Below are 111318 nucleotides of genomic sequence, written 5' to 3'. Positions count from 1 at the left end.
GTTCGCGACCGGCGACATCCCCGGCTTCGTCCACTTGTACGCAGGTGAGGAGGCGTCCGCCACCGGGGTCTGCGCCCACCTCGACGACGACCGCGACGTCATCGCCTCCACGCACCGGGGCCACGGCCACTGCATCGCCAAGCACGTCGACGTGAAGTCGATGATGGCCGAGATCTACGGGCGCACGACCGGGGCGTGTCATGGCAAGGGCGGCTCCATGCACATCGCCGACCTCTCCAAGGGGATGCTCGGCGCCAACGGCATCGTCGGCGGCGGGCCGCCCCTCATCTGCGGCGCCGCGCTCGCCGCGAAGGTGCGCGGGGACGGCGGCGTCGGCGTGGCCTTCTTCGGTGACGGCGCCAGCAACCAGGGCACCACCCTCGAATCCCTGAACCTCGCATCCGTCTGGCAACTGCCCGCCGTCTTCGTCGCCGAGAACAACGGCTACGCGGAGGCCACATCGGCCGAGTGGTCCGTGGGCGGCGGCTCCATCGCGGCCCGCGGCGCGGCCTTCGGGATGCCCGGCGTCACGGTCGACGGCTTCGACTTCTTCGCGGTGCACGAGGCGGCGGGCGATGCGGTCGAGAGGGCGCGTTCGGGTGGCGGCCCCACGCTCATCGAGGTGCAACTCACGCGCTACTACGGGCACTTCGAGGGCGATCAGCAGAAGTACCGGGCGGACGAGGTGCGCCACGCCCGCGCCGAACTCGACTGCATCAAGCGCTTCAGGGAGCGGGTCGCGGGCGAGGTCACGGCGGCGCGGCTCGACGCGATCGACGCCGAGGTGGCCCAGCTGATCGACGAGGCCGTGGCACAGGCGCAGGCGGCGCCCCTGCCGACCGGCGCCGACCTGGAGACCGACGTCTACATCTCGTACCTCTGAGGGGAGTCGACCGTGGCACGCAGCATCAGCTGTCGCGAGGCACTGGGCGAAGCACTGGCACAGGAGATGGAGCGCGACCCCTCGGTCGTCGTCATGGGCGAGGACAACGCGGGCGGCGCGGGCGCACCCGGCGAATCCGACGCCTGGGGCGGGGTGCTGGGCGTGACGAAGGGGCTCCAGCCGCGCTTCCCCGGGCGGGTCCTCGACACCCCGATCTCGGAGTCGGCGTTCATCGGCGCGGCGATCGGCGCCGCGACACGCGGCCTGCGTCCGGTCGCCGAGCTCATGTTCATCGACTTCATGGGGGTGTGCTTCGACCAGATCTTCAACCAGGCGGCGAAGTTCCGGTACATGTTCGGCGGCAAGGCCGTCACCCCCGTCGTGATCCGCACGATGTACGGGGCCGGGCTGCGGGCCGCGGCCCAGCACTCGCAGGCCTTGTACCCGGCGTTCACGGCCGTGCCGGGCCTGAAGGTCGTCCTGCCCTCGTCCCCGTACGACGCGAAGGGGCTGATGATCCAGGCGATCAGGGACGACGACCCGGTGATCTTCTGCGAGCACAAGGCGATGTACGACGTGGTGGGCGAGGTCCCCGTCGAGAGCTACACGATCCCCTTCGGCGAGGCGGGCATCGTGCGCGAGGGCGAGGACGTGACGATCGTGGCCCTCGGCCGCATGGTGGCCGTCGCATCCGAGGCGGCGGACGACCTGGCGTCGTCCGGTCTGAGCTGCGAGGTCATCGATCCCCGCACCACGAGCCCGCTGGACGCCGACACGATCCTCGAGAGCGTCACGGCCACCGGTCGCCTCGTCGTGGTCGATGAGGCGGGACCGCGCTGCGGGATGGCGGCCGACATCTCGGCGCTCGTCGCGCGCGAGGCGTTCGGGGCGCTGCGGGCGCCGATCGGGACGGTGACCGCGCCGCACACGCCGGTGCCGTTCAGCCCGGCGCTCGAGGACCTCTATGTGCCGGACGCCGCGCGGGTCGCCGCCGCGGTCAAGTCAGCCGTCGATGGGAAGCCGTGAGGATGCCGTTCATCGAGCGGGTCACCATGCCCAAATGGGGCCTGTCCATGAAGACCGGAAAGATCACCGAGTGGATCGCGCGGGAGGGCGACGAGGTCGAGGAGGGCGACGATCTGGCCGAGATCGACACCGACAAGATCGCGGGCACGCTGGAGGCGCCGCGGGGCGGCGTGCTGCGGCGGATCGTCGCGCGGGCGGGCGGCGATGCGCCCGTCGGCTGTGTCATCGCGGTCATCGCCGGGCCGGGGGTCACCGAGGACGAGATCGAGCGGGTGGCCGCCGAGGCACGGGAGCAGCTGGCGCGCGGGGTGCCGGCCGAGGACGAGGGCAGCCCGGTGAGCGGCATCGCGGAGGTGGGCGGCAGGGCGCTGTCGTACGCGACGTCGGGCGGTGGCGCGGAGGAGGTCGTCCTGGTGCACGGGTACGGCGGCGACAAGAACTCCTGGCTCTTCGTGCAGGAGCCCCTCGCCGCGCGCCACACGGTGTACGCGCTGGACCTGCCCGGTCACGGGGAGTCCAGCAAGGAGGTGGGGGACGGCAGCCTGGCCTCGCTGGCGACGGTCGTCACGGGCTTCCTCGACGCGCTCGGCATCGAGCGGGCGCATCTGGTGGGCCATTCGCTGGGGGGCGCGGTGGTCACCGCGGTCGCGGCGGGGGTCCCCGACCGGGTCCGCTCCCTGACGCTGATCGCGCCCGCCGGGTACGGCCCCGATGCGGACGCCGCCTTTCTGCGGGGCTTCGCGGAGGCCGGGACGCGGCGCGAACTCCGGCCCCACCTGAGCAAGCTGTTCGCCGACGAGGGGCTCGTGACGCGGCAGCTGGTGGACGACCTCCTGAAGTACAAGCGCCTGGACGGAGTCGACACGGCGCTCCGCAGGCTCCTGCCGACGCTGGTGGCCCCGGGCGGCGGGGCGGCACTTGACGTGAGTTCTTTGCTGCCGCGGGGCGTGCGGACGATCGCGGTGTGGGGCGGGGCGGATCAGGTGATCCCGGTGTCCAACGCGGCGGCCCTGGAGGGGAGGGCCGCCGTCCGCGTGATCGAGGGGGTGGGCCACATGGCCCAGATGGAGGCGCCGGGGGAGGTCGTCGCGGCGGTGGAGGCCGCGGTACGGGGCTGAAGCAGCCCGTCCGGCGTGTGAGGGCGGGGCGAGGCCGGGGGAAGGTGACGCCGGAGGCTACGCCCGCACAGCGGTTACGCCCGCACAGCCCGGGACCACGCGGGCGTGGTCCCCGTGGCCCTGCACCAGGCCAGATACAGCGGAATCGGCGGCGTATAGGGAACGTCGCCCCCGGAGGGGCTGTGGATCAAGGAGGGAGCGTGCCGGGCGCCCGGCACCACGGCCCCCGCGGCGTAGTACGCGGGGGAGGGCCATTCCAGCGCGACATCGGAGTCGGCCGGCACGATCCACCACCACCGCGCGGCGTCCACGTCCTCGTACACACACCCCACACGAGGCAGCCGTGCCATCAGCCGGGGCCCGAACCGCGAGGGCACCGAGACCGCGTCGCACCCCAGGGGCTGCGACATCCCGTCCGGGACGGCGAGCCGTGCCGACGGCGGCGGGGAGGCGGCGAGGGCCCGCCTCCGTTCGAGGCGGACCAGCGTGTCCAGATCCAACAGCCGCCGCACCGTCACCGTGCTCACACGCCCCCTGTCCACGTCGTCCTCACGCCCGCACCCTCAGTCACGTCACGCCCGCAGTTCCGCCCATACGGTGAGGCCTGCTCCGGGACCCTCGTCCCGCACGCCCCACGCGTTGCTCACCGCATCGACGAGGAGCAATCCCCTCCCGTGCTCCTCATCCGCGTCGGGCCCCTCCTGGGCGGGCCGCGGGACACCTGATCCGTATCCGTCGTCACGCACAGCTATTCGCAGCGTTCCTGGTCTGGTGCAGAGCTCACAGACGATCCGGTGGCTGGCGGTGTGCACGATCGCGTTCGTGACCAGCTCGGACACCACGAGGGCCGCGGCGTCGCGGGCTTCCTCGTCGATGTCCCAGCCCAGGAGCTGGGCCTTCGCCAGCCGTCTGGCCTGCGATGCGGAACCCGGCCGTGGCACCAGCGCGAAGCTGACGCAGAGCTCGGAGCCGCTCTCGGCCCACGCGTCGGCGGTCATGCCAACAGGGGCTTCGGCGGCAGCTGTGTGTAACGGCGCGGGCGGAGTCACGCCATCCACTATCGCCCCGCCGGGAACACCTTGGCAAGACCCACTCTGAAAAGTGCACAGTGGCGTGTTCCTTCTAGACGGCACATGGCACACTGCTCGCAACGGCTCCAGGTGCGGAGTGAATTGGCATTACATGGAGTACGTGGAGGTAGGACGTGAGCGAACCGCGGTCCGCGCCGACCGTCGGCCAGGTCGTCCTAGGCCGTCGTTTGCAGGACCTGCGCGAGCGCGCCGGCCTCAAACGAGAGGAGGCGGCGCGGATTCTTCGCGTCGCCCCCGCCACGGTCCGTCGCATGGAAATGGCCGAGGTCGCGCTGAAGATCCCGTATCTCCAGCTGCTCCTGAAGTCCTACGGCGTCGCCGATGACGAGGCCGACGCCTTCGTGACGCTCGCCGAGGAGGCGAACAAGCCGGGCTGGTGGCAGCGGTTCCACGACATCCTGCCGGGCTGGTTCAGCATGTACGTCAGCCTGGAGGGCGCGGCCAGCCTGATCAGGTCCTACGAACCGCACTTCGTCCCCGGCCTCCTGCAGACCGAGGAGTACGCGCGTGGCGTGATGCGCTCCGGGGCGATCGGCCAGACCCGTCCCGAGGACGTCGAGCGGTATGTGGCGCTGCGCATGGAGCGCCAGTCGCTGCTCACCCGCGAGGACGCGCCACGGGTCTGGATCGTGATGGACGAGACCGCCCTGCGCCGACCTGTGGGCGGTCCCGATGTGATGCGCGAGCAGATCGACAAGCTGCTCGAAGCCGTCGAACTTCCTCATGTGACGCTGCAGGTCGCGCCGTTCGCGGCGGGTCCGCACCCGGGCACGTACGGACCGTTCGTGCTCTTCCGCTTCGCCATGGCGGAACTGCCGGACATGGTCTACAGCGAGTACCTGACCGGCGCGGTCTATCTGGACGCGCGCACCGAAGTGGCCACCCACCTCGAGGTCATGGACCGCATGGCGGCGCAAGCCGCGACGGCACAACGCACAAAGGAGCTCCTCCGGGACCTCCGCAAGGAGCTGTGAATGGATCGACACCGAGCCGGTACGCGACCCGGGTCAAAACCCGGAGCCGGGTCCCGCCCCGAGTCACGGGACGACTCCCGGATATACAACGGCATGCCCGCCCGCGAGCTCGGCAGCGAAGGCTGGCACAAGCCGTGGAGCGGCGGCAACGGCGGCAACTGCCTGGAGGCCATGAAGCTGGCCGACGGCCGGGTCGCGGTCCGTCAGTCGGCCGATCCGGACGGCCCGGCGCTGATCTACACGCACGGCGAGATCAACGCGTTCATCCAGGGGGCGAAGGCGGGGGAGGCCGACTTCCTGCTGTCGTGAGCCAGTCGTGCGCTCCTTGGCCTGTCGGTGGGCCCTTGCCGTGCGCGGCGGGGCCCACCGACATGCCGGGCGCGGGCGGGCTCATGCCGTCATCGGCCGGTCGTACGGGCCGATCGGCGCCGCCAGCCGCGTCGCGCCCGTCAGCCACCGGTCCACCGCGGCGGCGGTCGCGCGGCCCTCGGCGATGGCCCACACGATCAGTGACTGGCCGCGTGCCGCGTCGCCCGCCACGAACACGCCCGGCACGCCGGTCGCGAAGTCCGCGTCGCGGGCGAGAGTGCCGCGGACTTCGACGTCCAGGCCGAACTGCTCGACCAGGCCGCCCGGCGTCCGCTCCGGACCGGAGAAGCCGAGCGCGAGAAGGACGAGGTCGGCGGGGAGCTCGCGCTGTGTGCCCGGCCGCGGGCTGCGGTCCGCCTCGACCTCGGTCAGGTGCAGGGCGCGTACCCGGCCCGCCGTGTCGCCGGTGAAGCGAAGGGTGGAGGCGGCGAACAAGCGCGCGTCGGCGTCCGCCGCGGGGGCGGTGCGCAGCTCGCCCGCCTCCTCGTGGGCGGCGGAGAGACGGTAGACCTTCGGGTACGTCGGCCAGGGCTCGGCCAGTTCGTCGCGTACGTCACCCGGCCGCTCGTAGATGTCCAACTGCGTGACGGAGGCGGCCCCTTCACGCACCGCCGTGCCCAGGCAGTCCGCGCCGGTGTCCCCGCCGCCGACGATCACGACGTGCCTGCCCGCCGCGGACAGCGGAGAGGTGTCGATGTCCCCCTCGCACACACGGTTGGCGAGCGGGAGGTACTCCATGGCCTGGTGGATGCCGCTCAACTCCCGCCCCGGTACGTCCAGTTCGCGCCACGCGGTGGCTCCGACGGCGAGCACGACCGCGTCGTGCCGGGTGCGCAGCTCCGCGGCCCGGATGTCCCGCCCGACCGCGACGGACGTACGGAAGACCGTGCCCTCGTCCCGCATCTGCGCTAGCCGCCGCTCCAGGTGGTGCTTCTCCATCTTGAACGCGGGGATTCCGTACCGCAGGAGCCCGCCCGCGCGGTCCTCGCGCTCGTACACGACGACGGTGTGCCCGGCGCGCGTCAACTGCTGCGCGGCGGCGAGTCCGGCCGGTCCCGAGCCGACGACGGCGACGGTCCTGCCGGAGTGCCGGTCCGGCGGGCGGGGCGGGTTGAGGCCGTCCTGCCAGGAGCGGTCGGCGATGGCCACCTCGACGTTCTTGATGGTCACGGCGGGCTGGTTGATCGCGAGGACGCAGCCTGCCTCGCAGGGGGCGGGGCAGAGGCGGCCGGTGAACTCGGGGAAGTTGTTCGTGGCGTGCAGGCGGTCCGCCGCCGTGCGCCAGTCGGCGCGCGAGACGAGCTCGTTCCACTCGGGGATCAGATTGCCCAGCGGGCAGGCGTCGTGGCAGAAGGGGATGCCGCAGTCCATGCAGCGGTCGGCCTGCTGCTCGACGATGGGCAGCAGGGCGCCGGGGACGTACACCTCGTCCCAGTCCTTGATCCGGTCGCCGACGGGTCGGCGGGGCCATTCCTGGCGGGTGGTGGTGAGGAAGCCCTTGGGGTCGGCCATGGCCGTCTCCCGTCGCGTGCCTTCACGTGCTTGCACGTGCTTTCACAGGCTTTTGGCCACTGTACGACGGGTGGGCGGGGGAGGCATGCCCGTGGGGCGGGGCCGGGCCCGGGGGTGGTCAGGTCGGGTCAGGTCAGGGCGAGGATGAATGATGCGGAGGCGGCGAGTGAGGCTCCGATCCGGATGTGGTTCCACATGGTCCATTCGCTGACGTACGTACGCCAGCGTTCCGCGCTCTCCGGCGCCTGCGGGTCGAGCTTGGCGAGGGCGTCGTTGCGGGGGACGTTCGCCGCGATGGTCACTCCGAACGAGCCGAACAGATACAGCGCGCTGCCGAGGAGCAGCTCGACGGTGCCTTCGTCGGGCCAGAGCACGAAGGTGACGACGGCGACGACGGCGCTGAGGCCGGCGGCGCCCATGAAAACGGTCATGAACCCGGCGGTGAGCGCCTTGACGTTGATCGACTGCATCGCCGCGATGCCTTGCGCCGGGGGCAGCGCGGCAAGGCCCTGCATCACGAACGTCGAGAACGCGACGAACGCTCCGGCGACCAGGCCGCAGGCGAGTGCGCCCAGGACGACGAGTACGAAGTATGGTCCCTCGATCATGGCAACTCCCGCGTTCGGTAAGGCAGCCGTCAGGTGAGCGAGCCGCAGTGATCCTCCATGGCGTGGGCCCGCATCACAAGTGAATTGCCTTACCGGGTGGGAGGCCATGCGTGGGGCGCGCGGTCGCATACGCGGGAGTCTGGCCGGGGCCTTGGAGGGGTGGGGGTCTTGGAGGGGTGGGGGGGGCTTTGCGCTTTCCGCCCGCTTCGCGGCGGATGGCTCCCGCCGACCCGCTCGATTGTCCTGGGGGTAATCGCGAGGAACTCCGCCCAGGCAGCCGAGTGCATGCGGGGTAATCGGGTGGGTGGGCGGGAAAACTCCGCCGCGAAGCGGCGGTTCAGGCCCGCCACAAACAACGCGCAGGCCCGAGGCAAGGCCTCAGCAGGCGCAAGCGGTCGCGACGCGAGGTCATACCGCCGGACCGGCGCAGGCAGGCCCCCTGCCAAGGCGGGGCGAGGCGGGGCGAGGCGAGGCGGGGCAAGGCGAGGCGGGCCACGCCCGCCGGAGACTCAGCCCGCCACCCCCTCCCGCCCAGGCCCCTGCCAGGGCCGAAGCACCGCATCCACCGCAGGCCCAATCCGGCGCCGCGCCTCCCCCCGCGGGACTCCGCTCATGAGAAGGCGGTCGTACGGCGTATCCGTGTGCCGGACGGCGGCCACCACAGCCGCCGTCACCGCCGCAGCGGAAAGGGCCCGCCCCGCCGCACTCCGCCCCACCCGCCCGCTGCCCCGCACGGACGCGTGCTCGGCGATCGCCCGGGACCGCTCTTCGGGGCACCCCGGAAAGAGGCGCCGGATCTCGTCCGCGAAGGCCGCCGTGAAGCGGACGTCCTCCGCGGCCCGCCGCACCGCGTCCCGAGCCCGGCGCCGCGCCCGCGCCTCCGCGTCCGCGAGGCAGCGCTCCTCGGCCCGCGCGAGCGCCGCGTCCTCGACGAGTACCCCCTGGCGCTCGTACCGGCCCTGGCGCCGGTTGAAGCGGACGACCACCGCCGAGAGCCCGCTCCCCTCGCGGGCCCGCCGCGTCAGCGCGGTGTCGCCGCGCGGCAGGAAGACGAGATGCCCCAGGTCGGTGCAGTCCAGGCAGCGTGGCTCGGCATCCTCGATGACCAGGAGGGAGAGCGGCCCGCCGCGGCATTCCGCGCAGTGGCGGCGCTTCAGGGGCTGGATGGCGAGAAGTCCTCTTCGAGCGAGGGGAGTTGGTGCCATGAAGAGTTCATTCCCCGGCCGGCGGGCGCGTACCGCCATGGGGAGGGAAGGGGCGGGAGCGCCGTCGTCACGCCGGAAGGGCCCGGCGTCATGGGGCGGCATCATGGGACGGGTGCGACTCGAAGCGATCACCTGGGACCGGCTCACGGACACCCTCGCCGACCGGCTGCTCGACCTGAAGACGGCCGACGCGAGCCCGTGGCCCCGCGTCGCCTTCGACGGGGCCCCGGCGGGCGGCCCCGGCGAGCTGGCCCGCGGCGTGGCCGACGCGCTGCGCGTGCGCGGGCGGTCCGCGCTGGTCGTCGGCACGGAAGGTTTCCTGCGTCCCGCCTCGCTGCGCCTCGAATACGGGCGCGAGGACGTGGAGGCGTACTACAGCGGCTGGTTCGACACCGGCGCGCTCTGGCGCGAGGTCTTCGGGCCGCTGGACCCGGGCGGCACGGGCAGGGTGCTGCCCGACCTGTGGGACCCGGCAGCGGACCGCGCGACGCGCAGTCCGTACGTCCAACTCCAGCCAGGATCAATGCTGTTGCTGCACGGGCCGTTCCTGCTCGGCCACTGGTTCCCCTTCGACCTGACGGTCCACACGAGCCTCTCGCCGGGCGCCCTGCGGCGACGTACGGCGGAGAGCGAGCGGTGGACGCTGCCCGCCTTCGAGCGGTACGAGGCGGAGGCGGATCCCGTTGCGGCGGCCGACGTGGTCGTACGCGCGGACGATCCGAGGCACCCGGCATGGAACGGCGGCTGACGTAGGGCCAGGCGCACCAAAATCACCGACAACACCAAGAACACCGACAACACCAAAATCACCGACAACACCAAGAACACCGACAACACCAAGAACACCGACAACACCAAGAACGCCGAAACCTCTTTTATATGCACGTGCATGTAGTTAGAGTCTGGGCATGGCAACGAAAGCGCTCCACTTCAGCGAATCGGTCCGCACCCTCCTCGACGGCAAGAACTTCGCCAGCGTCGCCACCCTCGGCCCCGCCGGCGCACCCCAGAACTCGGTGGTGTGGATCAAACGGGAGGGCGACACCGTGCTGTTCTCCTCCACGGCGCGGCGGCAGAAGGTCCGCAACCTCGAACGCGACCCGCGCATCAGCATCTCGGTCTTCGACCTGGCCAACCCGTACACGTCGACCGAGATCCGCGGCGTCGCCGAGATCCTCCCCGATCCGGAGAAGCGACTGCCGCACGAGCTCTCGCACAAGTACCTGGGCATCGACCCGCCCGGCGAGAAGGACGAGGAGGTCCGAGTGATCATCAGGGTCACCCCGGAGAAGATCGTCGGCTTCTCCGCCTGAGACCGACCGCCTGATGGCCCGCGCTCGCCCGAGGCCCTGTCCCGCCAAGGGTGCCCGCCTCCGGCGTGCGGACCTCCGGGGGCGCGGCGAGAATGAAGGGCGCCGGGACTAGCGGTGCCTCCGCGCCGCGCCGGCCGCCCGGCACCGGGAGGTACTTCATGACCACCGCCGGAGACATCATGCACCGCGGCGCCCAGTGGATCCCCGCACACGAGACCCTGGACCGCGCCGCACAACTGATGCGCCAGCTCGACGTGGGCGCGCTGCCCATCAGCGACGAGAACGAGCGGCTCTGCGGCATCCTCACCGACCGCGACATCGTGGTCGGCTGCGTGGCGATGGGGCACGACCCGTCGCGGGTGACCGCGGGAGACATGGCCAAGGGCACGCCACGCTGGATCGACTCGGGCGCGGACGTCGACGAGGTCCTCCAGGAGATGAAGGGCAGTCAGATCCGCAGGCTCCCGGTCATCGAGAACAAACGGCTGGTCGGCATGATCAGCGAGGCCGACCTCGCCACGCACCTCGCCGACGACCAACTCGCGAGCTGGGTCGAGAGCGTGTACGCGAAGGGCTGACCGGCCCTCGGCGCCACCCGGCGAGCCTCCCCGGCCCGCCGGCGCGGTGGATCTCCCGCAGCGCCTCGGCCGGTTCACCGCCGAGCCGTTTCAACTGCGGCCATTCCAGCGGCCCTTGGCCGGTGATGCGCTGGGCGAGGGTGTCCCCGGGGACGTACGCCGTGGCCATCCAGGGCAGCGCGGCCTCCGGGTCGGCGTCCCCGACCGGCGCGGTGAAGGCCCCGCTGACCCGGCGTGCGGCCTTGACCTCCTGGCGGAAGCGGGCGCGGAACTCGGGGGCGTCCGCATACTGCGTGTGGACCACCTTGACCGCGACCGCGCGGCCCGACGCCGAGCGGCCGAGGGATAGACGACGCCCATGCCGCTGGTGCCGATCCGCGAATCGATCCGATAGCCGCCGATCGACTCCGGGTCCCCCTCGCGCAGAGGTATCGGTCACCGTCCCCCGGTTCTCCCCGTAGTTGGCATGGCCCGTGCGGCCTAGAGCCAGCCGTTGCGCCGGAAGCCGCGGTAGAGCGCGAAACAGGTGGTGGCGATCAGGCCGATCACCAGTCCGTACCCGTACTTCCAGTGCAGTTCGGGCATGTGGTCGAAGTTCATTCCGTACACACCGCAGACCATCGTCGGTACGGCGATCACGGCGGCCCAGGCGGTGATCTTCCGCATGTCCTCGTTCTGCGCGACCGTCACCTGCGCGAGATGGGCCTGAAGGATGGAGTTCAGGAGTTCGTCGAAGGAGGCGACCTGCTCCGTGACGCGCTTGAGGTGGTCGTCGACGTCCCGGAAATAGGCCTGTATCTCCGGGGCGACCGCCTGCATCGGCTGGGTGGCGAGGATCTGCAGGGGGCGGCCGAGCGGGACCACGGCCCGCTTCAGTTCGAGGAGCTCGCGCTTGAGCTGGTAGATACGGCCCGGGTCGGCGCGCTCCCCGTCCTTGGAGAAGACGTCCATCTCCACCTGGTCGATGTCCGCCTGCACCGCGTCCGTCACGACGAGATAGTCGTCCACGACGTGGTCGGCGATCGCGTGCAGAACCGCCGCCGGGCCCTTGGCGAGCTGCTCGGGCGCCGACTCCAGCTCCTCGCGCAGCGGGCCGAGCGAGCCGTGACGGCCGTGCCGCACGGTGATCACGAACTCCTTGCCGACGAAGACCATGATCTCGCCGGTGTCCACCACCTCGCTGGTCGCGGTGAGTTCGGCATGCTCCACGTAACAGACGGTCTTGAAGACGGCGAACAGCGTCTCGTCGTACCGCTCCACCTTCGGCCGCTGGTGGGCGTGGACCGCGTCCTCCACGGCGAGCGGGTGCAGGTCGAAGAGGTCGGCGACGCCGGCGAACTCCTGCGCCGTCGGTTCGTGCAGCCCGAGCCATACGAATCCGTCACCGCTCTTGCGGACGCGCTCGACCTCCTGGACGAGATCGCGGCCGTCCTCCTGGCGGACGCCGCCGCGGTACGTCACGCACTTCACCACCGCCGAGCCCAGCGGGGAGCGGGCGGGGTGGCTCAGGTCGACACGGCTGTGCTTGCGCACGAACTGGGCGACCCGCGCGACTCTCCGCAGGCCGCCTACCTTGCGGAGGTTCCCTACCTTTCGCAGGTTGCCTGCCATCGACATGCACGGCTCCTCGTTCTGGTGACTTGACGTGCCAGTCTGCCAGTACGTTCCGACAGCGCGGCCGGAGCCTGTGGGAACGGAAGACTCCGCTCCAGGCCTTCGGAGCTGCCTCCCCGGAGCAAGCGTCGTAATTGGGATAATCGACGCATGACCCTCATTGACGGCTATCTGACCGGCAATCGAAATCGGCACGCCGAGGCGGCGGGTGCGGGTGCGGGGCAGCGCTCCGAAGCCTTCTCCGCGCTCTTCGACCCCACGACCTTCCGGCACATCGAGCGGCTCGGCATCGGGCCGGGGTGGCGCTGCTGGGAGGTCGGCGCGGGCGGCACCTCCGTCGTCTCCTGGCTCGCGAAGCGGGTCGGTCCCACCGGGCGGATCCTCGCGACGGACACGGACATCTCCTGGCAGACGTCGGCGGCCCGCACGCCGGTCGAGGTGCGCAGGCACGACGTGGGGGCGGACGCGCCGCCCGCCCAGGGGGGCTTCGACCTCGTCCACGCGCGGCTGGTCCTCGCCGGGGCACCGGACCAGGAGCTGGCGCTGCGTTCGATGATCCGGGCTCTGCGCCCCGGGGGCCGTCTGCTGATCGAGGAGTCCGACCCGGCCCTGCAGCCGCTGGCCTGCCCTGACGAGTGCGGTCCCGCCGAGCAGTTGGCGAACCGCCTGCGGCACGCGCTGCTCACCCAGTACGGGACCGATCTCGCGTACGGGCGCGGCCTGCCCCGCCTGCTCCGTGCGGCGGGCCTGCGTCAGGTGGAGGCCGACGTGTACTTCCCCCTGGCCTCGCCCGCCTGCGCGGCCCTGGAGACGGCCACGATCCAGCAGTCCCGCGCGGCCCTGACCTCCGCGGGCCTGGCCACGGACGCGGACATCACCGCCCACCTCGCGAACATCGCCACAGAGCCGATGGACCTGGCCACGGCCCCCTTGATCTCCACCTGGGCCCGAAAGCCGTAGCCGACCCCGCAGAGCCCTGCCTCAACCTCAGCCCCCAGGGCCCGGGTCCCAACCTCGGCCCCTCCCGCTGCCCGACGGGCCTTCCCGCCCACCCACCTGACTTCCCCGTGGTGGGAGGGGCGGGGCGGCAGCCTGACCCGGCCTCCCTCCCACCAGTTCAACCGCCCGCGCCCCCGCCCGACACCCCTCCGCCGAAGCCTCGCAGAGCCCCGCGCCGCCCAGGCGCGAGGCAAGGAACGCCCCCGTGAACGCATCGCCCGCCCCCGTCGAGTCCCGCGCAGCGGCAGGCAGCGCGGGAATCTCGGCCCGCACCTCACCGCCCCGTGCGACCACCGCACCCGCAGCGCCCCGCTTGACCACCACCACCGGATACCGGCGGCTCAGCCACGCCGCCGAATCCACCAACCCCGGTGAATCCTCCAGCCCGGGCGAACCCCTCACCCCTGCCGAATCCCACAGCCCAGGCGAACCCCCCAGCCCCGCCGCCCCCGCCAGCAACCGAGCCTCACCCTCACTGGGCAACAGCACATCCACCCCCTCCGTCGCCGCCAGGAACCGCCCCACACCCAGCCCCGCAAGGAACCCCGCCGACGCCGGATCCACACTCACCGGCACCCCACGCGCGCGTGCCGCCGCCAACGCCGTCTCGGCCACCGCCCTGCTCGGCCCCGCGAAGAACAAGTACCCCGACAGGTGCAGCCACCCCACGCCGTCCAGAAGTTCGGGCGACCAGTCGGCGCCCGACAGGCGCAGCGCCGCGCCGCTGTCCGTCAGGAACGTCCGCTCGGCCCCGCCCCCGTCGCCCCCGTCGACCAGGCAGATCACCGTCCCCGTAGGCGCATCGGAGTCCACCACGAGCCGCGGACGCACCCCCGCCCGCGTCAGCGCCTCCTCGTGCCACGCCGCCGAATCGACGCCGACCCGCCCCAGGAGACGTACGTCGCGGCATCCCCAAGAAGCCGCCCAGCACGCCACGTTGGCGCCCGCGCCACCCGGCACCGTACGGATCGCCGCCGCCGTGTCCGTGCCCGCGGCGAGCGGCGCACCGTGCCGCGCGACGATGTCCGTGACGACGTCCCCGACGACCAGCAGCGCCCCGCCCCCGCGCTCACCCTCACTCCCACCCCCTGAGCCACCCCGCAGCGACATCACCGCCCCACCCACGCCGCCGCGATCCGCCCCGCGAGCCGCACATTGCCCCGCACCGCCGCGAGATTGGCGCCCAGTGATGCACCGTCGGTCCGCCGTACCAGCTGGTCCAGGAGGAACGGCGTGACCGCCTGCCCTGTGATGCCACGCTCGGCGCACGCCTCCAACGCCTCGGCCAGCACGCGGGCGTGCAGCGCGGGATCGAGCTGCTCGGACTCCGGCACGGGATTCGCCACGAGCAGCGCGGACTCCGGGCCGCCGACCGCGTCCTGGGCTCGCATCACCGCCGCCACCTCCCCGGGCGTACGCAGCGTCCAGTCCACCGGGTGCCCGGAGTCGGTGAGGTAGAAGCCGGGGAAGCGGTCCGTCCCGTACCCCGCCACCGCGACGCCCAGCGTCTCCAGGCGCTGCAGCGTCGCCGGCACGTCCAGGATCGACTTCACGCCCGCGCAGACGACCGTGATGCGCGTCCGCGCGAGCAGCCCCAGGTCGGCGGACTCGTCCTGGGTCACCGTCCACTCCCGGTGCACCCCGCCGAGCCCTCCCGTGGCGAACACCCGCACGCCCGCGCGGGCCGCGAGCAGCGCGGTCGCGGACACCGTCGTCGCCCCGCTCGCGCCCGCCGCGACCGCGAGCGCCAGGTCACGGTGGCCCAGCTTGCGGATGCCGTCCTCGTTCGCGACCCGCTCCAACTGCTCCTTGTCCAGGCCGACATGGGGGCGCCCGTCCAGGACGGCGATCGTCGCCGGGACGGCACCCTCCTCACGTACGACCTCTTCGAGCTCACCGGCCACCTGGAGATTGCGCGGGCGCGGCAGCCCGTGCGCGATGATCGTGGACTCCAGGGCCACGACGGGCCGCCGGTCCGCCACAGCCGCCTGTACCTCGTCGGACACCACCACGTCGGACACCACCAACACGGGCCTGCCTCCTGCCTGTCGGGTCTCCCCTCATCCCTGGCGGTCGGCGAGCCCCGCCAAACACGTGGCGCGTCCTGCTCAACACGTGGCGCGCCCCGCCCAACACTTGCGGCGCCCGGGACGGGACAGCAGCCTGAGGGGCATGACGGACAACACGACACGTCTCGACCACGTCGTCCTGTGGGTGCGCGACCCCGCGGCGGCAGCCGGCTTCTACGAGAAGGTGCTGGGCCTCGAACCCCTGCGCGTCGCCGAGTTCACGGCGGGCAAGGCCGCTTTCCCCTCCGTGCGGCTCAACGAGGAGACCATCTTCGACCTCGCCCCGCTCACCCTCGCCGAGCGCATGAACGTCGTACCGGGCGCGGACAAGAGCGCGGGCCACCCGGTGAACCACGTCTGCCTCGCCCTGCCGGAGACCGACTTCGACGCCCTGCGCGCCCGCCTGGAGGAGCGGGGAACGCCGGTGTCGGACATCTCGCGCGATGCCTTCGGCGCCCGCGGCAAGGCCCGACGCAGCTTCTACTTCCGTGACCCGGACGGGAACATCTTCGAAGCGCGGCACTACGGAGAGGACGAGGAAGACCGACGAGGGCGAGAGGGAGCGCGAGGCGGGGAAAGCTGACCCCTTCCATGGCGCCGCGCAGCACCCGGCTAGGGTGACCGGCCATGACCACGAATGATCAAGCCCTCGCGCCGTCCTTTGCCGTGCACATCCCGGATGCCGAACTGGAGGCCGAGCCGCTCGACCCCGAGCAGATCGTCTCCGGCACCCCGGAGGTCACCGGCAAGGTCCTGTGGGAGTCGGCCGACGGCAAGCAGCTGCGCGGCATCTGGCAGATCACGCCCGGCGTGGTCACCGACACCGAGGCCAACGAACTCTTCGTGGTCGTCAGCGGCCGCGCCACGATCGCGGTCGAGGGCGGCGACGTGATCGAGATCGGCCCCGGCGACGCGGCCGTCCTGCGCGAGGGCGACCGTACGACGTGGACCGTGCACGAGACGCTGCGCAAGGCGTACCACATCACGCTCCCGTGACGTGCCGTGACCGCCGAGGTCACAAGCCTCGGCCCTCCCCGTCTCAGGCCTTCTTGACCGCACGGCGCATCGCAAGCGCCGCCATCGGCAGCAGCACGCAGACGCCGATGAGGTTGAGCCAGCCGTAGCTGGCCTGTGCGACGATCAGGCCCGCCGCCGCGCCGCCGATGCCCGCCGCCGTGTTCATGGTCAGGTCCGAGAGGCCCTGTACGGCGGCCCTGGCGGGCTGCGGCACCGAGTCGGTGAGCAGCGCGGAGCCGGAGACCAGGCCCGCGGACCAGCCGAGGCCGAGCACGAAGAGACCGGCGGCGGTCCGGCCGTGGCTGGGGCCCGCCGTGCCGGCCAGCAGCGCGGCGCAGCACAGCAGCCCGACCGCGAGGCCGATCACGGAGAGCCGCCCGAACCGGTCGGAGAGCCAGCCCATCACCGGCGACAGCGCGTACATGCCCGCGATGTGGCCGCTGATGACCAGTCCGACCAGTTGCAGGCTCGCCCCGTGGTGCCCCAGGTCGACCGGGGTCATGACCATGATCGAGACCATCACGGTGTGCGAGGCGGCCACCGTCACCAGGGCGAGCCGGGCCATCGGCGACGCGGCCACCGCGGCGACACCGGCCCGCAGCGAACGGCTCTGCGCGGACTGGTTCTCCTGCGGGGCGAGCGCGCGGGCGGTGAGCAGCGGGTCGGGACGCAGCAGTACCGCCACCACGAGACCGGCGACGGCGAAGATCCCGGCGGCGAAGAGGAAGGGGCCCGCCGCCTCGGGTATGGAGGTGCCGGAGAAGGCGCGGCTCGTGGGCGCGGCGATGTTCGGGCCGAGGACCGAGCCGATGGTGGTGGCCCAGATGACCAGGGAGATGGCACGGCCGCGCCGGTCGGGCTCGGCGAGGTCGGCCGCGGCGAAGCGGGCCTGCAGATTGGCGGACGAGCCCGCTCCGAAGCCCGCCATGCCGAGCAGCAGCAGGGGGAAGCTCTCGACGACGGCGGCAAGCACCACGAGCCCGGCTCCCAGCGCGCCGATCAGATACGCGAGGACGAGGCCGGGCCGCCGTCCGCGCGACGTCATCAGAGCGGCGAGCGGCAGCGAGAGCAGGGCCGTGCCGGCCACGGACGCGGTGGGCGCGAGACCGGAGAGCGCCTCCGTCCCGCTCACCTCGGTGGCCAGCATCGGGGCCAGGGCGATGCCGATCGGTACTCCGAGCCCGCCCAGGATCTGGCTGGCGACCAGCACCGCTGTGGTGCGGCGGCGCAGGGCGGGCAGCGCCTCTGGCGCGGGTATGTCAGGAGCGTCGAGGGTCGAAGTCACTGGCGCAGTGTGCCAGCACGTTCATACGCGCGAAACAGAGTTTGCCCTGCCAGGTGCCAGGTGCCAGGTGCCAGGTGCCAGGCGCAGGGCGCAGGGCGCAAGGTGCCAAGGCCAGGTGCCGGCCGCCTGGTGTCCCGGGAGCATCAGAAGAGCGGCTGCGGCAGCACCCCTTCCAGGGCGAGGAGCTGTCGCTTGGTCTCGACGCCGCCGCCGAAGCCGCCGATGCCGCCGTCGCTCTCGACCACCCGGTGGCAGGGCACCACGACCGGCAGCGGGTTGGCGCCCATCGCCATGCCGACCGCCTGGGCCGCGCCGGGCTGGCCCACGCGGCGGGCCAGGTCGCCGTACCCCACGACGGCCCCGTACGGAACGGTGGTCAGCTCGCGCAGGACCTGGCGGTTGAACCCGGAGATCAGCGACCAGTCGAGCGGCAGCTCGAAGTCGTGCCGCTCGCCCGCGAAGTAGTCCGCGAACTGGCGTATGGACTCGGCGAGGAGCGGAGAGCGGGGTGCCTCGACCGGCTCGGCCCCCAGTCGGGAGCCGAGTCGCTCGAGTGCCTTGTCGCGCACTTCGTCCGTGGCGTGGAAGACGACGCCGACCAGACCGTCGTCCGTCGCGGCGAGCATCAGCGGGCCGATGTCGCTCGCGACGACGGCCCACACCACCTGCCGCAGGCCGTCCTGACCCGGCCCGCCCTGCTCGTGCTGCCCGTTGGCGTTCATGTGGACCACCGTACGACCGGGCACTGACAATGCCGCCCCGACCACGTCCCCGCCCGCGTCCCCGGCTCTAGCCGGAGATGGCCTTGCGCACGACGTCCGGCGTGTTCGTGATGATGCCGTCCACCCCGAAGCCCGCCACCCGCTGGGCGGCGGCCGCGTCGTTCACGGTCCAGGTGAAGATCTCCAGGCGCTTGCGGTGCGGCCCCTTGAGCGAGTGGATCGCGGCGACGTACTCGCGGGAGATGGAGCCGTGAGTCGAGTTGATCTGGTCGGAGAACTTGGCGTACGCGGGCAGATCGGCGACGGCGGGCGTGCCGAGGAAGCCGGTCTTGATGTCGGGCCGCAGCTTGTGCACCGTCTTGACGCTGTCGGCGCTGAAGCTCTGGATGACGAGCTTGCTCTTGACGTGGTGCCGGTCGAGCCAGCCCGTCTTGCGCAGGACGGACAGGCCCTGCTTCTCGATGCCCGGGTACAGCTCGGGCTTCTTGAACTCGAAGACCAGACTCTGGTGGTTGCGTGAGACCCGGTTCATGTACTGCTTCAGCGTCGGCACCCGCTGCCCCGCGTACTTGGGAGCGAACCAGCTGCCCGCGTCCAGCCTGGCGATCTCGGCCGCGGTGAAGTCCGCGACCTTCCACGGCGCGCGGTCGGGGAAGAGCTGCTCGACGTTCGTCGTCCGCGTGAGTGTGTCGTCGTGCATGATCACGAGCTCGCCGTCCTTGGTGCGCTGGACGTCGTTCTCGACCCAGCGGAACCCCATGTCAGCCGCCTTGTCGATGGCTGCGAAAGTGTTCTCGGGCGCGTATGCGGAAGCGCCACGGTGCGCGACGACCAGCGGCCTGTCGTGCGAGGCGGATGTCTGGCCGGACGTCCGCGTGGACGTCGGCGCCGACGCCTTGTCGGCGGCGTGAGCGGTGGCGGATGGGAGAACGAGTGCACCGGCTCCAAGAAGAGCGGCGGTGGTGGCAGCGGCAACGCGTGCGTACAACGGTTACTCCTCGTCGATGTGTGGGCGATGTGCGGGCACGGACCGGATGAGAGTGACAGTCCACGGCCAACGCGAGACAGGTGCAGGATGGCCACAGGTTGAACGGAGACAGCCGGGTTTCTTTCCCGGAAAATCGTTCGCAAGTTCCGGAGTGAGCTTTACTCTCTGCGTCAGCCCATGGCCTGTCAGTAGACGGTCGGCTGGGGCCACTTGGGGGCAATCCCGGGCATTTGGATACAACAGGCGGAAGGGCTACCGCGCATGCAGGGGACAGTCGACGGTTTCAGCTATGGACTGGTCACACCGGTGGCGGCGTACCTCATGGCCTGCCTCGGGGGAGCGCTCGGCCTGCGCTGCACCACACGGTCGCTCCTCGTCGCGCACTCGTGGCGGCCCGGCTGGCTCGCACTCGGATCGGCGGCCATCGGGTCCGGCATCTGGACCATGCACTTCATCGCGATGATGGGCTTCACCGTCGAGGAAGCCCCGATCCACTACGACAAGGCGCTGACCTTCGCGAGTCTCGCCGTCGCCATCGTCATGGTCGGCATCGGGATCTTCATCGTGGGCTACCGCGGCGCGACCGGGGCGGCGCTGTTCACCGGGGGAACGATCACCGGCCTCGGCGTCGCGTCGATGCACTATCTGGGAATGGCCGGTATGCGTCTGCGCGGGACGCTGGAGTACAACACCTTCACCGTCTCGGCCTCCGTGGTGATCGCCGTGGTCGCGGCCAGCGCCGCGCTGTGGGCAGCCGCACAGGTCAGAGGCTTCCTCTGGAGTCTGGGTGCGAGCCTCGTCATGGGGCTCGCCGTCAGCGGCATGCACTACGTGGGAATGGCCGCCCTCAGCGTCCATCTGCACGGCTCGACCGGGGCGCCGACCGGAGGGGACTCGCCCGCCGAGCTGCTCGCGCCCATGATGATCGGCCCGCTCGCCTTCCTGCTCCTCGCGGGCGTGATCGTGATGTTCGACCCGCTGATGGTGATGGGCAAGGCCGACCTCCAGAGCGCCGCGCAGGGGCAGCACGCGCCCTATCCCGTCCCGCGCTCGGGCGACCGGCACGACCCCCGGGCGGGCCGCAGGCCCCCGCCGCGCCCCGGCCCCAAGACCCCGCAGAGCTGGTGATCCGACCCCGTTGTCAGTGCGGGGTCGTACGGTGGGTTCCATGCGGCCCGTATCCAAGATCGAACGCACGGTGGCACCTTTCGAGGTCGTCAGCAACTACACGCCAAGCGGCGACCAGCCGGCGGCCATCGCCGACCTGGAGCGGCGTATCAACGCAGGTGAGAAGGACGTCGTCCTGCTCGGCGCGACCGGCACAGGCAAGTCGGCCACCACCGCGTGGATGATCGAGAAGCTTCAGCGCCCCACCCTCGTGATGGCGCCGAACAAGACGCTGGCCGCCCAGCTGGCCAACGAGTTCCGAGAGCTCCTGCCGAACAACGCGGTGGAGTACTTCGTCTCGTACTACGACTACTACCAGCCCGAGGCGTACGTCCCGCAGTCGGACACGTACATCGAGAAGGACTCCTCGATCAACGAGGAAGTCGAGCGCCTGCGCCACTCCGCGACGAACTCGCTGCTCACCCGGCGTGACGTGATCGTGGTCGCCTCCGTCTCCTGCATCTACGGCCTCGGCACCCCGCAGGAGTACGTCGACCGGATGGTCTCGCTCAAGGTCGGCGACGAGATCGACCGCGACCAGCTCCTGCGCCGCTTCGTCGACATCCAGTACACCCGCAACGACGTGGCCTTCGCCCGCGGCACCTTCCGGGTCCGCGGCGACACCATCGAGATCTTCCCGGTCTATGAAGAGCTGGCCGTCCGCATCGAGATGTTCGGCGACGAGATCGAGGCGCTCTCCACGCTGCACCCCCTCACCGGCGAGGTCATCAGCGACGACGACCACCTGTACGTCTTCCCGGCCTCGCACTACGTGGCGGGTCCGGAGCGACTGGAGAAGGCGGTCACCGGCATCGAGAAGGAGCTCGCCGAGCGCCTCGCCGAGCTGGAGAAGCAGGGCAAGATGCTGGAGGCCCAGCGCCTTCGCATGCGCACGACGTACGACCTGGAGATGCTCCGCCAGATCGGCTCCTGCTCCGGCGTCGAGAACTACTCGATGCACTTCGACGACCGCGAGCCCGGCTCCGCACCGAACACCCTCATCGACTACTTCCCCGAGGACTTCCTCCTCGTCATCGACGAGTCGCACGTCACGGTCCCGCAGATCGGCGCGATGTACGAAGGGGACGCCTCCCGCAAGCGCACCCTGGTGGACCACGGCTTCCGGCTGCCGTCCGCGCTGGACAACCGCCCGCTGAAGTGGGAGGAGTTCCTCGGCCGCATCGGCCAGACCGTCTACCTCTCGGCGACCCCGGGGAAGTACGAACTCTCGCGCGGGGACGGCTTCGTCGAGCAGATCATCCGCCCCACCGGCCTGATCGACCCGGAGGTCGTGGTCAAGCCCACCGAGGGGCAGATCGACGACCTGGTGCACGAGATCCGCACGCGCACCGAGAAGGACGAGCGCGTCCTGGTCACCACGCTCACGAAGAAGATGGCCGAGGACCTCACCGACTACTTCCTCGAACTGGGCATCCAGGTCCGCTATCTGCACAGCGACGTCGACACCCTGCGCCGCGTCGAGCTCCTGCGCGAACTGCGCGCCGGTGAGTACGACGTCCTGGTCGGTATCAACCTCCTGCGTGAGGGACTCGACCTGCCCGAGGTCTCCCTGGTGTCGATCCTCGACGCCGACAAGCAGGGCTTCCTGCGCTCCGGCACCTCACTGATCCAGACGATCGGCCGCGCGGCACGCAACGTCTCCGGTCAGGTCCACATGTACGCGGACAAGGTCACCCCGGCGATGGAGCAGGCCATCGACGAGACCAATCGCCGGCGCGAGAAGCAGATCGCGTACAACAAGGAGAAGGGGATCGACCCGCAGCCGCTGCGCAAGAAGATCAACGACATCGTGTCGGCGATCGCGCGCGAGGAGGTCGACACCGAGCAGCTGCTCGGCACCGATTACCGCAAGGGGAAGGGCGCCGACGCGAAAACAGCCGCCAAGGCGCCCGTGCCCGCGCTCGGCGGGAAGGCGGGCAAGGCGGCCAAGGGCAAGGCCGAGAAGGTGCCCACCGACCGGCCCGCCGCCGAACTGGCCGAGCAGATCGAGGAGATGACCGCGCGGATGCGCGCGGCAGCCGCCGACCTGCAGTTCGAGATCGCGGCACGGCTGCGTGACGAGGTGTCAGAGATGAAGAAGGAGCTCAGGCAGATGAGGGAGGCGGGGCAGGCTTAGGCGTACTGCCTGGTGTGTTGCAAGACCGACACAAAGTGCCGCCCACACTGCGGCACTGTCAGTGCCTCTGCGTAGGGTGCTGGGCAACCGCACAGACCGGCGGTTGCTCAGGGCAGTTCGAGAGGGGACAGCGCGTGACGGTCAACATGACCAAGGGCCAGGCCATCAGCCTGCAGAAGGACGACGGGGGCGCCCTGACCGCGGTGCGCATGGGGCTCGGCTGGCAAGCGGCCCCGAGGCGGGGCCTGTTCGGCACACGCACGCGCGAGGTCGACCTGGACGCGTCCGCGGTCCTGTTCGCCGACAAGCAGCCGGTGGACGTCGTGTTCTTCCGTCACCTCGTCAGTGACGACGGTTCCGTGCGGCACACCGGTGACAACCTCGTCGGCGGTGTCGGCCAGGGCGGGGACGACGAGGCGATCCTCGTCGACCTGGCGCGGATCCCGGTCCACATCGACCAGATCGTCTTCACGGTGAACTCCTTCACGGGTCAGACGTTCCAGGAGGTGCAGAACGCGTTCTGCCGCCTGGTCGACGAGACCAACGGCCAGGAGCTCGCGCGGTACACGCTCGACGGCGGCGGTCAGTACACCGCGCAGATCATGGCGAAGGTCCACCGCGCGGGCGCGGGCTGGCAGATGACGGCCATCGGCAATCCCGCCAACGGCCGCACGTTCCAGGACCTGATGCCGTCGATCCTGCCGCACCTGTAGACACGCGGCACCAGTAAGTACAGAGGGCACGAGGGGGACGAAGGCGATGACGGCCGAGCTGGTCCGGGGGCAGAACCACCCGCTTCCCGAGACCCGTCTGGAGATCCGGGTCTCGGTCGGCAAGCCGGTCGTGGCGGGGGTCACGCTCAGCGACGACCAGGGCAAGGTGCGCGGCACGGAGTGGGTGGCCCATCCCGGCTCGCCCACGCTGCCGGGGCTCGAAGTGCCCAAGCAGGCAGCCGCCGACCACCGCCTCGCGGTGGACCTCGGCGCCGTGCCGGAAGCGGTGCACCGGGTCAACGTCCTCCTCGCGCTGCCGGTCGGCGTCGGGGGCCCCGTCAGCTTCGGCTCTCTCGCCGCCCCCTTCGTCGCCGTCACCGGACTCGACGGCTCCGAGGTCGCCAGCTACACCATCACCGACCTGGACGCCGAGTCCGCCGTCGTCGCCCTGGAGCTCTACCGCAGGCAGGACGCGTGGAAGGTGCGCGCCGTCGGCCAGGGGTATGCGGGCGGCCTCGCCGACATGCTCACCGACCAGGGCCTGCCGCAGGCCCACGAACTGGCGGGCACGATCAACGAAGCGGTGGCCCAGGGCCTCGCACGCTCGGTGGCCGCGCCGCCGCCCCGCCCCTCGGACGAGGCCCGCGTGCGGACGACGGGACAGACCGCCGCCCCCGGCCCGGGAGCGCAGGGCCCGGACAGCACGGCCGCCGCCCAGCCCCCGCAGCCCACCCCGGCGACGCATCAGCCAGGCGACGCGAGCCCTCCGTCCGGCGGCCCCGTCAACTACACCCACCCTGGCCGCCAGACCACCGCACCGCCGCCGCCCCCGCCGACCGCGGCCCCGGCCGAGCCGGGCAGGCCGGCCCAGCCCGTGGCGGGCGACGCGACCGGCTGGTCCCTGGAGGAGCGCCTCTACAACCAGGTGTGGGGCATGTTCGAGGACCTGGCCCGCACCACGGCCGCGTATCGAAGCGCCGTGGACTTCGCCGAATCGCGCATGGACCAGGAGCTGGACAAGGTCCTCTCCGATCCGCGCAGCCGCATCGGCAACACCGGGGACGTCGCGCGCGAGGCCGCCCGCACCAAGCACGGCCTGCTCGTCGACCGGGCAAGGGCCGCCCTCGACCGCGACCTGGGCCAGCTCGCCGCCGAGTCCGAGGTCGTCGAACCCGCGCTGCCCATGGCGTACGCCGGCTGGGACAGCCCCGTCTGGCACGCTTATCGCACCCCCATGGAGATCCCCATGGCGCTGCGCCTCGGCGACCTCCACCTGCCCGAGCGCCCCGACCTGCACATCCCGATGCTGGTCAGACTGCCCCTTGAGCGCGGCCTGTGGATCGACAGCGGCCGCTCGTCCGGCACGGACTCCCTTGCCGACACGGACCAGCTGCGCCGCCTCGCCATGGACAGCGCGGTCGCGCACGCCGCGCGGCTGCTCGCCGTCTATCCGGCGGGCGAGTTCACGGTGCACGTCATCGACGCGGCGGGCTCCGCGGCCGGCGCGCTCTCCCCGCTGGTGAGCGCGGGAGTGCTCGACGAGCCCCCGGCCGCCGGCGCGGCAGGAGTCTTTGCCGTGCTCGCCAAGCTCACCCAGCGCGTGGACCTGGTGCAGATGGCGATCCGCGCGGGCGCGGCCGACGCGCTGCCGCCGGACCTGGACACCGCCGAGCAGCTCCTGATCGTCAACGACTTCCCGCACGGCTTCGACGACCGCGCCGTGACCCAGCTCCGCTACCTCGCGGACGAGGGCCCGGCGGTCGGCGTGCACCTGATGCTGGTCGCCGACCGCGAGGACGCCGCGGAGTACGGCCCGCTGCTCGACCCGCTCTGGCGCGCGCTCCTGCGCCTGACCCCGGTGGCCGACGACCACCTCGCCGACCCCTGGGTCGGTCATGCGTGGACGTACGAACCGCCGATGGCGCCGCCCGGCAGCCGGGTGCTCCAGGACGTCCTGAACCAGGTCGCGCACGCCCGGCGCACGGGCGGCCGCTGACGCGTCCGTGGGCCGGATGAGCCGTCGGGGCCACTGACGGTAAAGCGACTTTTGCTCCTCCTGACCTGGCCTTTTGGCTCCTGTTTGGATTCCCCTTTACCAACCCTTGGTGTTTCGCGTACTCTTCTTGCAGCGGAGGGGAGTACTCCCGAACGCGACGTACCCGTCAATACGGACCGCCATCGGTCCCGGGGCGTCGGCCCGCGGGGCGGTGAGCCGCCTCGGGTGGAAGAGACCTCCGGCAGCGACGACGCTGATCAGTAGCCGTACGACGCCGGAGGCGCAGTGGACGTTTCAATGACCCTTTGGGTGCTGACCATTCTTGGTCTGTGTGCCCTGATCGCGGTCGACTTCTTCATCGGCCGCAAGCCGCACGACGTATCGATCAAGGAAGCCGGAATCTGGACGATCGTCTGGATCGTGCTCGCCGCGCTCTTCGGAGTGGGCCTGATGATCTGGGGCGGCGGCCAGGCGGGCGGTGAGTTCTTCGCGGGCTTCATCACCGAGAAGTCACTCAGCGTCGACAACCTCTTCGTCTTCATCCTGATCATGGCGAAGTTCTCGGTGCCCACCCATCTCCAGCAGCGGGTGCTGCTGTTCGGTGTCCTGATCGCGCTCGTCCTGCGAGCGATCTTCATCGCCGCCGGCGCCGCGGTCATCGCCAACTTCTCCTGGGTCTTCTACATCTTCGGCGCGTTCCTGATCTACACCGCCTGGAAGCTCATCCAGGAGGCGCGTGCGGGCGACGACGAAGAGGAGTGGGAGGAGAACCGCCTTCTGAAGGCAGCCGAGAGGAAGTTCGGCGTCGCCGACCAGTACCACGGCACCAAGCTGTTCATCCAGAAGAACGGCAAGAAGATCATGACGCCGCTCATGGTCGTCATGCTCGCCATCGGCACCACCGACGTGCTCTTCGCGATGGACTCGATCCCCGCGATCTTCGGCCTCACCCAGGACCCGTACATCGTCTTCACGGCGAACGCCTTCGCCCTGATGGGTCTGCGCCAGCTGTACTTCCTCATCGGCGGACTGCTCAAGAAGCTGGTCCACCTCAGCTACGGCCTCTCGGTCATCCTGGGCTTCATCGGCGTGAAGCTGGTCCTGCACGCCCTGCACGAGAACGGGCTGCACGTCCCCGAGATCTCCATCCCGGTCTCGCTCGGCGTCATCGGCGGTGTCCTGGTCATCACGACCATCACCAGCCTCATCGCCTCCAAGAAGCAGGCCGAGAAGGAAGCCGCGGAGACCTCGTCCGACGAGACTCCGAAGGACAGCATCGAGGCCTGACGGCATCGGACGTAGGAGTTACCAGCACGGGGTGTGGCCCGCGGCGGATTGCCGCGGGCCACACCCCGTGCTTGCTTGGATCCATGAAGTTCGTCCAGATGATCGAGTTCGAGACCGACCGCATCGACGACATGCGGGCCCTGGTCGAGCAGGCGGACCAGCAGGCGGACCAGCAGGCGCCGGGCCGCGAGGGCGGCCCCACGCACCGCCTCGTCCTTCAGGACCGGGGCAACCCCCGCCGCTTCTACGTACTCATCGAGTTCGCGTCGGCCGAGGACGCGCAGCGCAACAGCGACGCTCCCGAGACGGCGACGATGGCCGAGCGGCTCGCCGCGCTGTGCACCAGCGGTCCGTCCTTCACGGACTGCGACGTACGGGAGATGACAGAGCTGAAGTAGCGGAGCCCAGGCGTCCGGTGCAGCATCGGAGGCATGATCACTCGGCTCCGGGCGCTCGCCACACAGTGGACGGCGGCCGTGCCGGTCCTCGCCGTCGTGCTGCTCGCCTTCACCTGGGGACGCGATGTGCCGGGCGCGGTCGTGGCCGTGGTGACGCTCGTGCTCGCCGGGGCCGTGCTCGCGGCCGTGCACCACGCCGAGGTGATCGCGCACCGCGTCGGTGAGCCCTTCGGCTCGCTCGTCCTCGCGGTCGCCGTGACGATCATCGAGGTCGCGCTGATCGTCACCCTCATGGCCGACGGCGGCGACAAGAGCGCCACACTGGCCCGCGACACCGTCTTCGCCGCCGTGATGATCACCTGCAACGGCATCATCGGGCTGTGCCTCCTGGTGGGCGCCCTCCGCCATCGCGTGGTCATCTTCCAGTCCGAGGGCACCGGCGCCGCCCTGGCGACCGTCGCCACGCTCGCCACCCTCAGCCTCGTCCTGCCGACCTTCACCACGACCAAGCAGGGCCCGGAGTTCTCCACGGCGCAGCTCACCTTCGCGGCTCTCGCCTCGCTCGTTCTGTACGGCCTCTTCGTGACGACCCAGACCGTGCGGCACCGCGAGTACTTCCTGCCGATCACCCGCAAGGGCGAGGTGATCGACTCCGAGGACGCCTCAGGGCCCTCAAGTCGCACCGCGCTGCTCAGCGTGGGGCTGCTCGCCCTCGCCCTGATCGGCGTGGTCGGCCTCGCCAAGGGGGTCTCGCCGACCATCGAGTCCGGCGTGGAGAGCGCGGGCATGCCGCACTCCGTGGTCGGCGTGATCATCGCGCTGCTCGTGCTGCTCCCGGAGACGATCGCCGCCGTGCGCGCCACCCGCCGCGACCGGGTGCAGACCAGCCTCAACCTCGCCCTCGGGTCCGCGATGGCCAGCATCGGGCTGACCATCCCGGCCGTCGCGGTCGCCTCGGTGTGGCTCTCCGGGCCGCTGGTGCTCGGGCTCGGCCCGACCCACATGGTGCTGCTCGCGCTCACCGTGGTTGTCGGCACGCTCACGGTCGTGCCGGGGCGCGCCACGCTTTTGCAGGGCGGGGTCCATCTGGTGCTGTTCGCGGCGTACTTGGAGCTCGCGGTCACGCCGTGAGCCGGTGCTCAGCCCGTGATCCGGTGATCACCCAGTGGGCCTCCGTCACGCCGTGACGGGCGCCGGTTCCGGAACCGGCCGCGTCTCGGGCAGCAGGGCGAAACAGCCGAGGCTCAGCAGTGCCACCGCCGTCAGATACAGCGCCACACCCCACGGCGTGCCCTCGCCCCGCGCCACCGCCGTCGCCACGATCGGGGTGAGCGCGCCGCCCAGGACCCCGCCCAGGTTGTAGCCGACCGCGGCGCCCGTGCAGCGCACCCGCGGCTCGTACAGCTCGGGCAGATACGCGGCGATCACGGCGAACATCGTGATGAACGCGAGCATCGCCACCAGGAACCCGAGGAACATCAGCAGCGGCTCGCCGGTCGCGAGCAGCGCGATCATCGGGAACATCCACAGCGCCGAGAGCGCGCATCCCAGCAGGCACAGGGGCCGCCGTCCGTACCGGTCGCCGAGCACCGCGGCCACGGGTGTGAGCGCGCCCTTCACCACGACCGCCGCCATGATGCAGGCGAGCATGACCGTACGGCTCACGTCGAGCCGCTCCACCGCGTAGGCGAGGGACCAGGTCGTCACGGCGTAGAACACGGCGTACCCGACGGCCAGCGCGCCCGCCGTGAGCAGCACGAGCCGCCAGTGGTCGCGCACCACTTCGGCGAGCGGCACGCGCGCGTGCTCCCGCAGTTCCAGGAAGCTCGGACTCTCCGCGAGGGACGTGCGCAACGCGAGCCCGGCCGCCGCGAGCACGCCCGCCGCCCAGAACGGCACACGCCATCCCCAGGACGCGAACTGCGCGTCGGTGAGGGTCGCCGAGAGGACCAGCATGATCCCGTTGGCGAGGAGGAACCCGAGCGAGGGCCCCATCTGCGGAAAGCTCGCCCACAGCCCGCGCCGCTCGGCCGGCGCGTGCTCGGCGGTCAGCAGCACCGCCCCGCCCCACTCCCCGCCGAGCCCGAGTCCCTGCAGGAACCGCAGCACGAGGAGCAGCACCGGAGCGGCCGTCCCGATCGAGTCGTACGTGGGCACACAGCCGACGGCGACCGTGGCGAGGCCCGTCAGGAGCAGCGAGCCGACGAGTACGGGCCGCCGCCCGCGCCGGTCACCGATGTGCCCGAAGAGGACGGACCCCAGGGGCCGCGCCACGAAGCCCACTCCGAATGTCGCGAAGGCGGCGAGAGTTCCCGCCAGCGGCGAGAACGTCGGGAAGAACAGGGGCCCGAGAACGAGGGCCGCGGCCGTCCCGTAGATGAAGAAGTCGTAGAACTCGATGGCGGTCCCGGCGAGCGAGGCGGCCGCGAGCCGTGGCAGGGAAGGAGTACCGGGAGGAGTCCCAGCAGGGGAGTGGGTCTTGCGCATGCCGCGTCAACTACCCGCTGTGACGGCCGGTTACGGGGGCGTGCGGAGGCGCGGAGAGGTTCGTCAGTACGCTGACGGCATGACGCGCACTCTTGCCAACGCCCCGATCATGATCCTGAACGGCCCCAATCTGAACCTGCTCGGCCAGCGCCAGCCCGAGATCTACGGCTCCGACACCCTCGCCGACGTCGAGGCGCTGTGCGCCAAGGCCGCGGCGGCGCACGGTGGCACCGTGGACCTGCGGCAGAGCAACCACGAGGGGCAGTTGGTGGACTGGATCCACGAGGCGCGCGAGCACCACGCGGGGATCGTCATCAACCCCGCCGCCTACTCGCACACGTCGGTCGCGATCCTGGACGCGCTCAACACCTGTGACGGACTGCCGGTGTTGGAGGTCCACATCTCCAACATCCATCAGCGGGAGGCGTTCCGGCACCACTCGTACGTCTCCCAGCGTGCCGACGGTGTCATCGCCGGGTGCGGGGTGCAGGGGTACGCGTTCGCCGTGGAGCGGGTGGCCGCGCTGCTGGGCGCGGCCTGATCCCGTCGACGGGCGCGGCTCACCAACCGCGCTGACGCCACTCCGCGAGGTGCGGGCGCTCGGTGCCCAGCGTCGTGTCGTTCCCGTGGCCGGGATAGACCCAGGTCTCGTCGGGCAGCGCACCGAAGATCTTCGTCTCGACGTCGTCCAGGAGGCGCGCGAAGGCCTGTGGGTCCTGGTGCGTGTTGCCGATGCCACCGGGGAAGAGGCAGTCGCCGGTGAAGACGTGCGGGTGACCGTGCGGGTCGTCGTACACGAGGGCGATCGAGCCCGGTGTGTGGCCCACCAGGTGGCGCGCGGTGAGCGGTACCCGGCCGACCTGGACGGTGTCGCCGTCCACGAGCGGGACGTCCGTGGGCACCGGGATGCCGACGGTGTCCTCGCGGCCCGCGAAGGTCCGGGCGCCGGTCGCCGCGACGACCTCGGCGAGGGCCTGCCAGTGGTCGCCGTGCTGATGGGTGGTGACGACGGACGCGATGCCGTCGTCACCGATCAGCGTGAGCAGTGTCGCGGAGTCGTTCGCCGCGTCGATCAGGAGCTGCTCGCCGGTGTCCCGGCAGCGCAGCAGATAGGCGTTGTTGTCCATCGGACCGACCGCGACCTTCGAGATCATCAGGTCCTGCAGCTCGTGCACGTCCGCGCCGCCGCCGACCTTCACTGCTCCGCTGTACGTCATGTTCCTCAGCCTATAGCGGGGGCAGGGAGGGCAGGAGGCCGCCTTCGGCCGTCAACGCGGAGCCGTCGCGACGGCCGGAGAGCCAGCCCACCACGTCGGACGCGGGGCCGGAGACGGTGACCTCGGGCTCGCCGTCCCGGCCGGTGCGCCACGCGTGCGTGCCGTCCGTGACGCGGGTGGGCGGCACATCGGGGTTCCCCGAGAAACGCGCCGCGAGGAACGCGATCTCCCGCTGCACGAACTCCTCCGGCAGGTCCTCCAGCTCGTACCCGATCCCCAGATCGACATGGTGCAGTTCGACCTCGACCCACCGCCGGAACGGCACCCGCGACGCGGAGTCGGTGACTCCGTTGCGCATCTCGATGGTGCGGGACCAGTCGGCGGGGACCGCGGCCTGCGCCTCGAAGCGCGCCGCGCTCTCGCGGACGTCCTCCAGCTGCTCGGCCGGCGGCCGCGGCGCGTCCCGCTCGATGTCGGCGTCCCGTGCGTCGCCGCTGACGTACATGGGCCGCCCGGCGAGGACATTGACGAGCGCGTCCGCGTTCCGGGCGAGATGGGCGAGGACGTGGCCACGGGTCCAGCCGGGAAGGCGTGACGGCTCGGCGGTCGAATCGTTGTTCAGTTTCGCGGCTGCGGTGAGCAGCCGGTCGGTCGCGTCACGTACAGACGCCAGGTCGCGCACATGATCAATCATGCGCCCGACGATAGCCGCGCCACACGTTCGGGTGAAGGTGCCGGAGCAGCACCGCAAATCGAATGCACGTGCTATATGGTCGAGTGCGGCATCGGGCATTCTTGGCAGTCCGGGTTTGTTATCACCCAGGGCATCCGTCCCGGCGTTGTCAGTGGCTCGCCCTAGTCTGTGAATGACGGGGGTCCCGCCCCTGTCACTTCTCTCAAGAAAGGTGCGGACCGGCGTGGCCGACCGTCTCATCGTCCGTGGCGCGCGCGAGCACAATCTCAAGAACGTCTCGCTCGACCTCCCGCGCGACTCCCTCATCGTCTTCACCGGGCTCTCCGGGTCGGGCAAGTCCTCGCTCGCGTTCGACACGATCTTCGCCGAGGGCCAGCGGCGGTACGTGGAATCGCTGTCCTCGTACGCCCGGCAGTTCCTCGGTCAGATGGACAAGCCGGACGTCGACTTCATCGAGGGCCTCTCGCCCGCGGTCTCCATCGACCAGAAGTCGACCTCGCGCAACCCGCGCTCCACGGTCGGCACCATCACCGAGGTCTATGACTACCTCCGCCTGCTCTTCGCGCGCATCGGCAAGCCGCACTGCCCCGAGTGCGGGCGCCCCATCGCCCGGCAGTCGCCGCAGGCCATCGTCGACAAGGTCCTGGAGCTGCCGGAAGGCAGCCGCTTCCAGGTCCTCTCGCCGCTGGTGCGCGAGCGCAAGGGAGAGTTCGTCGACCTCTTCGCCGACCTCCAGACCAAGGGCTACAGCCGCGCGCGGGTCGACGGCACGACGATCCAGCTCTCCGAGCCGCCCACGCTGAAGAAGCAGGAGAAGCACACCATCGAGGTGGTCATCGACCGCCTCACGGTGAAGGACTCCGCCAAGCGCCGCCTGACCGACTCCGTGGAGACCGCGCTCGGCCTGGCAGGCGGCATGGTCGTCCTGGACTTCGTCGACCTCCCCGAGGACGACCCCGAGCGCGAGCGCATGTACTCGGAGCACCTGTACTGCGCGTACGACGACCTGTCCTTCGAGGAGCTTGAGCCCCGCTCCTTCTCCTTCAACTCGCCCTTCGGCGCCTGCCCGGACTGCTCCGGCATCGGCACGCGCATGGAGGTCGACCCCGAGCTGATCGTCCCGGACGAGGACAAGTCGCTCGACGAGGGCGCCATCCACCCCTGGTCGCACGGCCACACCAAGGACTACTTCGGCCGGCTCGTCGGAGCCCTCGCCGACGCCCTCGGTTTCGCCACTGACATGCCCTGGGCCGGGCTCCCGCAGCGCGCCAAGAAGGCACTCCTGCACGGCCACAAGACGCAGATCGAGGTGCGCTACAGGAACCGGTACGGCCGTGAGCGGGTGTACACCACCGCCTTCGAAGGCGCCGTCCCCTTCGTCAAGCGCCGCCACAGCGAGGCCGAGAGCGACACGAGCCGTGAGCGCTTCGAGGGCTACATGCGCGAGGTGCCCTGCCCCACGTGTGAGGGCACGCGACTCAAGCCGATCGTCCTGGCCGTCACGGTCATGGGCAGGTCCATCGCCGAGGTCGCCGCGATGTCCATCAGCGACTGCGCGGACTTCCTCGCCGAGCTGAAGCTGGGCGCCCGCGACAAGAAGATCGCCGAGCGCGTCCTGAAGGAGGTCAACGAACGGCTGAGGTTCCTGGTCGACGTCGGCCTGGACTATCTCTCGCTCAACCGCGCTGCGGGCACCCTCTCCGGAGGCGAGGCCCAGCGCATCCGCCTGGCCACGCAGATCGGCTCGGGCCTCGTCGGCGTCCTGTACGTACTGGACGAGCCGTCCATCGGCCTGCACCAGCGCGACAACCACCGCCTGATCGAGACCCTCGTGCGCCTGCGCGACATGGGCAACACGCTCATCGTCGTCGAGCACGACGAGGACACCATCAAGGTCGCCGACTGGGTCGTCGACATCGGCCCCGGCGCGGGCGAGCACGGCGGCAAGGTCGTGCACAGCGGCTCCATGAAGGAGCTGCTCGCCAACCCGGACTCGGTGACCGGGCAGTATCTGTCGGGCAAGAAGTCCATCCCGGTGCCGGAGATCCGCCGCCCCGCGGACCCCTCCCGCCGGCTGACGGTGCACGGGGCCAAGGAGAACAACCTCCAGGACATCGAGGTCTCCTTCCCGCTCGGCGTCCTCACCGCCGTCACGGGTGTCTCGGGCTCCGGCAAGTCGACGCTCGTGAACGACATCCTCTACACGCACCTGGCGCGCGAGCTGAACGGCGCGCGCTCCGTCCCCGGGCGGCACACGCGCGTGGACGGCGACGACCTCGTCGACAAGGTCGTGCACGTCGACCAGTCGCCCATCGGCCGCACCCCGCGGTCGAACCCGGCGACGTACACCGGAGTCTTCGACCACGTCCGCAAGCTGTTCGCGGAGACGATGGAGGCGAAGGTCCGTGGCTATCTCCCCGGCCGCTTCTCCTTCAACGTCAAGGGCGGTCGCTGCGAGAACTGCTCCGGCGACGGCACGATCAAGATCGAGATGAACTTCCTCCCGGATGTGTACGTCCCCTGCGAGGTCTGCCACGGGGCGCGCTACAACCGCGAGACGCTGGACGTCCACTACAAGGGCAAGTCCATCGCCGAGGTCCTGGACATGCCGATCGAGGAGGCGCTCGACTTCTTCGAGGCGGTGCCCGCCATTTCGCGGCACCTGCGCACGCTCAACGACGTGGGGCTCGGGTACGTCCGGCTCGGCCAGTCCGCGCCGACCCTCTCGGGCGGCGAGGCCCAGCGCGTGAAGCTGGCCTCCGAGCTCCAGAAGCGCTCGACGGGACGGACCGTCTACGTCCTGGACGAGCCGACCACCGGCCTGCACTTCGAGGACATCAGCAAGCTGATCACGGTCCTGTCCGGCCTGGTCGACAAGGGCAACACGGTCATCGTCATCGAGCACAACCTCGACGTCATCAAGACCGCGGACTGGGTCGTCGACATGGGTCCCGAGGGTGGCAACGGCGGCGGTCTGGTCGTCGCCGAGGGCACGCCCGAGGAGGTCGCCGGGGTCCCGACGAGCCACACGGGCAAGTTCCTGCAGAACATCCTCGTGCCGGAGATTCCTTCGCAGGGGCGGGCACCGGCGCGGAAGGCCGCGGCGAAGAAGGTGGTGGCCTCGGCGGCGGTGAAGAAGCAGGCGGCGGCCAAGGCCACGGCCAAGGCCACGGCCAAGGCCACGGCCAAGACCGCCGCTGCCAAGACCTCCGCTGCCAAGAAGGCCGCCCCGAAGAAGGCTGCCGCCAAGAAGACGACCAAGGCCCGTAAGGCCTGACGGAGCCGCCGGACAAGGGAGAACCCTTGTCCGGCGGCCCTTTGCCGTGGTCGCCTGGGCCGCATGACCGTACGTACTGAACGCGAAGGCGCGGTAACGACCATCGTGCTGTCCCGCCCCGATGTGCGGAACGCGGTGGACGGGCCCACCGCACAGGCACTCGCCGACGCGTTCCGCGCCTTCGACGCCGACCCCGGCGCGTCGGTCGCCGTGCTGTGGGGCGAGGGCGGCACCTTCTGCGCCGGTGCGGACCTCAAGGCCATCGGAACGCCCGCCGGGAACGAGGTCGCCGAGAAGGGCGACGGGCCCATGGGGCCCACCCGCATGCGTCTTTCCAAGCCCGTCATCGCCGCGATCTCCGGACACGCGGTCGCCGGAGGCCTGGAGCTGGCGCTCTGGTGCGATCTGAGGGTCGCCGACGAGGACGCCGTACTCGGAGTCTTCTGCCGCCGCTGGGGCGTCCCGCTCATCGACGGCGGTACGGTGCGGCTTCCTCGGCTCATCGGGGAGAGCCGGGCCATGGACCTCGTGCTCACCGGCCGCCCCGTCCCCGCCGCCGAGGCCCTCGCGATGGGCCTGGTCAACCGGACCGTGCCACCGGGCACGTCCCGCGCGGCGGCCGAACGCCTCGCAGCGGAGATCGCCGCGTTCCCCCAGGCCTGCCTCCGCAACGACCGGCTGTCCGTGCGGGAACAGGGAGGCCTGACCGAGGAGGACGCGATGGCGGGCGAGCTGCGCCACGGTCTGCGGTCCCTCGTCGACGCGGGCGACGGCGCGGCCAGGTTCGCCGCGGGGGAGGGGCGGCACGGAGCCTTCACGGACAGCGGGGGAGACGCGACCGCCCGCTGACTAGGCCTCGGCGGGCGCGTCCTCCGGCTCCAGGAACTGCATGTCCAGCTGGATCTTCACCACGTCACCGAGCAGTCCGGCGCCGAAGTCGAGTCCGTAGTCGCTGCGCTTGATCTCCCCGGTCGCCTCGAACCCCGCATGCCGCCGCGGGGAGCCCGGGAAGGCCTGGACCCCGCCGAACTCGACGGCGAGCGTGATCGGCTTCGTCACGTCGCCGATGGTCAGGTCGCCCTCCAGCGTCCACTCCTCGTCCTTGCCGACGACCCGCGTCGAGCGGAACGTCATCGTGGGCCGGCGTTCGACGTCCAGCAGGTCAGGCGCGCGGACATGCGCGTCACGGTCCTTGTTGCCGGTGTCGATCGACGCCAGGTCGATGGTCGCCGTCACCGACGAGGTCTCGGCGCTCTCGCCCACCACCAGACCGGCCGTCACCTCGGCGAACCGCCCCCGCACCTTCGAGATCCCGAGGTGGCGGATGGTGAAGTTGACGGCGGAGTGGAACGGGTCGATCTCCCAGTCCCCCGCGGGGAGGGGAAGCGCGGTCGTCGAAGCGGCAGTGCTCGTGTCAGAAGTCATGCCGTCCACGATGCGAGGCCGCCCGCACCCGAGGAAGGCCGAGCCGAGACTGGTAGTGACAGGGCCACGATCCGGGGCGGCGACCGCTGGTACGTTCGGCCGGTGAGCGACAACGAGCTGGGCACCTTCCTGCGCACCTGCCGTGAAGCGGTCACGCCTGCCGAAGTCGGGCTGCCGACCGGCCCCCGGCGCCGCACGCCGGGCCTGCGCCGCTCCGAGGTCGCCACGCTCGCCGGCGTCAGCGTCGAGTACCTCGCCCGCCTGGAACAGGGCAGGGACCGCCACCCGTCCCCGCAGGTGATGGGCGCGCTCGCGGATGCCCTGCGGCTGTCGGTGGAGGAGCGCTTCCACCTGCGCCGCCTGGAGAAGGAGACGAGCGGCGATCCGTGCTGCCCGACGGCGAGCGCGCCGTCCCACTCGGTGCGCCCCACCGTGCGGGCGCTCATCGACCGCATGGAGCCCACCCCCGCCGTCCTGTTCAACCGGCTCAGCGACGTCCTCGCGTACACATCGGGCTATGAGCGGATCATGGGGCCGATCGGCCTCCTCGACGACGAGCGGCCCAACCTCATCCGGTTCCTCTTCACCGACGAGCGGGCCCGCGCCGCCTACCCCGAGTGGGACAGCTTCGCCGACGAGCAGGTCGCCTCGCTCCGGGCCGAGTCCATGCTGACCGACCCCCACGCCGAGGGATTCGCCGACGAGTTGACCGTCATAGCCGGCGCCCCGTTCGCGGACCGCATGGCGGCCGTGCCGCGGCTGCCCCGGCGCAGCGGAGTCGAACGCATGGAGCACCCGGCGGTCGGTGCGGTGCGGCTTTCGTACGAGACGCTGACGCTGCCCGACGCCGACGGCCAGCGCCTGGTCGTCCACCTGCCGGCCGACGACGCCTCGTCGGCCGCGCTCGACCGCCTCAACGGCCGCCAGCCCGGCGGCCTTCGCGCGGTGACGGGCTGAGCGCCCTACCCCAGCTCCGCCGCGTACGGCGGCTCAGCCCCCGCGCGGGACACCGTGACGGCAGCCGCGCGTGCGGCGAAGCGCAGGACCTCGCCCCAGCTGTCCGCGCCGAGCCCGGAGAGCGCATCGGCCGAGAGCGCGTCCCGTGCGCAAAGCTCGTGCAGCAGGGCCGCGTTGACCGTGTCGCCCGCCCCGATGGTGTCCACCACGTCGACCGGCTCGCCCGGCACCGACCACTCCCCGCCGTCCCGCGTGACGACGGTGAGACCCTTGCCGCCCCGCGTGATCACCACAGCGCCGGGGCCGGACGCGAGCCACTCGCGCGGTGTGCCGCCGAGCCAACTCGCGTCGTCCTCCGACAGCTTGAGCAGCGAGACCGACGGCAGCCAGCTCTTGAACCGGGCCCGGTAGGCGTCGGCGTCCGGGATCAGTCCCGCACGGACATTGGGGTCGAGGGCCGTGAAGACGCCCCGCGCCGCCTCCCTGCGCATCAGCTCCTCGTAGGCGCTCGCGCCCGGTTCGAGGACGAGTGAGCACGTGCCGAACGACACCGCGCGTACGCCGTCGGGCAGCCGCTCCGGGGCCGTGAAGAGGCGGTCCGCCGTGCCCTCGACGTAGAAGGAGTAACCGGCGGAGCCGTCCGCGCCGATCGAGGCCACCGCGAGCGTCGTCGGCTCGGCGCCCCGCTGGACGTACGACACGTCGACCCCCGCGGTCCGCAGCCCGTCGACCAGCGCGTCGCCGAACGCGTCCGCCGAGATCCGCGAGCAGAAGGTGACGGGGGAGCCGAGACGGCCGAGGGCCACCGCGGTGTTGTACGGGCCGCCGCCGAGCCGCGGGGCGAGCGCAGGCAGCCCGGCATCACCACCGGCCGAGGAACCGGCCGAGGCACTGGCCGAGGCATCGGCGGACTCCTGCGGGACGAGGTCGATCAGGGCCTCTCCGGCGACGACGATCACGGGTGGTTCCTCTCGGCTCTGCGGTCGCGGCTCTGCGGGCCTGGTTCGTCTGCGGGCCTGGTTCAGCGGTCGTGTTCCCCCAGCTTCCGCCACAGGCTAGGGCTTCCCGGGGCGCCCGGCCCGGCACGGGCGGCACTCGGGCACGGCCGCGCCCAACGCGGGCACAGGGCACCTCACCGGTATGGTCTGATCCGTCACCGAAGCGCCTGAACTGTGGAGATTCCATGCCCGGTACGCCGCCCCCCGCCCGCCGCACGGTGTTGCGCGTCGCCGCTCTCGCCCCGGCCGCCGGCCTGGGGATCACGGCCTGCTCGTCCGGCGGCGACGGCGGTGGCTCCAATCGTTCGGCGCCGACCGCGCCGGTGGACCTGGGCGGGTCCGACGAGGTGAAGGTCGGCGCGTCGAAGCTCTACACCGACGAGAACGTGGTCGTGAGCCGCATCTCGGACGACGAGTACAAGGCGTTCAGCACGATCTGCACGCACGCCAAGTGCCCCATCAACAAGCTGGAGGGGCACAAGCTCATCTGCCCCTGCCACGGAAGCCAGTTCGACGCCACGAACGGCAAGGTGCTGCACGACCCGGCCGTCAGGCCGCTGCAGGAGCTGCCGGTGAAGGTGGAGGACGGCAAGATCGTCGCGGGACCCGGGGCCTAGCCCGGAATCCGCGGGCGGCGGCTCACTCCCAGTCCCACGCGATCCCCAGGATCCCCGCCCGCACCTGCGTCTCCACCAGGTGCACCGACCGATGGCTGCCGCTCAGCGTCAGCTCCTGGCGTCCACCGCGCGGCGCGGCGGCCGAATGCTGGGCGAAGCGGTGGCAGCGTACGGGCAGCGCGTCCTCGTCGAAGCGCACCTGGAGCGCGTACTGCCCGCCCGCGAAGCTGAAGCCACGGAAGTACTCGGTGGCCGGCCCCGCCGTGCCGTCCTCGAAGCCGTAGCGGAACAGATGCGTGTCGCCCGCGCGCAGGCGTGCGTCGAACAGCAGCTCGGCGACGAGCACCCCCGTCTCGTGGTGCAGGCGCACGCGCCCCGTGCGGCAGTTCTCCAGGGCGTGCACGCCGATGCGTTCCGGTACGCAGCCGGGGTCGCCGCGGTAGATCGCGAGGTAGCGGTCCACGCCGTCCCGGTGGGCGCGCACGACGTGCTGCGAGTCGCGGCCGAGCAGCTCGCGGCGCCCGCCGATCCGCACCCGCTCGTGGTGGCCGACGGTGTGCAGGCCCCCGTCGAGCGGCGAGCCGAGCTCGGTGATCAGCTCCTGGAGGACGTCGGACGCCTCCAGGAGGGAGCGGTAGGAGCGGGCGGCGGGGCGTTCGCAGTCGGGGTGGCCGGAGGGCTTGGCGAGCAGCCGGATCAGTGACTCCTCGGGGAGCTGGAGGATCTCCTCCAGGGCGCGCACGGCACGGAGCGACTCGGTGCGCTGGGGGCGTCGCGCACCCTGCTGCCAGTAACTCAGGCTCGTCACGCCGACGTTGACGCCCTGGCGCGCGAGATGATGCCGTACGCGTTGCAGGGGAAGGCGCCGTGCGGCGATCGCGGCCCGCAGCGCCACGTGGAAGGGGCCGGTGCGCAGCGCGGCCTCCAGGTCCGCAGGCGCGCCGTCCGCGAGCTGTGTGCCGTGCCGCATCGCAAGGCCCTTCTGTGAACATTCACATCGGTCGTCCGGGCGTACGCGCCGGTCGGGGCGGGCCACCAGGTGGGCGTACGAGGGGTGTTCACATACGTACGCCGCCGTTCACGGCCCAAGTAATCCCGCATTGAACCTTGTTGACCCGTACCCGACAACACTCGATGCTCAATCGCAGCGTCCGGACGCGCTCCTCCACCCCCTCACCCCCCGCTTGGGAGGAACGCGATGCGCCAACGAATCAGCAGATACAGCGGACACAGACGGTTGTCCGCGCTCGCCTTGGTGGCGGCGGCCCTGGTGGCCGCACCGGCAGCCACGGCCACGGCTGCCCCCGACAGCCCGCCGTCCGCCTCCGCGCCGGGCACCGGCACCGACGCCCCTTCCCTCCTGGCCGCCAAGCGGCTGAACATCACGATGCAGGCCCAGCAGAAGACCAACTGGTGCTGGGCGGCGGCCGGGAACACGATCGCCACCTTCTACGGCAAGAAGTACAGCCAGAACCAGTTCTGCAACGCGGCCTTCGGGCGCAGCCAGAACACCGAGTGCCCCAACTCGCAGGCCACGCTCGGCGACGTCCAGAACGGCCTGGACTGGGCGGGCATCAATGCCGGTTCGTACGTCAGCGGCTGGCTGCGCTACCCGACCGTGCAGGCCGAGATCAATGCGGGCCGTCCGGTCGAGACCCGCATCCAGTGGTCGAACGGCGGCGGTCACATGCATGTCCTCTACGGGTACGACGACGCGAGCAGCTGGGTCTACTGGGGCGATCCATGGCCGTCGAACGACCGCTACAACTGGGCCTCGCACAGCTGGTACGTCAACAACAACACCTTCTCCTGGACCCACTCGCTGTACCGGATCGGGGCGTGAGCGCGATGAACCGTCACCTTTCCCCTTCCCTTCCGCGTCCCCTTCCCCGGCACCTGCTGAGGGCGGCGCTCGCCGGCTCGGCCGCCACCCTGCTGCTCGGCCTCGCGGCGCCGCACGCCACCGCGGACTCCGGGCCTTCGGACGCCTCGCTCGAAGCGGCTCACGATGCCGCGGCCGCCCCCAAGACCCTCGACACGCTCTCCCGCTTCTTCGCACGGGAGGGGGCTGTCAGCAAGGCCGCGGCGGACCCGCGCGTGCAGGGCGGCGACGCCGTTCCCGTGCGCTACCTCTCCCCGGAGTTCGTCGCCGGAAAGAAAGGCGCGCCGATCTCCCGCGTGGAGTTCCTGGCCAGCAAGGCGGTCTCCTCCGACGGGCAGGAGGCCTCCCTGTGGACCGTGAAGCAGGGCGGCTCCTGGCGGGTCGTGAACATCGCCACCGGGGACGACGAGACGCACTACGCGCGCGTGGGCGCCGACAAGCTCCCCGGGGGCACCGTCTTCCACGAGCCGCAGATCAATGCCTGGTACGTGCAGGGGCGGGGGCGTGTGCTGCCGCTGGACGCCGACGCGGTGCGTGCCGTGGGCTCGGGCGGGGCCTCGGTCGCCGCCTATCAGAAGCGTGTGCACGCCGCGTACGCCGACAAGCTGCCCGGCTCCGCGTACGCGAAGTCCGGCAAGGCGGGTGGCTTCGCCCCGAAGGAGCGGGCCTCTGAACCGTCCCCCGCGGGGCCCGTCACGGTCGCCTCCTCCGTGGCAGGAGCGGGTGCCCTGGTCGCCCTCGGCCTCGCCGCGGGGGCCGCTCTGCGCCGTCGCGCCCGGCAGCACGGCTGACCCGCCCCCGGCCTGAGGCCGGGGCTTCCCCGCCCACCCGCCCCGAGGGGCGGGTGGGCCCAGGGGAGGAAGGGCAGGACAGCCCCCTCAAGCCTCTGACTGTCAGCCCCCGCCAGTAGGGTGTGGAGCATGGCAGACCCCTCCAGCTACCGCCCCAAGCCGGGACAGATCCCCGACTCGCCGGGGGTCTATCGGTTCCGCGACGAACACCGCCGGGTGATCTACGTCGGCAAGGCGAAAAGCCTCCGCCAGCGCCTGGCCAGCTACTTCCAGGACCTGACGAACCTGCACCCGCGCACCGCCACGATGGTGACGACTGCGGCCTCCGTCGAGTGGACCGTGGTCTCCACCGAGGTCGAGGCGCTGCAGCTCGAATACTCCTGGATCAAGGAGTACGACCCCCGGTTCAACGTCAAGTACCGCGACGACAAGAGCTATCCGTACCTCGCGGTGACGATGAACGAGGAGTTCCCGCGCGTGCAGGTGATGCGCGGCCACAAGAAGAAGGGCGTCCGCTACTTCGGTCCCTACGGCCACGCGTGGGCGATCCGCGACACCGTGGACCTCCTCCTGCGGGTCTTCCCCGTCCGCACCTGCTCGGCCGGCGTCTTCAAGAACGCCGAGCGCACCGGCCGCCCCTGCCTCCTCGGCTACATCGGCAAGTGCGCGGCGCCCTGCGTGGAGCGGGTCTCCCCGCAGGAGCACCGCGAACTCGCCGAGGACTTCTGCGAGTTCATGACGGGCCGCACGGGTGCGTACATCCGCCGCATCGAGCGGCAGATGGCGGACGCCGCGGAGGACATGGAGTACGAGAAGGCGGCCCGTCTGCGCGACGACATCGGCGCCCTCAAGAAGGCCATGGAGAAGAGCGCCGTCGTCCTCGCCGACGCCACGGACGCCGACCTCATCGCCCTCGCCGAGGACGAGCTGGAGGCGGCCGTCCAGATCTTCCACGTCCGCGGCGGCCGCGTGCGCGGTCAGCGCGGCTGGGTCACCGACAAGGTCGAGGCGGTCACCAGCGGCGACCTCGTCGAGCACGCCCTTCAGCAGCTCTATGGAGAGGAGAGCGGGGACTCCGTACCGAAGGAAGTGCTCGTCCCCGCGCTGCCCGAGCCCATAGAGCCCGTCCAGGAGTGGCTCACCGAGCGACGCGGTTCGAACGTCTCGCTGCGCATCCCGCAGCGCGGCGACAAGAAGGCGCTCATGGAGACCGTGGCGCGCAACGCCCAGCAGTCGCTCGTCCTGCACAAGACCAAGCGCGCCTCCGACCTGACGACCCGCTCCCGCGCCCTGGAGGAGATCGCCGAGGCGCTCGAACTGGACAGCGCCCCGCTGCGCATCGAGTGCTACGACATCTCGCATCTGCAGGGTGACGACGTCGTGGCCTCGATGGTCGTGTTCGAGGACGGCCTCGCACGCAAGAGCGAGTACAGGCGCTTCCAGATCAAGGGCTTCGAGGGCCAGGACGACGTCCGCTCCATGCACGAGGTGCTCACGCGCCGCTTCAAGCGCTATCTCTCCGACAAGGAGAAGACGGGGGAGTGGGAGCCCGACGGCGAGGCGGAGAGCCTCACCGAGGAGGACGGCCGCCCCAAGCGCTTCGCCTATCCGCCCCAGCTCGTCGTCGTGGACGGCGGCCAGCCGCAGGTCGCGGCCGCCCAGCGGGCCCTCGACGAGCTCGGCATCGACGACATCGCGGTGTGCGGCCTGGCCAAGCGCCTCGAAGAGGTCTGGGTGCCGGGCGACGACGACCCGGTGATCCTGCCGCGCACCAGTGAAGGCCTGTACCTTCTCCAGCGGGTGCGCGACGAGGCGCACCGCTTCGCGATCACGTACCAGCGGGCCAAGCGGGCCAAGCGCTTCAAGGCCGGGCCGCTGGACGCCGTGCCGGGCCTCGGCGACGCGCGCAAGCAGACACTGATCAAGCACTTCGGTTCGGTGAAGAAGCTGCGATCCGCGACAATCGACCAGATCTGCGAGGTTCCGGGCATAGGCCGCAAGACGGCCGAGGCGATCGTCGTGGCCCTGGCCGCCGCGGCACCCGTGGCGCCCGCCGTGAACACGGCGACCGGAGAGATCATTGAAGAGGAGGAGCCCGCGTCTGCGGGAGCCTCGAGCGACGGCGAGGAGCCCGTGTCCGCGGGCACCTCAGAGGAACGACGGGGGCAGGAGACATGACCGAGCACGACGAAGGCGGCGAGCAAGTGAGTACGGGCACGACCATCACGCCAGGTGAGACCGCCGAGGTGGTCCCCGAGCTGGTGATCATCTCCGGCATGTCGGGAGCCGGACGCAGCACCGCGGCGAAGTGTCTCGAGGACCTCGGCTGGTTCGTCGTCGACAACCTGCCGCCCGCGCTGATCCCCACCATGGTGGAGCTCGGCGCCCGCTCGCAGGGGAACGTCGCCCGCATCGCGGTCGTCGTCGACGTGCGGGGCCGCCGCTTCTTCGACAATCTGCGCCAGTCCCTCGCGGACCTGGAGGCCAAGCACGTCACCCGGCGGATCGTCTTCCTGGAGTCCTCGGACGACGCCCTGGTGCGCCGCTTCGAGTCGGTGCGCCGCCCGCACCCGCTGCAGGGCGACGGCCGCATCGTCGACGGCATCGCGGCCGAGCGCGAGCTCCTGCGCGAGCTGCGCGGCGACGCCGACCTGGTGATCGACACCTCCAGCCTGAACGTGCACGAGCTGCGCGCCAAGATGGACGCCTCGTTCGCGGGCGAGGAGGAGCCCGAGCTGCGGGCCACCGTCATGTCCTTCGGCTTCAAGTACGGCCTGCCGGTCGACGCGGACCTCGTCGTGGACATGCGCTTCTTGCCCAACCCCCACTGGGTCCCGGAGCTGCGCCAGTACACCGGGCTCAATGAAGAGGTGGCGGCGTACGTCTTCAACCAGCCGGGGGCCAAGGAGTTCCTCGACCGGTACGCCGAGCTGCTCCAGCTCATCGCAGCGGGGTACCGCCGCGAGGGCAAGCGTTACGTGACGATCGCGGTCGGCTGCACGGGCGGCAAGCACCGCTCCGTCGCCATGTCGGAGAAGCTCGCAGCGCGCCTCGTGTCCGAGGGCGTCGAGACCGTCCTCGTCCATCGGGACATGGGGCGAGAGTGAAGGCTTCCCTGCGGCTGAACCGCCTGGGCCGCAAGCGGGGCACCCAGCCCAAGGTCGTGGCGCTCGGCGGCGGGATGGGCCTGTCCGCGTCACTGGCCGGGCTGCGCCGCATCACCGGTGACCTCACCGCCGTCGTCACCGTCGCCGACGACGGCGGCTCCAGCGGGCGGCTCCGCGACGAGCTGGGCGTCCTTCCGCCCGGCGATCTGCGCAAGGCGCTGGCCGCCCTGTGCGGGGACGACGACTGGGGCCAGACCTGGGCCCGCGTCATCCAGCACCGCTTCCAGTCCAAGGGCGCCCTGCACGAGCACGCGGTCGGCAATCTGCTGATCGTCGCCCTGTGGGAGCAGCTCGGCGACCACGTCCAGGCCCTCGACCTGGTCGGCAAGCTGCTCGGCGCGCACGGCCGCGTGCTGCCCATGTCCGCGGTGCCGCTGGAGCTCCAGGCCCTGGTCAAGGGGCACGACCCGGAGCGCCCGGAGGACGTGGACACGGTGCGCGGGCAGGCCACGGTGGCGCTCACCCCGGGCGAGGTGCAGTCCGTGCACCTGGTTCCGCACGACCCGCCGGCCGTCCCCGAAGCGGTCGCCGCCGTGCTCGACGCGGACTGGGTGGTGCTCGGCCCCGGCTCCTGGTTCTCCTCGGTGATCCCCCATCTGCTGGTCCCCGAACTGCTCGACGCGCTCATCGAGACGAAGGCCCGCAGGGTGCTCTCGCTCAACCTCGCGCCACAACCCGGTGAAACCGATGGCTTCTCTCCGCAGCGTCATTTGGAGGTTTTGGCCCGACACGCCCCTAAACTCGCCCTGGACGTGGTGCTGGCCGACGACGCCGCCGTGCCCGACCGTGAGTCACTCACCGATGCCGCCAAGCGGCTCGGCGCCACGGTCGAGCTGGCGCCGGTGGCCAGGCACGATGGCACTCCGAGGCACGATCCGGAGCTCCTGGCCACCGCGTACGACCGTATTTTTCGGATGCATGGAAGGATCGGCCCATGGCGATGACGGCAGCGGTGAAGGACGAAATCTCCCGGCTTCCCGTCACCCGGACCTGCTGCAGGAAGGCAGAGGTCTCGGCCATCCTGCGGTTCGCGGGCGGCCTTCACCTGGTGAGCGGCCGCATCGTGATCGAGGCGGAGCTGGACACGGCGATGGCCGCGCGGCGGCTGAAGCGGGACATTCTCGAGATCTTCGGGCACAGCTCGGAGCTGATCGTGATGGCTCCCGGCGGCCTGCGGCGCGGCTCGCGCTACGTCGTTCGGGTGGTGGCGGGCGGCGACCAGCTGGCCCGGCAGACGGGTCTGGTGGACGGCCGTGGCCGCCCGATCAGAGGACTGCCGCCGCAGGTGGTCTCGGGGGCCACTTGTGACGCCGAGGCGGCGTGGCGCGGTGCGTTCCTCGCGCACGGCTCGCTGACCGAACCGGGGCGTTCCTCGTCGCTCGAGGTGACCTGCCCGGGGCCGGAGGCGGCGCTCGCCCTGGTCGGCGCCGCGCGCAGGCTGCAGATCGCGGCCAAGGCCCGTGAGGTGCGCGGCGTGGACCGCGTCGTCGTCAGGGACGGTGACGCGATCGGCGCCCTGCTCACGCGGCTCGGCGCCCACGAGTCGGTGCTCGCCTGGGAAGAGCGGCGGATGCGCCGCGAGGTGCGCGCCACCGCCAACCGCCTGGCGAACTTCGACGACGCGAACCTGCGCCGCTCGGCCCGCGCGGCCGTCGCCGCGGGCGCCCGCGTGCAGCGCGCCCTGGAGATCCTGGGCGACGAGGTCCCCGAGCACCTCGCGGCGGCCGGACGGCTGCGCATGGAGCACAAGCAGGCCTCCCTGGAGGAGCTGGGCGCGCTCGCCGAGCCGGTCCTGACGAAGGACGCGGTCGCGGGCCGTATCCGCCGGCTGCTCGCCATGGCGGACAAGCGGGCGCAGGACATGGGGATTCCGGGTACGGAGTCCAACCTGAGCGAGGAGCTCGCCGACAACATGGCGGTCTGACCGCCGTCGTACGTCACGCAAGCCGTCGGGGCCGCTGAGGCCCCGGCGGCTTCTTTGCGTCCTTTTCGCGTCGGCCTTCACGCCATATTGACATGATCATGAAGTGTCACGAGCCTGGCGTTCGCGCACAAATGTGCCGGACAACCGCAAGGGGGGCTCATGAGACGAAGAGCGAGATCCAAGAGATCCAGGGCCGGTTTCAGATCGGTCGTCGCCGCGGGCGCACTGCTCGTCGGCGGCCTCGTCGCCGTGCCGCACGCCCAAGCCGACAGCGGGGCGAAGGCCCCGGCCACCGACGATCCGGCGGCCGTGAAGGTCTACGAGGCCGAGGTCACCAAGAAGCAGATCCCGATCCTCGTCGAGGCGGGCCAGGACGCCCACGAGCTCGCGGGGCAGGCACCCGAGCGCGGCACCGCCCGCGTCGAGGTCTATCTGACCGAGGCGCAGGCCAAGGGCGTCGAGCGTGAGGGCGTCGAGCTCACCGAGCAGAAGGTGTCCGCAAGTACGGCGCAGAAGCTCAAGGCCGCGGGGGACGGCGTGTTCCGGCCGTACAGCGGCAAGGGCGGCCTCAAGGAGGAGATCGTCAAGACCGGTCAGGCCAACCCCGGCCTCACCAAGGTCGTGTCCATCGGCAAGACCCTCAAGGGCCAGGACATCCTCGCGCTCAAGCTCTCCAGGGGCGCCAAGAAGTCCAAGGACGGCTCCAAGCCGTCCACGCTCTACATGTCCAACCAGCACGCGCGCGAGTGGATCACCCCCGAGATGACCCGCCGCCTGATGCACCACTACCTCGACAACTACGGCAAGGACCAGCGCATCACCAAGCTCGTGGACTCCACCGAGCTGTGGTTCGTGCTCTCCGCCAACCCCGACGGCTACGACTTCACGCACGCCGCCGACGGCGACCGCCAGTGGCGCAAGAACCTCCGTGACATCGACGGCGACGGCAAGATCGCGGCCGGCGACGGCGTCGACCTCAACCGCAACTTCGCCTACAAGTGGGGCTACGACAACGAGGGTTCGTCCCCGGCGGCCTCATCGGAGACCTACCGCGGCACGGGCCCCATATCCGAGCCCGAGACCAAGGCGCTGGACCGCTTCCAGAAGCGCATCGGCTTCACGTACGGGATCAACTACCACTCCGCGGCCGAACTGCTCCTCTACGGAGTGGGCTGGCAGGTCGCCACGCCGACCCCGGACGACGTCCTGTACAAGGCACTGAACGGCACCCCGGAGAAGCCCGCAGTCCCCGGCTACCACCCGCAGGTCGCCTCCGAGCTCTACACCACCAACGGCGAGGCGGACGGCCACGCGGGCAACGTCAACGGCTTCTCGATGTTCACGCCGGAGATGTCCACCTGCCAGACGGTCTCCAACCTCGACCCGAACGACCCCTGGAAGCCCGAGGACTGCGCCTCGATCTTCACCTTCCCGGACGACGAGAAGCTGATCCAGCAGGAGTTCGCCAAGAACGTCCCGTTCGCGCTCGCCGTGGCCGAGACCGCACTCCACCCCGACCAGCCGGTCTCCGTCTCCGGCATCGAGGCCCCCGACTTCACCCCTGACGCCTTCACCACGTCGTACGCGCGCGGCGGTGACCAGGAGGTCGCCGTCACCGCCCGCAAGTCGGTGCGGGACAAGGAGCTCAACTACCGCGTCAACGGCGGCCGTACGCAGGACGAGGACCTCAAGGCCTGGAAGGGCGGCGAGACCTACGGCGGTGAGGACAACATCCACTTCGACCAGTACCGCGCCGAGATCGAGGACGCGCGCGTGGGCGCCAAGGTCGAGGTGTGGTTCACCGGCCGGAACAAGAAGGGCCGCACGGAGAGCCCGCACTTCACCTACACCGTCACCGAGCGGGCCAAGGCCAACACCCTCGTCGTCGCCGAGGAAGGTGCTCCCGCGACACAGGCCCAGAAGTACGTCGACGCCCTCAAGGCCAACGGCCGTTCGGCTGTGGTCTGGGACGTCGCCAAGCAGGGCACCCCGCACCCGCTCGGCGTCCTGTCGCACTTCTCCGCGGTCGTGCACTACACCGGCGACCCGGTGCCGTCGGCGGCCACCCAACTCGCCCTGCGCGCCTACCTCAACGAGGGCGGCAAGCTGATCGAGTCCGGTGAGCGCACCGGCTCCGACGTGGACCTCGGGGACGCGCTATCCGACGACTTCGCGCAGTACTACCTCGGTGCGTACGAACGCCTCTCGGCGCCCGGCGCCACCAGCTTCGAGGGCAGCGGCGCACTCAACGGCGTCAAGACACCGCTCGCCGCGGCCGACACCAACCCCCTGGACAAGGCGGGCCGCTACACCGTCACGTCCGACACCCTGCCCGCCGACAAGTTCCCGCAGTTCAAGAGCGCGGCGGCAGGCAGCTACCCCGGGATCACCAACCCGTACGCGCCCTTCGAGGGCCAGGGCATGGCATCGGCGTCCCACGCCGACCAGGACTGGAAGCGGCTGACCCGCACCATCGACCTGACCGGGGTCACGGCCGCGGACAAGCCGGAGCTGCGGTTCGCGCTCAACTGGAACCTCGAGCCCGGCTACGACCACGGCGTCCTGGAGGCGCACACCACCGGCGCCGACGACTGGACCACGCTCCCGGACACGAACGGCAACTCGTCCCAGGCGGTGCCCGCCGAGTGCGGGGCCGGGTTCTTCATCAACGGCCACCCGTTCCTGCGCCACTACCTGACGCAGTCGGCGACCGGCTGCACGGCGTCCGGCACCAGCGGCGCCTGGAACAGCTTCACCGGATCCTCCGGCGGCTGGAAGCCCGTCTCCTTCGACCTGAGCGCCTACGCGGGCAAGACCATCGAGGTGTCGCTCAGCTCCATCACCGACCCCTCCAGTGGGGGCCGCGGACTGTTTGCCGACAACGCCCAGCTCGTGATAGGGGGCAACGCCACGCAGACCGAGGGATTCGAGGCCTCGCTGGGCACCTGGAGCGTCGCTCCGGCGCCCCCCGGGAGCCCCAACATCACGGGTGACTGGGCCCGTACCGGGGAGCTCTACAAGCCCTACGCGGCCGTCACAGCGCGTGACAGCGTGCTGCTCGGCTTCGGGTTCGAGCACGTACCCGGAAACGCCGAACGGGCCGCTCTTATGGGCGCATCCCTTGCACATCTGCGCCGCTGACGCTGCGTAATCAGGACCAAGGTCCCGGTGGCTCGTGCCCCTTACTCGGGGGTACGAGCCACCGTGCCGCTCGGGCCCCCTGTCGATGTCACCCAAAGGCCCTCAGAGAGGTAGGGTCGGAGGCGGTCGGGGACATCCCATACAACTCGCCGGCGTCTGAAACCGGCGTACCAACGAGGAGATCGGTTCGTGACGATCCGCGTAGGCATCAACGGCTTCGGCCGCATCGGGCGCAACTACTTCCGGGCGCTGCTTGAGCAGGGTGCGGACATCGAGATCGTGGCTGTCAACGACCTGGGTGACACCGCGACTACGGCGCACCTCCTGAAGTACGACACCATCCTGGGCCGTCTCAAGGCCGAGGTGTCGCACACCGAGGACACCATCACGGTCGACGGCCACACCATCAAGGTGCTGTCCGAGCGCAACCCCGCCGACATCCCGTGGGGACAGCTCGGCGTCGACATCGTGATCGAGTCGACCGGCATCTTCACCAAGAAGGCCGATGCCGAGAAGCACATCGCCGGTGGCGCGAAGAAGGTCCTCATCTCGGCTCCGGCCAAGGACGAGGACATCACCATCGTGATGGGCGTCAACCAGGACAAGTACGACGCGGCCAACCACCACGTCATCTCGAACGCGTCCTGCACCACCAACTGTGTGGCGCCGATGGCGAAGGTTCTCGACGAGAACTTCGGCATCGTCAAGGGCCTGATGACGACGGTGCACGCGTACACCAACGACCAGCGCATCCTGGACTTCCCGCACTCGGACCTGCGCCGCGCCCGCGCCGCCGCCGAGAACATCATCCCGACCACGACCGGTGCCGCCAAGGCCACCGCTCTGGTCCTTCCGCAGCTCAAGGGCAAGCTCGACGGCATCGCGATGCGCGTCCCGGTCCCGACCGGTTCCGCCACCGACCTCGTCGTCGACCTGCAGCGCGATGTCACCAAGGACGAGGTCAACGCCGCGTTCAAGAAGGCCGCCGACGACGGCGACCTCAAGGGCATCCTCTTCTACACCGAGGACCCGATCGTGTCGTCCGACATCGTCAGCGACCCGGCCTCCTGCACCTTCGACTCCTCCCTGACCATGGTCCAGGAGGGCAAGACGGTGAAGATCCTCGGCTGGTACGACAACGAGTGGGGCTACTCCAACCGCCTCGTCGACCTCACGGTCTTCGTCGGCGGTCAGCTCTGATCACCAGAGCAGGCACCTCGATGTGAGCACAGGGTCCGGACCGCGCGATACTGCGTGGTCCGGGCCTTGTTGCACGTCAGCCCTCTTAAGGAGTCCTGGAGTCCAGCCATGAAGACGATTGACGCACTTCTCGCCGAAGGGGTCGAAGGCAAGCGGGTCTTCGTCCGCGCCGACCTCAATGTGCCGCTCGACGGCGGCACCATCACCGACGACGGCCGTATCCGCGCCGTCCTGCCGACCGTCACCAAGCTCGCCGACGCGGGCGCCAAGGTGATCGTCGCCTCGCACCTCGGCCGCCCCAAGGGCGCCCCGGACCCGGTGTTCTCGCTGCTGCCCGCCGCCGAGCGCCTCGGTGAACTCCTCGGCAAGCCCGTGGCGTTCGCCCAGGACACCGTCGGCCCCGCCGCGCACGAGGCGGTCGACGGTCTCGAGCCCGGCCAGGTCGCCGTCATCGAGAACCTCCGCTTCAACGCGGGCGAGACGTCCAAGGACGACACCGAGCGCGGCGAGTTCGCCGACAAGCTCGCCGCCCTCGCGGATGTCTACGTGGGCGACGGCTTCGGCGCCGTGCACCGCAAGCACGCCTCCGTCTACGACCTTCCGGCGCGCCTTCCGCACTACGCGGGCTTCCTCATCGCCACCGAGGTCGGCGTCCTGAAGAAGCTCACCGACGACGTCAAGCGCCCGTACGTCGTCGCGCTCGGCGGCGCCAAGGTCTCCGACAAGCTGGCCGTCATCGACCAGCTGCTCGGCAAGGCCGACCGTCTCCTGATCGGCGGCGGCATGGCGTACACCTTCCTCAAGGCCCAGGGCCACGAGGTCGGCATCTCCCTCCTCCAGGAGGACCAGGTCCCGGTCGTCGAGGAGTACATCAAGCGGGCCGAGGAGAACGGCGTCGAGCTGGTCCTGCCCGTCGACGTACTGGTCTCCACCGAGTTCCCGGACCTGAAGACCAAGGCCCCGGCCAACCCCACCACGGTCGCCGCGGACGCCATCCCGGCCGACCAGGAGGGTCTCGACATCGGACCCGAGACCCGTAAGCTCTACGCCTCGAAGCTCGCCGACGCGGGCACCGTCTTCTGGAACGGCCCGATGGGCGTCTTCGAGCACCCCGACTACGCCGAGGGCACCAAGGCAATCGCCCAGGCTCTCCTCGACTCCCCGGCCTTCACGGTCGTCGGCGGTGGCGACTCCGCCGCGGCCGTCCGGATCCTGGGCTTCGACGAGAACGCATTCGGCCACATTTCCACCGGCGGCGGCGCCTCCCTCGAATACCTCGAGGGCAAGACGCTCCCCGGCCTCGCCGCACTGGAGAACTGACACCTGATGACTACGCGTACCCCGCTGATGGCGGGCAACTGGAAGATGAACCTCAACCACCTCGAGGCCATCGCCCACGTCCAGAAGCTCGCCTTCGCCCTGGCCGACAAGGACTACGAGGCCGTCGAGGTCGCCGTCCTGCCCCCCTTCACCGACCTGCGCTCGGTGCAGACCCTGGTCGACGGCGACAAGCTCAAGATCAAGTACGGCGCCCAGGACATCTCGGCCCACGACACCGGTGCCTACACCGGCGAGATCTCGGGCCCGATGCTCTCGAAGCTGAAGTGCACGTTCGTGGCCGTCGGCCACTCCGAGCGCCGTCAGTACCACGACGAGACCGACGAGATCTGCAACGCCAAGGTGAAGGCCGCCTACAAGCACGGCCTGACCCCGATCCTCTGCATCGGCGAGGGCCTGGACATCCGTGAGGCCGGCCAGCAGATCGAGTACACCCTGGCCCAGCTCGACGGCGGTCTGAAGGACCTGCCGGCCGAGCAGGCCGAGTCCATCGTGATCGCCTACGAGCCGGTGTGGGCCATCGGCACCGGCAAGGTCGCGACCCCCGAGGACGCCCAGGAGGTGTGCGGCGCGATCCGTGGCCGCCTCGCCGAGCTGTACTCGCAGGAGCTCGCCGACAAGGTGCGCATCCAGTACGGCGGCTCCGTGAAGTCCGGCAATGTGGCCGCGATCATGGCGCAGGCCGACGTCGACGGCGCCCTGGTGGGCGGCGCCGCGCTCGACACGGACGAGTTCGTCAAGATCGTCCGCTTCCGCGACCAGTGAGTATGCGGTAGCGCCGATACGTCGTACCCTTGCGGGGGCCGGGCGGCTTCTCATCCAGAGGCACCGGCCCCCGTCGTCGATACAGAGTCGATTCAGATCCGAGGAAGTTGGTCCAGCCGTGGTTATGGGGTTCTCGATCGCCCTGATCGTCTTCAGCCTGCTGATGATGCTGCTGGTGCTGATGCACAAGGGCAAGGGCGGCGGTCTTTCCGACATGTTCGGTGGCGGTATGCAGTCGTCCGTCGGTGGCTCTTCGGTCGCCGAGCGCAACCTCGACCGCATCACTGTCGTGGTCGGTCTTCTCTGGTTCGCGTGCATTGTCGTGCTCGGCCTGTTGATGAAGGTGAACAACTGACCGCGAAAGCGGCTTGATTGCCACCTTGCGAAAGCTTCGCTTAAAGCCCCATGTACGGTGCGCGCTCACAAGCGCGGATTATCATGGGGCTTGCGTGTCGGGGTGGAGGGTGTAACTCCGAACACTGGACGCGCGTTGGGCCTTACGTAGACTGAGGCGCCCGCAGCAGCACCATCACGCAGGGAGTTACGACCGTGGCAAGTGGCAACGCGATCCGAGGAAGTCGGGTCGGGGCGGGGCCGATGGGCGAGGCCGAGCGCGGTGAGTCCGCGCCGCGACTGCGCATCTCCTTCTGGTGCTCCAACGGACACGAGACGGTGCCCAGCTTCGCCAGCGACGCGCAGGTCCCCGATACTTGGGACTGCCCCCGCTGCGGCTTCCCAGCTGGTCAGGACCGGGACAACCCGCCGGACCCGCCCCGCACCGAGCCGTACAAGACGCACCTGGCGTATGTACGTGAGCGGCGCAGCGATGCGGACGGCGAGGCGATTCTCGCGGAGGCGCTCGCCAAACTGCGGGGCGAGATCTAGGACTTGCGACGAGGCCGGACATCTTCGGATGTCCGGCCGCTGCGCTTTTCACGGAGTCGTCCGGCTTTCACGCTTTCACGTGAGGTTTACCGGCACGTGTCCGGACAGACAGCTGCAGACATCTCATACCGGGCCCTGATCAATTAGGTTGGAACGTGCAGCGGGGCAAGGTACGTACACAGGTACGAGAGAAGGCTGAAGTCCGAGATGAACGCAGAAAGCCGCGCCAGGCTCAACCAGACGCCCGAGTGGGCGGCGATCGGCAAGCACCGGGAGCAGCTGGGGGAGGTGCAGCTGCGTGAGCTGTTCGCCAAGGACCCGGCGCGCGGCACCGGGTACACGCTCCAGGTCGGCGACCTGCACGTCGACTACTCCAAGCACCTCGTCACGGACGAGACGCTGACGCTCCTGCGCGAGCTTGCCGCGGCCACCGACGTCTTCGGCCTGCGGGACGCCATGTTCCGCGGCGAGAAGATCAACACCACCGAGGACCGTGCGGTCCTGCACACCGCGCTGCGCGCCCCGCGGGACGCGGTCGTCGAGGTCGACGGCGAGAACGTGGTGCCCGCCGTGCACGCCGTGCTCGACAAGATGGCCGCCTTCGCGGACAAGGTCCGCTCCGGCGAGTGGACCGGGCACACCGGCAAGCGCATCAAGAACATCGTGAACGTCGGCATCGGCGGCTCGGACCTCGGTCCCGCCATGGCGTACGAGACGCTCAGGGCCTTCACCGACCGCGACCTCACCGTGCGCTTCGTGTCGAACGTCGACGGCGCCGACCTGCACGAGGCCGTGCGGGACCTGGACCCGGCCGAGACGCTGTTCATCATCGCCTCGAAGACGTTCACCACGATCGAGACGATCACGAACGCGACCTCGGCGCGCAACTGGCTCCTGACCGAGATGCGTGCCGACCCGAGCGCGGTCGCCAAGCACTTCGTGGCCCTGTCGACGAACGGCGGGAAGGTCTCCGACTTCGGCATCGACACGGCCAACATGTTCGAGTTCTGGGACTGGGTCGGCGGCCGCTACTCGTTCGACTCCGCGATCGGTCTCTCGCTGATGATCGCGATCGGCCCGGACGCCTTCCGCGAGATGCTCGACGGGTTCCACCTCGTCGACGAGCACTTCCGCACGGCCCCCGCCGAGTCCAACGTGCCGCTGCTCCTCGGCCTGTTGGGCATCTGGTACGGCAACTTCCACGACGCCCAGTCGCACGCGGTCCTGCCGTACTCGCACTACCTCTCCAAGTTCACCGCCTACCTCCAGCAGCTGGACATGGAGTCCAACGGCAAGTCCGTCGGCCGTGACGGCGAGCCGGTCGACTGGCAGACGGGCCCGGTGGTCTGGGGCACGCCGGGCACCAACGGACAGCACGCGTACTACCAACTCATCCACCAGGGCACGAAGTTGATCCCGGCGGACTTCATCGGCTTCGCCGAGCCCGTCGCCGATCTGCTGCCGGGCCTTGTCGCCCAGCACGACCTCCTGATGGCCAACTTCTTCGCGCAGACGCAGGCGTTGGCCTTCGGCAAGACGCCCGACGAGGTGCGCGCCGAGGGCGTGCCGGACGAACTCGTCCCGCACAAGACGTTCCAGGGCAACCACCCGACGACGACGATCCTCGCCAAGGAGCTGACGCCGTCGGTTCTCGGCCAACTCGTCGCGCTCTACGAACACAAGGTGTTCGTGCAGGGCGCCGTGTGGAACATCGACTCCTTCGACCAGTGGGGCGTCGAGCTCGGCAAGGTCCTCGCCAAGCGCATCGAGCCCGCCCTGACCGAGGGCGCGGACGTGCCGGACCTGGACGGTTCGACGACCGCTCTGGTCGCCAAGTACCGGACGCTGCGCGGGCGTTGAGCCGCTGAAAACAGTACGGCCCGGTCCACCAGCGAGGTGGACCGGGCCGTACTGCCGTACGAGCCGTTCAGGGAGAAGCCGGCGGGTACAGATCGCGCGGCAGCTGCGCCGCCGCCGCGGCATCGAGCAGCCACAGCGTCCGCGACCTGCCGTACGCGCCCGCTGCGGGCGCCTGTACCTCGCCCGCGCCCGACAGGGCGATCGCCGCGGCGTTCGCCTTGTCCTCGCCCGCCGCGAGCAGCCACACCTCACGGGCCGCCCGGATCGCCGGGAGCGTGAGCGTGACGCGGACCGGCGGCGGCTTGGGCGCGCCGTGCACGCCGACCACCGACCGCTCCGTCTCGCGGACCGCGGGCAGCTCCGGGAAGAGCGAGGCGACATGGGTGTCCGGGCCGACGCCCAGCATCAGCACGTCGAACGTCGGCACCGGGCCGTGGTCCTCGGGCCCCGCAGCCGCGGAGAGCTCGGCGGCGTACATCTCGGCCGCCGCGTCCACCTCGTACGCACCGTCCGACGCGGGCATCGGATGCACCCGGGCCGGGTTCAGGGGCACCGAGTCGAGCAGTGCCTCCTTGGCCTGGGTGTAGTTGCGCTCCGGGTCGCCGTCCGGCAGGAAGCGCTCGTCGCCCCACCACAGGTCCAGGCGCGACCAGTCGATCGCGTCCTTCGCCGGGGACGAACTCAGCGCCGCCAGCAGGCCGTTGCCGTTGCGGCCGCCGGTGAGGACCACCGAGGCGTAGCCGCGGGCGGCCTGCGCGTCGACGATCTTCGTGATGAGGCGGGCCGCCGCGGCCTGCGCCATCAGCTCCTTGTCGCGGTGCACGACCAGCTGCGGGGCCGCGCTCACTTCGCCGCCGCCTTCTTGGCCGCGGTCTTCTTCGCCGGTGCCGCCTTCTTGGCCGCATCGGCGGGCTCCTCCACCGCGGGAACCGACGTCTGCTCCGCCGGCTCGCCCAGGCGGTCCACGCCGAACTTCAGCGCGGACGCGTAGGTGTCGTCCGGGTCGAGACGGCGCAGCTCCTCGGCGATCAGCTCGGCCGTCTCGCGACGCTTGAGCGCCACCGCACGGTCGGGCTGCCCCTGCATGGAGAGCGTGGCGAGCGAGCCGTCGGCGCGGCCCAGCACGATGGGACCGCAGTCGGTGTCCATGCGTACGCCCGTCAGGCCGGGGCCCGAGGAGAGCGAGCGCTTGACGGGGACGTCGAGGCGGTCGGCGAGCCACATGGCGAGCAGCTCGCAGCTCGGGTTGAACTCCTCGCCCTCCACCTCGACCGACGTCACCTTGCAGGTGATCTGGTCGAGCGCCGCCGCGAGCATCGAGCGCCACGGGGTGATCCGGGTCCAAGACAGGTCCGTGTCGCCGGGGCTGTAGGCGTCGGCGCGCGCGGTCAGCTCGTGGATCGGCTGCTCGGCGGCGTACGTGTCCGTGACGCGGCGCTGGGCGAGCGCGCCCAGCGGGTCCTTGGCCGGGTTGAGCGGCGCGTTGACCGGCCACCACACGACCACGGGGGCGTCAGGGAGCAGCAGCGGCAGGACGACCGACTGGGCGTGGTTGATGACCTCGCCGTACAGCCGCAGGATCACCGTCTCGCCGGTGCCCGCGTCCGCGCCGACCCGCACCTCGGCGTCGAGGCGCGACGTCGTGCGGTCGCGGGGCGAGCGCGCGGCGCGCTTGATGACGACCAGCGTGCGCGAAGGGTGCTCGCGGGATGCTTCGTTGGCGGCCTTCAGGGCGTCGTAGGCGTTCTCCTCGTCGGTGACGATGACGAGGGTGAGCACCATGCCGACGGCCGGGGTGCCGATCGCTCTGCGGCCCTTCACGAGCGCCTTGTTGATCTTGCTGGACGTGATGTCCGTCAGGTCGATCCTCATGGGCGACGCCAGCTCCGTCCGTCTCGTGCGAGCATTTCGTCCGCCTCGGTCGGGCCCCAGGTCCCGGACGAATACTGCGCGGGCTTGCCGTGCTTGTCCCAGTACTCCTCGATCGGGTCGAGGATGTTCCAGGAGAGCTCGACCTCCTCCGTGCGCGGGAAGAGGTTGGCGTCGCCGAGCAGGACGTCCAGGATCAGGCGCTCGTACGCCTCCGGGCTGGACTCGGTGAAGGACTCGCCGTACGCGAAGTCCATCGACACGTCGCGGATCTCCATCGAGGTGCCGGGCACCTTGGAGCCGAACCGGACCGTGATGCCCTCGTCGGGCTGGACGCGGATGACGATCGCGTTCTGGCCCAGCTCCTCCGTCGCCGTGTGGTCGAAGGGGGAGTGGGGCGCGCGCTGGAAGACGACCGCGATCTCCGTGACGCGGCGGCCCAGGCGCTTGCCGGTGCGCAGGTAGAACGGGACGCCCGCCCAGCGGCGGTTGTCCACCTCCAGCTTGATGGCCGCGTAGGTGTCGGTCTTCGACTTGGGGTCGATGCCGTCTTCCTGGAGGTAGCCGACGGCCTTCTCGCCGCCCTGCCACCCCGCGGCGTACTGACCGCGGACCGTGCTCTCGCCGAGGTCCTTGGGCAGCTTCACGGCGCCGAGGACCTTTGCCTTCTCGGCGACCAGCGCGTCCGCGTCGAAGGAGGCGGGCTCCTCCATCGCGGTCAGCGCCATCAGCTGGAGCAGGTGGTTCTGGATGACGTCACGGGCGGCGCCGATGCCGTCGTAGTACCCGGCGCGGCCGCCGATGCCGATGTCCTCGGCCATCGTGATCTGGATGTGGTCCACGTACGACCGGTTCCAGATCGGCTCGAACATCTGGTTGGCGAAGCGGAGCGCCAGGATGTTCTGGACGGTCTCCTTGCCGAGGTAGTGGTCGATCCGGAACACCTGGTCCGGGTCGAACACCTCGTGCACGATCGCGTTGAGTTCCTTGGCGGATGCCAGGTCGTGCCCGAAGGGCTTCTCGATGACCCCGCGGCGCCAGGAGCCCTCGGGAGCGTCCGCGAGCCCGTGCTTCTTGAGCTGCTGGACGACCTGGGGGAAGAACTTCGGCGGCACGGAGAGGTAGAAGGCGAAGTTGCCGCCCGTGCCCTGCGCCTTGTCGAGGTCCTGGATGGTGGCCTTGAGCTGCTCGAAGGCGTCGTCGTCGTCGAAGTTGCCCTGGACGAAGCGCATGCCCTGGATGAGCTGCTGCCAGACCTCCTCGCGGAAGGGCGTGCGCGCGTGCTCCTTGACCGCGTCGTGCACCTCCTGCGCGAAGTCCTCGTCCTGCCACTCGCGGCGGGCGAAACCAATGAGGGAGAAGCCCGGCGGAAGAAGGCCTCGGTTGGCGAGGTCGTAGACAGCGGGCATCAGCTTTTTACGGGACAAATCGCCCGTGACGCCAAAGATGACCAGGCCCGACGGCCCCGCGATACGCGGGAGCCGTCGGTCTGCGGCGTCACGCAGCGGATTGCTGCTTGACAAGATGGTCAGCCCTCCGAAGGGGTGAGGCGCTTGAGCTCCGCCTCGGTGGACTTGAGCAGGTCGTTCCAGGACGCCGCGAACTTCTCGACGCCCTCGTCCTCGAGCAGCTGCACCACGTCGTCGTAGCTGATGCCGAGCTTCTCGACGGCCTCGATCTCGCCGCGCGAGGCGTCGTACGTCCCGGCCACGGTGTTGCCCGTGATCTGGCCGTGGTCGGCGGTGGCCTCCAGGGTGGCCTCCGGCATGGTGTTCACCGTGTTCGGCGCGACCAGGTCGTCGACGTACAGGGTGTCCTTGTATGCCGGGTCCTTGACGCCGGTCGAGGCCCACAGCGGACGCTGCTTGTTGGCCTGCGCCTTGTCGAGCGCGGCCCAGCGGTCGGACGAGAAGACCTCTTCGTACGCCTCGTACGCGAGACGGGCGTTGGCGAGCGCGGCCTTGCCCTTGGCGGACTTGGCCTCGTCGGTGCCCAGCGCGTCCAGGCGCTTGTCGATCTCGGTGTCCACGCGGGACACGAAGAAGGACGCCACCGAGTGGATCTTGGAGAGGTCCAGGCCCGCGGCCTTCGCCTTCTCCAGGCCCGCCAGGAACGCGTCCATGACCTCGCGGTAGCGCTCGAGCGAGAAGATCAGCGTCACGTTCACGCTGATGCCCTTGCCGATGACCTCGGTGATCGCGGGCAGGCCCGCCTTCGTCGCCGGGATCTTGATGAGCGTGTTCGGGCGGTCCACCAGCCAGGCGAGCTGCTTGGCCTCGGCGACGGTCGCCTCGGTGTTGTGCGCCAGGCGCGGGTCGACCTCGATCGACACGCGGCCGTCCTGGCCGCCCGTCGCGTCGAAGACCGGGCGCAGGATGTCGGCGGCGTCACGGACGTCCGCCGTCGTGATCATGCGGATGGCCTCTTCGACGGTGACCTTGCGGGCGGCGAGGTCGGTGAGCTGCTGCTCGTAACCGTCGCCGCTGCTGATCGCCTTCTGGAAGATCGACGGGTTCGTCGTGACACCCACGACGTGGCTCTGGTCGATCAGCTCGGCGAGGTTGCCGGACGTGATCCGCTTGCGCGACAGGTCGTCCAGCCAGATCGCGACGCCTTCGTCGGAGAGGCGCTTGAGTGCGTCTGTCATGAGGATTACATCTCCTACTTGGTCGTATGTCGGCGTCAGCGCTGAGCGGCGTCGATCGATTCCCGGGCGGAGGCCGCCACGTGATCGGCGGTGAACCCGAACTCGCGGAAGAGCACCTTGCCGTCGGCCGACGCACCGAAGTGCTCCAGCGAGACGATGCGCCCGGCGTCACCCACGAAGCGGTGCCAGGTCAGGCCGATGCCCGCCTCGACCGCCACGCGCGCCTTGACGGACGGCGGAAGCACGCTGTCGCGGTACTCCTTGTCCTGCGCCTCGAACCACTCGACGCACGGCATCGAGACGACGCGCGTGGGAACGCCCGCGGCCTGGAGCTGCTCGCGCGCCTCGACGGCGAGCTGCACCTCGGAGCCGGTGCCGATGAGGACGACCTCGGGAGCGCCGCCGTCGGCCTCGAACAGGACGTAACCGCCCTTGACCGCGCCCTCGGTGACCTCGCGGTCGTACGTCGGCACGCCCTGACGGGTCAGCGCGAGGCCGTGGGGGGCGCCCTTGCCGAACTCCTTGGTGTAGCGCTTGAGGATCTCGCGCCACACGACCGCGGTCTCGTTCGCGTCCGCCGGGCGGACCACGTTCAGGCCCGGGATGGCGCGCAGCGAGGCCAGGTGCTCGACCGGCTGGTGCGTCGGGCCGTCCTCGCCGAGACCGATGGAGTCGTGCGTCCACACGTACGTCACCGGAAGGTGCATCAGGGCGGACAGACGGACGGCGTTGCGCATGTAGTCGGAGAACACCAGGAAGGTGCCGCCGAAGATGCGGGTGTTGCCGTGCAGCGCGATGCCGTTCATCTCCGCGGCCATGGAGTGCTCGCGGATGCCGAAGTGGATCGTGCGGCCGTACGGGTCGGCCTCCGGCAGCGGGTTGCCCGCGGGGAGGAACGACGACGTCTTGTCGATCGTGGTGTTGTTCGAGCCCGCGAGGTCGGCGGAGCCGCCCCACAGCTCGGGGATCACCGCGCCGAGCGCCTGCAGGACCTTGCCGGACGCGGCACGCGTCGCGACACCCTTGCCCGCCTCGAAGACCGGGAGCTTCTCCTCCCAGCCCTGGGGGAGCTCGCCCGCGGCGATGCGGTCGAAGTCGGCGGCGCGCGCGGAGTCGGCGGTGCGCCAGGCGGCGAAGCCCTTCTCCCACTCGGCCTTGGCGTCACGGCCGCGGTCGAGCGCCGCACGGGTGTGCGCCAGGACCTCGTCCGAGACCTCGAAGTTCTGCTCCGGGTCGAAGCCGAGGACACGCTTGGTGGCCGCGACCTCTTCGTCGCCGAGCGCCGAGCCGTGCGCGGCCTCGGTGTTCTGCGCGTTCGGCGCGGGCCAGGCGATGATCGAGCGCATGGCGATGAAGGAGGGGCGCTCCGTCTCGGCCTTCGCGGCCAGGATCGCCTTGTAGAGGGCGGCCGGGTCGAGGTCGCCGTTCTCCTTGGGCTCCACACGCTGGACGTGCCAGCCGTAGGCCTCGTACCGCTTCATGGTGTCTTCGGAGACCGCGGTCTCGGTGTCGCCCTCGATGGAGATGTGGTTGTCGTCCCACAGCAGTACGAGGTTGCCGAGCTTCTGGTGCCCGGCCAGCGACGACGCCTCGCCGGAGATGCCCTCCTGGAGACAGCCGTCACCGGCGATCGCGAAGATGTGGTGGTCGAACGGCGACTCGCCCGTGGCGGTCTCCGGGTCGAACAGGCCACGCTCGTAGCGGGAGGCCATCGCCATGCCCACGGCGTTCGCGACGCCCTGGCCGAGCGGGCCCGTCGTCGTCTCCACGCCCGTGGTGTGCCCGTACTCCGGGTGGCCGGGGGTCTTCGAACCCCAGGTGCGGAACGCCTTCAGGTCATCGAGCTCCAGGCCGAAGCCGGCCAGGTAGAGCTGGATGTAGAGGGTCAGGGACGAGTGGCCCGCGGAGAGAACGAACCGGTCGCGGCCGGTCCACTCGGCGTCAGCGGGGTCGTGCCGCATCACCTTCTGGAAGAGGGTGTACGCGGCGGGCGCGAGGCTCATGGCCGTACCAGGATGGCCGTTGCCGACCTTCTGTACTGCGTCCATGGCCAGGACGCGGGCGGTGTCAACAGCCCGCTGGTCCAGTTCGGTCCACTCGAGGTCTGTGGTGGTCGGCTTGGTGCTCACCCTGAGTCAGGGCTCCTCTCCACATGTCGAATGCCGGCGATGTAGATCCCACCGGCCGATGTCGAGCCTACCGCTGTAAAGACGTGCATTTTTTCGAGTCATTCCAGAGTGCCGGGGTGCGCCGGTATCCGCCTCCCGAAAGGGATCCACGGTGTTCACCATGTGATCTGAAGGCCGCTCATCTGGACTCTCGGAACGAGTGCGGGGCCGCTCATCTGAACGGGTGTCGGGCCATGTTTCGGGCCGCTCAACACGCCGCTCAACACGACCCCACCCCCGCGAAGGGCGAGGTATGGGCAACGTCTACAGTGGCGTGGTACGCGCGAGCCTTTACCGGATCTTCATGTCTGAACGTCCGACGCGGCTTGCTGGGAAGTCTCTGTCAGGGGTGTGCGTGACGGCCGTTGAATCCCGTCCAGCGGGAGCAATTGGGACGAGCTCTAGCCCAAGCCACCGGCCGCTCGGGGCCCGTGTCATGGCGTTCGTGGCGCTGACCAAGCCGCGAATCATCGAACTCCTCCTGATCACCACCGTTCCGGTGATGTTCCTCGCCGAGCAGGGGGTGCCCGACCTCTGGCTGGTCTTCGTGACCTGCCTGGGCGGCTACCTGTCGGCGGGCGGCGCCAACGCGCTCAACATGTACATCGACCGCGACATCGACGCCCTGATGGACCGTACGTCCCAGCGGCCCCTGGTCACGGGAATGGTCAGTCCGCGCGAGTGCCTCGTGTTCGGCGTCGCGCTGGCGGTCGCCTCGACGCTGCTGTTCGGCCTCGTCGTCAACTGGCTGTCCGCCTGGCTCGCACTGGGAGCACTGCTCTTCTACGTGGTCGTCTACACGATGATCCTGAAGCGCCGGACCTCGCAGAACATCGTCTGGGGCGGCATCGCGGGCTGCATGCCGGTCCTCATCGGCTGGTCCGCGGTCACCAACTCCATGTCGTGGGCGCCGGTCATCCTCTTCCTCGTCATGTTCTTCTGGACGCCGCCGCACTACTGGCCGCTGTCCATGAAGGTCAAGGACGACTACGCGCGCGTGGGCGTTCCGATGCTCCCGGTCGTCGCGTCGAACAAAGTGGTCGCCCGCCAGATCGTCCTCTACAGCTGGGTGATGGTCGGGGTCTCGCTGCTCCTGCAGCCCCTTGGCTACACCGGCTGGTTCTACACGGCGGTGGCCTTCGTGACCGGCGGCTGGTGGCTGTGGGAGGCGCACGGTCTGCAGAACCGCGCCAAGGCCGAGGTCACGGGCGGCAAGCTCAAGGAGATGCGGCTCTTCCATTGGTCGATCACCTACGTCTCGCTGCTGTTCGTGGCGGTCGCGGTGGACCCCTTCCTCCGCTGAGCGTCTCGGCTTCGCCGACGGGCGGGGCACGTGGTGTTGAACGCCACGTGCCCCGCCCGTCGCCAGTTGATCTACCCGTCGGTAGCATCCTGCTCATGGCAGAGACGCAGCAGGTTGAGGACAGCAAGCAGGCCGCCCGCGCCGAGCGGAAGGCCGCCAAGCTGGCCAAGCAGATCGGCACCTTCACCCAGGCGCACGGCGGTGCCGAGGCGCAGGTCGCCTACATCGGGCACGAGGGCACCCGCATCGTCCTGGTCGGCGAGGACGGCGGCTGGGGCGACCTGGTGGCGCCCACCTACGCGATCGCGCAGAGCGCCGTCGAGAAGGCCGGGATCACGGTCCACGAGGACTTCGACGGCGACTTCGCGGCCAAGGTGAAGACCGGCCCCTACGAGTGGTCGCGCATGGCGGGCATTCAGCTCGGCGGCCCGAACAACGGCTGAGGCCGCCGCGGACAGACTGACCGAAAGCAACACCTGACGCCCGGGTCACCCGTTAGGACCGTAGGAGCAGGAGCACGGTCCGCCTACAGGGAGCCCGGATGATCGAAACGCCGTCCCTGGTGGACCAGTACTGCCATGGTGTGCTGCGTACGGAGCTGGGCCTCGGCACCTTCGAGGCCCACCTCGGCCGCGGCGAGGGGCCTCCCGCGCCCGGCACCACCTTCTTCGACACCCAGACGGGCTTCGCCGTACGCCGCTGGTGCCCCCCGCTGCTCGGTCTCGAACCGCACTGCACGCCCGCGCGCTACCTCGCACGCCGTCGCGAGCTGGGCGTACTGGAGTCGGGACGGCGGCTGCTGCGGGGGAGCGGCATCACGACGTATCTCGTGGACACGGGGCTGCCCGGCGATCTGACGGGGCCCGGCGAGATGGCGTCCGCCGGGGACGCCGACGCCCACGAGATCGTCCGCCTGGAATTACTGGCCGAACAGGTGGCCGACACCTCCGGGACCGTCGACTCGTTCCTGGCCAATCTCGCCGAGTCCGTACACGCGGCCGCCGCGAACGCCGTCGCCTTCACCTCCGTGGCGGGCGTCCGGCGCTCTCTCGCCCTGGCCCCCGAACCGCCGGGGCCCGGCGAGGTGCGGGGCGCGGCGGACCGCTGGCTCGCCCGGCGACAGGTGGGCGGCGCGCTCCAGGACCCGGTCCTGCTCAGACATCTGCTGTGGATCGCCGTCGCCTCGGGGCGCCCGCTGCAGCTGCACGCGGGGGCGGGCGACCCGCAGGGGTACTTCGGGGGCTTCGCGCGGGCGACCGCCGGCCTCGGCACCGACCTGGTCCTGCTGCACGGCTATCCGTACCACCGCAATGCCGCCGACCTCGCGGGCGTCTTCCCGCACGTGTACGCGGATCTGGGGCCCGCCCTGGTGCGCACGGGTGCCCGCGCCGCCGCCGTGCTCGCGGAGATCCTGGAGCTCGCGCCCTTCGGCAAGCTGCTGTTCTCCAGCGGCGCGCACGGGCTCCCCGAGCTGCACGTGGTGGGCGCGCGGCTCTTCGGGGAGGCGCTGGGGCGCGTGCTCGGCGGGTGGGTCGCGGAAGGGGCGTGGTCGCTGCCGGACGCGCAGCGGGTGGCCGGGCTCATCGCGGCGGGCAACGCCGGGCGTGTGTACGGCCTTTCGGAGAGCTGACGGTCTCGGAGAGCTGACGCAGCGGTGCTTCAGACCGCCGACAGCTGGGAGTCGCCGCTCTGGGACGGGACCTCCGCCGTCGCGTGCGGGCGTTCGCGCAGCGAGAGCAGGACGCGCATCACGCCGATCCAGACCACGCACGAGCCGAACATGTGCAGGCCGACCAGGACCTCGGGCAGGTCCGTGAAGTACTGGACGTAGCCGATCGCGCCCTGGGCGAGCAGGATCAGGAACAGGTCGCGGGTGCGGTGCAGCGGGCCCTTGGGGGCGTCGACCGCCTTGAGGACGAACCACAGCGCGAACGTCAGCGTCACCACGATCCAGGCGAGCACGGCGTGCAGCTTGCTGACGGTCTCCCAGTCGAAGCCCATCCGCGGCACCTCGCTGGAGTCACCGGCGTGCGGCCCGGAGCCCGTCACGACCGTGCCGACCGCGATGAGCAGCACGGATGCCGCGACCAGGAACCACACGAGCTGCGCCACGGCCTTGCCGACCAGCGGGCGCGCCTCGCCGTCGCCCTCGCGGGTGCGCTGCCACATCGTGACGGCGACCGCGATCAGGGCGGTGGAGAGCAGGAAGTGCGCGGCGACCGTGTACGGGTTCAGGCCGACGAGCACGACGATGCCGCCGAGCACGGCGTTGCCCATGACCAGCCAGAACTGGATCCAGCCGAGCCGCGTCAGGCTGCGCCGCATCGGCTTCTGCGAGCGCGCCGTGATGATCGCCCAGCCGACGGCCGCGCACAGCACGTACGTCAGCATGCGGTTGCCGAACTCGATGTACCCGTGGAAGCCCATCTCGTGCGTGGCCGTCAGGGACTCGTCGGTGCACTTGGGCCAGGTCGGGCAGCCGAGGCCCGAGCCGGTCAGGCGGACGGCGCCGCCGGTGACCACGATGCACACCGTCATCGCGAGCGAGATGAGGGCTGCGTGCCGGACGGTCCGCTGCTGCGGGGTCCAGCGTTCGGCGATGAAGGCGAGCGGGTTGCGCACGGCGGAGACGGCGTCGGCTCGGGTCACGTTTGGCACGGGGACCATCGTAGGGGGCCGCTTGTGCACGGCTTCACGAGGGGGACGTATCCGGTGCTTCTGTGACGCCGCTTACTCCCGATCACTCCCAGCGGAAGAACCTGCCGGCCGCCCCGAGCCCCAACACGGCCCAGACCGCGAGGATCCCGAGGTCACCCCACGGCATCCCCGCGCCGTGCTGCAGCACGTCCCGCAGGCCGTCGGAGAGGGCGGAGATCGGCAGCAGGCCGAGCACCGACTGGGCCGCGTCGGGGAACTTGTCCAGCGGCACGATGACCCCGCCGCCGACCAGCAGGAGCAGGAAGACGAGGTTGGCCGCGGCCAGCGTCGCCTCCGCCTTCAGGGTGCCCGCCATCAGCAGGCCGAGCCCGGAGAAGGCCGCGGTGCCCAGGATCAGCAGGAGCAGGACGGCGAAGGGGTTGCCGTGCGGTGACCAGCCGAGGGCGAAGGCGATCACCGTCAGGAGCACGATCTGCAGGACCTCGGTGACCAGGACCGACAGGGTCTTCGCCGCCATCAGGGCCCAGCGGGGGAGCGGGGACGCGCCTAGCCGCTTCAGGACGCCGTAGCGGCGCTCGAAGCCGGTGGCGATGGCCTGCCCGGTGAACGCCGTCGACATCACGGCGAGGGCGAGGATGCCGGGGGCAAGGAAGTCCACGGCCGTGCCGTCACCCGTGTCGACGATGTCCACGGCACTGAACAGCACGAGCAGGAGCGTGGGGATGACGACCGTGAGCAGCAGCTGTTCGCCGTTGCGCAGGAGCATCTTCGTCTCCAGCGCGGCCTGCGCGGCGATCATGCGGGAGAGCGGGGCGGCGCCCGGCTTCGGTGAGTACGTACCGGCGGCGCTCATCCGCGCAGCTCCTTGCCTGTGAGCTCGAGGAAGACGTCTTCGAGGGTGTGGCGTTCGACGGCGATCTTCTCCGGCATCACGCCGTGCTGCGCGCACCAGGAGGTGACCGTGGCGAGCAGCTGCGGGTCGACCGTGCCGCTCACGCGGTAGGCGCCCGGGGTGAGTTCGGCCGCGGCCGAGTCCGGCGGGAGTGCCTTGAGCAGGGAGCCGACGTCCAGTCCTGGGCGTCCCGAGAAGCGCAGGGTGTTCTCGGCGCCGCCGCGGCACAGCTCCTCAGGAGTGCCCTCGGCGATGACCTTGCCCGTGTCGATGATCGCGACCTCGTCGGCCAGCTGCTCGGCCTCGTCCATGTGGTGCGTGGTGAGGATGACGCTGACGCCGTCGGCGCGCAGATCGCGTACGAGATCCCAGGTGGCCCGGCGTGCCTGCGGGTCCAGGCCCGCGGTCGGTTCGTCGAGGAAGACCAGTTCGGGCCGTCCGACCACGGCCATCGCGAGCGCGAGGCGCTGCTGCTGGCCGCCGGACAGGCGCCGGTAGGTGGTGCGGCCGCAGCTCTCCAGGCCAAGGCGCTCGATCAGCGCGCCCACGTCGAGCGGGTGCGCGTGCAGCTTGGCCATGTGGCGCAGCATCTCGTCGGCGCGTGCGCCGGAGTAGACGCCGCCGGACTGGAGCATCACGCCGATGCGGGGGCGCAGCGCGCCGGCCTCGCGGGCCGGGTCGAGGCCGAGGACGCGGACGGTGCCCGCGTCCGGCCTGCGATAGCCCTCGCAGGTCTCGATCGTGGTGGTCTTCCCCGCGCCGTTCGGGCCCAGGACCGCGGTGACGGTACCCGCGCGGACCCGGAGGTCGAGGCCGTCCACCGCGGTCTTCCTGCCGTACCGCTTGACCAGTCCCGTGACCTGGACGACGGACTCATTTCCCATGGCGGGAAGTCTAGAGAGGGCGATGAGGGCCGCGGGCAGGGGGCTGTCAGCCCGCCCACTCGGCCCGTGAGCGGTGGGTGTCCAGCCACCTCTGTGCGTACGCGACCGCGTCGGCCACCGGGAAGAGCCGGGCCTTCGCCGCGCCCACCGTGCCCCGCACCACGGGGCGGTCCCGCTCGAAGTCCGAGCCGAGCTCGTCGAAGCGCTCCTCGGAGATGGAGGTCTCGCGCACGGTCGTCCAGCGGCGGCCCTGCGGGGTCATCACCGCGAAGGAGTTCTCGACCTGGGGAGCCGGGATCCGGTACTCGGCCAGGTGGAAGGCGGTGCAGGCGTCGAATCCGGCGCCGAGCAGCAGCACCCGGGCGCCCGATTCCTCCAGGCGGGCCAGCGGGCTGCGCTCGCCGAGGCGGCAGTCCAGCGCGTGCCCCTCCAGGAGGGCCTGCGCGCGGGGGCCGACCGCGGCGAAGGAGGTCTGCGGGTGGGCGCTGCGCTGGGCGCCGGGCCAGGTCCGTACGGTCTCGGGGACCACGCCGACGCCGCGGGTGGGGGTGGTGCGCGGGTCGTACGCGGGGATCGAGGCGCGGATCTCGGGCCACCAGGACTCGGGAACGGGCGGGTTCTCCCACTCGGCGGGGTCGGAGTTGTCGCCGGACTGCGTGGGGACCACCAGGGTGCCCTTTTGGCCCAGTGCGTCGAGCAGTGCCTGGACGACGGCGACAGAGCCTCCGCTGACCCAGCCGAGCGCGCTCAGCGAGGAGTGCACGAGGAGGGTCTCACCGGGGCTCACACCGAGCTCGCCGAGGTCGGTCGCGAGGGACGCGCGCGTACACAAAGGGCCGGTGGGAGGGGGTGTGGACATGGTCAGAGAGTCTCCTCGCCCCTGCCTCCGCGCGCCACCGATTTGATCGATCAGTGATCATTTCCGCAGGTCAGCTTAGGTATGCCTAAGTGATGCAGCGCACCGGACCGTGATCCGGACGCGGGTTGTCAGGCTCTGAGGAATTACGCAACAATGGCGTTGTGAAAAACGTTGGCGAGGCTCCGCAGGAGGAACTCGCGACCGGGGAGCGATCAACACGCAACCGGGTCGCGCGCTCCATCCTGGACCACGGCCCCTCCACGGTGGCCGACCTCGCAGGGCGCCTCGGCCTGACCCAGGCCGCGGTCCGCCGCCACCTCGACACGCTCGCCCATGAGAATGTCGTCGAGCCCCGTGAGCAGCGGGTCTATGGAGCCCGCACACGTGGCCGCCCCGCCAAGGTCTTCGCGCTCACCGACTGCGGCCGGGACGCCTTCGACCAGTCGTACGACAAGCTCGCCGCCGACGCCCTGCGCTGGATCAGCGAGCGGCACGGCGAAGGAGCGGTCGTCGAATTCGCCCGCGAGCGGATGGCCGCCCAGGCCGTGGCCTACCGCAAGGCGATCGACGCGGCACCTGCCGAGCAGCGCACGGAGGCTCTCGCGAAGGCATTGACCGCCGACGGGTACGCTGCTACGGCCCGCACGGCGCCAGTAGGCGAGCAGCTGTGCCAGCATCACTGCCCGGTCGCCCACGTCGCCGAGCAGTACCCACAACTTTGCGAGGCGGAGACGGAGATCTTCTCCGCCCTCCTGGGGACGCACGTCCAGCGGCTCGCCACCATCGCCCACGGCGACGGCGTCTGCACGACGTTCATTCCCCGCAACACCTCGCAGCCCCCAGAGTCCACAGACAACGCATCCGCAAGCACGGCCGGGAGGAACCCCGCATGACGCTCCCCACGGAGACTGCCCACCCCGAACTCGATGGTCTGGGCACGTACGAATACGGCTGGGCCGACTCCGACGTGGCCGGGGCTTCCGCCAAGCGCGGCATCAACGAGGACGTCGTCAAGGACATCTCGCAGAAGAAGTCCGAGCCCGAGTGGATGACGAAGCTGCGCCTCAAGGGTCTGCGGCTCTTCGACAAGAAGCCCATGCCCAACTGGGGCTCGGACCTGTCGGGCATCGACTTCGACAACATCAAGTACTTCGTGCGGTCCACGGAGAAGCAGGCGGCGTCCTGGGAGGACCTGCCCGAGGACATCAAGAACACGTACGACAAGCTCGGCATCCCCGAGGCGGAGAAGCAGCGCCTCGTCGCCGGTGTCGCGGCCCAGTACGAGTCCGAGGTCGTCTACCACCAGATCCGTGAGGACCTGGAGGAGCAGGGCGTCATCTTCATGGACACGGACACGGCGCTGAAGGAGCACCCGGAGCTCTTCAAGGAGTACTTCGGCACGGTCATCCCGGTCGGCGACAACAAGTTCGCGTCGCTGAACACCGCGGTGTGGTCCGGTGGCTCGTTCATCTACGTCCCCAAGGGCGTACAGGTCGAGATCCCGCTCCAGGCCTACTTCCGCATCAACACGGAGAACATGGGCCAGTTCGAGCGGACCCTCATCATCGTGGACGAGGACGCCTACGTTCACTACGTCGAGGGCTGCACGGCGCCGATCTACAAGTCGGACTCCCTGCACTCCGCCGTCGTCGAGATCATCGTCAAGAAGGGCGGCCGCTGCCGCTACACGACGATCCAGAACTGGTCGAACAACGTCTACAACCTGGTCACCAAGCGCGCCGTGGCGTACGAGGGCGCGACCATGGAGTGGATCGACGGCAACATCGGCTCCAAGGTGACGATGAAGTACCCCGCCGTCTACCTCATGGGCGAGCACGCCAAGGGCGAGACGCTGTCCATCGCCTTCGCGGGCGAGGGCCAGCACCAGGACGCCGGTTCCAAGATGGTCCACATGGCGCCCAACACGTCCTCCAACATCGTCTCGAAGTCCGTGGCGCGTGGCGGTGGCCGCACCTCCTACCGCGGTCTCGTCGAGATCGGCGAGGGCGCTGCCGGATCGAAGTCGAACGTGCTGTGCGACGCACTGCTCGTCGACACGATCTCCCGCTCGGACACCTACCCCTACGTGGACGTCCGCGAGGACGACGTGTCCATGGGCCACGAGGCGACCGTCTCCAAGGTCTCCGACGACCAGCTCTTCTACCTGATGAGCCGCGGTCTGACGGAGTTCGAGGCCATGGCGATGATCGTGCGCGGCTTCGTCGAGCCGATCGCCAAGGAGCTGCCCATGGAGTACGCCCTGGAGCTGAACCGGCTGATCGAGCTGCAGATGGAGGGCTCGGTCGGCTAAAGCCCCCGGCCCGTCCCCGCAGCGACTGACTTCTTACGCAGTGACGCAGAGAGAGAGCACGACGACAGCCATGGCTGAGGCTCAGAACATTCCGGTGGGGTCCACCACCGCCGGGTCCATCGCGGTGGCCGCCGAGTCCACCGTCGCCACCCGCATGAGCGCGCCCCCGTCCTTCGACGTGGCGGACTTCCCGGTCCCCCACGGTCGCGAGGAGGAGTGGCGGTTCACTCCGCTGGAGCGCCTGCGCGGTCTGCACGACGGCACGGCGGTCGCCACCGGCGGCATCCGTGTCGAGGTGACGGCCCCGGCCGGCGTGACCCAGGAGACCGTCGGCCGTGACGACGCGCGCGTGGGCAAGGCGGGCAAGCCCGTCGACCGCGTGGCCGCGCAGGCCTACACCTCCTTCGAGAAGGCCTCGGTGGTGACCGTCCCCAAGGAGACGGTCCTGACCGAGCCGATCCGCATCGCCGTGCACGGCGAGGGCGGCATCGCCTTCGCGCACCAGGTGATCGAGCTGGGCGCGTTCGCCGAGGCCCTCGTCGTCATCGACCACACCGGTGACGCCGTGCTGGCGGCCAACGTCGACTTCATCGTCGGCGACGGCGCCAAGCTGACCGTCGTCTCCGTGCAGGACTGGGACGAGAAGACCGTCCACGTCGCCCAGCACAACGCGCTGATCGGCCGGGACGCCACCTTCAAGTCGGTCGTCGTGACCTTCGGCGGCGACGTCGTCCGCCTGCACCCCCGCGTCGAGTACGCGGGCCCGGGCGGCGAGGCCGAGCTCATCGGCCTGTACGTCACCGACGCAGGCCAGCACCAGGAGCACCGCCTCCTGGTCGACCACAACCAGCCGCACTGCAAGTCGAACGTCGTCTACAAGGGCGCGCTCCAGGGCGACGACGCCCACGCGGTGTGGATCGGCGACGTCCTCATCGAGGCCGCCGCCGAGGGCACGGACACGTACGAGATGAACCGCAACCTGGTTCTGACCGACGGCGCCCGCGTCGACTCCGTGCCGAACCTCGAGATCGAGACCGGCGAGATCGTCGGCGCGGGACACGCGTCGGCGACCGGCCGCTTCGACGACGAGCAGCTCTTCTACCTGCAGTCGCGCGGTATCCCGGAGGGCGAGGCACGCCGCCTGGTCGTCCGTGGATTCTTCGCCGAGCTGATCCAGCAGATCGGCCTGCCCGACGTCGAAGAGCGCCTCCTCACCAAGATCGAAGAGGAGCTGGAGGCGTCGGCGGCATGACATTCGTACGCGCCTGTGGACTGAGCGAGCTCTCGGAGGACACCCCGAAGCGGGTGGAACTCGACGGCACGCCGGTCTCGGTCGTCAACACCGAGGGCGAGGTGTTCGCGATCCACGACATCTGCTCGCACGCGAACGTCTCCCTCTCCGAGGGCGAGGTGGAGGACTGTCAGATCGAATGCTGGCTGCACGGCTCCAGCTTCGACCTCCGCACCGGCAAGCCGTCCGGTCTCCCCGCGACGCGCCCCGTCCCCGTATACCCCGTAAAGATCGAAGGGGACGATGTGCTCGTCTCCCTCACCCAGGAGTCCTGAGGCACATGGCAACGCTTGAAATCCGCGACCTGCACGTCACCGTCGAGGTCGAGAACGGCACCAAGGAAATCCTCAAGGGTGTCGACCTGACCGTGAAGCAGGGCGAGACGCACGCCATCATGGGCCCGAACGGCTCCGGCAAGTCGACGCTCGCCTACTCCATTGCGGGTCACCCCAAGTACACGATCACCAAGGGCACCGTCACCCTCGACGGCGAGGACGTCCTGGAGATGTCCGTCGACGAGCGCGCCCGCGCCGGCATGTTCCTGGCCATGCAGTACCCGGTCGAGGTCCCCGGCGTCTCGGTCTCCAACTTCCTGCGTACGTCGGCGACGGCGATCCGCGGCGAGGCCCCCAAGCTGCGCACCTGGGTGAAGGAGGTCAAGTCCGCGATGGAGCAGCTCCAGATGGACCCGGCCTTCGCCGAGCGCAACGTGAACGAGGGCTTCTCCGGCGGTGAGAAGAAGCGCCACGAGATCCTCCAGATGGAGCTCCTCAAGCCGAAGATCGCGATCCTCGACGAGACCGACTCCGGCCTGGACGTCGACGCCCTGCGTCAGGTCTCGGACGGCGTCAACCGCGTCCGCGAGACCGGTGAGGTCGGCACCCTGCTGATCACGCACTACACGCGCATCCTGCGCTACATCAAGCCCGACTTCGTGCACGTCTTCGCGAACGGCCGCATCGCCGAGTCCGGCGGCGCCGAGCTCGCCGACAAGCTCGAGGCCGAGGGCTACGAGGCCTACACGAAGGGTGGCGTATCCGCGTGACACAGCTGCCGGGCCTCCTCGACACCGAGGCGATCCGCAAGGACTTCCCCATCCTGGATCGCACGATCCACGACGGCAAGAAGCTCGTCTACCTGGACAACGCGGCCACGTCCCAGACCCCGCGCCAGGTGCTCGACGTACTCAACGAGTACTACGAGAAGCACAACGCCAACGTCCACCGCGGCGTGCACGTCCTCGCGGAGGAGGCCACGGCGCTGTACGAGGGCGCCCGTGACAAGGTCGCGGCGTTCATCAACGCGCCGAGCCGCGACGAGGTGATCTTCACGAAGAACGCCTCGGAGTCGCTCAACCTCGTGGCGAACATGCTGGGCTGGGCCGACGAGCCCTACCGCGTGGACCACGAGACCGAGATCGTCATCACGGAGATGGAGCACCACTCCAACATCGTGCCGTGGCAGCTGCTCTCGCAGCGCACGGGCGCGAAGCTGAAGTGGTTCGGTCTCACGGACGACGGCCGGCTCGACCTGTCCAACATCAACGAGATCATCACGGAGAAGACGAAGATCGTCTCCTTCGTCCTGGTCTCGAACATCCTGGGCACGCTCAACCCCGTCGAGGCGATCGTCCGCCGCGCGCAGGAAGTCGGCGCGCTGGTCCTGATCGACGCCTCGCAGGCCGCCCCGCACATGGTGCTCGACGTGCAGGCGCTGCAGGCCGACTTCGTGGCCTTCACCGGCCACAAGATGCTCGGCCCGACGGGCATCGGCGTCCTGTGGGGACGGCAGGAACTCCTCGAGGACCTGCCGCCGTTCCTCGGCGGCGGCGAGATGATCGAGACCGTGTCGATGAGCTCGTCGACGTACGCTCCCGCGCCGCACAAGTTCGAGGCGGGCACGCCCCCGGTCTCCCAGGCCGTCGGCCTGGGCGCGGCCGTGGACTACCTGTCCGCGATCGGCATGGACAAGATCGCCGCTCATGAGCACGCGATCACCGAGTACGCGGTCAAGCGCCTCCTGGAGGTCCCCGACCTCCGGATCATCGGCCCGGCATCGGCCGAGGACCGCGGCGCCGCGATCTCCTTCACGCTCGGCGACATCCACCCGCATGACGTGGGCCAGGTCCTGGACGAGGAAGGCATCGCGGTCCGCGTGGGTCACCACTGCGCCCGCCCGGTCTGCCTCCGCTACGGAATTCCTGCGACCACACGAGCGTCGTTCTATCTGTACTCCACGCCCGGCGAGATCGACGCGCTGATCGACGGCCTGGAGCACGTACGGAACTTCTTCGGCTGAGGGGCTGGCTGGGAACGTGAAGCTGGATTCGATGTACCAGGAAGTCATCCTGGACCACTACAAGCACCCGCACGGGCGCGGTCTGCGTGATGGCGACGCCGAGGTGCACCACGTCAACCCGACGTGCGGCGACGAGATCACGCTGCGCGTGAAGTACGACGGGTCGACGATCGCCGACGTGTCGTACGAGGGCCAGGGCTGCTCCATCAGCCAGGCCAGCGCATCCGTCCTGAACGACCTGCTGGTCGGAAAGGAGCTCGCCGAGGCGCAGAAGGTCCAGGAAGTCTTCCTGGAGCTGATGCAGTCCAAGGGCAAGCTGGAGCCGGACGACGCGATGGAGGAGGTCCTCGAGGACGCCGTCGCGTTCGCCGGGGTCTCGAAGTACCCGGCGCGTGTGAAGTGTGCTCTGCTGAGCTGGATGGCGTGGAAGGACGCGACGGCGCAGGCACTCGGTACCGACGACGTCGCTGAGAGGAAGACCGCATGAGCGAGAACGAGACCCTGACCAAGCCGGCCTCGGAAGAAGAGGTCCGCGAGGCGCTGTACGACGTGGTCGACCCCGAGCTGGGCATCGACGTCGTCAACCTCGGCCTGATCTACGGCATCCACGTCGACGACGCGAACATCGCGACGATCGACATGACGCTCACCTCGGCGGCCTGCCCGCTGACGGACGTCATCGAGGACCAGGCCAAGTCCGCCACCGACGGCATCGTCAACGAGCTCCGGATCAACTGGGTCTGGATGCCGCCGTGGGGCCCGGACAAGATCACGGACGACGGCCGCGAGCAGCTTCGCGCGCTCGGGTTCAACGTCTGAGGTGTGACAGGTAGTTCTGCCGGTTCGGCCCCCTGCGCTGGTGCGCGGGGGGCCGAACCGCGTTTCGCGGCCCTTACGGGGACGGGCTCAGGGGCGCGCCCTGCCGGGCGTCCGCCTCGTCGTCGGCGGCGGCCTGCGTGAGCGCCTGCGCAAGGCCCTCCTTGCGGATGCGCTGGTCGATGTAGAGCACGGCGGTCACCAGGGGCAGGAACACGCTGGCGGCCAGCTGCGTGACGAACGTGGCGACCAGGGTGAACACGGCGTACAGGCCGAACTGGGAGCGCAGTTGGTCGAACAGGACCGTGGAGGTGGAGTCGTCCGGGTCCACCACGGGCGGCTCCGGCGCGGCGAACTGCAGGGGGATGCGCACCGCCAGGGACACGACGCCCACGATGAACCCGGCAAGCAGGGAGATGCCGAACGTGCGCCACCAGGCCCCGCGGACCAGGCGTACGGAGCGGCGCAGCGCCTGGAACGGGCCCGCCGTCTCCAGGGACGCGGCGGCCGGGGCGAAGGCGAACAGGACGTAGAGCCAGGCGGCCAGCGGGGTCACGACGAGCAGCAACAGGAAGACCAGGCCGAACGGCGCGGCCGACTGCGTCATGACCGTCACGAAGAACGAGACGAAGAGCAGCATGCACGCGCCGAGCGGCAGCATCAGGATGAAGGCGAGCAGCACGGTCACGCCCATCACGGACGGCGTCCGCGACCACGCCCTGCGCCAGACCCCCGCGAACGTCGCGGGGCGGCCGAGCACCGCCTCGTGCAGCGTGGCCGCGCACGAGGCCTGGATGAACGAGTTGACCGCCAGCGTGGCGAGCATGCCCATCAGCCACACCGCGCCGAACGCGATCAGGATCGGCCTGCCGTGGTCCCAGGAGAACGTCGCGTCGGTCTCGCTCAGCGCCTGGAAGTGCTCACGTACGGAGAGGTAGGCGAGGGCGGCTGCCGTGGCCATGACCACGGCGAGCAGGCCGTACGCCGCGACCGCGGTGCCGAACAGCGGCTTCGCGTACCGCCGCATCGTGGCGAACGTGCCGCCGAGGACGTGGTCGACGCCCAGCGGGGCGAGGGGTATGACGCCCGGCTTGGGCGGTGGGGGCGGCGGCGCCCAGGCACCGTTCCAGCCCCAGCCGGGCGGCGGCCCGCCGTACGGCCCCTGCGGTCCCCCGTACGGCCCCGGCGGCCCGCCGTACGGCCCCTGCGGCCCCCACCCCGACGTGTCTGACATCGCTCTTGTGCTCCGTAGCTCCATGCGGTGTCCCGCGTGTGTTCTCTGTGGCCCCCCACAGCGATCGCGTCACCTTAGCCGGTCTTCCCACCCTTGTTATGTACGCCCGTACGCAACGTTGTGTACACTCGTACGCATGGGATACGGACTGCTGGCCGCGGCCATCGCGGCGGAGGTGGCCGGGACGACGGCCATGAAGTACAGCGAAGGGTTCAGCAGGCTGTGGCCCTCGCTGATCACCGTCGCGGGCTATCTGATCGCCTTCACACTGCTCGCGCAGACCCTGAAGACGCTGTCCGTCGGCACCGCCTACGCGATCTGGGCGGGCGCGGGGACCGCCGCGGTCGCCGCCATCGGGATGCTGTTCATGGGGGAGTCCACGAGCCTTGTCAAGATCTCGGGGATCGCCCTGGTGATCGCGGGCGTCGTCGTGCTCAACCTCGGAGGTGCGCATTGATGGCCCGGCGCTACGACCCCGAGCGGCGCCAGCGGATCATCGACGCCGCGATCCGGGTGGTGGGGGAGAAGGGGATCGGCGGACTCAGCCACCGCTCCGCCGCGGCCGAGGCCGATGTGCCGCTCGGCTCCACCACCTACCACTTCAAGACACTCGACGAGCTGATGGTGGCTGCGCTGCGGCAGGCCAACGAGGGGTTCGCCAAGGCGGTCACCGCGAGCGGAGCGTTCGAGGACACGCGGGTCGGCATCGCCGGTGAGCTCGCCTCGCTGCTCGGCGAGTGGCTCGCGGGGGACCGGACGGAGCTGGAGCTGGAGTACGAGCTCTATCTGGCCGCCCTGCGCAAGCCCGCGCTGAAGCCCGTCGCCGCCGAGTGCGGCGAGGGGCTCGCCGAGGTGCTGCGGCGGCGCACCGACCCCGTCACCGCGCAGGCGCTGGTCTCGCTCGTGGACGGGATCTGTCTGCAGGTGCTGCTGACGGGTGTGCCGTACGACGAGGCGTACGCGCGCGAGGTGTTCAACCGGCTTGTCCCGGAGGGCGATTGACCGCCGCGGACGGTGGGACGCCGCCGGTGAGCCGGAACGCGGGCGTCACCGTCGTCGGTGCGGTCCTCTCCACGGCGTGGCCCGGTCACTGAGACCGGTTCGCCCGCGCGGCGCGCCGCCGGTTAGGTTTTCCCCATGACCGACACGAACGCTTCCCGCACCACCGGCGCCGTCGCCGCAGGCCTCGCCACCGTCACCGCCGACGGCACCGTCCTCGACACCTGGTTCCCCGCGCCCGAGCTCGTCGCCGAAGCGGGCCCCGCCGGCTCCGAGCGGCTCACCGCCGAGCGTGCCGTGGAGCTGCTCGGCGAGGGCGCCGCCAAGGCGATCGGCCAGGACGCCCGCCGTGGCGTGGAGATCGTCGCCGTACGTACGGTCATCGCGTCCCTCGACGACAAGCCGCTCGACGCGCACGACGTGTACCTGCGTCTGCACCTGCTCAGCCACCGCCTGGTGAAGCCGCACGGCCTGAACCTGGACGGCCAGTTCGGCTTCCTGCCCAACGTCGCCTGGACCTCGCTCGGCCCGGTGGCCGTCGACGACGTCGAGAAGGTGCGGCTCAACGCCCGCGCCGAAGGCCTGCACCTCGCCGTGACGTCCATCGACAAGTTCCCGCGCATGACGGACTACGTCGCGCCGAAGGGCGTCCGCATCGCCGACGCCGACCGCGTGCGGCTCGGCGCGCACCTCGCCGAGGGCACGACCGTCATGCACGAGGGCTTCGTGAACTTCAACGCGGGCACGCTCGGCACCTCCATGGTCGAGGGCCGCATCTCCGCCGGTGTGGTCGTCGGCGACGGCTCCGACATCGGTGGCGGTGCCTCCACGATGGGCACCCTCTCCGGCGGCGGCAACGTCCGCATCGTCATCGGCGAGCGCTGCCTGATCGGCGCCGAGGCGGGCGTCGGCATCGCGCTCGGCGACGAGTGCGTCGTCGAGGCCGGGCTCTACGTCACCGCCGGGACCCGGGTGACCATGCCCGACGGGCAGATCGTCAAGGCCCGCGAGCTCTCCGGCGCCTCGAACATCCTCTTCCGCCGCAACTCGGTCTCCGGGGCCGTCGAGGCCCGCCCGAACAACGCGGTGTGGGGCGGCCTGAACGACGTGCTGCACAGCCACAACTGATCCATCGGATCCGTCGGAACCATCGGATCCATCGGCGAGCGCCCTTCCACGGCCCATGCGGGCCCGGGAGGGCGCTCGCGCGTCGGGGCTTCCTGATCACCCAAGCCGCTCTTCCAGGCGGACCGTCACGGTGTCGCCTTCCTCCTTGCCGATCGCCTTGCGCACGTCCGCCTTCACGGGCAGCTTGTGCCTGCCGTCCCCCAGGGCCATGAACGAGCTGCGGAACGGATGACCGTCGATCGTGCCCCGGATCTTCACCAGGCCACGGGTGCCGAAGAACTCGGCCGAATCGGGCCAGACGACATAGGTCCAGCCGCCCTTGCTCGGGCTCTTGTGCAGGGTCGCGGTGAATTGCTTGTCCATGACAGATGTCCCTCTGGTCAGGAGTGTCGACGAGGATCCCGCTTCGTCCGGCCTTCTCCAGGTAAGACGGACGCCGGCGGGGAAACTCATCGGCCGGCTCCACGCAGGCCGGCCGGACAGGAGCTGGGCGGGATCGGCGCCGAAGCTGCCGACCTTGCGTAAGCTGCCCTCCCAAACGTGCGTACGCCGCGTGGGACGACAGGAGAGCAACATGCACCGAGCGGGTATCCGGGCCCTGGCCCTGGGCGGAGTGGCGGTACTCGCGCTGGTGGCCGGGTGCGGTCAGAGCGCGGGGCAGACCAAGGACGTCGGCCAGGGGGCGGCGCAAGGGGCGAACCGGATCTCGACCGGCGACCACGGTTACCCGCTGGAGAAGAGCGACATTCACTGGAGCGGCAGCCCCAGCCCGTTCAACGCGCAGGTCAAGCTCCCCGACGGGCGCCGCGTGGCGATGCACTACATGAAGGGCAAGGGGCTCCTCGTGCAGGACTACAGCCCCAAGGCCAAGGGCTGGTCCAAGTCGGCCCTGGTCTACAAGACCAAGACCGACGCCTGCCAGGGGATCACGCTCAAGGCCAAGGACGGCACCGTCGCGGCCTTCGGGGACTTCGGCGTGTACTGCGCCGACGGCGAGCCGCCGACCGAGTCGGTCGCCGCGGTCGCCACCGGCCCCCTGACCAAGTGGGCCACGCACCTCACCAAGGACTTCGACGGCTGGGAGAAGATCGCCGTCGCCGCCGGGGGCAAGAAGGTCACGTTCAGCCGGGGCGGCGACACGCTCCTGTGGACCAAGGCCGGGGGCTTCCCCGCCGCGGGCTGACATCCCTCGCGTAAGGGAGCGGCCACCCCTCGGGGTGGCCGCTCCCTCTGCGTTCCGTTCCGGGACAGGCATAGCCGGGGGCGTCCCGGACCGTCTTCATGGGTGAGGGGGGCACCAGGCCCACCGGGGAGCGAAGGTGACGATGGATGCCCAGGCACAGGAGAGCTTCCGGGAGTTCGTGGCGAGCCGTACGCCGGCGCTGCTGAAGACCGCTGTGCTGCTCAGCGGCGGCGACCGGCACGCGGCCGAGGACCTGCTGCAGAACGCGCTGGTCAAGGCCGCGGGACGCTGGCACAGGATCGACGACCCGGAGGCGTACGTCCGGCAGATCCTCTACCGGCAGCAGGTCAGCCGCTGGCGTCTGAAGTGGCCGCGGCGCGAACTGGCCGTCGCCGAACCGCCGGAGAGCCCTCAGGGGACCGTGCGGGACGGCGCGGGCGCCGCCGAGCTGCGGATCGTGATGCGGGCGGCGCTCGCCCGGCTCACCACGCGGCAGCGCACCGTACTGGTCCTGCGCTACTTCGAGGACCTGCCGGAGGCCGACGTGGCCCGGCTCCTCGGCTGCTCCGTAGGCACCGTGCGCAGCACCACGCACCGCTCGCTCGCCAAGCTGCGGGGCCTCGCCCCCGAACTGGCGGCGCTGGACGGGCCGGACACCGGCACCGGTCGGCCGCCGTCCCGTGACCACTCGCCCGTCTCGCCCGTGTCGTCCGTGGAGGTACAGCCGTGAACGTGGAAGAACTGGTGCGCGCCTCGCTCCGGGAGCAGGCGGACGACGGTGTGCGGCCCCCGGCCGGGTTCGCCGACCGGGTGCTGACCGTGCGGCGCCGCCGCAGGACGCGGGCCATCGCGGGCCTCGCGGTGGCCACCGCGGCCGTGGTCGCCGCCGCGGTGGGCGTTCCCGCGCTCGACGGGGGCGGCGAGGACGTACGCCCGGCGAGCGACAAGCAGCCCGGCGACGTCATCGCCCATCCCGACCAGTCGCCGCCGCGCGATCTGATCGCGGCGGGCAACACCGCGCTCGCCGCGTTCTACACCGTCAAGAACACCAAGCAGCCCGGCGGCGACGAGCTCATGACCCGCACGTACGGGCTTTTGGACCAGAAGACCGGGAAGTACGAGAAGGCCCCCGAGAAGTGGGCCTGGATCGATGTCGCGCCGGGCATGCGGACCGCCGCCGTCCTGGAGGGCGAACTCCCCGCCCGGCGCATCGGCATCCTCGACCTGATCACCGGCAAGGTGGAGCGCTGGATCCCGGTCGGGCACCAGGTGGCGGGGGTGAGTTGGTCACCCGACGGCAGCAAGCTGGTCGCCACCGCGTACGGCAAGAACCCCGACCGGCTCATCGACCTGCCGGGCGACCACCCCGACAACGACCCCCAGCGACACGGCAGCCGCACCGGGTTCTACGTGATCGACTCCTCGTCGGGCCAGGTGGGAACGTTCCGTGAACTGCCGCAGAAGACCGACAGCAAGTTCGGCTTCTTCGAGGGCAACTCGCGCGAGGACCTGGAGTGGAGCCGCGACGGCAAGCTGCTCTACGTACAGCTGGCGATGGGGGCCGACGGCGAGAACCGCGCCTGGTACACGCCGAAGGGAGACAAGGCCGAGGCGCCCGCCGGCGAGCGGTACGCGGGCTGGCCCGAGGCGGGCCTGTCGCCCGACGGCAAGCTGCTCGCGAGCGACGGCAACGACAAGGGCTCACCGGTCCTCGACCCGAGGACCGGCAAGGAGATCACCAAGGTGCCGGGACAGCAGCTGCTCGCCTGGGCCGACAACAAGCGGATCATCGCGTGGGGCTGCGACCCGAAGAAGTGCGGCGGCAAGGGGGAGTTCCGCAATCAGCTCCTCCTGGTGACGGTCGGCAGCAAGAAGGTCGTGCCGCTGAGCGACTTCCGCAAGGCGTCGGACACCTACCCCGGCCGCTGGTCACCCCTGTTCGCCACCCGCTGACACCAGGTCCGCCTGCCGCAGCGCCTCGTACGCGGTCAGCAGCCCGTCGGTCGCCTCGCGGCCGGCGGGCCGCAGCGGTGCGCGGACGGGGCCGCCGGGCAGACCGAGCGAGCCGAGCAGTGCCTTGGAGGTGACCGTGCCCGGAAGGCCCGAGCCCATCATCAACTCGATGAGTTCCATGGCCTGTTGCTGAAGCCGCCGCGCCCCCGCCGCGTCACCCGCGTCGAACGCGTCGATGATCGCCCGGAGTTGGCGGGGCACCGCATTGGCCACCGTGCTGATGTAGCCGACGCCGCCCACCGCGTACAGCGCCAGGATGAACTCGTCGCAGCCGGTGTAGTACGCCAAGTCCGTCCGGGACATGACCTTCTGGGTGCCCATCAGGTCGTACGCGCAGTCCTTCACGGCGACGATCCGTGGATGCTCCGCGAGCCGCAGCATCGTCTCCGGCTCGATGCGTGTCCCCGTGCGCCCCGGGATGTCGTACAGCGCGAGCGGAAGACCGGACGCGTCGGCGACCTCCAGGAAGTGCGCCTCGACGGCGTCCTGCGGCGGCTTGTTGTAGTAGGGCGTGACCACCAACAGGCCGTCCGCGCCCGCCTTTTCGGCCTGCAGCGCCATCTCGACGGTGTGCCGCGTGGCGAAGCTGCCGACGCCCGCGACGACCGTGGCCCGATCGCCGACCGCCTCGGCGACGGCGCGCACGAGCGCGGCCTTCTCGCTGTCGGACGTGGTGGGCGACTCGCCGGTGGTGCCGGAGAGCACGAGCCCGTCGCAGCCGTCGGCCACCAGGCGCTCGGCGAGCAGCTGGGCGCCGTCCAGGTCGAGCAGACCGTCGTCCGTGAAGGGAGTGACCATCGCGCAGAGGGCGCGGCCGAAGAGGGGATGGGCTGGTGAGGGAGAGGCCATGGAGGCAGTGTCGGCACACCGACGCTGAAGCTCCACTTAATTCTGCTACGAGATGTTCGACAGGAATGCTACGAGGTGGCCGCCGAGGGGCCCATCAGGGGGAGGCGGTGGCCCCCTTGTGTCGATTCCCGTCCCGGCAGCGGTGTAGCACCCGCCGATGTGCGCCCATCCGGCATATGCCGTGACAGATTGTGGCGACACTCGATCTTGATCTGTCATTTCGCGGCACCTCCGGCCCACACCACCACGGCTCGGCGAAAAGCCCATGGGGTGCGGTAGGCCCCAGAGGTGTGGGTGTTTCTCACCGGCGGATCCCTGACGGCCCACGGCGCCGTCACGGAGTGGCGGCAGCGGGCGGGGTCTCCCCGCCCGCTGCCGTCCTCGACTGCCTTCTGCTGGTCATCGGCGCTGGTGCGGCTGTCTACGGCTCGCGCCGTCGCGTCGGGCGGGAAGCCGAGCTGATCCGTGTCGCACAGTGCTCGCGGGACGCGGTACTGCGTCCACTGGCGGCGGAGGTCGGCGGGGTCGGCTTCTCCTCCCTGTACCGCGCCGTCTCGGGAATCGGCCTCGGCGGTGATCTGTACGACCTGGCCCCATCGCCGTACGGGCCAAGGGTGTTGAGCGGGGACGTGCGGGGCCACGGGCCGAAGGCCGCCGCGCTGTGCGCGGCCACGGTCGGAGCGATCCGTGAGGGCGTCTGCACCACGCCCGCGCTGGTGGACCTGGCCGCCCACCTCGACGCTCGGATCAGCGGCGATCTCGGCCCGGAGGACTTCGTCACCGTGGTGCTCGGCGAGTTCGCGCCGGGCGAGGTGAGGCTGGTGAACTGCGGGCATCCGGCCCCGCTGCGCATCGGCCTGCGAGCCGAGCCGCTGACACCGGCCCGGCCGTCGGCCCCGCTGGGGCTCGGCCCCTTCCTCAGCTGCAACGGGCCCGGCTGGGCGTCGGCGAACGGCTGCTGCTCTACACCGACGGTCTGAGCGAGGCGCGCGATGCGAAAGGGGCCATGTTCCTCCTGGACGACCGGGTCAGGGAGGCCGCGTGCCGGCCCGGTCTGCGGGAGTGCCTCGACGCCCTGCACTCCCTGGCGACCGCCCACGCCGGGGGCTCGCTCCAGGACGACCTGGCCCTGATCATGTGTGAGCCCCGCTGCGCGACGCCCACGGGCGATGCGGGCAGGGCCCATGATTCCCCTGTCGCCCATGAGCGGCTGGTGACTCCGCAAACAGGAAGGCGCACCGATGGAGCCGACTGAGCAGCGGCCGGGCAACCTGCCGACGGAGACCACCGGCATGGTCGGCCGCAGCCTGGCCCGTGGCCGGGTACAGGCCGCGTTCGAGCACGGCAGGGCCCCGTGGGTCGCCAAGCGGCGCCTGGACGACTCGCTCGGGATGGCTGTCGCCCTGGATGTCCTCGGCTCGGCCGCGTCCGCGGCCGGTGACGCCCGGCAGACCGCCCATCTGCTCGGCCTCGCCCAGCAGTTGTGGGACACCCTCGGCGCGCCGCAGATCGGCATCGCCGAATGGATCGCCGCCCGGCGGACCTGCGAGGAGCAGGCCCGTGCGGCTCTGGGGGACGACGTCTGCACCACCGTCTTCCAGAACGGCTACCGCACGCGTCAGGACGCCCCCGACCCACTGGTTCCCGGGGGCGGGCGGCACACACCCTAGTGCCAACTCGCCCCCGTATGGGCCACCATGGGCCGGACGGTAGTCGACGGACGGCCGCAGGGCCGCCGGCCACAGGAGGCGTCATGAGGCTGGGCAAAGCACTCGCCACCGGGATCGCCGAGGAAACCCCGCGGGAGCAGCCGCGGCAGGAAGTGGCTGACCACGCGGATCCGGAGCGCGAACAGAGCGCCGTGGCCGATGAGTTGGCGGCCGAGGCGCCGGCGGCCCTCGTCCGATGAGGCTGCGGCTCCCCGAGGAACGTCCGAAGGAGCCGCCGAACGGATACAAGATCGCCCGCCTGGCGCTGTCCCACGACGGCGCCAGGGCCGGGTTCACCGGCATCTCCCTGGGCGCGGCCCTACCCTACGGCACGCTCGACGTCGCCCACTGCGTCTACGGCCGGCGGCACGCCGTCCCGCACCGCCGCTGCGACTGCGGCTTCCACTGCGTCCACGAGCGCGCCGCGGCGGAGGCGCTCCTGTGCACCGGCGGGCACCGCGGGGCGGCGCTGCTCGAGGTGACGGTGCTCGGCGCGTACATCCGCTTCGAGCGGGGCTTCCGGTACGCGCGGCAGCGGGTGCGCACGGTGACCGTGCGGCCGTGCGGCTGCGGCGCGCGGGCATCGGTCCTTGCGGACGCGGGGTGGGGCAGGCCCGGGTGGCGGGTGGTCGAGGGAGCGTGCGGCGCCTGCGCGGGCAGGCGTGCGTCGCTGCGGCTCGCTGAGTTCGCCCGCCTCGCCGGGGAGGGGCTCACGGTCACCGGGGCGCGCCCCGATTCCGTGCCGGGGACGCCTTCCGAGGCCATGGGGGTGCCCGAGCTGGTCGCGGAGGCGGCGCTGCTGCAGGCCCGGCTCGACCTGTTCCAGGGCGAGTTGGCACGTCTTTCGGGAGAGGGCGCGGGGGAGGAGAAGGGCTAGTCGCGCGCCGTCTGACATGATCGGCGGCGGGGCGCGACAGGCCGACATGACAAGGGCATGAGGCTTGATGAACAAGAGTGACAACCGAACAGGGACAGAGGAAAAGCGCGTGGCTCTGGTGACGGGTTCGTCATCGGGCATCGGCGCGGAGGTGGCCAGACGCCTCGCCGCGGCCGGAATCCGGGTGGTGGTCAACTCCACGCGCTCGGTCGACGCGGGCGAGAAGCTGGCCGCCGAACTTCCCGACGCCGTCTACGTACGGGCGAACGTCGCCGACGAGGCCGACGCCAAGCGCCTGGTGCAGTCGGCCGTCGACGCGTACGGACGCCTGGACATCCTGGTCAACTGCGCGGGAGCCACGCGCTTCATCGCGCATGACGACTTCGAGTCCGCGAACCCCCAGGTCTGGCGCGAGCTGTACGACATCAACGTCATCGGCGTATGGCAGACGATCACGGCCGCCGTCCCGCACCTCAGGGCGAGCGGCACGGGCAGCGTCGTCACGATCTCCTCCCAGGCGGGAGTGCGCCCCGGCGGCAGCTCGATCCCGTACTCGGTCAGCAAGGCAGCCGTGAACCACATGACGAAGCTGCTCGCCAAGACGCTCGGCCCGGACGTACGGGTCAACGCGATCGCGCCCGGCATGATCGACACCCCGTGGTTCGACGGCGTGGAGGGCATCGAGTCCGCGATGGAGGAGACGGCGGCGCGCCTCCCGCTGCGCCGCGTGGGCAGGCCGCAGGACATCGCGGACGCGGTCTTCGACCTGGTGAACGCCTCGTACATCACCGGTGAGGTCCTCTTGGTGGACGGTGGCGGCCACCTCCTCTGAAGCGCCGAAGAGGTGCGCGCCCGTGCGCCGGGCGCGCAGCTACGCGGGCACGGCGCCGACGGCGGCCGACGCCGGGTCCACGCCCGGTCACCACCGCGTTGACGTGCCCTGACTCCAGGGGGAGGCTCTGGCCATGACGACACATTCGTACGCTCGCTATGTCGCGATAGGTGACAGCCAGACGGAGGGTGTCGGCGACGGCGACGAGACCCACGGCTACCGCGGCTGGGCCGATCGGTTCGCCGCGATCCTGGCCGCGGGGAACCCGGAGTTCGGCTACGCGAACCTCGCGGTACGGGGCAGGCTGACGGCGCGCATCAAGGCGGAGCAGCTGGGCCCCGCCCTGGCGCTGCGCCCGGACCTGGTCACGGTCATGGCGGGCATGAACGACCTGGTGCGCCCCGGCTTCGACGCGGCTCAGGTGGCCCGCGACATCGAGGACATGTTCACCGAGCTGACCGGGGCGGGCGCGCGCGTGGCCACGGTGACGTTCCCGGACCTCGGGCGGATCTCGCCGCTCGCGCGCAGGGCGCTGCCCCGGGTCCTCGACCTGAACGCCCGCATCCGCGCGGCGGCGGACCGCCACGGAGTCGTCGTCCTGGACACGTTCCCGCACCGGGTCACCACGGACCCCCGCCTGTGGAGCGCCGACCGCCTGCACGCGAGCCCGCTGGGCCATGCCCGGATCGCCGCCGGGATGGCGGACGCGCTGGGCATCCCCGGCCACGAGGACTGGATACGGCCGCTGCTGCCACCGCCGCCTCCGGTGTCCGTGCTGCGGACGGTGGCGGCGGAGACGGCGTGGTTCGCGGGGTTCATGGGCCCGTGGCTGTGGCGACGGGTCAGGGGACGCTCGTCGGGCGACGGACGCGAGGCGAAGCGGCCGGATCTGGGCCCGGTGGCCTCGCCCGAACGGGCTTGACCTCGACCAGACTTGAGGTCGCAGTGTGTACGTGACGGGCGCGACGCAATCCGCAATCCGCGCACCATGTACCGCCCACCGCCTACCGCGCACACACTGAAGGAGCACCCATGAAGAAGACACGCACGGACGCCACGACGCTCCCCGACCCGGCTCGTGCGGAGGGCGGACTCGTCTTCCTCAGTACGTGGAGCACGGGTACGGCGGACCGGCAGCGGGCGACGGTCGAGGCCATCGCCGAGGCCTGGGGGAGCCGTCCGTGGCCGCACGAGGGCCTGCTCTCGTACACCGTGTACGCCGGTGCGGACGGCTCGACGGTGGCGCATCGCTCGCACTGGCGTGACGACGAGGCGTACCAGGACTTCTTCGCCCACGGCAGGGACGAGCGGAACTCCGACATCGACAAGGCGGTGCCGGGCATCGAACGGCTTGGGCTGCACAAGACGCGGCTGCGGGGTGGGGTGGCGCGGGCGGCGGGTGATGTGCGGGTGGCCGGGGCGGTGGTGATCGCCGAGGGGGAGGGTGGGCTGCCGGGGGCGGTGCCGGGCCTGATCTCCGCCCACTTCCATGAGGCGACGGAGGGTGGGCGGGTGCTCCGCTACGAGGAGTGGGAGAGCGGGGAGGGCCTGCCCGCCGAGGGCAGCTACCGCTTGGCGTACGCCTTCGAGCCGGGGCGCTGACGCTGGGTCCGGGGAGCGCTCATCTCCGGCGGCCTCAACTCCCCCCTAATCCTTGCCGCCCCCGACGACACCAGTCCCCTGGACGAGAACAACCGCCGGTGGGACGGTGGAGTCCCCAGCAGCACCAGCCCCCGAACAAGCCTTTCCCACCCACCCGCCCGTTCCCCCGCATCCCACCCCCACACGAACAAGCTCTCCCGCCCACCCACCCGATTGCCCTGTGGTGCCGTGGAATTGGGGGACGAGTGGGGGAGTGCCGACAGCAGCGGGCCGGGTGGGTGAGCAGCGGGATGGGGGGTGGGTGGGGGCGTGAAGCAGCGGGGTGGGTGGGGGGTGCCTACGGCAGTGGGGCGGCTGGGCGATCCGTACGAGCGGGACGTGGACGCCCGCTGCATCTGTCACGCGCCAGAGCCACCGAAACTTGGCCCGCACGGGCGTGAGGGCCTGCCCTCGGGATGGGGCGACTCTGCAGCAGTCGGCGACGCTCGTGAGGGGACGGGCCGGTATGTCCGCCCGGAGCACGGTTCGCGGCGCTCCGGCGGCGAAGTGGCCTTGCGGTTACTGGACGATGGCGAGGACGGACATACCGGCGCGGCCCCGTCCGCACGGACGGACCTGCGCCGTAGCTCGCGCGGATCTGTAGTCGGCGATGGTCGTGAGGGGACGGGCCGGTATGTCCGCCCGGAGCACGGTTCGCGGCGCTCCGGCGGCGAAGTGGCCTTGCGGTTACTGGACGATGGCGAGGACGGACATACCGGCGCGGCCCCGTCCGCACGGACGGACCTGCGCCGTAGCTCGCGCGGACCTGTAGTCGGCGATGGTCGTGAGGGGACGGGCCGGTATGTCCGCCCGGAGCACGGTTCGCGGCGCTCCGGCGGCGAAGTGGCCCTGCGGTTACTGGACGATGGCGAGGACGGACATACCGGCTCGGCCCCGTCCCCGCGGACGGACCTGCGCCGCAGCTCGCGCGGATCTGCAGTCGGTTCGCGTGGCTCTCGTGTCGGAGTAGCTGCGCGGTCGCCGGGCGATGGCGAGGGCAGATGTACCGGCTCGGCCTCGTCCTCGCGGGCGGCCCTGCGCCGCAGCTCGCGCGGATCTGCAGCTGGCTCGCGTGGCTCTCGTGTCGAAGTAGCCGCGCGGTCGCCGGACGATGGCGAAGGCAGACGTCCCGCCCCGCCCAGCGACGAACCAGCACCACCCGCACCCCTAAGGAGTCGCCATGACCACCGGCAAGGAGTTTGAGATCGAGCGGGAGTTTGAGGTCGATGCCTCTCCTGCTGAGGTCTGGGACGCGTTCACCACCGGCACCGGCGGCTGGCTGTGGCCCATGGAGTACGAACCCCGCGAAGGCGGCGCCGCCCCCTCCGGCGGCATCGTCACCCACTGGGATCCACCGCACCGCCTCACCGACCGAGTCGAGAACCCCGAAGGCCTCCCACCGGGCCAGACCCGCAACCAGCTCGACCGCACCATCGAACCCCGCGACGGAGGCCGCCGCTCCTGGGTCCGCTACGTGCACAGCGGCATCCTCACCACCGACTGGGCCAACCAGTACGACGGAGCAGGCAAGCACACCGACTTCTACCTGCACACCCTGCGCCAGTACCTGACGTACTTCACGGGCCTCCCCGTCACCTTCACCGCCCTCGACGGCCCCGCCCCCGCCACCGCCCCGGACGCCTTCGTCAAACTGGGCCGCCGCCTGGGCCTCCCCGACGACGCGGCGGAAGGCGCCCGCGTCCGCGTGGACGCCCCCGGCGAATCCCTGGACGCGATGATCGACTTCCGCAGTCGGCACTTCATAGGCCTGCGCACGGACACCGCGCTCCACCGCTTCTTCGGCCGCAACCACTTCGGTGCCCCCGTGGGCATCAGCATCCACGACTTCGCCCCCCAGGCGGACGCCAAGGGCACCGAAATGGCTTGGAGGGACTGGCTGCTCAGGCTCTACGCGTAGCGAGAGAGCCACAGAGGGCGGGGGAGCCCGAACCGCCGATCCGCAGCCTTACGGCCGGAACCGCAGCACCTGCGGATCATGATCACTGTTCTGCTCCGCGAACTCCGCGTTGATGTGCACGCTGTCGTACGCGAAGCCCTTCGAGCCCTTGCCGTACGTAAAGCCCTTAGAGCCCTTAGAGCCCTTAGAGCCCTTAGAGCCCTTGGAGTCCTTGGAGTCCTTGGGGTTCCCCACCCCCGGACTCGTCAGGATCTGGTCCAGGACCTGGGAGTTCCCCTGGTACACGTACGAGTAACGCTCCGACCGCGGAAGCGACTTGACCGCAGACTTCAACGCACCCCCCGCCTCCAGCGCCGCAGTCGTCGCCGAGAACTCGAAGTCGTTCACGTCCCCCACGACCACCACATCCGCCCCCTTCTCCACCTTCCGCACATCCCGCACAAACGCATTCACCGCCTGAGCCTGCCGCAGCCGCTTCGCCTCCGACGACCGCACCGGCGGCTGATGCCGCGACGTCAGACCCTCGTCGCCGCCCTTCGACCCGAAGTGGTTGGCGACCACGAACATACTCCGCCCCCGGAAGCTGAACTCACCGGCCAGCGGCTTGCGGCTGTCCTCCCAGGCCGTGTTCGCCGGGTCGATGCGCCCGGGGGAGAGAGTCAGCGCGGCGCGTCCGGCGGAGGAACGTACGACACCCGTGCCCGTCGTCGCGTCCCCGGCTCCCCGGTCCGTGAACGAGACCCGCTCGGGGTTGAAGAGGAACACCTGGCGGATGTTCCCGCCCGGCTCCCCGCCGTCCTTGTTGTTCTCCGGGTCGATGGACCGCCACGCGTAGCGGGGCCCACCCGCCGCGACGATCGCGTCCGTGAACTTCTTCAGGGTCGCCTCCGCCGAGACGGTCCCGTCGTTCTTCGCGCCGTTGTCGTCCTGGATCTCCTCCAGGGCGAGGATGTCGGGCGAGGCGAGATTCGAGACGACGGCCCCCGCCAGTGCGTCGAACTTCGTCTGCGGATCACCGGGGTCGAGATTCTCGACGTTGTACGTGGCGACGGCGAGCTCGTCCTTGGCCTGGCGCCGCGTCTTCTCCCGTACGAGCCCCTTGTCCGTGACCTTGCCCAGCGTCCGCGCGACCAGCGTGTAGCCGCCGAACTGGTTGAAGTCCAGGGGCCCTTCGGCGCCACCGGACAGCGCGTCGCCGACGTTCGCCTTCGGGAAGGGCTGCTCGGAGACCGGAGCCAGCTGCTGGATCTGCAGGCGCCCGGTGTTCTGGTCGTCGTAGGACTTGTACACCGCGCCGCCGCGCCGGTTCGCGTTCTCGTGCGGCTTCACGGTGACCCACAGCTCCGAGTACGGATCCGTGGCCCCCACCACGCGCGAGGTGCCGACGCGTACGTTCATGCCCTCCAGGGACTCGTACAGGTCGAGCGCGTACGAGCGGGGCTTCAGCCGGAGCGCGTTGATGCTGCCGCCGTTCGCGGGGTCGCCGTCGGGCGCGTACCGGGAAGGCACGGACTTGGCGCTCACCGTGACCGGCGCGGGCACCGCGTTGCCGGACGACTCGACCGTCACCGTCGGCTTGGTGAGCTGGGTCAGTGACTGGTTGCCGGACGCCTCGCCGCCGGGAACGTACTCGCTGACGGTCCCGGAGACACGGACCGCGTCACCGGCCTGCACGGTCAGGGCGGCGGACCCGGTGTAGACGAAGACGCCCTCGCTGGTCGAGGGGTCCGCATCGGCCTCGGGGTCCTGGATCCAGAAGCCCTTCGAGCCGTAGGAGCGGACGCCGGTCACGATGCCCGTCACGTCCGTGACCTGCTGGCCCGCGAGGGGCGAGAGGCGGGTGGTGCCCTGGATGTCGTGGACGCGGACCTCGGCGGCGGACGCGGACGAGGCCGAGGAACTCACGGCGAGCAGACCGGCCGCGAGGGCGGTGGCCACGACGGTGGAGACGGCGGCGGATCGCACGGCGGGCCTGGTGGCACGGGATATGTGCGGCATGGAGGGACTCCGGATGAGGGTGAGGTCGTATGAACCGAGTGAGAGCTACTGGGCCAGACAGACAGACAGCCAGACGGGACCGACGGGACAGACAGAGCAGGCGGACCGACAGGGCAGGCGGACACACAGGGCAGACCGGCAGGCAGGCAGACCGGCAGACAGGTCCAGGGAGGTGACCGGCGGCGCCCAGCGCTCTACGCGCGTCAATCTCTTGCGTGGCCAGGGGAGTTGTCAAGGTTCGGCGGGTGTTCTCACCGTGTATGTCTTCTGACAGGGACATGAACCGGGCGGCATGGGTCCAAATCCGTCTAGGCTTCAGCCCAGCCGACCCTTCCCCAGGCTCCCGACTCAGCTCGACCAGGGGAGGCCCCCATCCTTCGGAGGAGAATCAGCCGATGTCCGTAAGTCCCGCCACCCTGCCGCCGGTGCTGCTGCACTCCGAAGCGGAACTCGCGCGGGCCGCGCTCGCCACGCCGCTGCTCTCCCGCGCCGCGCGGCTCGCCCGCTGGGCCGGCCCCGACACGCGCGTCGGAGCAGGCGGCGAACTCGTCGAGGAGCAGCTGCCGGCCGCCGCGGCGGAGCTGGGCCTCGACGCGGACGACCCGGACGCCGCCGCGTACGCGAGCGAGGCCTGGCGCGTGGCCGTCGACACCGGCCTGGTGGACGTCACGGACGGGGACGAGGCCGAGGGCCCCGACGGAGCGGACGTGCTCGGCACGGTGACCGCGGGCGAGGACCTCGCCGCCCTCACCTCCGGCAGCCCGCAGGACATCCTCGCCGTCTGGCTCGGCGCCCTGGACACCGTGTACTCGGACGCGACCGTGCCCGACATGGACAACCTCCTGGACGTCCTGGAGGAGAACGGCGAGATCGACTTCGAGGAGCTCGGCTGGGACCCGCAGGCGGAGGCGGACTTCCTGGACGGCGTGCTCGGCAACCTGTACCTGCTCACCGCCGGGGACGCGGGCGCGGGCGAGGGCCCGGTGCCGCTGCCCGCGCTCGCCGCGTCGATGATCGTGCCCGACGACATGGGGGAGCCGACGGACGACATCCTGGAGCAGGTGTCGGACGCGATGATGAAGCTCGATGACCAGTTCCGGCTCTTCGAGCCGCTGGGGCTGGTCGAGTACCAGCCGGTCGACGAGGCCCTCATGGTCGACATCGACGAGGCCGAGGCACCGCTGCCGGACGACGACGAGGACGTCACGCGGTACGGCATGGTCCGCCTTACCCCGCTCGGTGTGTACGGCATCCGGGCGCGGATGCTGGAGGCGGGCGTGGACGCCCCCGCCGTCGGCGATCTCGCCGACAAGGGCGCCGACGCGCTGCTCGCGGGGACGGCCGGTTTCCCGCAGGCCGCCGCGCAGGCCGAGATCGAGCTGTGGCTCGCCCGGCACGAACCGCTGGACGCGGCACGGGAGTTGCTGGCCGCCGCGCGGGGCGGTGACGAGGGCGCGCCGCTCAGGCGGCTCCGCTGCCAGCAGGCGCTCTCGCTGGTGGGCCGGGAGGCCGAGCCCGCTCTGCGGGACGTGCTCGACGACGCCGAGCTCGGTGGGCTCGCCCGGGTGTGGCTCGCCGAGCACGGGGCGGCGGACGTGCCCGCGCCCTCCGAGGCGCTGGTCTTCTGGCTGACCATCGACACGATCGCCGCGCAGCTCGCCGCCGAGGGCAACTCGGACGAGCTGCAGGGTCTGGTCGAAGGGCTCTCGGAGCAGCACAGCGGGTTCTTCGCCGCGGCCTGGCGGGTCGAGCACCCCGCCACCGCCGATGTGCTCGAGGCGATGGGGCGCCTGCACCCCGACAAGAAGGTGGCCAAGGAAGCGCGGAAGGCGGCCTTCAAGGCCCGTTCGCAGCAAGGGGTGTGACGGCCGAAGCCGGTCGGGCCTGTGCACCGGCCCGACCGGCTTCGTTCCGTTCAGTGCAGTGCAGTGCAGTGCAGCGCAGCTCAGCTCCGTTCAGCTCGGCTCAGCACTGGTACAGCGTCGTGTGCTTGAACGACGACGTCGCGCCGTCGAAGCCGTACGTCCCCCGGTACGCCGGAGGGTTCTGGTACTCGCCGACGATCGTGATCGTGTTGGCGCAGGAGCCCTGGCCCGTGCGCTTGGCGTCCAGGCGGATCGTGTCGCCGATGAAGCCGCCCGTGATGTCCCACGGAGCGCCGCAGATGCCCGAGGTGATCTGCCCGCCCACCACCACGTGCGGGTAGGTGTTCGGGTTGAACTTCACCTCCAGCGCGAAGGTGATCGCGCCGTTGTGCAGCTCCAGCTTGCAGGCGGTGGCCACCGCCTCGGCGGACACGTCCTGGGGCGCGGCGAACGCCTCGTCGCGCGTCTTGACCTCGGCGCCCTGCGGATTGTGGAAGCGGTGCTCCGCGCGGGCCCGGCCCTTCTGCTTGCGTGCCTGAGTGGTCATGAAAGCCCTCCTCTCGTGGTGCGACCGGGTCAGGCCAGCTGTTCGGAGACCTCGACCCGCAGCAGCGCGCGGACGTTCTCGAAGTGGTTGAGCACGGTGACGGTCGAGGACCCCGCGAACAGCAGGCCGAGCGCGACGTTGTCGAGCGAGGTCACCAGGGAACCCGAGTCGCCGCCCGCCGAGATGTTCGTCGTCAGGATCTGGTCCTTGAAGCGGGCCGTGCCCGCGGTGCCGTAGTTGACGTCGATGGTCGCGTCGACGGCGATGATCCGGCCGAAGGAGATGTTGGTCGTGCGGCCGGTCTTCTTCACCAGGTCGCCGACCGCGACGTTCGCCTTGCGGCGCCAGGCGCGCGGCGCACCGCTGAAGTACGTCTCACGGGTCGCGTCCTGGAAGTCGACGGTGCCGAGCGCCGCGTCGACGACGTTGTTGTGCCGCTCCAGCGGGATCTGCGGGGCGAACTGGATCGTGATGAAGCGCTCCAGGGTCGCGATGCGGTCGGCCGGGTCCTGGCCGCCGTCGAAGACACCCGGCTGCACGATCGCGCTGCCCAGCTGGGCGCGGTTGGAGTCGGCGAGCACGTGGTTGTTGGAGAGGATGTAGAACTTCGCCGGTACGCCGAGGCCGGGGCCCGGCGGGTCGACGGCGGCGCCGGGCAGGAAGTCGTAGACCACGCTGCCGAGCGTGCCGGCCGTCACGCGTACGTTGCCGACCGAGGCGCCGGAGGGGCACGGGCGCATGCGGCGCTTGAGGAGCTGCGGCTCGAACGCGCCGAGTCCGGCGAGCTCTTCCAGCATGGGCTGCGTCAGGCCCGCGAGCTGCTCGCTCACACCGCCGTCGGGTCCGTACGTCACCGAGCGGTCCTCGGCGCGGCCGGACTTGCGCTGCTGGCGCTGCGCGGCGACGTGGCCGACGGCTACGACGTCGGTGGGGGTGCCGTCGTCCATCTGGGAGGGGATGACGTCCCGCTCCGGGAGCATGGACTCCGGGACCTTCTGGGTCACGAAGACGATGACCGCGGGTTCGCCCGTGGGCTCGCCCTCGGTCCACTTCACGCCGTGGCCGAAGCCGACGACGTTGGCCAGCGACGTCTGGGGGCCCAGGAAGTCCCCTTTCGCCTGCTGGCGCGAGCTGTCACTGAGCTGACCGCCGGTGGGTCCTCGCATCAATTCGGGCTGGCTCACCACGCCAGACCACCTCTTCCCCTTGGTTGAAGGGTGGAGTTCCGGTCCGCTTCCGCAGGGCGTCCTACTGCGCCGCGGGCTCGCCGATGGCGAGCACACGTACGGGGGCGCCGTCGAGCACTTCCGGAATCACGTCTTCGTCCCGGAGCCGGTCACGGGGCACTTTGCGGGTGACGAACACGACGATCACATCCGCCCCCGAGTGCTCGTCCTTCCCGATGCCGACGCCGGTGACATTGGCCAGCTTCATCAGCCGGTCCTCATGGAGGCTGCGTGCCTGCGACGCGTCCACGCGGCTCGCCTCCCCCAACGGGTGATGCAGGTAGGGGGATGTCTATTGCCGCGTGGACGGCGGGTCAAGGCGTTCTGCACGAAATCTTGGCTTTACGGGTGATCCGCGCCCGTTGACCTTGTTTACGAAGACTCTTCCCACCACTCACTGAACCGCTCGCTCAACCACCGGCTCACGTGCGCAGAGCCCACTCGACCAGCGGCTCAGGTGCGCAGATGCGAAGCGCCGTTGAGGTCCAGGACCGTGCCCGATGCCCACTCCGCGACCGGCGAAGCGAGCCAGAGGACCGCCGCGGCGATCTCGTCCGCCGTGCCCGCACGCCCGAACGGGCTCTGCGCGCGGATCGCGGCCCCCTCGTCCCCGCTCAGCCGGTGCGCGACCCGCTCCGTCCCGAAGAAGCCGGGCGCCACCGACGCCACCGCGATCCCGTACGGCGCGAGCGACACCGCGAGGGACTGGCCGAGCGCGTGGACGGCCGCCTTGGTCGCCCCGTACGCGGGGTGGTCGGGCTCCCCGCGGAACGCGCCGCGCGAGCCGATGTTCACGATCCGGCCGCCCGTGCCCTGGTCGATCATCCGGCGGGCCGCCAGGTGGCTGAGGTTCGCCGTGGCCAGGAGGTTCACCGACACATGCCGCTGCCAGAGGGCCGCCCAGTCCTCGTACGACGTGTCGGCGAGGGGATGCGGCAGGTTCACGGCGGCGTTGTTGACCAGGACGTCCAGACCGCCGAGGGCGGTGGCGGCCCGTCCCGCGACGTCCGCCGCGCCCGACGGGTCCGAGAGGTCCCCGCCCACCAGCGCATGGCCCTCGCCCGCCAGGGACGCGAGCGTCGCGCGTGCGTCCTCCTCGCGCGAGCCGTAGTGCACGGCGACGCGGTCGCCGTTCTGGGCGAAGGCCTGCGCGAGGGCTCTCCCCAGGCCTCGGGAGGCTCCGCTGATCAGGACTCGGCGGCCGGTGGCTGGCAGGTTCATGGAAGGAAGCCCCTTGATGTCGGACAGCGTTCAACCGCCGTTTATACGTGAGCGGGAGCGTGACGCCGACAGCAGCCCGGCCCAACTCGACGTTCGCAGGCCGAGAGTCGCAGCACGTGCACAGCCAGCCCTAGCCCGCTCGTACGCGCCTCAGGAGACATCATGTCGCTCACTCGCAGGGACTTCGCCAGACGCTCCGCGGTCACCGGCGCGGGGGTCGCGCTGGCCGGCAGCGTCGGCGCGCTCGCCACCGCGCCCGGCGCGCTCGCCGCCCAGGACACGGCGGAGGACGGGGCCGACGTGCTCGGCGGCGCCCCCGGGTACGGCCCCCTCGTCCCCGACCCGGACGGCCTGCTCGCGCTGCCCGCCGGATTCTCGTACCGCGTCCTGACCCACAGCGGCAGGACAAAACTGGAGACCGGCGAGTTCACACCCTCACATCACGACGGCACGGCCGCCTTCGAGGGCCCGCGCGGCGTCACGCTGCTCGTCAACAACCACGAGCTGAGCGGCCCCCGCTCCAAGTGGCCGCACCCGGTCCCGCTCACCGAGGGCCTCGTCTACGACCCGGCCGCGTCCGGCGGCTGCACCGTCGTCGAGGTGCGCCGCGGCGGACACGTCGCCGAGTGGGTCGGCATCGCGGGCACCGCCACCAACTGCGCGGGCGGCAGCACCCCTTGGGGCACCTGGCTCACCTGCGAGGAGACCGAGGAGAAGGCCGGCCAGAACGGCATGACCAAGGACCACGGATACGTCTTCGAGGTCGACCCCTACGACCGGCGCGCCAACCGCGCCCCCAAGCCCATCAAGGCCCTGGGCCGCTACGCCCACGAAGCCGTCGTCGTCGACCCCAGGCGCGGCCACCTCTACCTCACCGAGGACGCCTCCGGCCCCAACGGCCTGCTCTACCGCTGGACCCCGCCGCACGGCTTCAAGCACGGCCGCGGCAAGCTGCGCACCCTCGCCGACGACGCGGGCGTACTGAAGGCACCCAAGTGCTACGACTCCGGCGGCCGTTTCGTGGACGACCTGTCCCGCGCCACCAGGATCGGCACCGTCTACGGCGTGGACTGGGTCGAGGTCCCGGACCGCGACGCCCGCACGGTGCCGGTGCGCCAGCAGTTCGACGACGGCGACATCACGCGCGCCCGCAAGCTCGAAGGCATGTGGTGGGGTGACGGCGGCGTCTACATCGTCGCCTCGTTCGCCCGCGACGAGAGTCCCGTCCCGCACGACGGACAGGTGTGGTTCTACAACCCCTCGCGCCGCACCCTGACCCTGAAGGTGCTCCTCGGCGTCAACCCGGACCCCTCCAAGGACGGCGCCTTCGACGGCCCGGACAACATCACCGTCTCCCCGTACGGCGGCCTGGTCATCGCCGAGGACGGCGAAGGCGTCCAGCACCTCTTCGGGGCGACCGAGCGCGGCCGTACGTACCCGATCGCGCGCAACGAACTCAACGCCGGTACGCCCGAGAAGCCCTCCTACAGCGAGTTCACCGGCGTCACGTTCTCGCCCGACGGCAAGACGCTCTACGCCAACATCCAGACGCCCGGCATCATGCTGGCGATCACAGGGCCGTGGCGGCGCCGGGGCCACTGACCGAGACGGCGGTGCTGCTCGAAGCGGGGGCTTCGAGCGGCCGGCCGTGGGCGGGGAAGTGCGGGCAAGACCCTTGTCCGCAGCGGCAATTGGTATCTAACATTTCAGTGCATGGGAGCCATGCAACCGGTGCGCCGCACCCTCCTCAGGGACCAGGCGTACGCATCGATCCGTGACGCGATCGTCGGCGGTGACATTCCGCCGGGCAGTGTGGTGCGGGACGCCGACCTCGCCGCCTCGCTCGGCCTGTCCCGCGCGCCCGTCCGCGCGGCGTTCTCACGGCTCGTCGACGAAGGCCTCCTGGAGTCCAAACCGCAGAGCCACACCCGTGTGACGGCGCTGGACGAGGCCGGCGTCAGGGACGCGGCGGCCGTCGTCCGCGCCATGCACGAACTCGTCGCCCGCGGCGCGGTGCCCCGCCTGGAGCCCGCGCACCTCTACGCGATGCGGGACGCCAACCGCCGGTTCGCGGCGGCCGTCGCGTCCGGCGACGTGGAGGGGGCCCTGCGGGCCGACGACGACCTGCACGGCGTCCTCGTCGCGGCCTGCGGCAACCGCGCTGCCGCGGCCACCATCACCCGGTACACCCCCCTCATCCGCCGCCTGGAGAGGCAGCGCTTCGGCGAGGGCGTGACCTGCGGCTCCGCCGAACTGCACGAGCGCCTCATCGACGCGTGCGCGGACGGCGACCCGGACGCGGCGGTGGCCGTCACCACGGAGATCTGGCGCGTCCTGGAAGAGCTCGCCCACCCCTGAACCCGCCGGAGGCCCCCGTGCCCGCACCCCTCGACTCCTACGCCCGCTACCCCCTCCTCTTCGGCCCCTCACCCGTCCACCCCCTGGACCGCCTCACCCACCACCTCGGCGGCGCCGCGCTCTGGGCCAAGCGGGAGGACTGCAACTCCGGCATCGCGTACGGCGGCAACAAGACGCGCAAGCTGGAGTTCCTGGTCGCCGACGCGCTCGCGCAGGGCTGCGACACCCTCGTGTCGATCGGCGGCGTCCAGTCCAACCACACCCGTCAGGTCGCGGCCGTCGCCGCCCGCGCCGGACTCAAGTGCGTGCTGATCCAGGAGAGTTGGGTCGACTGGCCAGACTCCGTGTACGACAAGGTCGGCAACATCCTCATCAGCAGGCTCGCGGGCGCCGACGTACGCCTCGTACGCGCCGGATTCGGCATCGGCATCAAGGAGAGCTGGGAGCGGGCGGTGCGCGAGGTGGAGGAGGCGGGCGGTAAGCCGTACGCCATCCCGGCCGGCTGCTCGGAGCACCGTCTGGGCGGTCTGGGCTTCGCGCGCTGGGCGTACGAAGTGGCGGAACAGGAAGAGGAATTGGGGGTCTTCTTCGACACCGTCGTGGTCTGCTCGGTGACCGGGTCCACGCAGGCGGGGATGGTCGCCGGGTTCGCCGCGCTCGCGGAGGAGGGCGAGCGCCCGCGCCGCGTCCTGGGCATCGACGCATCCGCCGATCCCGACCGCACCCGCGAGCAGATCGCCAGGATCACCCGCGGGACGGCCGAACTCATCGGCGTGCAGGCAGAGGTGAAGGACTCCGAGATCGAGCTGGACGCGCGCTACCACGCGGGCACCTACGGTCTGCCGGACGAGGCGACCCTCGACGCGATGCGGCTCGCGGCCCGCACGGAGGGCATGGTGACCGACCCGGTCTACGAGGGGAAGTCGATGGCAGGGATGATCGATCTGGTGGACAGGGGAGAGATCGCGCGCGACGCGACCGTGCTCTACGCCCACCTCGGCGGGCAGCCCGCACTGAACGCGTACAGCGCTCTGTTCTGATCGGGTCGCCTGGGGCACACATGTGCGCGCGGTGCCACAGAGCAACTACGTAACGCTACGGGGAACGGGAAATTGTGTGTCGGTTTGATGCCGATGTGAGGACCGTGTGAGGTCGGAGCATGGTGCGCCGGGGTCCGGAGGGCGCATACTCAGAACATGACGAGGCCCCCCGGTACCCGACGCCACCTGCCGAACAGCCCCTTTAACGTTCCGCCGCCCCCCGCACCGCCCATCGAGCAGTTCGCCGTGGGCGACCGGGTCTCGCACGACCAGTACGGACTCGGACGGATCGTCGGAGTCGAGGGCGAGGAAGCAGTGGTCATCGACTTCGCAGGCCGCCAGGGACGGTTCCTGAGCCCGTACCCCAAGCTGGCCAAGCTCTGATTCCCTGATCGCGTACGACAGAAGGGGCGGCCGCCGGAGTAACCCTCCCGGCGGCCGCCCCTGCACATTCCCGCCGCGGCTACAGCGCCTGCGCCGCGGGCTTCACCATGCCGCGCACGGTCCGTGACTTCACGAAGTCACCCATGGCGGTCATTTCCCACTCCCCGGTGAACTGCTTGATGAGCTTGGCCATCATCACGCCCGTCTGCGCCTCCGCGTTCGTGAGGTCGAAGCGGACCAGCTCCTCGCCCGTCCCCGCGTCCAGGAGGCGGCAGTACGCCTTGGCGACGGCCGTGAACTTCTGGCCCGAGAACGAGTTCACCGTGAAGACCAGACCCGTCACCTCCTGCGGCAGACGGCCCAGGTCCACGACGATCACCTCGTCGTCACCGCCGCCCTCGCCCGTGAGGTTGTCGCCGGAGTGCTTGATCGCGCCGTTCACGATCGACAGCTTGCCGAAGTAGCAGCTGTCCACGTGGTTGCGCTGCGGGCCGTACGCGATGACCGAGGCGTCCAGGTCGATGTCCTTGCCGCCGTACGCCGGCTCCCAGCCCAGACCCATCTTGACCTGCGAGAGCAGCGGCTTGCCGCCCTTGACCAGGGACACGGTCTGGTTCTTCTGGAGGCTGACCCGGCCCTTGTCCAGGTTGATCTTCCCCGCGCCGGGCGCGGGGGCCGCGGGCGGCGCCGGGGGAGCGGCGGGCGCTGCCGGGGCCGCCAGACGGGGGTCGGCGACCGGCGGGGGCGTGCCCTGGACCGGGGCGCCGGACGGGGGCGCCATCGGGGCTGCGGGCGCGGCGGCGGCCGGAGCGGCCGGGGCCGCGGGCTCCTCGACCGAGACGCCGAAGTCCGTCGCGATGCCCGCCAGGCCGTTCGAGTACCCCTGGCCGACGGCGCGCGCCTTCCATGCGCCGTTGCGCAGATAGACCTCGACGATCACCAGGGCGGTCTCGCCGCCGAGCTGCGGGGGAGTGAACGTGGCGAGGACGGAGCCGTCGTCCGCGTTGCGGATGGTGGCGGTGGGCTCGACGCCCTGGAAGGTCTGGCCCGCCGCGTCCGGGCTGGCGGTGACGACGATCTTCTCGATGCCGGCGGGCACGGCCGTGGTGTCCACCGTGATCTTGTCGGGGGTCGTGCCGCCGCCCGATTGGTAGGTCACACCGGGCCCGGAGGGCTGGTTGAAGAAGATGAAGTCGTCGTCGGAGCGCACCTTGCCGTCGGCGGTGAGCAGCAGGCCCGATACGTCGAGCCGCACCGGTGCGGCGACGTCCACCGCTACCCGAGTGGCGGTGAGAGGGATGTTCGAGCCGGGGGTCATAGCTGTCATGCATGGGGTAACGAACGTCCCGGCTTTGCCGTTCCCTTACCCGCGGAAGTTTCTTTCCCGTGCCCTCGGAGCGCCGGGCGGGCTGGAATCCAGCCCGCCCGGCGCTCCGAGGACGAACGCGGCGAAGCCGGTGGTCTACGGCACCACCACGATCTTCCGGCCCACCCCCGAAGCGAACCGGTCGAGAGCCTCGGGGTACGCCGTCAGCGGCATCCGGTCGCTGATGAACACCTCAGGATCCAGCACGCCCGCGGCGAACAGCTCCGCCGCCCGCTCATAGCTGTGGAGCACCGCCATCGACCCGGTGATGGTGATCTCCTGGTTGTAGATGCGGTACGGATCGATGCTGACCCGCGTCGCGTAGTCGGCCACCCCGAACTGCAGGAACGTTCCCGCCTTGGCGACCCGCCCGAGGCCGTCCTGGATCGCCGCCGCGTTCCCGGTGGCGTCGACCACGATGTCCCACCCCTGGGGCCGGTCGAGCTCGTCCGCCCCCGCGGCCGACCCCGAGACACCCAACTGCCGGGCTGTGGCCAGGCGGTCCGGGTTGAGGTCCACGACGTCCACGCTCGCCGCTCCCGTCCGCTTGGCGAGCTCCAGCATCATCAGGCCCATCGTCCCTGAGCCGTAGATCAGGACGTGGGCGCCGAGCTGGGCCCGCAGGACGTCGTAGCCGCGCACCGCGCACGACAGCGGCTCGATGAGGGCCGCGTCCTGGGTGCGTACGTTCTCGGGGAGCCGCACACAGTTGGCGACGGGCGCGACCGCGTACTGGGCGGCGCCGCCCGCCGTGGTGACGCCGATCGCGGCCCAGCGCTCGCAGAGGTTGTTGTGGCCGGTGCGGCACTGGCGACACTCGTAACAGTAGAGCGAGGGGTCGACGGCGACGCGGTCGCCGACCGCGAGCTCGGTGACCTCGCGGCCGAGCCCCACCACCTCCCCGGCGAACTCGTGCCCCGGCACCACCGGCAGTGTGGGCGCGAACTCGCCCTGCAGGATGTGCAGATCGGTCCCGCACAGTCCGCACGCGGCGACCTCGACGACGACCTCGCGCGGCCCCGGGGTGGGGTCGGGCACCTCGCCGACGACGGCTTTGCCGACGGACTCGATGATGGCGGCCTTCACTTGACGGCTCCCAACGACAGGCCCTGGACCAGCTTGTCCTGGGCGGCGAACCCCGCGGCGAGCACCGGCAGGGAGACTACGAGCGACGCGGCGCACACCTTCGCCAGGAACAGGCCCTGGCTGGTGATGAAGCCGGTCAGGAACACGGGCGCGGTCTGGGCGACGACGCCCGTGAGCACCCGGGCGAAGAGGAGTTCGTTCCAACTGAAGATGAAGCAGATCAGGGACGTCGCCGCGATCCCCGGCAGCGCGATGGGGGCCACCACGCGCGTGAGGATGGTGGGCAGGCGCGCCCCGTCGATCTGCGCGGCCTCGATGATCGCGACCGGCACCTCGGCGAGGAAGGACTGCATCATCCACACCGCGATCGGCAGGTTCATCGACGTGTAGAGGATGACCAGCAGCCAGATGTTGTCGAGCATGTCGGTGTTCTTGGCGAAGAGATAGATCGGCAGCAGACCCGCCACCACCGGCAGCATCTTCGTCGACAGGAAGAAGAACAGGACGTCCGTCCATTTCTTCACCGGCCTGATGGACAGCGCGTACGCGGCGGGCAGCGCCAGGACCAGCACGAGCAGCGTCGATGCGACCGACGCCACGGTCGAGTTGATGAGCGAGGGCCAGGGGCTCGCGCCGCCGCCCGTGCCGAAGAAGTCGCGGTAGCCGTCCAGGGTGAGCGAGGCGGCGAGCGAGGGCGGATTGGTCGCGGCGTCCTCCTCCGAGTGGAAGGAGGTCAGCGCCATCCAGGCGATGGGCAGGAAGAACAGGATTCCGGCCAGCCAGGCGGCCAGGCCGAGGCCCGCGGATCCCCGGATCTTCAGCGGGGTCCGGGTGCGTGGCTTGTCGCGCGTCACGGCAGTGCTCATGAGCGGGACGCCTCCTCACGGAACAGGGACGAGACGACCCGCAGCGCGAAGGTCGCGATGATGAGGGAACCGATGACGACGAGGACACCGGCGGCGGACGCCAGGCCGTTCTCGTGGGCCTGGTAGAAGCTCTGGTAGACGGTGTAGGGCAGGTTGGCCGTGCCGAGGCCGCCCGAGGTGATCGTGAAGACGGCGTCGAAGTTCTGCACGATGTAGATCGAGCCGAGCAGCGCCCCCAGCTCCAGATAGCGGCGCAGATGCGGCAGCGTCAGATACCGGAACACCTGCCAGGGGCCCGCGCCGTCCATGCGGGCGGCCTCGACGAGTTCACCGTCGCGGCTCTGCAGCCCGGCGAGCAGGATCAGCATCATGAAGGGCGTCCACTGCCAGATCAGGGAGGCCTCGATGGCGATCAGCGGGGTGTTCGACACCCAGTCGGGCTGGGCCGCGCCGTCACCGCCCAGCCAGTGCAGCAGGCCGTTGAAGAGGCCGTACTCGGGGTTGTAGAGCACGTGCTTCCACAGCAGCGCGGCGGCCACCGGCACGAGCAGGAACGGCGCGATGAGCAGCGTGCGCACCGCGCCCCGGCCCCGGAACTTCCGGTCGAGGAGCAGGGCGAGCCCGAGCCCGATGACGAGGCTGGCGATGACCACGGTGGCCGTGAGCACGATGGTCGTCAGGACGGACTTGCGCAGGTCCGGATCGGTGAGGACCTCGGAGTAGTTGTCGAGTCCAGCGAAGCTGCGGGCGTCGGGGTAGAGGGCGTTCCAGTCGAAGAAGGAGATCACCAGCGTGGCCACGAAGGGCAGCTGGGTCACGACGACCATGAAGATCAGGGCGGGCAGGAGCGGGGCCCTGGTGGCCCAGGCGCGCAGCCGTCCCGGTGGCTTGGCGGCGGACACGCGCGCGGGCGCGACGGTGGTGGTACTCGCGGTGGCGGTCATCGTCCCTCGTACTCCTCGGCGATCTTCTCGGCGAGCTTCTGTGACTTCTTGAGGGCCGATTCGACGGACTGGCGCCCGGCGATGGCCGCGCTGATCTCCTGGGAGACCTTGGTGCCGAGGTCGGTGAACTCGGGGATGCCGACGAACTGGATGCCGGGCGCGGGCCGGGGCTGCACGCCGGGATCGGTCGGCCGAGCGCCTTCGATGGCGTCGTGGGTGACGTCCTGGAAGGCGGCGGCCTCCTTGCGGTAGGCGGGGTTGTCGTACGTCGAAGCCCGCTTGCCCGCGGGGACGTTGGACCAGCCGATCTTCTCGCCGACCAGCTGCTCGTACTCCTTGCTGGACGCCCAGGAGACGAACTTCCAGGCCTTGTCGGGGTTGCGCGAGGCCTTCTGCAGGCCCCAGGCCCAGGTGTAGAGCCACCCGGAGCTCTTGGTCTTCTCCACGGGCGCGGGTACGTAGCCGATCTTCCCCTTGACCGGGGACTTGGCGGACTCCAGCGAACCGGCGGCGGCCGTGGCGTCGTACCACATGGCGGTCTTGCCCTGGGTGAGGTTGTTCAGGCACTCGGCATAGCCGGACTGGGCGGCTCCGGACTCGCCGTGCTTGCGAACGAGGTCCACATAGAAGCGAGTTGCCTTCTCGAACTCGGGGGAATCGAGGCGCGCCTTCCACCCCTTGTCGAACCAGGTCCCTCCGAAGGTGTTCACCACGGTCGTCAGGGGTGCGATCAACTCGCCCCAGCCCGGGAGCCCGCGCAGACAGATGCCCTTCATCCCGGACTCGGCACCGTCCACGTCGGCCGCGAGCTCCGCCACCTGCTGCCAGGTGGGGTGCTTCGGCATGGTGAGACCGGCCTTCTTGAACACGTCCTTCCGGTACATCAGGAAGGACGACTCTCCGTAGAAGGGCTGTCCGTAGAGCTTGCCGTCGTCGCCCGTGAGCGACTGGCGCATGGACGGCAGTACGTCCTTCTCGTCGTACGCCTTGTCCTTCTTGGTGTACGAGCCGAGCTCGTGCAGCCAGTCGTTCTTGGCGTAGATCGGGATCTCGTAGTTGCTGAGCGTGGCGACGTCGTACTGGCCCGCCTGGTTGGCGAAGTCCTGGCTGATCTTGTCGCGGACGTCGTTCTCGGGCAGGACCGTGAAGTTCACCTCGATGCCCGTTTCCTTGGTGAAGTGGGCGGCGGTGAGCTTCTGCAGTTCGACCATCTGCGGGTTGTTCACCATCAGTACGTTGATGGAGTCGCCGCCTGAACCGGCCCCGCCGGCCCCGGCCCAGCAGCCGGAGAGCAGCGGGGCAAGCAGCGTCCCTGCGGCTGCCGCGGCGAGTGCGCGCGGCCTCCGTCGGCTCTGGGTTCGCATGAATGCTCCTGGACGTATGGGGACGTATGGGGTGGGAGGAGGTGTGTGGGGGCGTGAGAGGGCGTGAGAGGGGTGCGTCTTGGGTGAATGAGGGCGTGCGGGATCACGGGAGGTGCCGGTGCGGGCGGCGGGGGAGGGTGAGCGGGGTGTGTGTCAGACGCGGATGACCTGCGGGCCCTGGAGGGAGTAGCGGTGCGCCTCGGACGCGGGCAGCTGCGTGCTCGTGACGATCGCCTCCAGCTCGCCGACATGCCCGAACCTGCAGAAGCTGGTCGCCCCGAACTTGGTGTGCACGCCCGTGAACACCGTGCGCCGTGACGCGCGGATGGCTTGCGTCTTCACCTCGCTGACCGCGGGGTCGGGCGTGGTCAGGCCGTGCTCGCGGGAGATGCCGTTCGCCCCGATGTACGCGAGGTCGATCACGAACCCGGCCAGCATGCGCGTCGTCCAGTGGTCGACGGTCGCGAGGGTGCCGGGGCGGACGCGGCCGCCGAGCAGGAGGACGGACATGTTGTCGGCCTCGGCGAGGGCGCCGGCGGTGGCCAGGGACGCGGTGACGATGGTCAGCGGGCGGCCCTTGGCGGCCTCGGGAAGCGCCTCGGCGATGAGCTGCGGCGTGAAGCCCTCGTCGACGAAGACCGTTTCGGCGTCGCCCAGGAGTTCGGCGGCGGCGGTGGCGATCCGCCGCTTCTCCGGGACGTGCATGGTGGTGCGGAACGCGAGGGTGGTCTCGAAGCCCGCGCTCTCCACGGGGTAGGCGCCGCCGTGGGTGCGCCGGACCAGGCCGTGGTCCTCCAGGGCGCGGAGGTCACGGCGGACGGTCTCCTTGGCGACGCCCAGTTTGGTGGCGAGCGCGGTGACGTCCACGGAGCCGGAGGTCCGTGCTGCCCGGACGATTTCCCGCTGGCGCTCTTCCGCGGTCATGGGTGCCGCCTCTTTCCCTCGCTGTGCCCGTTCGGGCCCTGGTGGAAAGTTCTACAGCGGGGGGCGGTGTGTGAACAGGCTCGAAACCGGGGCGATGATGCCCGCTTCTGCCCGCTTGGCGGGGCGACGGCCTGTGTGCCGCGCGGCAGGGATGCCCGTTCGGGGGGTGCGGTCTGCCCGTTCGGTGCCCGTTTGCGGGCTGAGGCGGCTCGGCGCACCCCACCGGACGGCTGGTTTCAGCCTGTCGTGCCGTCGTGGGGAGCTCTCAGTACGGCCACACCGGAGGGTTGGTGCAGAAGTGGCCCCCGAGGTTCGCGTGGTCCGGGTTCGCGGGGTCCAGTTCCCCCTGCTCGGCGACGAGCTTGTCCGCGTACTGCTCGGAGTCGTCCCGCGGTTCGTAGCCGAGCGCGCGCGCCGACGAGAGGTCCCACCACAGGCGCGTGTTCGCGGACGATCCGTACACCACCGTGTGCCCCACCTCGGGAGCGGTCAGCGCCGCGTGGAAGAGCCGGGCGCCGTCACCGGGGCTCATCCAGACCGACAGCATCCGCACGCTCGACGGCTCCAGGAAGCACGAACCGATCCGCACCGAGACCGTCTCGATCCCGTGCTTGTCCCAGTAGAACTGGGCGAGATCCTCGCCGAAGGACTTCGAGAGGCCGTAGAAGGTGTCGGGCCTGCGCGGCGCGTCCACCGCGATCAGCGGATCGTCGCCGACGGGGCGCGGCGTGAACCCCACCGCGTGGTTCGACGACGCGAAGACGACACGGCGGACGCCTTCCTCGCGCGCCGCCTCGTAGAGGTTGTACGTCCCCTCGATGTTCGCCCGCAGGATCTTGTCGAAGGAGGCCTCCAGGGAGATCCCCGCGAGGTGGACGACCGCGTCGACACCCCGCACGGCCTCCCGCAGCGCCTTCTTGTCGGCGAGGTCCGCCGTGATCGCGTCCGGCTCGCCCTCGATGGGCCGCACGTCGAGCAGCCGCAGGTCGTAGCCGTAGGCCGGGAGCAGCCCCCGCATCAGGGTGCCGAGGCCGCCTGCGGCGCCGGTGAGCAGGACGGTGCGGGGAGCGGGCATGAGGGGGTCTCCTCGGATCAACGGCTGCGGTCGCGTGTGCCTGTGAACGTGTGTGCGGTCGCGTGTACGTGCATTCGCGTGTACGTACAGCATTCACATTTGTGGACACGCTAGGGATCAACGCCTCGTCGCGTCAAGTGTCGTACGGAGGCGAGGAATCCGCTCTTGAAATCGCGGTTCTCTTGCCGACCTTGATGCTTGACCGGGGCTCAGAGGGCGGCTTAGCGTGGGTGCGTTCAGAAATATGGACGTGGATCAGAAACGTGCACGCTAAGGGAGAGCCCGTGACGTCAGCACCCCTCGCCGCTCGACTCGACATCCCCAGCGGGCCGCTGTTCTTCCCGGTCACCGCCTACGGCCTCGACGGCTCCATCGACCTCGACGTCTTCCGCGCGCACGTGCGCGCGGGGATCGAGGCGGGTGCGGCTGCCGTGTTCGCCTGCTGCGGCACCGGCGAGTTCCACGCGCTGACGCCCGAGGAGTTCGGGGCGTGCGTCGCCGCCGCCGCCGAGGAGTCGGCGGGACGGGTGCCGGTGGTCGCGGGCGCCGGGTACGGTACCGCGCTCGCCGTGCGGTACGCGAAGATCGCCGAGGAGGCGGGCGCCGACGGGCTGCTCGCGATGCCGCCCTATCTCGTCGTCGCCGGACAGGAGGGGCTGCTGCGGCACTACGCCGAACTGGCCGCGGCGACCTCCCTCGACACCATCGTCTACCAGCGCGACAACGCCGTGTTCACCCCGGAGACCGTGGTCGAGCTCGCCCGCACCGAGGGCATCATCGGCTTCAAGGACGGCCTCGGCGACATGGACCTGATGCAGCGCATCGTCAGCGCCGTTCGGGCCGAAGTCCCGGAGGAATTCCTCTACTTCAACGGCCTGCCCACCGCCGAGCTGACCGGGCTCGCCTACCGCGGTATCGGCGTGTCGCTCTACTCGTCGGCGGTCTTCTGCTTCGCGCCCGACATCGCGCTCGCCTTCCACCGGGCCTTCAACTCCCGGACCGCCGAGGGCGACGCCCTCGTGAACCGGCTCATCGACGGCTTCTACCGGCCCTTCGTGGAGCTGCGCGCCGAGGGCCGGGGGTACGCGGTCTCCCTCGTCAAGGCGGGCGTACGCCTGGCGGGGCTCGACGTCGGCGGCGTCCGGACGCCGCTGCACGAACCCGCCGACGAGCACATCAAGCGCTTGGCCGAACTGACCGAGCGCGGGCGCGCCCTGCTGCGGGAGGAGAGCGCGTGAGGACCTCCGCCTTCCTGTACCCCTGGGACGTCGTCGGCGACCCCGGGGCGCCCGCGCGCATCGCGGACCTCGGCGTCCAGCAGGTCACCCTCGCCTCCGCCTACCACTCCACGCGCGCGCTGACCCCCCGCCACCCCCGCCACCGCATCGTCACCGCCGAGCACGCGGCGGTCCTGTACGAGCCCGGTGACCGGTGGCAGGGACGCGAGCTGCGCCCGTACGCGGCCGGGGACTGGGCCCCGGGCGACGCCCATGGAGAGGCCGCCGACGCGCTGGCGGCCGCCGGGCTCGACGTGCACACCTGGGTCGTCCTCGCCCACAACTCCCGCATGGGCGCCGACCATCCGGAGACCTCCGTCGTCAACGCCTACGGAGACCGCTACCCCTGGGCGCCCTGCATCGCACAGCCCGCCACGCGCGCGTACCTCGTCGACCTCGCGGCGGAGGCCGCCGTGCGCCCCGGCGCGCGCGGCACCGAACTGGAGTCCCTCGGCTGGTACGGCCTCGCGCACCTGCACGCCCACGACAAGATCGCGGGAGTGCCGCTCGGGGAGGCCGGGCAGTACCTGATGTCCCTGTGCTTCTGCGCGGACTGCCGTGCGGGGTACGCGCGACAGGGGCTCGCCCCCGACGCGTTGGCGGCCGGAGTCCGGCGCGCCCTGGAGCCCGTGTGGCGCGGCGACGAGCCCCCCGGCGGCTGGGAGGCGGTGGAGAAGCTCATCGGCGCCGGGACGGCGAACGCCACGCGCGCGTGGCGCGAGGAAACCGCCCGCACGCTCCAGGAGGCGGCGATCGCGGCCGTGCGTGCCGCCGCCCCGGACGGCTTCCGGGTTTTGCTGCACGCCGACCCGGTGGCGTACCACTGCGGCGCCAACGCCGGAGTCGACCCGGAGCACATCCTCTCCGTGGCCGACGGCGTGGTCGTGCCCTGCACGGGCGGCGCCCAGGCGCTGACGCCCTTCGACGCGCACCGCACGGCCCGCACCACCCTCGCCGCGAACCTCACGGTCGTCTCCGGCATGGGAGGCAGCCCCGCCACCCTGGCCGCCGACGCCGCGCACGCGGCCACCCTTGGCGCGGACGAACTGCGGCTCTACCACGCGGGGCTGGCGTCCGAGACGGATCTCGCGCAGGTGACCAAGGCCCTCGCCCACCTCAAATAGCCTCTGTCGCACCGTAAGTGGAAGCGGTTACCATCCGCGCACCACCACACCGTCGCCCCAGCCACGAGCGGACGGGCGGCGACAAGAGGACGAGGAGACAAGGTGCGCAACAAGGGGATATCCGCGCTGGTCTGTGCCGGATTCATGGCCGGCGCGGCCGTGCTCGGCGGGGCAGTGCCCGCGGCCGCGCAGGGCGATGCGAGACCGGCGGCGGACACCAAGGCCGACATCCGGGAGCAGTTGGAGAAGATCCCCGGCATGAAGGTCGTCTCCGTGGCCGACCGGGAGGGCTACCCCCTCTACTCGCTCACGTACGCCCAGCCCGTCGACCACGGCAACCCCCGCGCCGGCACGTTCACCCAGCGCGCCACGCTCTGGCACAAGGCCACGGACAAGCCGACCGTCCTCTACACCGGCGGATACACCCTCGCGTCCAACACCACCGCCCTCACCAAGCTGATCGACGCCAACCAAGTCAGCATCGAGCACCGCTACTTCGAGCAGTCCCGCCCCTCGGGCGCCGCCGGTTCGGACTGGTCCAAGATGACCGTCCAGCAGGAGGCCGCCGACGAGCACCGCC

109 protein-coding genes and 2 pseudogenes (2 of these 111 running past the window's edge) are annotated in these 111318 nt (G+C 70.5%); 69 read left to right on the top strand and 42 right to left on the bottom strand.

The genetic code is table 11. The features are described from left to right. The 3 genes in view from AC07AG_RS34625 to AC07AG_RS34615 are tightly spaced (at most 12 nt apart) and all read left to right on the top strand, a layout consistent with a single transcriptional unit that may run on beyond the window. Window positions 1–883, top strand: partial view of a thiamine pyrophosphate-dependent dehydrogenase E1 component subunit alpha gene (locus tag AC07AG_RS34625; protein ID WP_478760271.1) — the 3' portion only. 122 nt of this gene lie to the left of the window's left edge; the window shows 883 of its 1005 coding nt (coding positions 123–1005); its start codon lies off the left edge, out of view; its stop codon occupies window positions 881–883. 12 nt (window positions 884–895) lie between these two features. Then, window positions 896–1909 (top strand): alpha-ketoacid dehydrogenase subunit beta, encoded by a 1014-nt coding sequence (locus tag AC07AG_RS34620; protein WP_478760270.1) that lies wholly within the window; start codon window positions 896–898, stop codon window positions 1907–1909. 2 nt (window positions 1910–1911) lie between these two features. After that, window positions 1912–3027, top strand: coding sequence for an acetoin dehydrogenase dihydrolipoyllysine-residue acetyltransferase subunit (locus tag AC07AG_RS34615; protein WP_478760268.1), 1116 nt, complete (start codon window positions 1912–1914; stop codon window positions 3025–3027). Window positions 3028–3101: 74 nt separating this feature from the next. Here the strand turns inward: AC07AG_RS34615 and AC07AG_RS34610 are convergent, their stop codons facing one another. Beyond that, window positions 3102–3554 carry a hypothetical protein gene (locus AC07AG_RS34610; protein WP_478760267.1) on the bottom strand — a complete coding sequence of 151 codons (453 nt, stop codon included), beginning with the start codon at window positions 3552–3554 and terminating at the stop codon, window positions 3102–3104. 45 nt (window positions 3555–3599) lie between these two features. Continuing rightward, on the bottom strand, window positions 3600–4025 hold the full coding sequence (locus AC07AG_RS34605) for an ATP-binding protein (protein WP_478760265.1): 426 nt from the start codon (window positions 4023–4025) through the stop codon (window positions 3600–3602). A 206-nt stretch (window positions 4026–4231) separates the two neighbouring features. Here AC07AG_RS34605 and AC07AG_RS34600 point away from each other — a divergent pair, with 206 nt between their 5' ends. Both AC07AG_RS34600 and AC07AG_RS34595 read left to right on the top strand, forming a co-directional pair. Next, the gene (locus tag AC07AG_RS34600; protein ID WP_478760264.1) at window positions 4232–5092 is read left to right on the top strand and encodes a helix-turn-helix domain-containing protein; all 861 of its coding nucleotides are present in this window, start codon (window positions 4232–4234) and stop codon (window positions 5090–5092) included. Window positions 5093–5185: 93 nt separating this feature from the next. After that, window positions 5186–5401 (top strand): DUF397 domain-containing protein, encoded by a 216-nt coding sequence (locus tag AC07AG_RS34595; protein WP_249593092.1) that lies wholly within the window; start codon window positions 5186–5188, stop codon window positions 5399–5401. 81 nt (window positions 5402–5482) lie between these two features. Here AC07AG_RS34595 and AC07AG_RS34590 read toward each other — a convergent pair whose 3' ends face one another. The 3 genes from AC07AG_RS34590 to AC07AG_RS34580 all read right to left on the bottom strand — a co-directional run bounded on the left by AC07AG_RS34590 (window position 5483) and on the right by AC07AG_RS34580 (window position 8786). Beyond that, a complete protein-coding gene (locus AC07AG_RS34590; protein ID WP_478760262.1) occupies window positions 5483–6973 on the bottom strand; it encodes a glutamate synthase subunit beta in 1491 nt (496 codons plus the stop codon). A 128-nt stretch (window positions 6974–7101) separates the two neighbouring features. Continuing rightward, the gene (locus AC07AG_RS34585) at window positions 7102–7581 is read right to left on the bottom strand and encodes an anthrone oxygenase family protein (RefSeq protein ID WP_478760260.1); all 480 of its coding nucleotides are present in this window, start codon (window positions 7579–7581) and stop codon (window positions 7102–7104) included. 509 nt (window positions 7582–8090) lie between these two features. Beyond that, entirely contained in the window at window positions 8091–8786 is a 696-nt protein-coding gene (locus AC07AG_RS34580) for a DUF2293 domain-containing protein (RefSeq protein ID WP_478760258.1), read from the bottom strand. Between the two features lie 103 nt (window positions 8787–8889). Here AC07AG_RS34580 and AC07AG_RS34575 point away from each other — a divergent pair, with 103 nt between their 5' ends. The 3 genes from AC07AG_RS34575 to AC07AG_RS34565 all read left to right on the top strand — a co-directional run bounded on the left by AC07AG_RS34575 (window position 8890) and on the right by AC07AG_RS34565 (window position 10677). Continuing rightward, window positions 8890–9534, top strand: coding sequence for a nucleoside/nucleotide kinase family protein (locus AC07AG_RS34575; RefSeq protein WP_478760257.1), 645 nt, complete (start codon window positions 8890–8892; stop codon window positions 9532–9534). Window positions 9535–9694: 160 nt separating this feature from the next. Continuing rightward, complete coding sequence (locus AC07AG_RS34570) at window positions 9695–10099, top strand: PPOX class F420-dependent oxidoreductase (protein WP_478760256.1); 405 nt, start codon at window positions 9695–9697, stop codon at window positions 10097–10099. 158 nt (window positions 10100–10257) lie between these two features. Continuing rightward, window positions 10258–10677 (top strand): CBS domain-containing protein, encoded by a 420-nt coding sequence (locus AC07AG_RS34565; protein WP_249590581.1) that lies wholly within the window; start codon window positions 10258–10260, stop codon window positions 10675–10677. Between the two features lie 37 nt (window positions 10678–10714). Here AC07AG_RS34565 and AC07AG_RS34560 read toward each other — a convergent pair. Next, window positions 10715–11109: pseudogene (locus AC07AG_RS34560) on the bottom strand (protein kinase family protein); the annotation flags it as partial. 48 nt (window positions 11110–11157) lie between these two features. Further along, complete coding sequence (gene corA, locus AC07AG_RS34555; RefSeq protein WP_478760254.1) at window positions 11158–12294, bottom strand: magnesium/cobalt transporter CorA; 1137 nt, start codon at window positions 12292–12294, stop codon at window positions 11158–11160. A gap of 147 nt (window positions 12295–12441) precedes the next feature. Between corA and AC07AG_RS34550 the strand changes: the two genes are divergently transcribed. Continuing rightward, on the top strand, window positions 12442–13251 hold the full coding sequence (locus tag AC07AG_RS34550; protein ID WP_478760252.1) for a class I SAM-dependent methyltransferase: 810 nt from the start codon (window positions 12442–12444) through the stop codon (window positions 13249–13251). A 27-nt stretch (window positions 13252–13278) separates the two neighbouring features. On the opposite strand, the gene AC07AG_RS34545 is transcribed toward AC07AG_RS34550, so the two are convergent. Both AC07AG_RS34545 and AC07AG_RS34540 read right to left on the bottom strand, forming a co-directional pair. Then, window positions 13279–14400 carry a carbohydrate kinase family protein gene (locus tag AC07AG_RS34545; RefSeq protein ID WP_478760250.1) on the bottom strand — a complete coding sequence of 374 codons (1122 nt, stop codon included), beginning with the start codon at window positions 14398–14400 and terminating at the stop codon, window positions 13279–13281. Then, complete coding sequence (locus tag AC07AG_RS34540; protein ID WP_478760641.1) at window positions 14400–15311, bottom strand: pseudouridine-5'-phosphate glycosidase; 912 nt, start codon at window positions 15309–15311, stop codon at window positions 14400–14402. Before AC07AG_RS34540 ends, AC07AG_RS34545 begins: the two co-directional genes overlap by 1 nt. A gap of 151 nt (window positions 15312–15462) precedes the next feature. Here AC07AG_RS34540 and AC07AG_RS34535 point away from each other — a divergent pair, with 151 nt between their 5' ends. Then, the gene (locus AC07AG_RS34535; protein WP_478760249.1) at window positions 15463–15942 is read left to right on the top strand and encodes a VOC family protein; all 480 of its coding nucleotides are present in this window, start codon (window positions 15463–15465) and stop codon (window positions 15940–15942) included. 44 nt (window positions 15943–15986) lie between these two features. Continuing rightward, window positions 15987–16355 carry a cupin domain-containing protein gene (locus tag AC07AG_RS34530; protein ID WP_478760248.1) on the top strand — a complete coding sequence of 123 codons (369 nt, stop codon included), beginning with the start codon at window positions 15987–15989 and terminating at the stop codon, window positions 16353–16355. A gap of 43 nt (window positions 16356–16398) precedes the next feature. On the opposite strand, the gene AC07AG_RS34525 is transcribed toward AC07AG_RS34530, so the two are convergent. From AC07AG_RS34525 to AC07AG_RS34515, 3 genes are all read right to left on the bottom strand, one after another. Beyond that, complete coding sequence (locus tag AC07AG_RS34525; protein WP_478760247.1) at window positions 16399–17661, bottom strand: MFS transporter; 1263 nt, start codon at window positions 17659–17661, stop codon at window positions 16399–16401. Between the two features lie 143 nt (window positions 17662–17804). Beyond that, window positions 17805–18383, bottom strand: a complete 579-nt coding sequence (locus tag AC07AG_RS34520; protein ID WP_478760245.1) for a methylated-DNA--[protein]-cysteine S-methyltransferase — start codon at window positions 18381–18383, stop codon at window positions 17805–17807. Between the two features lie 67 nt (window positions 18384–18450). After that, window positions 18451–19371, bottom strand: a complete 921-nt coding sequence (locus AC07AG_RS34515) for a glycerophosphodiester phosphodiesterase (protein WP_478760244.1) — start codon at window positions 19369–19371, stop codon at window positions 18451–18453. A 261-nt stretch (window positions 19372–19632) separates the two neighbouring features. On the opposite strand from AC07AG_RS34515, the gene AC07AG_RS34510 reads away from it, so the two are divergent. From AC07AG_RS34510 to AC07AG_RS34480, 7 genes are all read left to right on the top strand, one after another. Beyond that, window positions 19633–20499, top strand: coding sequence for an MHYT domain-containing protein (locus AC07AG_RS34510; RefSeq protein ID WP_478760242.1), 867 nt, complete (start codon window positions 19633–19635; stop codon window positions 20497–20499). 40 nt (window positions 20500–20539) lie between these two features. After that, window positions 20540–22675, top strand: coding sequence for an excinuclease ABC subunit UvrB (gene uvrB / locus AC07AG_RS34505; RefSeq protein WP_478760241.1), 2136 nt, complete (start codon window positions 20540–20542; stop codon window positions 22673–22675). Between the two features lie 134 nt (window positions 22676–22809). Further along, a complete protein-coding gene (locus AC07AG_RS34500; RefSeq protein WP_344521847.1) occupies window positions 22810–23388 on the top strand; it encodes a TerD family protein in 579 nt (192 codons plus the stop codon). Between the two features lie 46 nt (window positions 23389–23434). Beyond that, window positions 23435–25384 carry a TerD family protein gene (locus tag AC07AG_RS34495; protein ID WP_478760239.1) on the top strand — a complete coding sequence of 650 codons (1950 nt, stop codon included), beginning with the start codon at window positions 23435–23437 and terminating at the stop codon, window positions 25382–25384. Between the two features lie 297 nt (window positions 25385–25681). Continuing rightward, window positions 25682–26671: a TerC family protein gene (locus AC07AG_RS34490; RefSeq protein WP_478760238.1), complete on the top strand. Its 990-nt coding sequence runs from the start codon at window positions 25682–25684 to the stop codon at window positions 26669–26671. 83 nt (window positions 26672–26754) lie between these two features. Then, window positions 26755–27069: a hypothetical protein gene (locus AC07AG_RS34485; RefSeq protein ID WP_478760236.1), complete on the top strand. Its 315-nt coding sequence runs from the start codon at window positions 26755–26757 to the stop codon at window positions 27067–27069. Between the two features lie 33 nt (window positions 27070–27102). After that, window positions 27103–28200, top strand: a complete 1098-nt coding sequence (locus AC07AG_RS34480) for a calcium:cation antiporter (RefSeq protein ID WP_478760234.1) — start codon at window positions 27103–27105, stop codon at window positions 28198–28200. Between the two features lie 45 nt (window positions 28201–28245). Here AC07AG_RS34480 and AC07AG_RS34475 read toward each other — a convergent pair whose 3' ends face one another. Continuing rightward, a complete protein-coding gene (locus AC07AG_RS34475; protein WP_478760232.1) occupies window positions 28246–29556 on the bottom strand; it encodes an MFS transporter in 1311 nt (436 codons plus the stop codon). 79 nt (window positions 29557–29635) lie between these two features. On the opposite strand from AC07AG_RS34475, the gene aroQ reads away from it, so the two are divergent. Beyond that, window positions 29636–30097 carry a type II 3-dehydroquinate dehydratase gene (aroQ, locus tag AC07AG_RS34470; protein ID WP_249590599.1) on the top strand — a complete coding sequence of 154 codons (462 nt, stop codon included), beginning with the start codon at window positions 29636–29638 and terminating at the stop codon, window positions 30095–30097. Between the two features lie 19 nt (window positions 30098–30116). Here aroQ and AC07AG_RS34465 read toward each other — a convergent pair whose 3' ends face one another. Further along, complete coding sequence (locus AC07AG_RS34465; protein WP_478760230.1) at window positions 30117–30773, bottom strand: MBL fold metallo-hydrolase; 657 nt, start codon at window positions 30771–30773, stop codon at window positions 30117–30119. 10 nt (window positions 30774–30783) lie between these two features. Next, a complete protein-coding gene (locus AC07AG_RS34460) occupies window positions 30784–31467 on the bottom strand; it encodes a maleylpyruvate isomerase family mycothiol-dependent enzyme (RefSeq protein WP_478760228.1) in 684 nt (227 codons plus the stop codon). 223 nt (window positions 31468–31690) lie between these two features. On the opposite strand from AC07AG_RS34460, the gene uvrA reads away from it, so the two are divergent. Both uvrA and AC07AG_RS34450 read left to right on the top strand, forming a co-directional pair. After that, window positions 31691–34744, top strand: a complete 3054-nt coding sequence (gene uvrA, locus AC07AG_RS34455; RefSeq protein ID WP_478760226.1) for an excinuclease ABC subunit UvrA — start codon at window positions 31691–31693, stop codon at window positions 34742–34744. A gap of 63 nt (window positions 34745–34807) precedes the next feature. Further along, window positions 34808–35593 carry a crotonase/enoyl-CoA hydratase family protein gene (locus AC07AG_RS34450; RefSeq protein WP_478760224.1) on the top strand — a complete coding sequence of 262 codons (786 nt, stop codon included), beginning with the start codon at window positions 34808–34810 and terminating at the stop codon, window positions 35591–35593. On the opposite strand, the gene AC07AG_RS34445 is transcribed toward AC07AG_RS34450, so the two are convergent. Next, the gene (locus AC07AG_RS34445; protein WP_478760222.1) at window positions 35594–36169 is read right to left on the bottom strand and encodes a YceI family protein; all 576 of its coding nucleotides are present in this window, start codon (window positions 36167–36169) and stop codon (window positions 35594–35596) included. It lies immediately after the preceding gene. A gap of 102 nt (window positions 36170–36271) precedes the next feature. On the opposite strand from AC07AG_RS34445, the gene AC07AG_RS34440 reads away from it, so the two are divergent. Continuing rightward, window positions 36272–37126 carry a helix-turn-helix domain-containing protein gene (locus tag AC07AG_RS34440; protein ID WP_478760220.1) on the top strand — a complete coding sequence of 285 codons (855 nt, stop codon included), beginning with the start codon at window positions 36272–36274 and terminating at the stop codon, window positions 37124–37126. Window positions 37127–37131: 5 nt separating this feature from the next. On the opposite strand, the gene AC07AG_RS34435 is transcribed toward AC07AG_RS34440, so the two are convergent. Further along, on the bottom strand, window positions 37132–38085 hold the full coding sequence (locus AC07AG_RS34435) for a carbohydrate kinase family protein (protein WP_478760219.1): 954 nt from the start codon (window positions 38083–38085) through the stop codon (window positions 37132–37134). Between the two features lie 224 nt (window positions 38086–38309). Here AC07AG_RS34435 and AC07AG_RS34430 point away from each other — a divergent pair, with 224 nt between their 5' ends. Then, on the top strand, window positions 38310–38741 hold the full coding sequence (locus AC07AG_RS34430; protein ID WP_478760217.1) for a Rieske (2Fe-2S) protein: 432 nt from the start codon (window positions 38310–38312) through the stop codon (window positions 38739–38741). A 22-nt stretch (window positions 38742–38763) separates the two neighbouring features. Here the strand turns inward: AC07AG_RS34430 and AC07AG_RS34425 are convergent, their stop codons facing one another. Continuing rightward, window positions 38764–39711, bottom strand: a complete 948-nt coding sequence (locus AC07AG_RS34425; protein WP_478760216.1) for a hypothetical protein — start codon at window positions 39709–39711, stop codon at window positions 38764–38766. Between the two features lie 228 nt (window positions 39712–39939). Here AC07AG_RS34425 and AC07AG_RS34420 point away from each other — a divergent pair, with 228 nt between their 5' ends. The 13 genes from AC07AG_RS34420 to pgi all read left to right on the top strand — a co-directional run bounded on the left by AC07AG_RS34420 (window position 39940) and on the right by pgi (window position 55694). Continuing rightward, complete coding sequence (locus tag AC07AG_RS34420) at window positions 39940–40584, top strand: papain-like cysteine protease family protein (protein ID WP_478760214.1); 645 nt, start codon at window positions 39940–39942, stop codon at window positions 40582–40584. A gap of 5 nt (window positions 40585–40589) precedes the next feature. Next, window positions 40590–41414, top strand: a complete 825-nt coding sequence (locus AC07AG_RS34415; protein WP_478760213.1) for a hypothetical protein — start codon at window positions 40590–40592, stop codon at window positions 41412–41414. Window positions 41415–41543: 129 nt separating this feature from the next. Next, entirely contained in the window at window positions 41544–43592 is a 2049-nt protein-coding gene (gene uvrC, locus AC07AG_RS34410; protein WP_478760211.1) for an excinuclease ABC subunit UvrC, read from the top strand. Beyond that, window positions 43589–44521 (top strand): RNase adapter RapZ, encoded by a 933-nt coding sequence (gene rapZ, locus AC07AG_RS34405; protein WP_351162052.1) that lies wholly within the window; start codon window positions 43589–43591, stop codon window positions 44519–44521. The genes uvrC and rapZ overlap by 4 nt, the downstream gene beginning before the upstream one ends. Beyond that, window positions 44410–45525 carry a gluconeogenesis factor YvcK family protein gene (locus AC07AG_RS34400; protein ID WP_478760640.1) on the top strand — a complete coding sequence of 372 codons (1116 nt, stop codon included), beginning with the start codon at window positions 44410–44412 and terminating at the stop codon, window positions 45523–45525. The genes rapZ and AC07AG_RS34400 overlap by 112 nt, the downstream gene beginning before the upstream one ends. Beyond that, entirely contained in the window at window positions 45516–46505 is a 990-nt protein-coding gene (whiA, locus tag AC07AG_RS34395; RefSeq protein ID WP_249590613.1) for a DNA-binding protein WhiA, read from the top strand. Before AC07AG_RS34400 ends, whiA begins: the two co-directional genes overlap by 10 nt. 159 nt (window positions 46506–46664) lie before the next feature. Beyond that, window positions 46665–49646, top strand: coding sequence for a M14 family metallopeptidase (locus AC07AG_RS34390; protein ID WP_478760209.1), 2982 nt, complete (start codon window positions 46665–46667; stop codon window positions 49644–49646). Window positions 49647–49835: 189 nt separating this feature from the next. Further along, window positions 49836–50846: a type I glyceraldehyde-3-phosphate dehydrogenase gene (gene gap, locus AC07AG_RS34385; protein ID WP_249590615.1), complete on the top strand. Its 1011-nt coding sequence runs from the start codon at window positions 49836–49838 to the stop codon at window positions 50844–50846. A gap of 108 nt (window positions 50847–50954) precedes the next feature. Continuing rightward, window positions 50955–52166, top strand: coding sequence for a phosphoglycerate kinase (locus tag AC07AG_RS34380; RefSeq protein ID WP_478760207.1), 1212 nt, complete (start codon window positions 50955–50957; stop codon window positions 52164–52166). Between the two features lie 6 nt (window positions 52167–52172). Next, window positions 52173–52949 (top strand): triose-phosphate isomerase, encoded by a 777-nt coding sequence (tpiA, locus tag AC07AG_RS34375; protein WP_478760206.1) that lies wholly within the window; start codon window positions 52173–52175, stop codon window positions 52947–52949. A 124-nt stretch (window positions 52950–53073) separates the two neighbouring features. Beyond that, entirely contained in the window at window positions 53074–53304 is a 231-nt protein-coding gene (gene secG, locus AC07AG_RS34370; protein WP_135329442.1) for a preprotein translocase subunit SecG, read from the top strand. Between the two features lie 194 nt (window positions 53305–53498). After that, window positions 53499–53834, top strand: coding sequence for an RNA polymerase-binding protein RbpA (locus tag AC07AG_RS34365; protein WP_078077905.1), 336 nt, complete (start codon window positions 53499–53501; stop codon window positions 53832–53834). A 207-nt stretch (window positions 53835–54041) separates the two neighbouring features. Then, window positions 54042–55694, top strand: coding sequence for a glucose-6-phosphate isomerase (pgi, locus tag AC07AG_RS34360; RefSeq protein ID WP_478760204.1), 1653 nt, complete (start codon window positions 54042–54044; stop codon window positions 55692–55694). 67 nt (window positions 55695–55761) lie between these two features. On the opposite strand, the gene pgl is transcribed toward pgi, so the two are convergent. The 5 genes from pgl to tkt are packed head-to-tail and all read right to left on the bottom strand — an operon-like array spanning window position 55762 to window position 62339. Continuing rightward, window positions 55762–56541, bottom strand: a complete 780-nt coding sequence (gene pgl / locus AC07AG_RS34355) for a 6-phosphogluconolactonase (protein ID WP_478760203.1) — start codon at window positions 56539–56541, stop codon at window positions 55762–55764. Further along, window positions 56538–57566 (bottom strand): glucose-6-phosphate dehydrogenase assembly protein OpcA, encoded by a 1029-nt coding sequence (gene opcA / locus AC07AG_RS34350; RefSeq protein ID WP_478760201.1) that lies wholly within the window; start codon window positions 57564–57566, stop codon window positions 56538–56540. The genes pgl and opcA overlap by 4 nt, the downstream gene beginning before the upstream one ends. Continuing rightward, window positions 57563–59086, bottom strand: coding sequence for a glucose-6-phosphate dehydrogenase (gene zwf, locus AC07AG_RS34345; protein WP_425575102.1), 1524 nt, complete (start codon window positions 59084–59086; stop codon window positions 57563–57565). Before zwf ends, opcA begins: the two co-directional genes overlap by 4 nt. A 5-nt stretch (window positions 59087–59091) precedes the next feature. Then, window positions 59092–60210, bottom strand: a complete 1119-nt coding sequence (gene tal / locus AC07AG_RS34340) for a transaldolase (RefSeq protein WP_478760198.1) — start codon at window positions 60208–60210, stop codon at window positions 59092–59094. A 35-nt stretch (window positions 60211–60245) separates the two neighbouring features. Next, on the bottom strand, window positions 60246–62339 hold the full coding sequence (gene tkt / locus AC07AG_RS34335; protein ID WP_478760196.1) for a transketolase: 2094 nt from the start codon (window positions 62337–62339) through the stop codon (window positions 60246–60248). Window positions 62340–62727: 388 nt separating this feature from the next. Here tkt and AC07AG_RS34330 point away from each other — a divergent pair, with 388 nt between their 5' ends. The 3 genes from AC07AG_RS34330 (at window position 62728) to AC07AG_RS34320 (ending at window position 65311) form a co-directional block, all read left to right on the top strand. Further along, complete coding sequence (locus AC07AG_RS34330; protein ID WP_478760638.1) at window positions 62728–63681, top strand: heme o synthase; 954 nt, start codon at window positions 62728–62730, stop codon at window positions 63679–63681. Window positions 63682–63776: 95 nt separating this feature from the next. Next, window positions 63777–64124 (top strand): hypothetical protein, encoded by a 348-nt coding sequence (locus tag AC07AG_RS34325; protein ID WP_478760195.1) that lies wholly within the window; start codon window positions 63777–63779, stop codon window positions 64122–64124. A 98-nt stretch (window positions 64125–64222) separates the two neighbouring features. Beyond that, on the top strand, window positions 64223–65311 hold the full coding sequence (locus tag AC07AG_RS34320; protein WP_478760194.1) for an amidohydrolase family protein: 1089 nt from the start codon (window positions 64223–64225) through the stop codon (window positions 65309–65311). A gap of 29 nt (window positions 65312–65340) precedes the next feature. On the opposite strand, the gene AC07AG_RS34315 is transcribed toward AC07AG_RS34320, so the two are convergent. From AC07AG_RS34315 to AC07AG_RS34300, 4 genes are all read right to left on the bottom strand, one after another. Continuing rightward, complete coding sequence (locus tag AC07AG_RS34315; RefSeq protein ID WP_478760193.1) at window positions 65341–66348, bottom strand: COX15/CtaA family protein; 1008 nt, start codon at window positions 66346–66348, stop codon at window positions 65341–65343. A 73-nt stretch (window positions 66349–66421) separates the two neighbouring features. Beyond that, the gene (locus tag AC07AG_RS34310; RefSeq protein WP_478760191.1) at window positions 66422–67192 is read right to left on the bottom strand and encodes an ABC transporter permease; all 771 of its coding nucleotides are present in this window, start codon (window positions 67190–67192) and stop codon (window positions 66422–66424) included. Then, on the bottom strand, window positions 67189–68115 hold the full coding sequence (locus AC07AG_RS34305; RefSeq protein ID WP_478760189.1) for an ABC transporter ATP-binding protein: 927 nt from the start codon (window positions 68113–68115) through the stop codon (window positions 67189–67191). Before AC07AG_RS34305 ends, AC07AG_RS34310 begins: the two co-directional genes overlap by 4 nt. 46 nt (window positions 68116–68161) lie before the next feature. Then, window positions 68162–68974 carry an AAC(3) family N-acetyltransferase gene (locus tag AC07AG_RS34300; protein ID WP_478760187.1) on the bottom strand — a complete coding sequence of 271 codons (813 nt, stop codon included), beginning with the start codon at window positions 68972–68974 and terminating at the stop codon, window positions 68162–68164. A gap of 161 nt (window positions 68975–69135) precedes the next feature. On the opposite strand from AC07AG_RS34300, the gene AC07AG_RS34295 reads away from it, so the two are divergent. From AC07AG_RS34295 to AC07AG_RS34260, 8 genes are all read left to right on the top strand, one after another. Then, entirely contained in the window at window positions 69136–69867 is a 732-nt protein-coding gene (locus AC07AG_RS34295; RefSeq protein ID WP_478760186.1) for a helix-turn-helix transcriptional regulator, read from the top strand. Next, a complete protein-coding gene (gene sufB, locus AC07AG_RS34290; RefSeq protein WP_361044959.1) occupies window positions 69864–71285 on the top strand; it encodes a Fe-S cluster assembly protein SufB in 1422 nt (473 codons plus the stop codon). The genes AC07AG_RS34295 and sufB overlap by 4 nt, the downstream gene beginning before the upstream one ends. Before the next feature lie 70 nt (window positions 71286–71355). Next, window positions 71356–72537 (top strand): Fe-S cluster assembly protein SufD, encoded by a 1182-nt coding sequence (gene sufD / locus AC07AG_RS34285; protein ID WP_478760183.1) that lies wholly within the window; start codon window positions 71356–71358, stop codon window positions 72535–72537. Further along, window positions 72534–72851: a bifunctional 3-phenylpropionate/cinnamic acid dioxygenase ferredoxin subunit gene (locus AC07AG_RS34280; RefSeq protein WP_160504344.1), complete on the top strand. Its 318-nt coding sequence runs from the start codon at window positions 72534–72536 to the stop codon at window positions 72849–72851. Before sufD ends, AC07AG_RS34280 begins: the two co-directional genes overlap by 4 nt. 5 nt (window positions 72852–72856) lie before the next feature. Then, window positions 72857–73621, top strand: a complete 765-nt coding sequence (sufC, locus tag AC07AG_RS34275) for a Fe-S cluster assembly ATPase SufC (protein WP_344527081.1) — start codon at window positions 72857–72859, stop codon at window positions 73619–73621. Next, window positions 73618–74874 carry a cysteine desulfurase gene (locus AC07AG_RS34270; RefSeq protein ID WP_478760181.1) on the top strand — a complete coding sequence of 419 codons (1257 nt, stop codon included), beginning with the start codon at window positions 73618–73620 and terminating at the stop codon, window positions 74872–74874. The genes sufC and AC07AG_RS34270 overlap by 4 nt, the downstream gene beginning before the upstream one ends. Window positions 74875–74890: 16 nt before the next feature. Next, complete coding sequence (gene sufU / locus AC07AG_RS34265) at window positions 74891–75361, top strand: Fe-S cluster assembly sulfur transfer protein SufU (RefSeq protein WP_160504341.1); 471 nt, start codon at window positions 74891–74893, stop codon at window positions 75359–75361. Continuing rightward, a complete protein-coding gene (locus AC07AG_RS34260) occupies window positions 75358–75693 on the top strand; it encodes a metal-sulfur cluster assembly factor (protein ID WP_160504340.1) in 336 nt (111 codons plus the stop codon). Before sufU ends, AC07AG_RS34260 begins: the two co-directional genes overlap by 4 nt. A gap of 73 nt (window positions 75694–75766) precedes the next feature. Here AC07AG_RS34260 and AC07AG_RS34255 read toward each other — a convergent pair whose 3' ends face one another. Further along, window positions 75767–76924, bottom strand: a complete 1158-nt coding sequence (locus AC07AG_RS34255) for a DUF7847 domain-containing protein (RefSeq protein WP_478760178.1) — start codon at window positions 76922–76924, stop codon at window positions 75767–75769. Window positions 76925–77060: 136 nt separating this feature from the next. On the opposite strand from AC07AG_RS34255, the gene AC07AG_RS34250 reads away from it, so the two are divergent. From AC07AG_RS34250 to dapD, 3 genes are all read left to right on the top strand, one after another. Then, window positions 77061–77381 (top strand): DMT family transporter, encoded by a 321-nt coding sequence (locus AC07AG_RS34250; RefSeq protein ID WP_478760176.1) that lies wholly within the window; start codon window positions 77061–77063, stop codon window positions 77379–77381. After that, window positions 77381–77926: a TetR/AcrR family transcriptional regulator gene (locus AC07AG_RS34245; protein WP_478760175.1), complete on the top strand. Its 546-nt coding sequence runs from the start codon at window positions 77381–77383 to the stop codon at window positions 77924–77926. The genes AC07AG_RS34250 and AC07AG_RS34245 overlap by 1 nt, the downstream gene beginning before the upstream one ends. Window positions 77927–78061: 135 nt before the next feature. Beyond that, entirely contained in the window at window positions 78062–79051 is a 990-nt protein-coding gene (dapD, locus tag AC07AG_RS34240) for a 2,3,4,5-tetrahydropyridine-2,6-dicarboxylate N-succinyltransferase (RefSeq protein WP_478760173.1), read from the top strand. 96 nt (window positions 79052–79147) lie between these two features. Here the strand turns inward: dapD and AC07AG_RS34235 are convergent, their stop codons facing one another. Then, complete coding sequence (locus AC07AG_RS34235) at window positions 79148–79414, bottom strand: DUF1905 domain-containing protein (RefSeq protein ID WP_478760171.1); 267 nt, start codon at window positions 79412–79414, stop codon at window positions 79148–79150. A gap of 211 nt (window positions 79415–79625) precedes the next feature. Here AC07AG_RS34235 and AC07AG_RS34230 point away from each other — a divergent pair, with 211 nt between their 5' ends. From AC07AG_RS34230 to AC07AG_RS34220, 3 genes are all read left to right on the top strand, one after another. Further along, window positions 79626–80234 (top strand): hypothetical protein, encoded by a 609-nt coding sequence (locus AC07AG_RS34230; RefSeq protein ID WP_478760169.1) that lies wholly within the window; start codon window positions 79626–79628, stop codon window positions 80232–80234. Window positions 80235–80376: 142 nt separating this feature from the next. Further along, window positions 80377–80964, top strand: coding sequence for a SigE family RNA polymerase sigma factor (locus tag AC07AG_RS34225; protein WP_478760636.1), 588 nt, complete (start codon window positions 80377–80379; stop codon window positions 80962–80964). Next, complete coding sequence (locus tag AC07AG_RS34220) at window positions 80961–82187, top strand: WD40 repeat domain-containing protein (RefSeq protein WP_478760167.1); 1227 nt, start codon at window positions 80961–80963, stop codon at window positions 82185–82187. The genes AC07AG_RS34225 and AC07AG_RS34220 overlap by 4 nt, the downstream gene beginning before the upstream one ends. On the opposite strand, the gene dapA is transcribed toward AC07AG_RS34220, so the two are convergent. Further along, window positions 82164–83096 carry a 4-hydroxy-tetrahydrodipicolinate synthase gene (gene dapA, locus AC07AG_RS34215; protein WP_478760166.1) on the bottom strand — a complete coding sequence of 311 codons (933 nt, stop codon included), beginning with the start codon at window positions 83094–83096 and terminating at the stop codon, window positions 82164–82166. The genes AC07AG_RS34220 and dapA overlap by 24 nt on opposite strands. A 191-nt stretch (window positions 83097–83287) precedes the next feature. Between dapA and AC07AG_RS34210 the strand changes: the two are divergent. From AC07AG_RS34210 to AC07AG_RS34175, 8 genes and pseudogenes are all read left to right on the top strand, one after another. Next, window positions 83288–84351 (top strand): annotated as a pseudogene (locus AC07AG_RS34210) (PP2C family protein-serine/threonine phosphatase). Next, window positions 84338–84766: a hypothetical protein gene (locus AC07AG_RS34205; RefSeq protein WP_478760165.1), complete on the top strand. Its 429-nt coding sequence runs from the start codon at window positions 84338–84340 to the stop codon at window positions 84764–84766. Before AC07AG_RS34210 ends, AC07AG_RS34205 begins: the two are co-directional and overlap by 14 nt. An 83-nt stretch (window positions 84767–84849) precedes the next feature. Further along, window positions 84850–85005, top strand: a complete 156-nt coding sequence (locus AC07AG_RS34200; RefSeq protein ID WP_478760163.1) for a hypothetical protein — start codon at window positions 84850–84852, stop codon at window positions 85003–85005. After that, entirely contained in the window at window positions 85002–85682 is a 681-nt protein-coding gene (locus AC07AG_RS34195) for a hypothetical protein (protein ID WP_478760161.1), read from the top strand. Before AC07AG_RS34200 ends, AC07AG_RS34195 begins: the two co-directional genes overlap by 4 nt. A gap of 67 nt (window positions 85683–85749) precedes the next feature. After that, window positions 85750–86514, top strand: coding sequence for an SDR family NAD(P)-dependent oxidoreductase (locus AC07AG_RS34190; protein ID WP_478760159.1), 765 nt, complete (start codon window positions 85750–85752; stop codon window positions 86512–86514). Between the two features lie 133 nt (window positions 86515–86647). After that, window positions 86648–87436, top strand: coding sequence for an SGNH/GDSL hydrolase family protein (locus AC07AG_RS34185; protein WP_478760157.1), 789 nt, complete (start codon window positions 86648–86650; stop codon window positions 87434–87436). Between the two features lie 110 nt (window positions 87437–87546). Continuing rightward, window positions 87547–88116 (top strand): antibiotic biosynthesis monooxygenase, encoded by a 570-nt coding sequence (locus AC07AG_RS34180; protein WP_478760156.1) that lies wholly within the window; start codon window positions 87547–87549, stop codon window positions 88114–88116. Window positions 88117–89335: 1219 nt separating this feature from the next. Next, the gene (locus tag AC07AG_RS34175) at window positions 89336–90073 is read left to right on the top strand and encodes an SRPBCC family protein (RefSeq protein WP_478760154.1); all 738 of its coding nucleotides are present in this window, start codon (window positions 89336–89338) and stop codon (window positions 90071–90073) included. 48 nt (window positions 90074–90121) lie between these two features. Here AC07AG_RS34175 and AC07AG_RS34170 read toward each other — a convergent pair whose 3' ends face one another. Continuing rightward, entirely contained in the window at window positions 90122–92071 is a 1950-nt protein-coding gene (locus tag AC07AG_RS34170) for an endonuclease/exonuclease/phosphatase family protein (protein ID WP_478760152.1), read from the bottom strand. Between the two features lie 395 nt (window positions 92072–92466). Here AC07AG_RS34170 and AC07AG_RS34165 point away from each other — a divergent pair, with 395 nt between their 5' ends. Next, window positions 92467–93936, top strand: a complete 1470-nt coding sequence (locus tag AC07AG_RS34165; protein WP_478760151.1) for a hypothetical protein — start codon at window positions 92467–92469, stop codon at window positions 93934–93936. 100 nt (window positions 93937–94036) lie between these two features. On the opposite strand, the gene AC07AG_RS34160 is transcribed toward AC07AG_RS34165, so the two are convergent. The 4 genes from AC07AG_RS34160 to AC07AG_RS34145 all read right to left on the bottom strand — a co-directional run bounded on the left by AC07AG_RS34160 (window position 94037) and on the right by AC07AG_RS34145 (window position 96930). Continuing rightward, window positions 94037–94483, bottom strand: a complete 447-nt coding sequence (locus AC07AG_RS34160; RefSeq protein ID WP_478760149.1) for a hypothetical protein — start codon at window positions 94481–94483, stop codon at window positions 94037–94039. A gap of 29 nt (window positions 94484–94512) precedes the next feature. After that, a complete protein-coding gene (locus tag AC07AG_RS34155; RefSeq protein WP_478760148.1) occupies window positions 94513–95667 on the bottom strand; it encodes a chymotrypsin family serine protease in 1155 nt (384 codons plus the stop codon). 64 nt (window positions 95668–95731) lie between these two features. Further along, entirely contained in the window at window positions 95732–95959 is a 228-nt protein-coding gene (locus AC07AG_RS34150) for a hypothetical protein (RefSeq protein ID WP_478760147.1), read from the bottom strand. 203 nt (window positions 95960–96162) lie between these two features. Beyond that, entirely contained in the window at window positions 96163–96930 is a 768-nt protein-coding gene (locus AC07AG_RS34145; RefSeq protein WP_478760145.1) for an SDR family NAD(P)-dependent oxidoreductase, read from the bottom strand. Window positions 96931–97092: 162 nt separating this feature from the next. Between AC07AG_RS34145 and AC07AG_RS34140 the strand changes: the two genes are divergently transcribed. From AC07AG_RS34140 to AC07AG_RS34125, 4 genes are all read left to right on the top strand, one after another. Continuing rightward, complete coding sequence (locus AC07AG_RS34140) at window positions 97093–98532, top strand: alkaline phosphatase PhoX (RefSeq protein ID WP_478760143.1); 1440 nt, start codon at window positions 97093–97095, stop codon at window positions 98530–98532. Between the two features lie 111 nt (window positions 98533–98643). Beyond that, window positions 98644–99288 (top strand): GntR family transcriptional regulator, encoded by a 645-nt coding sequence (locus AC07AG_RS34135; protein WP_478760142.1) that lies wholly within the window; start codon window positions 98644–98646, stop codon window positions 99286–99288. A gap of 17 nt (window positions 99289–99305) precedes the next feature. Beyond that, window positions 99306–100328, top strand: a complete 1023-nt coding sequence (locus AC07AG_RS34130) for a 1-aminocyclopropane-1-carboxylate deaminase (RefSeq protein ID WP_478760140.1) — start codon at window positions 99306–99308, stop codon at window positions 100326–100328. A 156-nt stretch (window positions 100329–100484) separates the two neighbouring features. After that, a complete protein-coding gene (locus tag AC07AG_RS34125; RefSeq protein WP_135329399.1) occupies window positions 100485–100712 on the top strand; it encodes a CarD family transcriptional regulator in 228 nt (75 codons plus the stop codon). Window positions 100713–100791: 79 nt separating this feature from the next. Here the strand turns inward: AC07AG_RS34125 and AC07AG_RS34120 are convergent, their stop codons facing one another. From AC07AG_RS34120 to AC07AG_RS34090, 7 genes are all read right to left on the bottom strand, one after another. After that, window positions 100792–102030 (bottom strand): TerD family protein, encoded by a 1239-nt coding sequence (locus AC07AG_RS34120; protein WP_478760635.1) that lies wholly within the window; start codon window positions 102028–102030, stop codon window positions 100792–100794. 144 nt (window positions 102031–102174) lie between these two features. Continuing rightward, window positions 102175–103164 (bottom strand): zinc-dependent alcohol dehydrogenase family protein, encoded by a 990-nt coding sequence (locus tag AC07AG_RS34115; protein WP_478760137.1) that lies wholly within the window; start codon window positions 103162–103164, stop codon window positions 102175–102177. Next, on the bottom strand, window positions 103161–104030 hold the full coding sequence (locus tag AC07AG_RS34110; RefSeq protein WP_478760135.1) for a carbohydrate ABC transporter permease: 870 nt from the start codon (window positions 104028–104030) through the stop codon (window positions 103161–103163). Before AC07AG_RS34110 ends, AC07AG_RS34115 begins: the two co-directional genes overlap by 4 nt. Continuing rightward, window positions 104027–104974, bottom strand: a complete 948-nt coding sequence (locus tag AC07AG_RS34105; RefSeq protein ID WP_478760133.1) for a carbohydrate ABC transporter permease — start codon at window positions 104972–104974, stop codon at window positions 104027–104029. The genes AC07AG_RS34110 and AC07AG_RS34105 overlap by 4 nt, the downstream gene beginning before the upstream one ends. Next, window positions 104971–106338, bottom strand: coding sequence for an ABC transporter substrate-binding protein (locus AC07AG_RS34100; protein ID WP_478760131.1), 1368 nt, complete (start codon window positions 106336–106338; stop codon window positions 104971–104973). The genes AC07AG_RS34105 and AC07AG_RS34100 overlap by 4 nt, the downstream gene beginning before the upstream one ends. Window positions 106339–106491: 153 nt before the next feature. Next, window positions 106492–107262: a DeoR/GlpR family DNA-binding transcription regulator gene (locus tag AC07AG_RS34095; RefSeq protein WP_249590663.1), complete on the bottom strand. Its 771-nt coding sequence runs from the start codon at window positions 107260–107262 to the stop codon at window positions 106492–106494. 265 nt (window positions 107263–107527) lie between these two features. Beyond that, on the bottom strand, window positions 107528–108337 hold the full coding sequence (locus AC07AG_RS34090; RefSeq protein ID WP_478760130.1) for an NAD-dependent epimerase/dehydratase family protein: 810 nt from the start codon (window positions 108335–108337) through the stop codon (window positions 107528–107530). A 284-nt stretch (window positions 108338–108621) separates the two neighbouring features. Between AC07AG_RS34090 and AC07AG_RS34085 the strand changes: the two genes are divergently transcribed. The 3 genes from AC07AG_RS34085 to AC07AG_RS34075 form a co-directional block, all read left to right on the top strand. After that, window positions 108622–109575, top strand: a complete 954-nt coding sequence (locus tag AC07AG_RS34085) for a 5-dehydro-4-deoxyglucarate dehydratase (RefSeq protein ID WP_478760129.1) — start codon at window positions 108622–108624, stop codon at window positions 109573–109575. Next, complete coding sequence (locus AC07AG_RS34080; RefSeq protein ID WP_478760127.1) at window positions 109572–110738, top strand: hypothetical protein; 1167 nt, start codon at window positions 109572–109574, stop codon at window positions 110736–110738. Before AC07AG_RS34085 ends, AC07AG_RS34080 begins: the two co-directional genes overlap by 4 nt. A 102-nt stretch (window positions 110739–110840) precedes the next feature. Then, window positions 110841–111318, top strand: the 5' portion of a protein-coding gene (locus tag AC07AG_RS34075) for a S28 family serine protease (RefSeq protein ID WP_478760125.1). 872 nt of this gene lie beyond the right edge of the window; 478 of the gene's 1350 nt are visible here — the first part of the coding sequence; its start codon is at window positions 110841–110843; its stop codon lies beyond the right edge, outside the window.

Source organism: Streptomyces sp. NPDC044044 (assembly GCF_056434405.1).
Note: the sequence above shows the minus strand (reverse complement) of the source record. Positions and strands in the feature narration are given on the sequence as shown.

Coding starts and splice junctions, on each gene's coding strand:
- AC07AG_RS34390 (WP_478760209.1), top strand. CDS start 46,665: ATGAGACGAAGAGCGAGATCCAAGAGATCCAGGGCCGGTTTCAGATCG.
- whiA (WP_249590613.1), top strand. CDS start 45,516: ATGGCGATGACGGCAGCGGTGAAGGACGAAATCTCCCGGCTTCCCGTC.
- AC07AG_RS34545 (WP_478760250.1), bottom strand. CDS start 14,400: ATGTCGCTGCGGGGTGGCTCAGGGGGTGGGAGTGAGGGTGAGCGCGGG.
- AC07AG_RS34305 (WP_478760189.1), bottom strand. CDS start 68,115: ATGGGAAATGAGTCCGTCGTCCAGGTCACGGGACTGGTCAAGCGGTAC.
- AC07AG_RS34170 (WP_478760152.1), bottom strand. CDS start 92,071: ATGCCGCACATATCCCGTGCCACCAGGCCCGCCGTGCGATCCGCCGCC.
- AC07AG_RS34260 (WP_160504340.1), top strand. CDS start 75,358: ATGAGCGAGAACGAGACCCTGACCAAGCCGGCCTCGGAAGAAGAGGTC.
- tal (WP_478760198.1), bottom strand. CDS start 60,210: ATGACAGACGCACTCAAGCGCCTCTCCGACGAAGGCGTCGCGATCTGG.
- opcA (WP_478760201.1), bottom strand. CDS start 57,566: ATGAGGATCGACCTGACGGACATCACGTCCAGCAAGATCAACAAGGCG.
- AC07AG_RS34465 (WP_478760230.1), bottom strand. CDS start 30,773: ATGACGTACAGCGGAGCAGTGAAGGTCGGCGGCGGCGCGGACGTGCAC.
- rapZ (WP_351162052.1), top strand. CDS start 43,589: ATGACCGAGCACGACGAAGGCGGCGAGCAAGTGAGTACGGGCACGACC.
- AC07AG_RS34135 (WP_478760142.1), top strand. CDS start 98,644: ATGGGAGCCATGCAACCGGTGCGCCGCACCCTCCTCAGGGACCAGGCG.
- AC07AG_RS34185 (WP_478760157.1), top strand. CDS start 86,648: ATGACGACACATTCGTACGCTCGCTATGTCGCGATAGGTGACAGCCAG.
- AC07AG_RS34195 (WP_478760161.1), top strand. CDS start 85,002: ATGAGGCTGCGGCTCCCCGAGGAACGTCCGAAGGAGCCGCCGAACGGA.
- AC07AG_RS34105 (WP_478760133.1), bottom strand. CDS start 104,974: ATGACCGCCACCGCGAGTACCACCACCGTCGCGCCCGCGCGCGTGTCC.
- AC07AG_RS34325 (WP_478760195.1), top strand. CDS start 63,777: ATGGCAGAGACGCAGCAGGTTGAGGACAGCAAGCAGGCCGCCCGCGCC.
- AC07AG_RS34480 (WP_478760234.1), top strand. CDS start 27,103: ATGATCACTCGGCTCCGGGCGCTCGCCACACAGTGGACGGCGGCCGTG.
- AC07AG_RS34090 (WP_478760130.1), bottom strand. CDS start 108,337: ATGCCCGCTCCCCGCACCGTCCTGCTCACCGGCGCCGCAGGCGGCCTC.
- AC07AG_RS34280 (WP_160504344.1), top strand. CDS start 72,534: ATGACATTCGTACGCGCCTGTGGACTGAGCGAGCTCTCGGAGGACACC.
- AC07AG_RS34570 (WP_478760256.1), top strand. CDS start 9,695: ATGGCAACGAAAGCGCTCCACTTCAGCGAATCGGTCCGCACCCTCCTC.
- uvrB (WP_478760241.1), top strand. CDS start 20,540: ATGCGGCCCGTATCCAAGATCGAACGCACGGTGGCACCTTTCGAGGTC.
- pgi (WP_478760204.1), top strand. CDS start 54,042: ATGAACGCAGAAAGCCGCGCCAGGCTCAACCAGACGCCCGAGTGGGCG.
- dapD (WP_478760173.1), top strand. CDS start 78,062: ATGACCGACACGAACGCTTCCCGCACCACCGGCGCCGTCGCCGCAGGC.
- AC07AG_RS34250 (WP_478760176.1), top strand. CDS start 77,061: ATGGGATACGGACTGCTGGCCGCGGCCATCGCGGCGGAGGTGGCCGGG.
- AC07AG_RS34415 (WP_478760213.1), top strand. CDS start 40,590: ATGAACCGTCACCTTTCCCCTTCCCTTCCGCGTCCCCTTCCCCGGCAC.
- AC07AG_RS34315 (WP_478760193.1), bottom strand. CDS start 66,348: ATGGTCCCCGTGCCAAACGTGACCCGAGCCGACGCCGTCTCCGCCGTG.
- AC07AG_RS34575 (WP_478760257.1), top strand. CDS start 8,890: ATGGGACGGGTGCGACTCGAAGCGATCACCTGGGACCGGCTCACGGAC.
- AC07AG_RS34615 (WP_478760268.1), top strand. CDS start 1,912: ATGCCGTTCATCGAGCGGGTCACCATGCCCAAATGGGGCCTGTCCATG.
- AC07AG_RS34565 (WP_249590581.1), top strand. CDS start 10,258: ATGACCACCGCCGGAGACATCATGCACCGCGGCGCCCAGTGGATCCCC.
- AC07AG_RS34100 (WP_478760131.1), bottom strand. CDS start 106,338: ATGCGAACCCAGAGCCGACGGAGGCCGCGCGCACTCGCCGCGGCAGCC.
- AC07AG_RS34605 (WP_478760265.1), bottom strand. CDS start 4,025: ATGACCGCCGACGCGTGGGCCGAGAGCGGCTCCGAGCTCTGCGTCAGC.
- AC07AG_RS34485 (WP_478760236.1), top strand. CDS start 26,755: ATGAAGTTCGTCCAGATGATCGAGTTCGAGACCGACCGCATCGACGAC.
- AC07AG_RS34190 (WP_478760159.1), top strand. CDS start 85,750: ATGAACAAGAGTGACAACCGAACAGGGACAGAGGAAAAGCGCGTGGCT.
- AC07AG_RS34590 (WP_478760262.1), bottom strand. CDS start 6,973: ATGGCCGACCCCAAGGGCTTCCTCACCACCACCCGCCAGGAATGGCCC.
- corA (WP_478760254.1), bottom strand. CDS start 12,294: ATGTCGATGGCAGGCAACCTGCGAAAGGTAGGGAACCTCCGCAAGGTA.
- AC07AG_RS34235 (WP_478760171.1), bottom strand. CDS start 79,414: ATGGACAAGCAATTCACCGCGACCCTGCACAAGAGCCCGAGCAAGGGC.
- AC07AG_RS34180 (WP_478760156.1), top strand. CDS start 87,547: ATGAAGAAGACACGCACGGACGCCACGACGCTCCCCGACCCGGCTCGT.
- sufC (WP_344527081.1), top strand. CDS start 72,857: ATGGCAACGCTTGAAATCCGCGACCTGCACGTCACCGTCGAGGTCGAG.
- AC07AG_RS34380 (WP_478760207.1), top strand. CDS start 50,955: ATGAAGACGATTGACGCACTTCTCGCCGAAGGGGTCGAAGGCAAGCGG.
- AC07AG_RS34120 (WP_478760635.1), bottom strand. CDS start 102,030: ATGACCCCCGGCTCGAACATCCCTCTCACCGCCACTCGGGTAGCGGTG.
- AC07AG_RS34595 (WP_249593092.1), top strand. CDS start 5,186: ATGCCCGCCCGCGAGCTCGGCAGCGAAGGCTGGCACAAGCCGTGGAGC.
- AC07AG_RS34175 (WP_478760154.1), top strand. CDS start 89,336: ATGACCACCGGCAAGGAGTTTGAGATCGAGCGGGAGTTTGAGGTCGAT.
- AC07AG_RS34095 (WP_249590663.1), bottom strand. CDS start 107,262: ATGACCGCGGAAGAGCGCCAGCGGGAAATCGTCCGGGCAGCACGGACC.
- tpiA (WP_478760206.1), top strand. CDS start 52,173: ATGACTACGCGTACCCCGCTGATGGCGGGCAACTGGAAGATGAACCTC.
- AC07AG_RS34425 (WP_478760216.1), bottom strand. CDS start 39,711: ATGCGGCACGGCACACAGCTCGCGGACGGCGCGCCTGCGGACCTGGAG.
- uvrC (WP_478760211.1), top strand. CDS start 41,544: ATGGCAGACCCCTCCAGCTACCGCCCCAAGCCGGGACAGATCCCCGAC.
- AC07AG_RS34110 (WP_478760135.1), bottom strand. CDS start 104,030: ATGAGCACTGCCGTGACGCGCGACAAGCCACGCACCCGGACCCCGCTG.
- AC07AG_RS34475 (WP_478760232.1), bottom strand. CDS start 29,556: ATGCGCAAGACCCACTCCCCTGCTGGGACTCCTCCCGGTACTCCTTCC.
- AC07AG_RS34205 (WP_478760165.1), top strand. CDS start 84,338: ATGGAGCCGACTGAGCAGCGGCCGGGCAACCTGCCGACGGAGACCACC.
- AC07AG_RS34450 (WP_478760224.1), top strand. CDS start 34,808: ATGACCGTACGTACTGAACGCGAAGGCGCGGTAACGACCATCGTGCTG.
- AC07AG_RS34420 (WP_478760214.1), top strand. CDS start 39,940: ATGCGCCAACGAATCAGCAGATACAGCGGACACAGACGGTTGTCCGCG.
- AC07AG_RS34230 (WP_478760169.1), top strand. CDS start 79,626: ATGCACCGAGCGGGTATCCGGGCCCTGGCCCTGGGCGGAGTGGCGGTA.
- AC07AG_RS34430 (WP_478760217.1), top strand. CDS start 38,310: ATGCCCGGTACGCCGCCCCCCGCCCGCCGCACGGTGTTGCGCGTCGCC.
- AC07AG_RS34460 (WP_478760228.1), bottom strand. CDS start 31,467: ATGATTGATCATGTGCGCGACCTGGCGTCTGTACGTGACGCGACCGAC.
- AC07AG_RS34255 (WP_478760178.1), bottom strand. CDS start 76,924: ATGTCAGACACGTCGGGGTGGGGGCCGCAGGGGCCGTACGGCGGGCCG.
- AC07AG_RS34300 (WP_478760187.1), bottom strand. CDS start 68,974: ATGTCCACACCCCCTCCCACCGGCCCTTTGTGTACGCGCGCGTCCCTC.
- AC07AG_RS34495 (WP_478760239.1), top strand. CDS start 23,435: ATGACGGCCGAGCTGGTCCGGGGGCAGAACCACCCGCTTCCCGAGACC.
- AC07AG_RS34310 (WP_478760191.1), bottom strand. CDS start 67,192: ATGAGCGCCGCCGGTACGTACTCACCGAAGCCGGGCGCCGCCCCGCTC.
- sufB (WP_361044959.1), top strand. CDS start 69,864: ATGACGCTCCCCACGGAGACTGCCCACCCCGAACTCGATGGTCTGGGC.
- AC07AG_RS34225 (WP_478760636.1), top strand. CDS start 80,377: ATGGATGCCCAGGCACAGGAGAGCTTCCGGGAGTTCGTGGCGAGCCGT.
- AC07AG_RS34200 (WP_478760163.1), top strand. CDS start 84,850: ATGAGGCTGGGCAAAGCACTCGCCACCGGGATCGCCGAGGAAACCCCG.
- AC07AG_RS34145 (WP_478760145.1), bottom strand. CDS start 96,930: ATGAACCTGCCAGCCACCGGCCGCCGAGTCCTGATCAGCGGAGCCTCC.
- AC07AG_RS34320 (WP_478760194.1), top strand. CDS start 64,223: ATGATCGAAACGCCGTCCCTGGTGGACCAGTACTGCCATGGTGTGCTG.
- AC07AG_RS34245 (WP_478760175.1), top strand. CDS start 77,381: ATGGCCCGGCGCTACGACCCCGAGCGGCGCCAGCGGATCATCGACGCC.
- dapA (WP_478760166.1), bottom strand. CDS start 83,096: ATGGCCTCTCCCTCACCAGCCCATCCCCTCTTCGGCCGCGCCCTCTGC.
- AC07AG_RS34125 (WP_135329399.1), top strand. CDS start 100,485: ATGACGAGGCCCCCCGGTACCCGACGCCACCTGCCGAACAGCCCCTTT.
- AC07AG_RS34530 (WP_478760248.1), top strand. CDS start 15,987: ATGACCACGAATGATCAAGCCCTCGCGCCGTCCTTTGCCGTGCACATC.
- sufD (WP_478760183.1), top strand. CDS start 71,356: ATGGCTGAGGCTCAGAACATTCCGGTGGGGTCCACCACCGCCGGGTCC.
- AC07AG_RS34160 (WP_478760149.1), bottom strand. CDS start 94,483: ATGACCACTCAGGCACGCAAGCAGAAGGGCCGGGCCCGCGCGGAGCAC.
- AC07AG_RS34140 (WP_478760143.1), top strand. CDS start 97,093: ATGTCGCTCACTCGCAGGGACTTCGCCAGACGCTCCGCGGTCACCGGC.
- AC07AG_RS34510 (WP_478760242.1), top strand. CDS start 19,633: ATGCAGGGGACAGTCGACGGTTTCAGCTATGGACTGGTCACACCGGTG.
- AC07AG_RS34585 (WP_478760260.1), bottom strand. CDS start 7,581: ATGATCGAGGGACCATACTTCGTACTCGTCGTCCTGGGCGCACTCGCC.
- aroQ (WP_249590599.1), top strand. CDS start 29,636: ATGACGCGCACTCTTGCCAACGCCCCGATCATGATCCTGAACGGCCCC.
- AC07AG_RS34520 (WP_478760245.1), bottom strand. CDS start 18,383: ATGAACGCCAACGGGCAGCACGAGCAGGGCGGGCCGGGTCAGGACGGC.
- AC07AG_RS34165 (WP_478760151.1), top strand. CDS start 92,467: ATGTCCGTAAGTCCCGCCACCCTGCCGCCGGTGCTGCTGCACTCCGAA.
- AC07AG_RS34535 (WP_478760249.1), top strand. CDS start 15,463: ATGACGGACAACACGACACGTCTCGACCACGTCGTCCTGTGGGTGCGC.
- secG (WP_135329442.1), top strand. CDS start 53,074: ATGGGGTTCTCGATCGCCCTGATCGTCTTCAGCCTGCTGATGATGCTG.
- AC07AG_RS34550 (WP_478760252.1), top strand. CDS start 12,442: ATGACCCTCATTGACGGCTATCTGACCGGCAATCGAAATCGGCACGCC.
- AC07AG_RS34445 (WP_478760222.1), bottom strand. CDS start 36,169: ATGACTTCTGACACGAGCACTGCCGCTTCGACGACCGCGCTTCCCCTC.
- AC07AG_RS34490 (WP_478760238.1), top strand. CDS start 25,682: ATGACCCTTTGGGTGCTGACCATTCTTGGTCTGTGTGCCCTGATCGCG.
- AC07AG_RS34580 (WP_478760258.1), bottom strand. CDS start 8,786: ATGGCACCAACTCCCCTCGCTCGAAGAGGACTTCTCGCCATCCAGCCC.